Consider the following 115,343-nt stretch of genomic DNA (forward strand, 5'->3'; position numbering starts at 1 on the left):
GGTCTCTATCTTAGCAAAGGAAGAACTGGATAACACTTTCGCATCATCATATTGCGACAGTTCATAAAGTATTCTCAGGAAATGCATCACTGCATAGAAACCTTGTTCTTCCGAAGCCAGTCGATCCAACCAATTATATACTTTCATAATGGCCTGCATCGGGAAACTAATACCGCACTGAGCTTTCTCCAGCATACAACGAATACTGTCGAACTGGTTCTTATTCATAAAGTTCTTGAAGAATAAGTCGGGCGAGAACTGAATTGTAATCTCACGAATTTCTTTTGAGCCACATTCATGTTGTTCCCACACATGTTCCAACTCTTTGCCGGTTATTAACACTAAATCATAATCTCCGATAATTTCAGCAGAGTCTCCTACTACACGGCGGACACCGGCTGCATGTTCAGTAAAGTTGAGTTCAAACTCAGCATGACAATGAATAGGATAAGTAAATTCAGTTTTACGACGATCGGCAATATAAAAACAATCGCGGTCGGACAAGGGGGTAATTTCCCTCATAATGTAATTTGAGTTTTCCATACTGACTGGTTAAAAAAGTATCATGTCGCAAATATAATCATTCTTTATTAATACAATAATAATAGCACTTATTTTATTTATCATCTCCGCAACATCTACGTTTTCGGCATATTTCATTAATAGATATAGAATATCCGTCGCATTTCACTACACTTTTTGACAAGGTAGACCACTCTTTTTCCAATAGAATTACCTACTTTTGTGTTCTCACTTAAACTCAATAGCATGATAAACCCCATTTATTCTCCCGACAGCAGTCGGTACGACAACGGTATGAAGTATCGCCGTTGCGGACGAAGCGGCATATTACTGCCCGAAATCTCATTAGGTTTGTGGCACAACTTTGGCGACGTTAATACTTTTGCTAATTCACAGGCAATGGCACACCACGCTTTCGACAAAGGGATTACCCATTTCGACCTTGCCAACAACTACGGTCCTTCCTACGGCTCAGCAGAAGAAACTTTCGGAATGATCATGAAGAAATCGTTCATGCCTTATCGTGACGAACTATTCATTTCCACGAAAGCAGGACATGATATGTGGCCCGGCCCTTACGGTGAATGGGGTTCCAGAAAATACTTGATGACCAGCCTAAATCAGAGCCTGCGACGCATGAATCTGGATTATGTGGATATCTTCTATTCACACCGTTATGATCCGGACACTCCATTGGAAGAGACTCTGCAAACCCTCGTAGATATTGTGAGACAAGGAAAAGCCCTGTACGTCGGTATTTCCAAATATCCGAAGGAAGCTGCAGAATTTGCCTATCGCTACCTGGCAGAAAGAGACGTGCATTGCCTGCTTTATCAGGGAAGATATAACATTTTCAACCGAGAACCGGAAGAAGAAGGTATCCTGCAACAAGCTAAAGAAAACGGTACGGGCTTCATTGCTTTCTCTCCTCTGGCACAAGGTTTATTAACGAGCCGTTACCTGAACGGTATTCCCGAAGACTCGCGCATTGCCAAAGGTGGTTTCCTGAAAAAAGAGGCATTGACTGACGAAAAGCTGAAGAAGATAAAAGCCCTGAACGAAGTTGCCACGCAACGCGGACAAACTCTTGCAGAAATGGCTCTGGCATGGTTACTGAAAGATGACATGGTTACCTCAGTCATAATCGGAGCAAGCTCTATAGCCCAACTGAATGACAACCTGCAAGGCATAAAGAATACGAAATTCACTGCAGAAGAAATACAAAAGATCAATCAGATATATACTCTGAAATAAGCAGATAATAAGGAACTGTTTACCCAAAGGCAGATAAATCCGTTCTCATAAAGTATTCAACGAGCGTTTCCACGAAAGGGAACGCTCGTTTCCATTAAGGGCCCCAATACATAACTTTTCAACAAGGTACACACCAATACTTACCGAGAAATCTCCCTTTTTTAAGATTTTCTTCCTCAAAAGCACAATTTTAACATACCCCTTTCTGAACCTTTTATTTTTTATCTTGTTCATGTACCAAAAGCCTGAGGTACCAGGGCAGGATTTTTATATTTAACCTAAACATTATAAAAGTATGAAGAAATTAATTCCCCTATTATTGGTGGTCTTGACTTTCGCAGCCTGCGAAAAAGACCCTGACACGGATAAGCTGGACAACAAATATCTGGTTTATACCAACTATGACACGAAAGCTGACTTCAAAGCTTTCCAAACGTACTACATGCCGGACAGCATTCTTATCATCGGCGATAAAAAAGAAGCCGAATATTGGAAAGATGAAAGCGCTCAGGAAATTCTGCAAGCCTATGCTACCAATATGAATAATCGTGGCTTTGTCCGCGTAGACGACCGTGAAGAAGCCAACCTCGGTTTACAGGTCAGCTACATCAAGAGCACTTACTACTTTAATGACTACGGACGTCCCGAATGGTGGTGGAACTATCCAGGTTATTGGGATGCACCTTACTGGGGTAACTGGGGCGGATGGTACTATCCGTATGCTGTGACTTATACTTATAGCACAGGTTCATTCATTACCGAACTCCTCAATCTGGAAGCTACACAGGGTGAAAAAGAAAAACTGCCCGTACTCTGGACAAGCTATATGAGCGGATTGCTTAGCGGTTCTACATCTGTAAATACTAAACTGGCTATTGAAGGTGTAAACCAAGCTTATACTCAATCTTCATATCTGACTAATAAATAATTAGTAGTAAGTAGTTAAGTCGTTTAAAACAATAACAAGTATGAAAACAATAAAATATATTTCAATGAGAGTACTGGCGGTTGCCGCTCTGGCTCTCGTCTTCGCCATGCCGGCAAAGGCACAATTGACCGATAACGGTTATGCTAATATCGATTGGCAATTCAACTTCCCCCTGAGCAACCATTTCGCTGATAAAGCCAGCGGATGGGGTATGAGTTTTGAAGGTGGTTACTACGTAACTCCGAACATTGCTCTCGGTGCTTTTCTTGCTTACCATAGCAACCACGAATACTTCGGACGCCAGACACTTCCGGTAGGTGAAGGCGGTAGCATCAATACCGACCAACAGCATACACTGTTCCAGTTGCCTTTCGGTCTGGCAGGTCGTTATACCTTCGACCGCGGTAGCGCTTTCCAGCCTTATGTGGGTGTGAAAGTAGGTCCTCAGTACGCTGAAATGAAATCAACTTTCAATGTTTACGAAGCCAACAAGAGTACTTGGGGTTTCTATGTATCACCGGAAATTGGTCTCAACATTTACCCATGGGCTTATGGTCCGGGTTTGCACATTGCCGCTTACTATAGCTATGGCACGAACAAGGGCGACTTGTTCACTTATAGTGTAGATGGCTTAAGCAATTTCGGTCTGCGTCTGGGTATTGCATTCTAACATAATTTGCATTGCAACACAGATAAGTTTGACTGGTATTAATTGATTGTTTCAAGACGTGAAAAAGGGAGTAACCGGCCGCGTGAGCGGGGGGCTATTCCCTTCTTCTATATATAGCTATTTTAACGCCTGATACATCACTTCCTGTATTCGTGTACGGATATCCATCTTCATCAATTTCGTATTCCATACATCCGGATAAATACGATTGCAAAGGAAAACGTAAACCAGCCCATTCGTCGGATCAACCCAGGCACAAGTACCTGTAAATCCGGTATGCCCATAAACAGTGGCAGGCGTAGCCGTAGCACAAGGACTCTTTGCCGGATTCTGCCGGTCAGGTTTATCGAATCCCAGACCACGACGACTGATGCGGGATACAGTAGTAGTAAATACACGACAAGTTTCCGGACTCAAATAACGCTTACCATCCAACTCTCCCCCATTCAACAACATTTGATAAATTTGAGCCACTTCCGTTGCATTGGAGAATAGACCGGCATTCCCTGATACACCACCTTGGAAAGCTGCCGACTCATCATGCACGAAGCCTTGAAGAACGGTTTTCCGCAAGAATGGATCCACCGAAGAAGGTATAATTTCTGCTTTCGGTATAGGAGTATGCTTGCCGGATACAATACCTGCATATGCTGTTCCTGCCGTAGCTGCACCCTTCAATGGCAAATACCCCGTACGTTTCAACCCCATCGGAGCATAAAACTCCTGCTCCAAAAAAGCATCCATCGACATGCCCGTACGCGCCTCAACCAATTGCTGCAACAGGATGAAACCTACACAGCTATACCGATAACGGCGATCGCGCAACGGTGCCTTCACAATCGTTTGTTGATAGACTTCTTTAAAGGAACGATTCAACCATAAGCTATCGGCAACTTGTAAGGTATGCTCTGCCGTCCGCACTTTAGAAGTCAACCCTTTCTGGAACTTAAATTTCGGATTAGCCCAGGTACGAACCCCTATCTGTACAGAATGTGCAGCATCCGGTTTTGCTTTGAAAAGAGTTCCTCCGTAGCTCTCTTCATCGATAGCTTCCTGATAAAACAACAATGTAGAAGGTAATCCGGATTCATGCAACAACAACTGGCGGACTGTAATATCTTTTTTATCCGTATCTTGCAACCAGGGCAGATAGTCTGACACACGATCGGTAAGACTCAAACGTCCTTTGTCATACAGCTTCATAACAGCGAGCAATGTTGCCGTAGTCTTTGTCAGCGAAGCCAAATCATAAACATCCGTCGGAGATACCGGTAAAGTAGCGCCGGGGATATTGGTCGTAGAGAGTTTTTTGACAGAAGCACCCGGCCAGGTATGTGTTCCGAAAGCTTTATTATACATTTCCTTTCCGTCTTTCAATATCACAATCTGACAACCGGGATAAGCTCCTTCTTTAATGCCTTCTTTCGCTATTTCATCAATGCGAGTCAACAGACGGGAGTTCATACCATGTTCATCAGGCACAAAGTGAAGCGGTGTTTTCGGAGTAATGGTCCGTCCATCTCCCGTAGTAAACAAGTCACTGATACTTGCCGACAGGCGTCCGTTTGCCGTTGCATCGGCATATAGTATTCTGGCTACCTGACACTGTACATCATCATTCGATGAATGTGCAAGTACTACAGCATTAGCAGCCGATACCGCACGGCGTATCTGCAACATTTGCTTACCGGGTATAAAAAGCAGATAAGCTGTTGGAATATCAGGGACAAATTCCCCAAAGAAGGCCTGATAAGGCGCCAAGCGATGTTCCGTCACACAAACAAGGATACGTTTATACTGTGACAGTGAATCACGCAACTGCTTACGTGCAGCCACCGGTAACTCTTTTTTCAATTGAAAAACGGCAGGTACTCCTTTTGAACCAACAGGATTAATAAATCCGGAAAGCTCCTTCAGGAACGGTTGTATTTCTTTTGCATCACCTACATTGAGCACAGCCACTTCCCGGGTACCTACATCCAACGGAAGCACATCGTTTTTATTCTTCAATACGGTAATCGCCTCCTGATTCAGGCGCCGTATCAAATCACGAGTGTGCGCCGTATTAATACGATTACTTAACCCCGAAAGGCGAACAAAAGGTTTCTTTGATAGTCCGAGAGCATATTTATAAGTAAGTACCTTCCGGCACTTTGCCTCAATCTCCGCCTCTGTCAGTTCACCATTTTTCACGGCATCCAGTATAGCATCTACTTCTTCCTTAATCCGCCGGGGTACAAGCAACAAATCATTTCCCGCTTTCAAAGCCTGCAGGCAAATACTCGTGTTATTGGCAGAAACACCTTTCATAGCCAATGCATCCGTAAATACCAGCCCCTGAAACCTCATCTCTTGTGTCAGCAAATCATGCACTACACTACGGGAAAGTGAGGAAGGCACCCCTCGTTTCGATTCAAGTACCGGCACCTCCAAGTGTCCCACCATCATACCGGACAACCCAGCCTGAATGGCTTTCTTAAACGGGTATAACTCCACACTATCCAAACGTGCACGGGAAAAGGTCAGCTTCGGCAATGAATGATGCGAGTCCACATCCGTATCTCCATGACCGGGAAAATGTTTGCTCACGGAAAGCACGCCACCGTCTTCCAGACCACGGGCATAGGCTATTACTTTATCAGCCACATTAGCAGGATTTTCCCCAAACGAACGGGTATTGATAACCGGATTCTTCGGGTTGATATTCACATCCGCCACCGGAGCAAAGTTAACCTGCACACCAAGTTCCCGACATTGCCGGGCCATCTCGCGACCATATTCATAAAGCAGACTGTCGTTTTGTATGCAGCCCAGAATCATATTTCGGGGAAATACCGGTGTACCTCGCAAACGCATGGAAAGTCCCCATTCACCATCAAAGGTTATCATCAACGGAACATCTGCCATCTTCTGTGCTTCATTGGTCAGTATCGCCTGATTCTCCATCAATCCGCCGGAAAAGAGCAGACCGCCCACTTTGTAGTCATCCACAACTTTACGTAGCAAATCCCGGTTTGCCTTGTCTTGCTGAGGAGCAATGGTATAAATGAATAATTGTCCGATACGTTCTTTCAGATTCATCCTGTTGAGTACCGAATCCACCCACTGCCGGCATCGTTCATCATTGGAAACAGATCGTATCATAATAGGTTCAACAGAAGGTACAGGAGATTGTGGCGCCGGCAGATGGTGCGCCTGAGCATCAAAGCGGACACAACAACTGTATATCATCAAAAAGAATAGGAATAGTTTTTTCATCATCATTTATGCATTAAGGCTACCAAAGTTATAGTATTTCGAACACAAAGACACGGAAAATACAGAGTTTTTTGGACTAATTAGTAAAAAACGCTGTATTTCCCGTGTCTCCTGTATTTCTATGCCCAGACTATTTCAGGCTTTTATAAATCGCTTCTTGTATATTTGTACGGATATTCATCTCAGTCAGTTTTGTATTCCACACATTGGGACACAGACGGTTGCTGAGGAAAACATACACCGTTCCATGTTCAGGATCCACCCAGGCACAGGTACCCGTAAAACCGGTATGTCCGTAAACGGTATTGGTAGCCGAAGGAGCACAAGGACTGTTCTTCAAATCCTTCAAGTTAGGTTTGTCAAAACCCAATCCTCTGCGACTGATGGCAGAGGTCTCCGTAATGAACAAACGGCAAGTCGCCTCACTCAAATAACGTTTGCCATTCCATTCCCCCCCATTCAGCATCATCTGGTATATCTTCGCAACTTCCGTAGCTGTAGAGAACAAACCTGCATTACCGGAAATGCCACCCATACAAGCGGCAGTCTCATCGTGCACATAGCCGCATAAATCCTGACGGCGCAGGAAATCATTTGCGGCCGTAGGCATAATCTCTTGTTTGGAGTACCTTAATAAGGGCAGATACATGGTACGTTGCAACCCCATAGGTGCATAAAACTCTTTAGCCAGATAAAGGTCCATTGGCAACTTAACTATAGCCTCCACCACCTGCTGCAATAGGATAAAACCAAGATCACTGTACACATACCGCTTACTGTCCATATCACACCGGGCAATCTTTTGCAAGATGGTATTCTTGAAGTTCTTGTTCAGCCACATTTTGTCAGCTACATGCAAGTTGTAAGTAGATGATTCTTTTTCAGCGACCAAGCCTTTCTTAAACTTGAAGTTTGAGCAATAATAGCTATGTTCACTGACCTGCGTGCGATGCCACTCATCCACCCAACTTTGAGCATACGGTCCATGCACCGAATTCGGGTCAATGGCCTCCAGATAAAAACGAATATAAGGAGGCAGACCGGATTCATGAAGAAGCAAATCCTTTATTGTAACATTCTTCTTATTAGTATTTCGCAAGATTGGCAAATACTGGGACGCTTTATCCGTCAGCTTCAACTTACCCGTATCATAAAGTTTCATCACGGCAAGCAGTGTTGCAGTAGTCTTCGTCAAAGAAGCAAGGTCGAACATATCTGTAGGGCGTACAGCAGTGGTGTCTTTATCAGAATGAGTACCGAAACACTTATCATATACCGTCTGACCATCTTTCAACACCAGCACTTGACAACCTGGATAGGCTCCGGAAGCCAATCCACCCTTGACAATCGCATCGATACGATGCAACTCATTAGACTTCATTCCCAAATCTTCAGGAATAATATGTCCCGGTTTCATCCCCGGAGTAATCATACTTCCCTCACCGGCCTGATAGAGGTTACCGATACTCATGGAAAGCTTTCCCTGAGCAGGGACTTTAGCAAATATCACACCCGCTACATATTGCTGAATATCCGCTTCCGACGAATGCCCCAACACTACAGCACTGGCTTGATTCAAAGCCGGAACTAAAGGTTGCATCGCACGATAGGACGTAAAGAAAGCATATACGATGGGGGCGTGCAAATTCAATCCTGCCAGAAAATCGGCATAAGCAAGTGCATCTGTATCTTTACCTGATATGCTGATTACAACCCGACGATAATTCGCCAGTTTGCGTGCCAGTTCACGGCGTTCATCTCCGCTCATCTCCCTCGTCAAATGGAAACACTCCACAGGAACAGGAGATAATTTCTTCATTTCAGCAATGAAAATGCTATCTTTACCTTCTACCACACTCAGCAGTGCAATCGGAGCGTTGTCAACAGATGTCAACGGTAATACTCCAAAATGATTACCCAGCACCGTAACAGCAGCCTGGCGAAGTCGCGTTACCAGCGCCTTGGCTTCATCCGTATGGATACGATAACTCATTCCGCTAACCTGCAACTGAGGACGCGGCTGACGTAAGCCCAACAGATATTTATAAGTAAGTATCTTACGGCATTTCTCTTCCACAACCTTCTCCGAAAGAACACCGTCTTTCACCGCATTCAATACCTCCTGCACAGCATTTTCAGTATTATACTGCACCAGCACCATATCATTTCCTGCAAGCAAGGCCTTTGTAGTAACCTGGGGCACAGATGAAACTCCCTTCATATCCAGTGCATCCGTAAACACCAGCCCCTGGAATCCCATTTCATTTTTCAATAATCCGGTCACCACATTTCCGGAAAGTGAAGAAGCCGTGATAGCATCCGGTTCCAGCACAGGTACCTGCAGATGACCAACCATCACCCCACCCAAGCCGGCACGTATCATTTCTTTGAAAGGATACAGTTCCACACTATCCAGGCGTTCGCGGTTATAATATAGTGACGGTAATCCTTTATGCGAGTCCACATCCGTATCTCCGTGTCCGGGGAAGTGTTTGCTCACGGACAACACACCGCCACTCTCCAGTCCACGGCTATAAGCGACCACCTTTTCAGCCACCTTCTTCGGGTCTTCCCCGAAAGAGCGTACATGGATCACCGGGTTCAAAGGATTGGTATTGACATCCGCATCCGGTGCAAAATTCACATGAACACCCAGCTCACGAAATTCCCGTGCCACTTCACGCCCGTATTCATAAATCAGATGGTTGTCTTCAATACAGCCAAGTGCAGCATTCTTCGGGAAATAAGGCGTACCTTCCAGGCGCATAGAGAGTCCCCATTCACCATCGAAAGTAATCATAACGGGAACTTTAGAATTCTTCTGGGCAATATTCGTCAGTATAGCCTGCTCTTCCGGTGTACCTTCGGCAAACAGCAGACCTCCTATCTTATATTTCTTAACCAGATCGCGTATCTGTTTCTTCTTCTGTTTATCCACTTTGGCTGGAAAGGTGGTAACAATCAACTGTCCAACTTTTTCCTGCAGGTTCAAACCGGAATATACAGAATCTACCCACTGTTTGCAACGGGCATCTGCCGCTGAAGGAAGAAAAGGCGCTTCTGCCTGGGCATGAAGCAATCCTGTGCCACCCCACAAAAGGGCAGCAAACAATAAGAGAATAGGTCTCTTCATTTTTTACTATTTATTACTTAGATGATTGGGATATTTATTCTTCCGCAAGTGTTAGTTTCAACATACCAACGTAAATTCCACTTTTTCCGGTATGCATCACAGGTACATTCTGACCGTCTTTATTCAAGTAAACAGCCGGTTCTTTCATAAAGGTATGAGTATGTCCACCCAGAATGGCATCGATATGATTCGTTTTCTGTGCCAGTTCTTCGTCACAAGGAGCATTTTTAAGTTGATAACCGAGGTGCGACAAGCAAATGACCACATCACAACCTTCCTCATTCTTCAGCAAATCCGCCATTTTCTGTGCTACTTCTATCGGATCATTATAAACCACACCTTCACATTTATCAGCCTGCACCAACCCTTCCATCTTCGGAGCAAGACCGAATACACCTATCTTCAACCCATTGCGGTTAAAGGTAGTATAGGGTTTCACCAGACCTTCCAGCACCGTACCTGTTACATCATAGTTGGAACATACCACCGGGAAGTTTGCCATGCGGAACAAGCGTGCCATATTTTCCAAACCGAAATCAAATTCATGATTACCTATCGTCATGGCATCATAACCCATAAGGTTCATCATCTTTACTTCGACTTCTCCCTGAAACAAATTGTAGTAAGGAGTTCCTTGAGAAATGTCTCCGCAATCAAACAGCAACAGGTTGGGATTTATTTTACGCGCTTCCTTAATAAAGGTAGCCCGGCGCACCGTTCCACCCATACCGGCATAGCGGTCGGCAGCATTCACAGCAATGGGCTCAATACGACTGTGCGTATCACTTGTTTGCAGAATCACCAGTTGTTTGGTTTTCTGGGCAGAGTCAGGAGCTACCAGGCAGAGAGGTTCTACAGGTATCTCTTTGGTCGATTGCTGTGCAGATACCGGAAATAGGCAGCAAACTGCCATCAATAAAAGAATATATCGTTTCATAATTTATGATTTATGATTTATGATTTATAATTTATGCTCTTGCAGAACCCGGATTACTCATCTTTCACAGTTATCCTGCCTTCCATACGGGAAGTAATCTTCTTTCCGGCAGCAGTCTGTTGTTCCACATAGTCCATAAACAAACCACGCAAAGTAGCCCCATCCGGACATTCACGTTTCTCTGCTTGCGGCAGGGCAGTCATACCATCGTTTCCGTCTGCCAGGTAATCAATGGTAGCAATTGTATAAAGCTGTTCATCCTCTATCGGACGGCCTGCAACCGTGCCTTCCAATAGTTTTCCGTCTTTTGTTATCAGAAGCTGCATCCCACTGACACCTTGACCGTGACATGCTGCAATATTATTGAACAATTCTTTCAGATAAACTCCTTTCATGGTCAATACACAAAGAGAATTTTCGAAAGGCAATATCTCATAAATATTTTCGCAGGTAATAGGACCTTCAGTCAATACATTACGCAAGCCACCCATATTTATTAATCCCATATCGGCAGGCTTACCCAATACTTGTCCGGCTGCATTACGTAGAACATCCGCTACCAGATTAGAAAGCAGACTTTCGGGCGCTCCTTTGTCCATGCTTACTTCTGCAGTACCTACCACACGGAGCATGATACTGTCAACCTTCGCCTTATAGGGAGCAAGCAATGCCATCGCTTCAGCATCAGGATTTACATCCCAGGTAGAGTCGACCGCCACCATCGTACCCTCCGCCTTCGTCACCTTATATGCAGAACTACAAGAGCTTAGCAAGAATACAGCTACCAAAAGTACGGCAGGGATAAATTTCAAAGTCATTCTTTTCATTTCGTTTGTTTTTTAAATTGCTACAAATATAACGAATAGTCCTTTTTCATCACACCTCAATAGAAGAAAAAAAGAAGATACCTCTTCATTTTCAGGCATATTTTTTAATTCCCGGAAAGTTCTATATAAAAAAGGATTATTTTCACCCGTAGGTTGAAGTAAAGTGTTTCGGTACAGTAATGAATTAAAGATTGCTGGTAAATTCATTGTTAGCATACTGATAATCAACCAATAGCATTTACCGACAACTTACCGCAAGATGTAAAAGCATTTACTGCAGCATGTAACAGCCTTTACCGCTTATTGTAACGGGCTTTACCTCGGCATGTAACGAGCTTTACTTCGGCGTGTAAATGAAGTTACCGTGTGGGGTTGATAATAAACCGCCAAGACTTACGTTATTTATCAGGTAGATATACCTATATTTGAACTCCAGAAGTAATATAAAAGACAGATAAGTACATGGGAATAAGCACAGTAACCGATCAGAACTGGCACATAGCCCGCTACTCGGCAGAAGAAAAGGAACGCTGGGACCGCTTCGTGCGCCGTTCCAAAAACGGTACATTCATGCTGCAACGCGACTATATGGACTATCATGCCGAGCGTTTCCATGATTGTTCCCTGCTGATTTATTGTAACCAGAAATTAACAGCCTTACTCCCCGGCAACCTTTCCGGTGATTGTTTTTATTCCCATCAGGGACTGACTTATGGCGGAATACTCCTCTCCGCCTCTATCACCTTAATGCAAGCAAAAAGTGCATTCTGCACCGCCCTGAATTATTTACATACGGAGTGCGGTGTACAATCAATAGTATATCGGGCTATTCCGCACATTTATCACCGCTATCCGGCGGAAGAAGATTTATATATCCTCGTTCGCCTGGGCGCACAACTTACAGCACGTAGCATCTCATCCGTAATTCCACTGGACGACCGTCTGCCTTTCCGCACCCTGCGCCGTCGCCAATTAAAAAAAGCACAGGCCTGTGCACTGACAATCACAGAAGACGAGGACTTCGCCTCTTTCTGGTCAATATTGGAAGAAAACCTACATGAACGATATTGTGTTGCCCCGGTACATTCACTGGAAGAAATCACCCGACTGCACAAAAACTTTCCCCGTCAGATTTCCCTTTTCCGGATATGCGACGGAACTGAAACACTGGGCGGCTGTGTAGTATATGAAACCGACGAAGTGGCCCACGTGCAATACATCGCCGCTTCCACACAAGGAAAGAAATGCGGAGCACTCGACCTGCTTTTTCACCAACTGATATATAGCCGCTACGGACAAAAGCGTTACTTTGACTTCGGCATTTCCACCGAACAAGGCGGACAAATATTGAATGAAGGATTACTTTTCCAGAAGGAAGGTTTCGGTGCAAGAGCAATCATGTATGACGTTTACGAATTGAAATTATGATAAAGTATTTAGACCTGCAAAAGATCAATGCTTCCTTTGAGCCTGAACTGTCGAATGCCTTACTACGTGTTTCCCATTCGGGATGGTACCTGTATGGAGAGGCGACGGCCCGTTTTGAACAAGAATTCGCAGCCTACTGCGGTACAGTTCATTGTGTAAGTACGGGAAATGGTCTGGATGCTCTTACATTAATATTTCTTGCTTATCGTGAACTGGGAGTCATGGATGCCGGAGATGAAATAATCGTCCCTGCCAATACATATATCGCAACCATACTCTCTATCCTCCGTGCCGGACTGAAACCGGTGCTTTGTGAACCTGCCTTTGAAACATGCAACATAGACATCATCTATGCAGAATCACTGATTACCCCTCGTACACGTGCCATATTACCGGTTCATCTATATGGACGTTTAGCAGATATGCAAGGAATATACGATCTGGCTACCCGCTACGGACTAAAAATCATAGAAGATGCCGCACAGGCACATGGTGCCATCTGGAACAAAGGCTTACCGGGAAAAGGAAGCCCAGCTTTGCGAGCCGGTAATTTAAGTGATGCCGCAGCCTTCAGCTTCTATCCGGCCAAAAACCTGGGTGCCTTGGGAGACGGTGGTGCCATAACCACCCATGATGCCGAACTTGCCACCACCGCACGTTCCATTGCCAATTACGGTTCTACAGAAAAATATGTTCATCTGTACCAAGGCATAAACAGCCGATTGGACGAATTACAGGCAGCAGTTCTTTCCATAAAGTTATCTCGCTTAGATAAAGATAATGCCCGAAGGAGGGAGATAGCACAATCCTATAAAGAAAATATTGACTGGCGACGCTTGGGATTACAAAGTACTGTCCATACGGATCATATTAATGAAGCCAATGTCTTCCACATCTTCCCCGTCTTTTCTCCCCGCCGGAATGAATTGCAACGTTATCTGACCCAATGCGGTATTTCTACTCAGATTCATTATCCCATTCCACCTCATCGCCAGGAAGCGCTGAAAAAGGAATATGGAATGCAACAACTCCCCATTACAGAACGTATCCATAATGAGGAGTTAAGTCTCCCCATCTCTCCATTACTCACGAATGAAGAGACAGAGCATATAATAAACCGCATCAACGCCTTTATTTAGAAAGTCAGCACCTTATAATATGAAGACTTCGGTAACAGGTTCTCATCAAACAGAAGCGGATAATTACGCTGACGATTCCCCCAACGACGATCCAACCATGAATCGCCATCATACACATTCCAGAAAGTTACGTTACTAATCACATGCTTATAATCACGCATCACCCGGAACAACATATCATACTGGGCCACTTGTGCCGCATCCGCCTCAGGAGTCAGTTCCAACTTCTTACCCTCCTGATTTACACTGAGCTGTCCGCCTTGTTCCCGAGTGTTGATACGAACATCCAATTCAGTAATATGAATATTATCAACCACTTGTGAATAAAGTTCGAGAGCCTTTCTGAACTCATCTTCCGTAGGAGAAAGAACATTGTAGTGTCCTTGCATTCCGATACCGGAAATGGGTATTCCTTCAGCCTTCATACTCTTAACCATATTATAGATACGATCGCGCTTGGCAGGATTCGTTTCATTATAATCATTATAGAAAAGCAATGCTTTAGGGTCCGCTTCATGAGCATACTCAAAAGCCTTTTTAATAAACTCATCACCTGCAATCTTGTAATAGAGAGACTGACGGTAAGGAATCTCCGCTTTCGCATCATCTGTCATTGCTTCGTTCACCACATCCCATGCATAAACCACATCTTTATAACGATTGACGATAGTGTGAATATGAGTTCTCATTCTCTCAAACAACACTTCCTTTGAAACTAAATCACCTTTTTCATCATGGAACATCCAATCTCCGGTCTGAGCATGCCAAACCAGACAATGTCCCCGAAGTCCAATCTTATGGGCACGCGCGAAGTTAGCAATCTTATCGGCATTTTCCCAGTTCCATTTTCCCTCTGCAGGCTGTGTGGGTTGAGGTTTCATATCATTCTCCGCAGTGATGCTGTTGAAGTTAGAAGTAATCAATGCTATCTGTTGAGGTGAATTAAAATTCGCCATATTCACCGCACATCCTATAGTGAAATAATCAGCATAGGCATCCTTTAGATTATTCACTCGAATATCATTGGCAGAAGTTGCATGCAAACCTATCAGACAACCGGTAAAGCCACCGGCAACATTGGTTGAAAGAATATCACCGGACACGGTGTTACCCAGCAGCACGAAGTTAGTTCCATCCAGCGAATAACTAAAGTCATAATTATCCCCTACACCTTTCACCTGCAACCGGATTGGATTCTTCACATCCACCTTTGCACTTGCAAGAAGGCGGGTATTGCCTTTTTCAGTTTTCGCCAGCACCATATGGAAATCTTTATCTTGCTTCATCAGACCGAAAACATAATTAAAATTTTCACTCTGCACACAAGTGATACCTGCCAGGTCTTTCTCCGTTTTCGGAGTATAGTTCAAGGTAGTAGTAAATGAGAAGTTATTATGCTGCTGTCTGTAGAAAAGCGTCGAGGTTGGTTTCACTTCTTTTATGTTTACCGGGAACGGGGTGATTTGTAATCCTCCGTCCTTCAGAATTGAAATAAATTCTTCACGAGGACCTCTCAAACCAATCCAGCGGTAATCCAGTTGCGGAGATGTGAAGTTTTCGGTAAACGTAAAATTACCGTTAGGGAAATAGCCGTCTTTCCCGGTTTTATTTTCAACACCTGCAGGAGTCTTCAGCTTTGGCTCCATCGGGATAAGTCCGTTTTCAAAGACCGGGAATTCCCCCGACCAGTCTACCGGTAGGATAAATGTCTCCCGCCCGATATTCACTCTACCCTTTTCATTGGGGCGGATAGCCAGGAATACACCGTAGTACTTGCCATCAGGTCCCTCTACCAAATCAGCATGTCCCGCCCAATCTACCCTGTTCTTCCGGTTATGATCCAAATATCTCTGGCTCAAGATAGGATTGCTCGGAGCCGGAATAAAGGGACCTTTCGGGTTATCACTCACAAAGATAACTTCACTATGCCAGCCACCCGTACCACCTTCGGCACACATCAGATAGTAGCGTCCGTCTTTCTTATAGATATGGGGAGCCTCAATCCAGATAGGCTTTTTGGATAAATCCACGCCCCCGTTTACAATAACCTGATCCGTACCGGGAATCACCTGATCGTTCTCTACATCATACTCCCAGATCTTGATAACGCGGTGTCCGTTATAGAGTTCTTCGCTTTTCTTCGGCCCATCGTTATGAACCACGTATGCCTTACCATTGTCATCAAAGAAAATAGACGGGTCGATCCCATTAAATTTCAATCTAATAGGATCGCTCCATCCTTTGAAAGGATCTTTCGATTTTACTATGATATTTCCAAAATCACCGGCAAACTGGGTCGTAATCATATAGAAAGTATCATTATTGGGATTATACTTGATGGCCGGAGCATACACACCCGCACTAATACCCGTATCCTGTACTTTCAACTGTGAAGTACGGTCCAGTACATGGCCGATCTGCGTCCAGTTCACCAAATCTTTCGAGTGGAAAATAGGCACACCGGGAAACATGGCAAATGATGAACACACCAGAAAATAGTCATCCCCTTTCCGTGTTATGGAAGGATCGGGATAGCAACCCTGCAGAATAGGGTTATAAAACTCACCAGGCGACAGAGGATTCTCACTGTACACCAGATCATTGCCCTGATAGACCACCTGCGAGAATACCGGAGCACCCTTCACCTTTTTACCTTTAGCTCCCTGGCTAAATCCTGTTACTGAAAACATTGCCATACAAACTGACAACAAAATGATGCGCTTCCCCACAGAAAGCATCGATTTCATCTTTCTCATTTCTATATAAATTATCGATTTATAATTACGAATCGCTTTATTTCTTATCGCTGATACGGAAATAGTCAAAGTCCACATATCCTCCGGCTGCCTTTGTTGCATAGTTGAAAAGTCCGAAACGATACCCCATAAAATGTGGGAGGGTATAGGCCATTTTAAGCTGACTGCCTATTTTAATCCACTTCTTGCCATCCAGACTATAGTAGAAACTGGCTATATCTTTCAGATCCGTAAAGTCGCATTCAGCTTTCAGGAATATCACTGTCTGGTTCAGTGGCAGACTTTCCACCTCTTCCGGCTTATCAGTCTGCGCACTTACCATTACAATCTTCTTTACCCCATTTTCATACTTCACACCTACGAACCCATATTTTTTCTGAAGAAGTGCAAGACCTGCAAAATCTCCCTCTTTCATATTAGATACATCCACAGAAGTGGTTCCCGAACATACCGGACCAACCGTTCGCTGCGTCAATGTATTTCGTGCAGACAGGAAATCAGCATCCACCCGTCCGGTTTTAAGGCGCAGATACCCTTTTCGTTCACTAACCGACCAAAGGGAATTGTCCGGATTGTGATTCCACTGCCAAACCAATGGCAAAGCCGCCTCTTTCTTCTTGCGTGTAAACTCATCCGAAGCCACGATGCCCGGTATCAATCCCTTACTTACCGGAAGTTCCAACCTCTCCGGCACTTTCCCGTCTATACCAAGAACCGGCCAACCTTCTTCCCATTTCACCGGAACAAGATAAGGAATACGACCTACCGCACCATTATCACGGAAAAGATAAGCAAACCATCTGCCATCAGGCGTATCTATCAAACCTCCCTGGGCAACACCTTTATCCTGCAAGGCCACTCTGCCCTCCCAAGGCCCGTTTATATGATCGGCGCGATGAATAACCACCGTACGCATTCCACCTTTGGGCCAGGTGATGTTGAACAGGTAATACTTTCCATTCACCTTAAACAGCTGTGAGCCTTCGGCCGGCAAACCGACATTATCCCCTGACGGAGCACTGGCATTCTCTATAAAAATACGTTCGGTCCCTTCCTTGATGCCGGACAAATCGGGTTTCAACTCAGCTATCCGCAGTTTACCACCACCCCAGATTATATAAACGCGTCCATCATCATCAAAGAAAACAGTATGATCATGATAAGAGGGAGTAAACGTGATTGTTTTCCAAGGGCCTTTTTCTATATCTTCCGTAGCATATATATAGGTCTTCCCGGTAGTGCTGGAGAAGGTCGATACATAATACATATTATTATGATAGCGAATACAGCTTGCCCATGTTCCGCTTCCATAAGCATTTTTTCCATTATTCAGGTTCAGTGCATCCACATCAGCCAGAATATCATAGCAATAATTCACTAATTCCCAGTTCACAAGGTCTTTCGACTTCATAATGGGAACTCCCGGAGCCATGTGCATGGTCGTGCTACTCATATAGTAAGTATCTCCTACCCGAATCATCGACATATCGGGTACATCGGCATAAATCACCGGATTTCCGGCTGAGCTTCCCTGGCCCAGAGCTGTGCAACTATATATAATGGTTGCCAGCAAGAAAAGATAAAAACGTCTTTGCATACTATTTCTTTTTTGATATTTCTTTGCTTGTTTCTTTCGCAGGGAAATCTCCCCGCAGCAAATATACAGCATAGATATCAAAAGGCACCTACAATTATTTTACACAAACTTTCGTTGATATTACATCTTTCGCAGTAACATTTCATTTTCTTTCACTCATGTTACATCAAAGGGGTACAGAAGGTATTCAGGGGCAAATACGGGCTATGAAAAGAAGAAAAGCAGAAGGTAATTGTTTCACTACCTGAAATGAAAAGTTTCAAGGCATGAAACAAACAGTTTCTCGGCGTGAAACAAGTAGTTTCATTACTTGAAACAAACAGTTTCATTGCTTGGAACAAACAGTTCCATGCCGTGAAACAAATGATGAGTTCTAAAGGGCATTAATGTTGCTCCCAAAAATCAAGGTATTGCCGGGCTACTTTGATATGATCGTGATGTTTGGCTACGTATTCTACACTTTGCGCAGAAAGTTCCGGAATGCGTTCTTTATGAAGAACAACCTCTTCCAGTTTCCGGTAAATGTCCTGTTCCTCAGGCAAGACATTGATAATGGGGCGAAGCTCCGTTTCATTTAAGATTTCATAGTTTTCCGGTTCACCACCTCCCACAACGGTAACTCCTTTTGCCATGGCAAGCAGTGAGTTCATAGAGGGAGTATATGAATACAACTGGTCTAACTGCACATCCGCATCATCCATCAATTGCTGATAACGGGCATAAGGCACATCATGCACTTCGGTAATCTGGCAAAGATCGGGATATTTATGCTGTACTTCCCGTAGAACAGGCAGCATAACATCGGTACCTTTCACAGTATCTTTAAAGTTCTGGATACCAATAAAGAAGTTCAGTTTCTCCGGCACAGTGCGAATATGCGAAACGATTTCATGCAGATTGATCGGTAAAGGTACGAATGCTGTCTTCTCCGGGAAAAGAGGCTGATAAGCAACGTAATACTCCCACAGGCAAGCCATTATACCATTGCAACTTTCGGCAATAGTGCGGGTAGCACGAGCGGCTCCCCCATAATACCAATCCTGAAGAGTCATTTTATTGAAATCGGTATCACGATAGCAGTTACCGGTTTTAAAATCAGAGTAGCGATAAGTATCAGTCTCCATGCAGGCACGGATATAATAATAATCAGTTCCGAAAGCACCTAAAAAGACTTTGCCATTGAATCTGCGCAGATAGTGGTAAACAGGCAAAGTACGCTCACTACGCAAATGCAAGAAATAGGGGCTAATCAGTTGAACAACATCATAATTACGAAAACTTGGCAAATGGCGCAAAATACGTAAAAGACAAGAAATCCCATCGTATAAACTATTCGTAGGACGATCCAAAGCTATATCACGCGGATAATTTTTCCAGCCGCAGCCATCGGAAGCAACACAAACTTCATGTCCCAATGCCCGAAGCCCAGCAGCAAGGCTCCAATGTAATCCACTATATTCTCCAAGTAACAAGATTCTCATATAAACAAACGGGTATAAGCATTGACAACAGGATATACTAAACCATACTTCCAGGAATACCACTCATCAGACAAAGGTAACAACCCTTCCGCTTTTAAAATACTCATCCGATGATTTATCTCTCTGACACCACATTTATTGCGCCGCATCTGACGGATATAATCAATCGTAAGGAAATTCAGGCGCCGCCGTAAGGCCTTTACCTGCATGGGAATAATCTTCTCATCACTTTCAAGGGAACATAATAAGTTTCTTACCCTGGAAATCATTCCCTGGAAATCATTCAATCTCTTTAAACGTACTTGCAAAGCTCTTTCGTGAATAATAGAAGAGGAACTTCTAAAATAGGCATAAACCGGATAATCAGTAATGAGAGTAGTCGATGCCAAACAATATGCTTTTGCCACAAAATCTTCATCTTCATGAAAACACGACTCGGCAAATACCAATCCATGAATATTTAGAAAGCTACGACTAAAGAAATGCCTCCAGGCAGTACCCATAAAGTTATTCTTACTCATATATTCGGCGCCTGACCCATAAACCTCCCATTTATAGTTAAAAGATCGAGGTATAACACCAGCCCGATTAACCTCACACATCTGAAAAGAACAAATATCCGGCGTATATTTCAAGAGATAAGAAAAGCAATAGGATAGATTTTGGAAAAGATAATCATCCGCATCTACAAACATCAGATAGGTACCCGTTGCCTGACGGATGCCCTGATTACGTGCCCCACCTAATCCTTTTCCATTGTCATCCGCCACAATTATCTCATAGCTTCCCTCTTCCATCCCTTGCTGGCGAATGGAATAAAGACAACGTTGCAACAGCACCGGGTCTGCCGTACCGTAAAAGGGGATAACTATACTGATAAAAGGACTCATGCAGCAAATATACAGAAAATCCTCCCCCAGCCTTACAGCCGGAGAAGGATTTTCAAGAGAAAGACACTAAAAAAGTTATTCAATCGGTATTCCTTTATAGAAGTCCAATATCTTTGTACGGAACAGATATTCATATTTAGCCTGCAATTCATCAGATTGGGCCTTCATCAGATTCTGTTTCGCTTCGTTATACTCTACAGCGGTTGCTTTACCATTGTCGTACTTTTCACTCATCAACTTGAAAGACTCCGCACTGGCATTGGTAGCTGTACTGCTACTGGTGTATTTGCTCTCAGAAGCCAATGCATTGTACCATGCCTGCTGTATTTCCTTATAGAGCGTCTTCTTTACATCGTCCAACTGCAAAGAATAATTCTCCTGCTGCAAGCGGGCTGTACGTACACGATTGCGAGTGGCAAAACGGTTAAAGATAGGCACACTAAGACTGAGTCCTACGTACTTGCTAAAGTTATCCCGCATCTGCTGACTGAAATTACGATCGAGAGTAGAATAATAATTCGTACCGAGACTACCATTCAGATTCAATTTAGGATAAAAAGCACTCTGAGCAATACGAATACTGTGTTCACTACCTTCCAGACGATATTTTGCAGCCTGAACAGCAGCCTTACTTGTCAATGCTGTCTGATAAACCTCATCCGGCGGAGTAAGAGGAAGCAGGTCCAATCTTACCGCAGGAGCTGATAAAGAGAATCCTTCCGGAGTTTCCAACTCTATAAGCTGGCTAAGATCAAGCAAAGCAAGCTGGTAGTTATTATCTGCCTGAACAGCTTTCATCTCATCTTGTGCCACGCGAGCCTTAGCCTCAGCAACCTCGGCAGGAGATGCTTTACCCAGTTCGGCAAGACGTGCAATACGTGCCAACTGTTCTTTACTCAATGCCACCTGACTGATGGCTACCTGATATAGTTCCTGATCGAACAGCACCTGCAAATACGCAGAAGCTATATTAATGGAAATATCCTCCTTAGCCTTTTCCAAATCCGCAATAGCCGCTTTCAGATTCAATTTAGACAAAGCATACTGATTGGGAATTTCCAGACCGGAAAATAAGGGAACACTGGTAGACACAGACATACTGGTGCTGTTACTACTTGTATTGACATAAACCGTAGAATAATCACCAGTGGCTTCATTCTTTACAGCCGTCTGCGTACGTCCCCAGTTCCAGCTTTGCCCGGCACTACCATTCAGATTCGGCAGGCGTGCCCATTTAGCCGTGTTCACACTCACGGCACTCTGTTCCGCAGAGTTAGCAGTCCGGCGGATGCTAATATTATGTTCTATAGCGTAGTCGATGCACTGGCGCAGCGTCCAGCCCTCCTGGGCCTGTACTGAAACAGCCAAAATAGCCATGCATCCCATTATTAAGTTCTTCTTCATAATCTGTTATTATTGAATTATACAAGGTTACTCCAACGGTTTTTATTTATCCTTCTTCTCTGCACCACGCACTTTAGACTTACCGTCTACACCGTCTTTGATAACAATCTTGATACCGTCACTCATGCCAACTTTCACTTCTTTACGTTCAAACTTCTGGGCAGGCACGCTATCCGTCATCACATATACGAATGTGCTGTCTCCACTGAATTCGATTGTACTTTCAGGCAAAGTAAGTGCCTTTTGCGCACGTTCCAGTACGATTTCTGCATTAGCAGAATATCCCGAACGGATCATCACCGTATCCGGTACCTGGATAGCCGCTTTTATTTCAAACTGATTAGCACCATTCTCCTCTACCCCCTTTGGAGAAATATATTCCAATATAGCATCGAATGAAAGATTCTGCAAAGCACCGATTGTCAGCTTCACCGGCATTCCTTCATGCACACGTCCTACTTCCGTTTCGTCAATCTTACCTCTAAAGATGAGGTCGTTCATGTTAGCAACCGTAGCGATTGTAGTACCATCATTGAATGTATTACTCATAATCACCGAGTTACCGGCCTTTACAGGTACATCCAGAATCAAGCCGTCGATTGTAGAGCGGATCAGTGTACTTGAAAAAGAAGCACTGTTCTTTGTAATACCTTCCTTCACAATTTCCAGATTATCCTTAGCTGTTTGCAACTCCTCACGTGCCTGTTTCACACTAACCTCAGCTTTTTCATAGTCCTCACGGCTAACCAACTTGTCTTCAAACAGCTTCTCTACACGGGAGAAGTCTGTTTCACCCTGCTTCGCATTGAGTTCAGCCAAACGCACACGGCTCTCGGCAGAGTTCAGCGTACCCAGTTCGGGAATTACTTTCACTTTAGCAATCACTTCACCCTTACGTATCGTTTGTCCTGCTTCTTTATACAGCTCGTCAATGATACCCGATATCTGAGGCTTGATAAGGATCTCGTCTCTCGGTTCCACCTTTCCGGTTGCCACCGTTGTTTTCTCCAAGTCAGCTACCGCCGGAGTAATTGTCTCATAAACCGTAATCTTCGGTTTTGACTTCTGGTAAAGGAACACAAACGTGAAGATGAAAATGGCAGCTACAACTACCAACAATGCGATTTTCAGATACTTTTTCATACTATTATTATATTATTGTTTCTTTATTTCTATTTTTATATCCCGCCCACACCCCGCAGGCCCTTCCATTTTTAATTATTAATTTATAATTTATAATTATTATTCATCCCTGATAGCCTCGATAGGCTTGATCGCCATGGCACGATAAGCGGGAGCCAGCCCTGCAAGTACCCCCAGACCTATCAGCAACGCACATGTACCGATAGCCAATCCGAATGAAACCTGGTAATGCGTAGTTATATGTCCCGGATCATTGGCAGCAGCCTCCAATACTTGCAGCACCAATACGGCAAAAGAAATACCCGCCATACCTGCAATCGTGGTCAGCACCATACTCTCCGAAAGAATCTGTTGCAGAATATCCCGTGGACGTGCTCCAATAGCGCGTCGAATACCGATTTCCGTAGTACGTTCGCGCACCGTCACCATCATAATGTTCGATACGCCAATTGCTCCGGCAAATAAAGTACCCAGACCTACCATCCAGATCAAAATCCGGACACCTGTCATCAGATTATCTACCATAGAGAACATAGCCTCTGCATTCAGCATCATTACTGCCTGCTTATCATCCGGAGATATGTAGTGAGCCGCTTTCACAATGCGTTCCACCTTATCCTGAATATCCGTTACCTTGATACCCGGTTTCACCGTAAAACAAACCACATGAATCCGATTTCCCAGATTGTATGCCTGCTTCATAGTAGTATAAGGCAATGTAATAGCCTCTGAAGCTTGTCCCTGAATATTCATATTCCCCTCGGACGAACACATACCGACCACCTGATAATAAATACCATCTACCCGGATATACTTTCCACAGGGATCTTCTCCCGGACGAAACAAACTTTCATACACGCGTTTGCCAATCGTACAAACCTTACGTGCCTCCTTGATATCCACGTCATTGATGAAGCGTCCGTAAGCCATTTCCTGATGCTCTATATGCTCATATTCGGGATATAATCCCTTTACACTACATTCATATTTCTTATCTCCATGGATCGCAGTTCTTCCCCAGTAGGCTATAGAAGGAGTAATGACATCTATTTCATTCACTCCGGCACGCAAGCGTTCAATGTCAGAAAGCTCCAGATTCCACCAGCGTCCTTTACGGAAACCTTTATACGCTTCCCCCGTCTTCTGCGAAACCAGAAAAGCCGAGTTCGTGGCAAAGCCTTCGAATTGGGAACTCATAGCCTGTTGCATCCCCTGGCCACCACCAATGAGTGCCACCAGCATAAAGATGCCCCAGAATACACCGAATGCCGTCAGCAAGCTTCGCGTCTTGTTTCTTGTAATCGTGATGAGGATTTCCTCACAAGAGTCTATATCTATTCTCATGTTAATAGTGATTAATGTTTAGTGATTAGTGATTCATACTTTATATTCATCGTTAGCCACTAATCCGCTCTCAATGCTTCTATCGGACTGATGCTTACCGCCTTCCTTGCAGGGAAGAATCCTGCCAGCGTACCCGCAATAATCAAGGTAAGCGTGGCCTGAATGGCAACACTTAAGTCTACAGTCGGATTCGAGAACATGGTTTGCTGGAACATTCCCGCATCCATAGTCTGGTTACCGAAGGCCGAGTTCATCCATTCCGTGACGGCAATGCCGGCCACCATACCTATATATCCAAATAAAGTAGTAATAGTAACACTCTCCACAATAATCAGCCAAAGAATAGAAAACGGCTTCGCTCCAAGAGCCTTACGAATACCGAATTCACGAGTACGTTCTTTCACTGTAATCAACATGATGTTCGAAACACCTACAATACCGCTCAGCAAAGTAAAGATACCAATTACCCAGATAGCCGTACGCAACATTCCCATTGCATTCTGTGTACGCATATAATCCGTGAAGCGGTTCCATATCCAGATAGCACTGTTGTCCTGAGGATCAAAACGACGACTGGCACCAATTACCCTACGATAGTTCGCCTCAAAAATTTCATTGCTCTCTATCGTTTCCAGATTCTTAGTCGTAAAGATGATATTATTCAGCTGTTCGCCTTTATTATAGATGGTCTGCAAAGTAGAGAAAGGGATATAAGCCTCGCTGGCTTCACGGTCTCCCTGGTCATTATAGATACCAACGACCTGATAAGCCACTCCACTTGCATTCACAAACTGCCCGATAGGCTCAGTATGAGTCTTGCCAAATAAAATCTCAGCAGTTTTCTTATGTATAACCATAACTTTCCGGCGCTCCTTCAAGTCATTCTGGTTGATAAAACGTCCGTCCGCAGTCTTCACTGTCTCTACCTCCGTATAATTAGGATGCACTCCTAAAAGGGAGATATTGACATACTCCTGCCCAAAGCTGACATTTACACTACTCTGCCGTACGGTAGCACCGGCACTGATTACATAATCCGGGAAATACTTTTCGGTAGCTTCCAGATCATTATTTTCCAAACGGACACGACGCCCCTCCTTCAATCCCGCATAAGGCTTGGAAGTCCATCCCGGAAAAATGCGGATAGAGTTCAATGCACGTTCCGAGGAAGATTGGTCGAAAGCATGGATGATACCATTTCCGGCACCCAGCAACACGATAAGCATAAATATGCCCCATGCCACGGCAAATCCTGTGAGGAACGTACGCAATTTGTTCCGCTTGATGGTTCCGTATATTTCTTGCCAAATATCAAACATATATTCATTTACTATTTGACAATTTACAATTTACAATTTGCCTTCCGGAATGTTGGCGAGGCCTCAATTGTACGTTGTAAATTGTACATTGTACATTCTTTTATTTCATAAATCCGTCTTTTCCGAATGGAGAAGCATCATGATTATGATTTTCTTCAATACTGCCGATAATACCATCCTTAATATGAATAATCTTATCCGTCTGATTGGCTACACCGCTTTCATGCGTAACCACCACAATAGTCATACCTGTCTTGTGCAAATCTTTAAGAATCTGCATAACTTCCACGGAAGTCTTACTATCAAGGGCACCGGTAGGTTCGTCAGCCAGGATAATCTGCGGCTGAGTGATAAGAGCACGGGCAATGGCAACACGCTGTTTCTGTCCACCGGACATTTCGTTCGGCATGTGATGCGCCCAATCTTTCAACCCCAGGCGATCCAGATATTCCAGTGCCAAAGCATTGCGCTTGCGACGGCTCACTCCCTGATAGAAAAGGGGTAGCGCCACATTCTCCACTGCATTTTTAAAAGAAATCAAGTTAAAAGACTGGAAGATGAACCCAATCATACGATTCCGGTATTCAGCCGCCTTGGTCTCACTGAGATTTTTGATCAGCGTACCATTCAGATAATACTCACCGGTATCATAATTATCCAGAATACCTAATATATTCAGTAAAGTGGATTTACCGGAACCCGAAGCTCCCATAATGGAAACGAACTCCCCCCGTTTAATCTCGAGGTTGATGCCTTTGAGCACATGTAGGGGTGCCCCGTTGTTGTAGGTCTTGTTAATGTCTTTCAGCTGTATCACGGATCTCTCTGTTTTAGTCTGTTTCTTATTAATTTTCACTATTAGACGCAGCAATGTTACGAAAAGTTGCAAATGGGGTGAACTTTTTTTCAAAAAGATTTTGAAGTATCATTTTTCTTTGTGTAATTTGTAACCATAAAACTAATTAACTAACCCTTTAAACAAAACATTAATATCATGAATTCAAGCATGGAAAAACCCTACGTAGTAGGTATTGACATAGGCGGAACAAACACCGTCTTTGGCATTGTGGATGCACGCGGAACTATTATTGCAAGCGGTTCCATCAAAACCGGCGCTCACGAACAGGTAGATAATTATGTAGACGAAGTCTGCAAAAATCTGTTGCCTTTGATTATTGCCAACGGTGGCGTAGACAAAATTAAAGGTATCGGTATTGGTGCTCCCAACGGTAACTACTACAGCGGTACTATTGAATTTGCCCCTAACTTGCCCTGGAAAGGTGTAATTCCTTTGGCAGCCATGTTTGAGGAACGTCTGGGTATCCCGACTGCATTGACCAACGATGCCAACGCCGCAGCTATCGGTGAAATGACTTACGGTGCTGCACGTGGTATGAAAGATTTCATCATGATCACTCTGGGTACAGGTGTAGGTAGCGGTATCGTTATCAACGGACAGATGGTTTATGGTCACGATGGTTTTGCCGGAGAATTAGGCCACGTCATCATACGTCGCGAGAATGGTCGTCTCTGCGGATGCGGACGTCACGGCTGTCTGGAAACTTACTGTTCGGCTACCGGTGTAGCTCGTACAGCCCGTGAATTCCTGACTGCACGTACTGAGCCAAGTTTGCTTCGTTCTATTCCTGCTGAAAGTATCACGTCTAAGGATGTATACGATGCAGCCGTTCAAGGTGACAAACTTGCACAAGATATCTTTAACTTTACAGGTAATATTCTGGGTGAAGCTATAGCAGATGCTATTGCATTCTCCAGCCCCGAAGCTATCATCCTGTTTGGTGGATTGGCTAAATCCGGAGATTATATCTTCAAACCTATCCAGAAAGCTATCGATGACAATGTGCTGAATATCTATAAAGGTAAAGCCAAGCTGTTGATGTCTGAATTGAAAGATTCTGATGCTGCTGTATTAGGTGCCAGTGCATTGGGCTGGGAACTAAGAGACTTGAAGTAAAAATAGTCCATCATAATTTTAAGTAGAATCCTCCTTTTGCCGGTAAAACGGGAAAGGAGGATTTGTTATTTCACAAAACTCCAAAAGCTTTCAGGTGTAATTATTTCATAAACTGAGTTTGGGTAGCTTTCCGTAAATACTTTAGGTTGTTTACTTTTAGCCTTAGTATTCCACTTAAACTCGAATGTTTTTAATATTCCATCCTGCTCTTCAATAAGGTCTATTTCTTTCTGGTCGTGCGTACGCCAAAAATAAAGTTGCGCGAAACTTCCCGAATAGGCATTATATTTCACTCGCTCGCTAACCATCAAATTTTCCCATAATGCACCGACATCCGTTCTCAGTTCCAAAGGAGCAAAATTAGAAATCACAGCATTTCTGATTCCATTATCATAAAAATATATTTTCTTTCCTTTTTTTATTTCATTCCTCAGATTTCGACTGAAAGACTCCAGCCTGAATACAACAAAGCATTTTTCCAGAAGACATATATAGTTTTCAACGGTCTCTTTATCTATTCCCAACAGATTACTTAGTTCATTGTAAGAGACTTCACTTCCTAACTGTAAAGCCAAAGCTCTAACAAGTTTTTGAATAACATCAGGCTTTTTCAAACCCTTATAAGAAAACAAATCTTTATACAGATAATTGTTAGTAAGAGACATCAATGTTCTTTTGGCATCCGCCGGCTCCGTTACCACTTCGGGGTATAAGCCATAAATCAATCTATTCTCTAACAATCGTTTTTCCTCTCGCTCTGAAGTATCAGCAGCCAACTCGGCCAAGGAGAAAGGATAAAGGTTATATTCTATCAAACGCCCGGTGGCTGGTTCATTGATTTCATTTGCCATGTCAAACGAAGAAGAGCCAGTGACAACAATCTGTGTATCTAACTTTAGATCACCTATCATTTTCAAAGTCAATCCGATGTTTTTTACTCGCTGCGCTTCATCAATAAAAGCCATATCATAAGACGAGAATAAATATTTCAATTCAGTTGACGTACGCTCTTCAAGTGATAGTCTATCATCAATATTATCACAATTCAGTAATAGCACCTTTTCTTTATCAGATTTTAATGACAACAAAAGGGTTGTTTTACCAACCTGTCTTGCCCCTAACAATACAATTACTTTCTTGCGTTTGAAATCAGCAAGAATTGATTTCTGAATTTCCCGTTTAAACATAGCCACTTTTTTCTACAAAGATATAAATTTTCGATTGCAACCGAAAAATTCACCTTATTTTTTCGGTTACAATCGAAAAAACAGTAATTATATCAGCATTGCCGTACATACCGGTCCAAACTATCCTTACCCGACAAACCGATTTTATTCTTAATGCGCTGCTTCGTCTTCAATACCGACTTAGGAGTAATATTAAAAAGAGCAGCAATCGCTTTATTGCACAGCGAAAGAAAGAGAAACAATCCTGTTTATGCATAGGAGCTATATCGGTGAAAAGCCATTTTAGGCTTGAATGCTTACTAGCTCTCCTTTAGCATTATGATAAAAGGGCGTGTCCACCCTCATAAAAATCTACATCCAAACCACCTCTCCGTTTTTATATAAAAATATTCGTTCCTGAATCTTTTCATCTTTCTTCGTCCTCTGCACTAATCTAAACAATGCATCTCCCGGGACATTTTTAAAGATCAGATCCGTTCCACTCCCATTTTGTTTTTCAAATAACTCCCACTTGCTATTTTTCCAATAAAATAATTCATACTCGCTGTTTCCAAATATCTGCGACATGACATAAGGTGCCACAACAATATGCCTCACTTCATACTCCTTACCCAAATCAACATCCACATATTTCGCTTTTGATTTACCACGATAACAAGTTGAAGTAAAACCATCAAAAAGCACATCAACCTCCTCATTTTCGGACAAAGATTGTAAATGAGATACAACTTTAATATTCTTTATTTTACCCTGTGCGTCATAAAAAGCCAGTTCTCCTAAAGCGATACTATCCGAAGGCAGACTGATTCTTACAAATCGACTGGCTGTTTTCATGTTTGTTCTATAAATAGTACGTCTGACCGGTAATATACCGGAAATCATACATAATGTATCTGCCGCTCCATCCTTATTCAAACTCACAAAACTGGCACCATCCATGCATTTCAAATATCTCCGATTTCTAAAAGACTGTATCACAACATTTCTTGTCACTAAACTGTCTTCCCGCACTCCCATTCCATCCAACACCTGTATACTGCCATCTTCCTTCAACAACAATGGAGGAGCTGCCGGTAATAAGTTTCCCCTTTTATAATAGGCCGGCAGATATACTATATTCCTTCCCATATTCCGGAATAGCACTTTACCGTCTACTATCTCCCCAAACTGTACAGGTATCCAACCTTCAACATTGAATACACACAGATAAACATATTTTGTATTCACCGGAGTATCTTCGGTTAAAAGTACCTTCACATCGGTTGTCTCAAAATAATCAGAGGAGACATCCTTCTTCTTAAAATTACGGAATAATGGAGGAATATTCTCCATTTCCATATCCTTACCCAACAATGAGCTCTCTAAATGAGTGGAATAAGTTTTTCTATATACCTTTGGAACACGAAACTCACCTTGTCCGTTGGAATCATACATTCCTGTATTACTGTATAATCTGTTATAGTGTTCCCATTTATTATGCCCCCAGAATGGATCAAAAGCATAATGTTTATCATCTACTACCAACACATTCCAAGAATGAGAACCATTCTGGCTTCCCCATGCCGGAACAAAATCCACTGCAACTGGCATACCAAGAGCCGAAAGCAATAAAGAATTAAAAACTCCCCGCTCTGTACAGCTTCCACCTCCCATCTGCACCAAAGCCTCAGCACTCAAAGCCGGGATGCCCGAACCATTGAAAGTAGTAAAATCAATATTCCTATAAAAGGCCAATACAGAATCCACTTCATTAGTCAGTTGTTTTGTTTTATCTTGAAAATATTGGTGTTTATATAATTGATAAAACCGTGAGCGAGAATCATCCAATACAAAACTATTTCCACGATAGAAAGGTAAGATGTACTCACAGAAGTACTCAAATGAACATTTTCCTGTAAATGCATTCCCTTTCCATGATTTGAATGCCTGATCAATTTCAACTATCATCTGATCAGCAGTTATCACCTTCTGCAGGGGAGCATAATCCACGGCTGCAGATGTCTTACCAGCCTGAAATACATCCCATAAACTATCTATCAGTGCTATCCATTGGCTTCTATTGGTAGACTTATACTCATCCCTGATTGAATCACATCTCTGATAAAACGACTTATATGTTTCCACGGATGCTAAGGTCGGCATAGAGTGTCCCACCATATTCTGAATAAGAAACTCTGCGGCTTTCAATTTAGAATCATCGTCTTGATAATGTAGCAAGACTTTCTCAAGTTCATCCCGATTCTCGCCCGCAAGAGATAAAACTTCCTCCACACTTTTACTATATTTATTACATGAAGCACAAAAGCACAGTAAAGCCACAAAAAAAAATACCATCAAACATTTCTTCATCATAATCACCAAAGACATTTATATTAGTGACAATCAGCACTGTTGTATATACTTATCTAAACTGTCCGCAGCTGACAAGGCCAATTTATTTTTTATACGCTGCTTTGCTTTCAACACAGACCGGGGAGCTATGTTGAAGAGAAGAGCGATTGTCTTATTATCCAAGCGGGCACGTAGCAGATAACACAACCTCAACTCCTGTGCACTCAAATAAAATGACATCAATTGATCTAACAGACACCCCCCATAAAACAAATCTATAACGATAAACAGATTACTCCATTCAGCCTCATCTCTGACTATTCCATAGGCAGTTTTTTGATGAAGACACAGTAACTGCCCCATTGCCACTATTAAAGAAGAAGAACATCCTGCTAATGCCGAAGCTTTCTGATAATCCTTCAATTGTTTTGTCAACTGTTTATTACGATACAGCAGACAAGCACTCCAACTATCCTTATATGTATCCATATTCACTATATTATATAATATTTACTTATCACTCTTCGTATCATCCCAGTTATTTCCTATATTTACCATTTCACTCCTCATTTCCCTAATCGCGGTAGAATAGACTTTCGGTTCCTTAGTCAATACAATTCGCTGCATCTTCTCAAATTTTTCCCAATTCCGGTATTCCGGCTCCGCATAGAGTTTTGCCAGCAGATAGTAGGGATAAATCCGACCCGGCAAACGATGAACTGATGCCAAATAATAAGTTTCAGCTTTCTCATAGTATTGCATTTCCTGATAATTCTTACCTATTATATTAAGTATCATTGGGTCAGTACTATATAAAAGAGCCCGATTCAGAAATAAATTAGATTGATCATAACGACCGGACTTATGCAAACTATGCCCATATTCAAATAAGAATTCCCCCTTCTTTCCCAACAGTGGATAGAGTTTATAATAAGCTTCATTGGCAGCTGTATAACTTCCCAAATGATAAAGCATTCTCGCATTCACCCAATCCCGGCAGGCATTTTCCTCCCTTTGCCATTTATCGTCAAGTCCCACCATCCATATCAGTGCACAAGTGCCACAAATAAGAAATTTTCCTGCCACATCTCCAGTTCCACAAGCAAACAACAGACATATACCAGTTACCACAAAAACCGGGGAAGTCATGGGATAAGAAGAAAAAGAGAAAACAAGCAAAGATATGAGTGCTCCGCAGATTTCATAACGCCCCCATTTCATCCCTAACCACAGGCAGCCTCCAATAGTCACCAGCAACATTACACAAAGCATAATTCCTGCTGTTAACGCCAGTTCCAGATATTCATTGAAAGCATATTCCGGACTTCCGGCCACACGTTCTTCCCAAGTAGCATAGCCTCCGCTACCAAAATAATTTTCTTGTGCTTCACTATAGGCATAAGCGAATCCTTCACGACATCCCCATGGATGATCTACAATAGCTTTACATGTAATTTTCCACATAAACAGACGCCCCATAGCAGAGTCTGGCTTCAAAAAGAAAATACCTGCACCTCCCAATATCAAAACAAAAAATCCGGCTACTCCCCATGTAAGGTAACGCTTCCTATACCTCCGCCATAAAATACCCCATTTACGTCTGTCACGATGCATATATGCTACCCATGCACAGCTTATTGCAGCAGCAACCCAGGCCGAACGGCTCATAGTGGCTGGCAGCACACATAAAATAAGAATACCGGCAAGTCCTGCCATCACTTTTCCTATTTTATGGAAAGTATCTGTACTCTTCCGCTCACAAGCACGTAAATACAAATGTAGGCAGACAGGTAATATCATTGCTAAATATCCCCCATACGGACCGGGATTGAAGAAAGAGCCTGTAAGTGCGTACCGTAAATGCCCGGAAGCAGAAAATCCATACAATTGTCGCAATCCCCAAACAGACTCAATAATCCCTAATAATACCAGACTCCATGCCATATGAATAAAGAAATACCGGAAACACAAAACATCTGTCCAGGAAGCCTTTCCCAAAAACTGTATCAGGCAGGAAACAGCGATACATCCAGTCGAAAACAGAACAGCTTTCCCAAACCATACCCATTGCCCGATGGTTTCTCCTGCAGGCAGTTCAGGAGTTACTGCACATGCCATACTCAGCAAGGAGCAAACAGCCATAAACTGTAACGAAACGACTGTTGCCTTTCTTATTTTATGAGTCCATCCTATCATCATTCTATCTTTTTGAATATCCTATTCCATCTCACTCTATCAGTTCTTTTATCTACCGACTTCCATATTCTGACAGCCTTTCCAACAATAAAAGGTTCAGGCAATAACCCCCAATAACGAGAATCCTGAGAATTTATAGCCAAGTCTCCTGCTACAAAATAATAATCCTGCTGAAAAGAATACTTCCGTATCACACTATCACCTAACAATACGGTATCACCTTTCAGAGTAAGATGTTTCTTTTGTTCCCATTCTATTGCATTCCGGTAAAGAATCTTATTCAATGGAGTCATTAATACTTCTGTACCTTTAGCAGGAATAAAAAACGGTCCAAATTCCACTATATTCCAATTTACAACATCATTAAATGGATAAGCATTAAAACATATTCCCCGTTCACGAGCAGAGAGATCATCAACTATCCCATTTAGCTGCAAACGCAGACAATCTTGCTGCCCGATATTCCCCAGCACCCCATCATAATCACGTACATAATAACGTGTATCTCTTATTTCAAATGTATCACCCGGTAAAGCAACACAACGCTTCACATAGTATTTCATTACATCCAACCCTATGCTATCCCAACGCCCCGGATATGGAAAATTAAAGACCAATACATCATTCCGTTTTACTTTCCCCAAACCCGGGAGGCGGGATATCTTCACCTCTTTTCCATCCAAAGCATCCCACACATTGAAGATACGTCCTCCCATTACCCACTTGTTTACCAGGATACAATCTTCCGGCAACAGAGCAGGTTCCATAGAGTCTGTAGGAACTTTAAAAGTAGCAAAGGTTGTAACTCCCAGCAATAAATAGAGCACAAAGAGTATACAAACAATTATGGTCAACCTGAACACCCTATCTATGAAGAATGAAAGCCCGTAGTACTTCTTTTTCATCTGCAATGCCTTTATTGTTTCTATTTATTTTAGCCTATAATTAAATTCCTGTTTTCCTTCTCTCCAACGAAACACCTGTTCTTCTACCCCTTTTGTCCGATCGTGCAACCAAAGCAAAGCTCCGGCAGGCACATCATCATATTCCAGATAATCATGCTCTGCAACTTTCACTCCTAATGAAACCCAACCCTCTGCTCCACATTGATACAATAGTTCATAACAGTCACCCGGGCTAACGTAATTGTCGTCATTACGCGGCACATAGATAATTCCTCCAATTTGTGTTGGAGTTTTCAAATCAAGCATACAAGGGACATTTTCTTTTCCTGATTCATAACGTGTCAAATTTTTCCCATCAAAAGCTTTCTCTATCGAATATTCCTTTAGATTAGACACAGGCGGAGCACATGCTTCTACCCAACACTCCAACTTTCGACTGTAATTATTATCTGCATAAATTGTTATTTCTGCCATATTCAACCGTTTTCCCCCAGGTGGGCATACCCACATGTAACGATATTTCTGCATTGCAGAAGCCAATAAACGACATTCCCGATTATAAGTACTGTCACAAACAGAAACTGCCAGCAAATCTGCACTTTTAAGATCAGGAGTGTTATTTCCAAAGAAGCGCACGCCATCCATTTCCCGCATTTGTTTTACCCAGTATTGCGTCAACGGATGTTTCCTTCTTAATCGAATACTTTCCCGCTGCATCGTATCCGGTACAAAAGAAAACACCGTACCGTCTATTTGAGGCATGAAAGGGTACCCACTCTCTTTCCAGCCTGTTGCAGTCCGCACCAACGGTTGGTAAATCTGTCCTATTTCTATATTTTCCACCCAAACCTCTTCTCTACGCCGTTTATACTCACCGATAGGTACCCAGCCATTCATAGAAAAAACACCAACCAATCCCACTCCAACATCACTTTGAATTCCCGAAACCCGCACCTCATTGGCAGGATAATACTCTGTAGTTACATCTTTAAGCAAATATCCAAAAATAGAAGGTTGCTCTTGTGATACAGAAAAGGCACGATAAACCTTCCCTTTACAGCGATGATTCACCCACTCACGCGTCACCCCTGTTCTCTGCAGCTCAGTAGGAATAAAATGCCCGGTCGTATCACGGAATACATTCCAGCTATGGGCTAAAAAAGTATCCGGCGAATAAATATAGCGATCTACAGCTACCGGTATGCCCAATGCCCTTAACAGATAGACCAAAAAATCCGTCTCTTCCCGACATGTCCCGATGCAATGCTCCAGAATAAAAACTCCCCCGGCATGTGGAAAACTAAAATCATTATTATAACAGAAGTTCATATTACGCTGCAAATAAGATTGTAAACTATCCACAGCAACCACAATATCTGTCCCCTGATAAAGAGAGTCCAGCACCGGCTGAAAACGCTCCCGATATACACGCCGCCAACGATCAGGAATCTCGTTACCCACCCAATAAGGAAGCAAGTAATTACAAAAATCTTCAAATGGACAATATTTATCCCAGCCACGTTGTTGCCAAGCTTCAAAGGCTAAATCTATATTTTCTATCAGGTAATCCGCTGTTATCACCTGCGCATCATACACCTTTTCCGAGTCTACATAAGAAAAGATACGCCATTTATCCCGTCGCCTACGTTCCATAAAACCTTGTTGACGGCTGGTTTCAATCAAAGCCTGCCGCACACTGTCTATTCCAGCCCCCCGATAAGAATGACGGTCTTTCATGTGAATAAGAAGGAATCTGGCAGCTTCCAATTTCAAAGAATCATCCCGATAGTGCAACAATACTTTTTCTAACTCCGTACGATTGTCTCCGGCAAAAATCAATGTTTCCTCCAGACAACGTTCCTTGTCAGAAGCACAACTTCCCAGATACACACATAAGAAGAGAAAAAGATATAAGTTACTTTTCATGTTCATTCTGCATTTCCCATTATCTTTAAAAGCAAAGGAGAAACTTTTGCATTGCAATACACAGTTATTGTTTTATTGAAATGCTCAGGATGTTCTGCCTTATAACTCACATGAAGATCAACAGAACCACCCGGACGTACAGGCTCTTTATCATATTCTACCTTCGTGCAACCGCAAGATGTTGCAACTGCGTCAATCACCAATGTATTATCACCGGTATTTTTCAATACACTATCCTTTCCCAAAAGAATTTTCATATAAAGTTCCTTTATTTTTCCATTCCTGAATTAACTGAATGATATTATTCTTTTTACTTTCTTTGCAAGAAAAGAAACAAAACAATATCAATAATAAATAGAAATGTTTCATGATATGACTAAAAGTTACTGTTTAAATCTATAAATGACAGTCTCATCAACATCAGAAGCATATCCGACAAGACACCCTTCGGTATCGATATTGATAAAATCAACTGTTTTCTCCAATGTATACTTTACTCGGCACTCTCCATGGCAATCATAGACCTCAACAATATTACCAAAATCCTCTCCATTTCTCGATTTTAAACAATAGAATAAACCCTCATAAGAAGCAACAGCGACATAATAATGAAGCAAATCATTATAACTTTCAAGTTCAGATTGATCCTTATCACTACCCCAAACAACCATAGGCTTTATTTTATCATTAACAATAGAATATAACTCTATTCTATCCATATATTTATAAGCAGCAATAAAGGTTGAATCAGATATGCATTGAACAAAATCAAAAGGAGTATACGACTCTTCTGCCTTTCGAACAGGATTCTTGTACGAATCTAATATTTCATTTTTACCCAAATCGGCTATTTCCCATGATGAGGATTCATACTCATCTATTTTCATTAAGTATTTATCGCCTTCTATTTGAGTAATAAACGTAAAAAGTTTGCATACACCATCTTCACCATTATATAAAGGAAGCTTTTTAGAAATCCATAATGAGTCCTCTCCTATCGTCAATTGCACAAGCTTTCTACTCATCAAATCATACAATAAGACATCCTCTGATACAGCATCCCCACTAAATGCACTAACAAACTCATCAGGGCCTTGCCCAATTTTTCCATAACCATATAGTTTTCGGCAATTCGGATAGGAGTAAACCGACAAAAAATTATCCGTTGCTTTATAGGTTATAAAACTGATATTATTAGCATTAATCTTCCATCCCTGTAAAGAATAGGTATCTTCTATTTTCATAGAATCCAATACCTGCAATTCAATCACAGTATCAAAATTTCTTTCCTTCTGTTGAAAACCAACATATTGCCCTTTTGTTGTGCAACCAAAAAGAAAAATAAATAACAATAGATATAAAGTACTTATCTTCATAGAATTCCCTTCTTCAATAGAGGAATAGATATCTTATATCATCTATTCCTCTAACATACAACCTATTAATCATTGACAATTATCCGCTTTCTTGTCTGGAGCATTAGGAACTGCAACCATACAACAATCATACACACGGCCAGAATTAGACGTAATTACAGTTTATTTCATTAATCTCAAGGAACACTGTAGATATATATAACATCCTCCCTATCTTGACATACAGCATATAATTTACCATCTGTAGAAGATTTTACCAGACAATTCACAGGCTTATCTAATAAATAATGGGCTTTCGGAGCACCTTCCCAATCCCAAATTTCCAAAACTTTCCCTTCTTCTTTATCTGTTAAAACATAGATATAATTCTCATCCGCATAAGGGTAGGAAGAATAATATATAGTTTTTTCTTCTGATGTATCCTTTTGCGACGATTCAAGCATGGTCTCTTTCAAAAGTTCTCCCTTAGAATTATAAATTCTACAAAGTTTTATATAAGCATAAAATGCTGCAAATTTATCACCTTGAGGATTGGCAATCGTTAACTTATTATAGACAAAACAATTCAAGTCATCTTCCTTTTTTTCTAATAAACCTTCCGGATAATTGCCAAAATAGTGTACCACTCCATCTTTGTCAAGCAAAGCATACTCACATTCCTCCTTATCAGAAACAAAGCAATAACTATCATTCTTTAAAAAAAGGAAACGATTCAGTCCTCTTTGATCTACCTCCAACTGTTTAGCAGAAACCACTTTAAAACTGCCTATCGAATCTACAGCCACTTCTTTCACCTTATTCGATGCTATTTCAAATGTTTTAAAGCCAGATGACATTTCTTGAAATGTCCTATCAAGCATCAAGAAATCATCAGGTCCTTCTCCTCTACTGCCAGCCCTAAACAAGTAACTACATTCCGGCAATTTCCAAAAAGAGAACATAGTATCGCTTCTCTGTTGATATGCCACCAACATATTATTTGTAATAAACAATCGGGTCACAGACAATAAAATCGGAGGAGTAGAAATACTATCTGCTTTCAATTCTTTTAGTGGGGGAAACTGTTCTGCCAGTTTCCCCTTAGACGTACATCCCTCCAATAGAAAAAAAAGAATAAGGAGAGATGTGAAAAGTATATAAATTTGCTTCATCATTAACAATGCGCCTTAACGCTTCCTTCTAATAACCAATAAGGTTCACACTCACTACAAATCCAAGCCCAAAAAGCCAATGAGCCAAAGCTTCCACATTAGCTAACATCAAATCCGACATAGTGTCTACTTTCTGATTAGCATAGACACCATAACCTGCAATTGCCGCAAAAGCTGCAACAAAAGCTATTTTCACAAACTTCTTCATTTCTATATTGTTTCAAAGTAAAAATCTATTCAATTAACGATATCAAGTACACTTATGCACAGTCAAATTTAAGATATAAATATCTTATTAGAGTACATTTCATGCTGCACTATCGTAACAGCAGAAATCAGTATCTGTTTTTCATTAAAAATTTGTATCTTCGCCAAGCTTCTAAATTTTAGGGGTTACGGAAGAAGTATAAGCAGCTTTTCATGTTCATTCTGCATTTCCCATTATCCTTAAAAGTAAAGGAGAAACTTTTGCATTGCAATACACAGTTATTGTTTTATTGAAATGCTCAGGATGTTCTGCCTTATAACTCACATGAAGATCAACAGAACCACCCGGACGTACAGGCTCTTTATCATATTCTACCTTCGTGCAACCACAAGATGTAGCAACTGCGTCAATCACCAATGTATTATCACCGGTATTTTTCAATGTGAAAACTACTTTTTGTTCTTTTTTCCAGCCAAAATTACCTAAGGATAAGAATGTACTGTCAATGCCAACTTCTGTCACTAAACCCGTATCTTCATTCATCTGTGTAAGTTCTTCTCCCTGAATAATCTTTAAATATAAATCTTTAACTTTTGAATTATGAATAGGATTTCCAATTGCTATAATCTTATTATCTCTATCTAACAAAAAAGTCTGGTACTCCATTTTAGAAGGAAACTGATTCAATATATTCAACGAATCTTTTTCATCAATGCAAACTGGATAAACAAACTTTTCAGTTCTTAACACACTATATACCTCCCGATTCTTTTTTGGAGCAAAATAATATAAGAACTTAACTGAATCACCTTTTATAGAATCAACCACATTCATAAATTTCTTCCAGTCCGATAACTGCAATTTACAACTGGTACATCCTATGGTATCAACATACGTCACAATTTTGTATTCACCCCCCACATAAAAAGCCACAGTATCCTTCCCCTGTACTGTAAAGATGGAAGTTGCAGGAAATTTAACTTCACGATTTATCCATTTCTCTAACAGATTTTCAAGCTCATTTTGTCTAACATCCATACAAGACAGCACAGACAAACTTAATATCATAATAACAAAATATTTCATCATTATTCTTTCAACATTAATTTTTCTATTTTTACTCTATAAGCCCATCTAGATTTAAATAAGCAAATTGTATTTCATCATTTAATACCATTATTAATCGATTTAGCTCCTGATCATAACAAAAATTACAAATTTTACGACCTATATTCAGCGTTTTAATATAATTTCCATCGAAGTCATAAACTTGAAAACAATTAGGAAATCCCTCGTCATCCCAATTACGTCCTCCTGCATAAGCCGCAACAATTCTGTCTTTACAAATCACTACAGCATCATAATAAACCATATCATTGCTCGTCTTGTCATCCCAATAAGGACCATAAATATTGTATTTCAAATTTCCGTCAAGGTCATAAATCGTCATCAAGTCATGATGAGCATAGCAATCAACTATTAAATTATGTTTTAGAGAAACTGCAAACTGACTACGCTTACGTTCTATTTTTGGATGCCCTTCAACTAATAATTCCATGTCTCCTGTCAACATATTCCACTTCACCAAAGATTGTTGAAAATATTTGCTTTCTCCGACCACTATGGAACGTGCAATGCAGAAAGTGTCATTCACATAAACAAATCTATCTGGAAATTGCAATTCTTTCATATCTCCTTTCAATTCAGGTCGGTAAAAAGGATTTTTCAATATACTGTCCACATTATAACTTAATATTTTCAATTTTCCATAATCAGGTACAAAAAAACGGTGATGCTCTTCATTAGGTACAATTACTCCCATATTCGTGATTTCATTAGGTCCCTCCCCTACATCTCCAACACCCATCAAATAAGAGAAATTATTCTTGTCAAAGACATAAATTAGCTTTTCTTCGGATTGAGAATCACTTATTAACAGATAATCATTTACGATAAAGGGTCGCGCCCAGCCTCCTATTAGAGGAGTATCTATAACGATCTCTTTCACCAGTTCCTTTACATCAATGATATTGGCAGAATGATCCTGTTTTTTTTCTATATTAGAGTTTTTAAAGCAACTACTCATAAAGAAAACAAACAGAACAAAATAGATAATATGTTTCATTAGAACAGATTTTTAGTATTATTTTAAGCTTCAACAGGACAGAAATCACAGCCTATAACAAGCTGATTTCTGTCCTTATCATATTACTATAGCAAACGACCAAAATGCCTATTGGAATATCCTAAGCACATTTTAGCAGCTATAAATATCAACTCCATTTCACTTCTCTTTTATTTGGATATGTTTTGTAACAATAGCATCCGGTAGTCCCACTAGTACATCCATTAGGACATCTAGGATCTACATGATATTCATTGTCAGCTAATGCTTCCACATTAGCCAGCATCAAATCCGACATAGTGTCTACTTTCTGATTAGCATAGACACCGTAACCTGCAATTGCCGCAAAAGCTGCAACAAAAGCTATTTTCACAAACTTCTTCATTTTTATATTGTTTCAAAGTAAAAATCTATTCAATTAATCATATCAAGTACACTTATGTACAGTCAAAATTAAGATATAAATATCTCATTAGAGCATATTTCATACTGCACTATCGTAACAGCAGAAATCAGTTTCCGTTTTTCATTAAAAATTTGTATCTTCGCCAGGCTTCTAAATTTTAGGGGTTACGGAGCATTCGGTATTCTATTGCAGCAACAAGTCGTTTGCCGTCTGCTCCTTTTAATAAATTATATCACTTCATACATCTTTTATGCTGTATTCCAATATAGGTTCATCCCGATTCACATCTGTAACATAAATCACTCCGCGTTGCTCATCTACCGATATACCATAAACATAATGATCCAATACATATTTCTTTAGTGGTTCACCATTCAAACTAAATACATAGATATATTGTCCACCATCCAGCTTCGTTCCTTTCTGTGCATTCCGTGCGATTTCCTGGAACGAACGCCCGTGAAAGACTGCATAAATAGCATTCTCAGTCACTTGTACATCACTGAATCCCATAATCCCCGTCGGAATACCATAGCCTTCAGAGACCTGAAATTCTGGCTCACCATGCGGTCCAATACGTACCACATGTGTACTGTCTTTCAGATTATAAATTTCAAGTACTTCCCCCAATTGAGTAACAGCAGCAAACACTCCATTTTGGGGATTATAATCAATAAAGCTACGCCATGCCTGAGCTAAAGCAGGACAAGCATTCAGCAAAGCATCTTCATTGGCAGAAGGTATAGTACCGAATTTATGCATCAGTTTCCCATTCCTATCCACCCTACAAAAACGGTTATCACCCGAATAATCGGGAATAATAAAAGTAGAGTCCTCACACATTACAAAATCCAGTGCCCGGAGAATATCTTTATCCAAATTCACTGCTTCCTGACGAAGCAATGAATCACCGGATAAAGCAAACTCAAACCTCGTTAATTCTGACTTATTAGCGTCTAATGTCCACCAAAAAGCCCCATTCCATCGAATATTTTCGGCAGAAAGCATATCTTGCGGTGCATCCCCACGCTTCCCAAAAGAAGATAAGTAATGAAAATCAGGATAGCTGAACGCATGAAAGAATAATCCGTTCCATGCAAATCAAGCACCACAGCCTTATCATTACCGATATGCAATCGGAAAGGATACCGGAACAATGCTGTATCCAATAGTATTGTTTTAGACTTCAGTTCTTGTTCTTGAGGAAAATCGGTATATGTATCTATAATGGAAACATCTGATTTTGATGCGCAAGAAGTGAACAGAAAGATAGATAAAATGCTAATAATGTAAGCTGTACGGAGAAGCATAAGTATATACCTTAACATGATTAAATGGACAATCGACCGAACCTGTACCAAAACAAAAACGATGACCGGTTTCCGGATCCGCCAATGCTTCTATATTCTCCAGTAACAAAGAAGACATTCTTGCAGTTGACTGTTTTTTATAAACATACCCTCCCATAGCAATAGCTATAACAACTATAAATACCAGAATCTTTTTCATGCTGTTTTTCATTATTATTTCAACGTTTATGATGTCGGCAAATGTAAAAAATAAAAAGATTCAAAAAACTATTTATGGGAGTAAAAAGAGGCGTAAAATTTCTTTTACCCTCCTCTTTTACACTGAAAGCAAAGCACTTATCATTTTTCAACAATCAAATAAAAGCCCAACTTATTTTCCTCATTTCTACCGGACACCAAATTTACATGAGACTTTTCACTGTCAAGCAATTTCCTAAGCAAGCTTACCGTCACCCTTCTTTTCTCATTGATACCGCAATCTTCCGCACTCCAACTGCAAATCTCAACTATCCGGTCGTTCGGCAAAAAATGGCTCTTTGCATGAACAAATGCAGATAGTAGCTTATAAAGCTGCATAGCACATTTCACCGTATTCTTATCTTCAAAAGTAAGCGTACCGGCTTCCTCATCGAACAGCACTCCAGCTATTTGATATTTTCTCTCTGAAATGCACATAACAAAATCATCTGAAGGATTCGTTTCAACATTATTTTGCTTATTTCTATTGTGTAAAAAGAAAAAAATAAGTACAGATAACAAGATTGCAATCATAACAAGACAAGACAGAATAGCTCTTCCGCCCCAATCGGCGCACAACCACAGGGACGGAACCGAAAGATAAGCCGCCAATGAAAGAAAATACATATCATCCAAGTAATAATCTCCCAATTTATACTTATCAGTCATAAGCGTCGAATCACCTGCAATAAATTTTTCGCCTTTCTTCTTGTCCGGCAGTTCCGATTGTACAACAAAAGCACCTGAACAATATGGCTTCATACTATCCAGTTCCTTTTGCCACAATTCATTCAGAAGAAGTACAGGAGGCGTATCCAATAAAAATAACACACGAGTCTTTAAGCCTAACATCCATGAAGCGGTCAGTCGCTTTACTTCTTTCAGCGAATCAATCTCCACCACAAACTCCCCTTCGGCTAAAACCATACGGCGCACTTTATTTTTCGTCTTCGGTTCACCTCCTTCATAATAGAAGGGTATCCCCAGTTTATCAAACTCCCGGTTCACCCAAAGTTCTGCAGCAGATTTCAGTGAAAGTTCTGCTTCGCGTTTACAACGTTCACGTCCTCCCACGCCACTGTCATACACCTGATAAACAAGTATTCCCAAGGTAAGAAGTAATAATCCGCATAACGCAAACAGTATTGATTGATAGTGTTTCATAGTAGAGTTAATCATTTCACTTTACAAAAGTACACAATCTATTTTTCACCAACAAAACATTACAAGAATCTTTTCATGCCACACTATAATATTCACACTATAGCTATACAAGAAGATATTTATAGAGTTCTCTCTTTGAAACAGCATTTAAATAATATTGAATTTGAATCAATAGAATTTATATCAATGTTATCAATGAAAAGAAAGTGTCCTTTTTAAAATTCCCCCAGCAGCTGCCAAAAATGATGCTATTTGCCTCATCAACAAAAAAGTCATATACCCACACATTCAATTTATATCTGGCCACTAAATTACCATCCCAATCCAACACGAGAATATTGCATCGTGATTCTGCATTAGCTATTCCCAATTTATCAGGATTCAGTAAATAAATATATCTGTCTGTCACAAAGGATTGCCCAAAGTGCCAATATCGTTCAGAAGCGTTTTTGGGTACAACCTTATAATTGCCCGTTTCGTTTTCCAAAAAAATATCATGGCATAGTTCACCTTCCTTATCGTAAATACGTACGCGGCGTAATTGAGAATAAACAACAACAAAAGCACTTTTATCAGGCTTCACCCATAAGCTATGCATATATGCCGTTTTAAATTCCCTACGTTTCTTAAAGCGCTTGTCATCCTCCGGATAGTCTCCTTTCGATACACATTGCCGTTTCTGGGTATTCATAATATGAAACTCACGCATCCCCGGAAAATCAGACATATCAGGATAGATATAAACATCAGGTCGCAGTTCCTGCACCGTACCTATGGAATAGGGTACTTTATTCGCTATCGCAAAAGAGGATGTTTGAATCAAAGAATCATTTTCCAGTTCATAAGCATCAACCTTACCTTGTTTTTCAACGTACAACTTCCCTTTCCCGATGGTTCTGGAAGCTCCGCCAGCTCCCTCCTGACTACAAATCAGTTGTAACTCCGGATAAGAATAAATACTCATCATACCATAATCACCAAAAACAAGCAACCTGTTCTCCAGTTTAAACAATTGTGGAAGCTTTGCATCTTCTTCCACAGCATACTCTTGTACAGTCATAACCGTATCAACAGGAAAAGATTGCTTGTAGCAGACCTGAACAGATGACTTCTCCTGACTACAAGAGAATAAAAGGCAGATAAGACTGCAAATAGTAATAAAATGTAGACCTCTATAATTCATACTTCACTAATACATAATCAGGATTTGCTCCAATAGCATACAGAACATTATTCTGGCAATCCGCGGCAATGCGCATTACTGGTATCCCTAAATCAACAATCTTAATAAGGCTACCTTCATAGTCATATAAAAAAACAGTATGAGGACATTTGCTCACATCCCGTCCAACAGTAGATTCATCCATTGGATCTCTGTCCCGATCCCGTTCCAAAGCTATGATATAGTCTTTACTCATACAAACTTCATAGATACCACCAACCGTATGATCAAAAATAATTTGATCATCAGCAACTTCATATTCATCTCCATCAGACTTCCGTTCCCATAATAACCTGAAGGTATCTCCTGTTTTTTGATAAAGAACTAAGTATGGGAAATTAAAAGAGGCAAATGCCAATAAATCCCTCTCAGGATTATAAGCAAAAATTCCACCAACATGCTGTTTTACTTCCGGTATAGGATATCTACCAAAAGTCGATGTATTCCCTTTAATGTTAGTTCTAAAATAGTCACTATCTCCATCATTTGTTATTCCTACAAATAGACCTTTCATCAGTTCCACCATAAATGGACGAGACAATTGTTCGGAATCAGATAATGGAACAAAAGTCTCCCTATTCAATACTAAACTATCTAATGACAAAAAGCCTTTCGTTTTTCCATTGGCATCATTAGCAAAAAAGCAATTATCAATAGCTATTTGATTAATTCCTCCTGTAATAAATTCCTGAGGCCCTTCACCTACCTTTCCCATAGCCCCTATCTTTCCACCTGTTTCTTTATCATGCACATGTACAAAATAATCACGGGCAAAAGGATCAGTCCAAACTAAATAATCACTGGTAACAATGAGACTACCCGGCATAGTAGTCACGATTTCGTCATCTAATAACGTATATGATATTTTTTCATATTGCGTGTTTTCTGATTTGCAACCAAATAAAAAGAAAATAGAAATAAAAAAACAGCATTTATTTTTCATAATATTCACATTTATAGTATCTATTCTTACACAATATTTATTCACCAAAAGTACGCAAACATTTTTTCATACAAAGTGCCATAGAAAGCCTTCATTATAGTTACGAAACATCATAAGAATAGAGATTATCTCCTACATCCATAACATAAAGAATATGGCATACTACGAAGCGCCTCTATTAATAAAAGATGATGATTTACTTCTTTTTATACAAGACACAAAAATAGCCCATAAGAATTAGAAAAGCACCAAACAGCGTGATTAAAAAGAAGATTTAGACAATTGTTCTATCCATTTGGATTATAATTCCATATTACCCGAAACATACTTGCTCCGTACCTTCTCCACTCCCAGGTACCTCTGAGTGGAGAAAGTGTGGAGTTGGTACGGAGCAAGTATATTCCGGGTAAGAAGCTGATATTTTAAGCAGCCAGCCAAAGTCAAAATCCTCCAACTACGCAAATCGCTGCAAACGGACGCAAAAATCACATTCATGAAGACAAACCGCCAAATTCATTTGGCAGAAGAAAATATTAATACATACCTTTACATCAGAAATAAAAGAACTAACTTAAAAACGCGACATTATGGGAACAATCAATCAAGGCATACTCGGAGGTTTCTCCGGAAAAGTGGGACCGATAGTCGGTTTTCGCTGGAAATCAAAATACTATATACGGGCACGGGCGGCCAAGGTCAGCAATCCGCGCACACCTAAGCAACAGGAACAGAGAGGCAAATTTGCCACAGCATTCAATTTCCTGAAGAATATCAAACCCTTTGTACGCATCGGTTACAAGGAATTTACAAGAGAGAGATCAGCATTCAATTCAGCAATGTCCTACATGCTGAAAAGAGCAGTGACAGGTGATGGAAAAGAAGTCAAGATTGACTTTGACCGGGTACTGGTATCCACCGGAAGCCTGATGCCGGTATTTGAAGGTACAGCCACACAGGACAGAGATAAAATGTACTTCGACTGGCAAGATAACAGCAGCATGGGAAATGCAGAAAGTGCAGACATAGCCATGCTATTGGTCTACAATAAAGACAAAGAGACAGCAGTTTACGATACAGAGGCTGCCTTGCGCTCTGACAGGCATGCCGAGCTATCACTTCCGAATGATTGGGAAGGGGATGAACTGGTAGCCTATCTCAGCTTTTGCAGTGCAGACGGAAATAGCATAGCCAACAGTATCAGTCTGCCAATCTCCACAACAGAAACAGCCTTACATACCCCAGACAGTAATGCTTCGTCCATCGAACTCCTCACGACGATGCCAGATCTTATCATCCCAGCATACAGCTTTGTCCCGGTTGAAAAGGATAAAATGGCCTTCGTTAATCACACCGCCGCACTTATCCATGTAGCCGACGGTTTGTTTCAGTCCCTTTGCAATGGTCGTTTCAAGATCTCCACGCTTTATTTTCAGTTCCAGAACGATGCGCTGAAAAGGCCCTCCATAGCCATCAGTCAATGGCTTCGTTATCAACAGGTCCGTACGTCCACGGCCTAACCCATATTCGCGATCGATATATCCACCACCATTCACAACACGTTGCAGGAAGGCTTGCAAAAGAAGCTGGGGACCGCTTTCCTTATAATCAAAACGTTCTATCCACGAGTCAGCATTTTCGCGGAAGAATTGCTGAAAATCAAGGAGAAGTTTTTCCATATTGATGCTGTTGTCAGGGTTAATGTACCAAGCGGCCTGCTGGACAAGTGTCTGCTGACGTGCCCATGTCAGTTCACGGGGAATGATCTCTTTGTAAATGGCATTGGCAATCCGTAGTGGCTTGTCGCGAACAATCAACCCCATATCCACGACATACTGGATATCGTCGTCGCGCAGATGCTCTTCAACGTCTCCGTCTTCACCAGCCAGGATAGGAGCGATAACATTGCGTACACGATCTTCGCGTAACTTGTCAATCAGAATATCAATGTGCGTATCACGACGATAAATGATACGCTCTTGTGCACGGTATATCATTTCGGGAATAATGCGGATGGTGCGGTCACGATTCTCCCGCATCTCCTCAGTCACCTCATAGCCCAATGCATTGACCAGCCAAGGCTGGCCTTCGGTTGCCTCCCAAATCATGGGAAAGCAGGAGTCATCAAATTCTTGTCCCGTAGCAGCAGTATGTTGTAGATAGAGTTCGTGGATTTCTGCACGCGAAAAGTTACCCAAGTGCAAGGACTTAGCTTTGATGTTGAAAGCTGACCCTCCGGTAATGATGTCCTGATTGGAAGTCACAATACGATAATCACGTACATCGCGCACACCGCAAAGAATAATACTTTGCGGAAAGTGTTCCGGGCGCTGATCATAGCCGGCACGTATCTGACGAAGAACGCTGACAAGCGAATCACCCACCAATGCATCTATTTCGTCAATAAAAAGAAGAAGCGGCTTATCGAGAGCTTCGCTCAGAAGGCGGAGATAAGAAGTTATGAAGCCGTCTCTTTCTTTTTCAGCTGCCTCCATCACCTCATAAGGAATACGGTTATTCAGAACGATGGAAGCCCGGCTGGCAATGGCACCCACAAAGCGTTGTTCAACTTCGTGAATATTGTTACGATAGGCTTGTCCGGCTTCTACGTTAGCATAAACGACATAGAATTCCCCACGAGCATTCAAGTAATCACGGAGTGCCAGCAGACAAGAAGTCTTCCCCGTCTGCCGGGGAGCGTGGAGAATGAAATACTTCTTTTGATAAATCAAAGACTCCACTTCTTCAAGCTCAATCCGGGCAAGCGGATCAATATTATAATGGTCTGCAGGATTTATCGGTCCTGCCGTATTAAAGAACTTCTGTACTTTTCTCATCATTCAAGCCCATTTTTCAATTGTTACTTGCAAAGATAACGTTTTTCCCGAATAAACAGTCTGGACTGTTTATCATTTAGGCTTTGAGACATATGGACCAAACTCCCTGCACACAAAGAGTTAATTCCTTGTCAACAAGAAGTTAACTTCTTGTCGGCAAGGAATTAACTTCTTGCAAACAACTATTATTCAAGCGATTAAGTCAAAGGATCTAAAAAGAAGAGTTTACAAGACTCCCGCGTCAGTATCGCTATTCTGCATTTTCTTATTACTACTCTTATAGTCGCGACCGAAGTTGATGTTCCATGACAACGTAACGCAAATCATGCGGGCAACATCATCGATGTGATACTGATAACTGTATCCTGCATATTTGTTCCAGTCCGCCTCATTGCGTTTGTAATCCTTCTGGAAAGGATTGAACATACGCAGGCCGACATTCAACCGTTTCCAACGATATTGAAGATCAATTGCATGCGCTTCTTCACCAGTAGCCAGAACTTCGCCAAAGAAATAATCACTATTATGCTGAAATTCCACAGAAGCGGTGAAGTTTTTATACATAAAGGTAGCAGCGACGTCCCAACCGATGCTATGCTGTGTATGGCGAAAATCAATACCGTTACTCCAATATTTACGACTTTCGATGCTACCACTCAGTTGTAGCACATCCCAAAGCATACCTACACGTGCATCCAGGCCTACAGTCCAATCCTGGAAATTGGCATGATTAGCGTAACTATGGATAAATCTATCATCCTCACGATAAATGTGAGGCATGATGGCCTTGTCACGGTAGTTATACTGGTTACGCAATCCGACATCCCATTTGCCCTTGTTGTAATTCAGACGGAAAGTGGAACGATAATAAGAATAAGGCTTCAGATTCGGGTTACCACGTTCCGATTGCAGGGAATCAGTAAATTGCTCTACAGCACTTAACTGCGAAAGTGAAGGATTCATTGTGTTGACATTTCCGTTCAGTGAGATGCTCCATTGATCGTTGAAAGCATAAGTCAGGTTCAGGCGCGGATTCAAAGAATAAGTTTCATAATCTTCCTGCCCTATTTGCTGAAACCATGAACGGGTGACACCCATTCCGAGGCGATAGCCCAATTTACCCCATTTACCATTATACTGTGCATAAGCATAAGTATCGGCCTGCTTCATCTGCGAACTATACTGCAGCGTACCATTATAATCATTGTCCGTATATCCCTGGGTATGACGTACGCCTGCACTCAATTTTCCTCCATCTTTATAAGCTTTCTCATAAATACCTTCACCGATCAACGAATATTTTTTACCCCGTATCCCCGAATAGTAATCTACCACCGGTTCTCCGGACAACAATTCGGTATAGCTGCTACGATTCTTGGTATTAATATATGTACCCACCACATTGAGGGCCAGGAATTGCTTATGTTTCAGGTTTTTCTGAAAATAAATATCCAGATAAGGACTGAGGTTGCGGTCATGGTTCCACTCTTCACGGTCGGTTACGGAATTGGGAAATTCTTCGGTATGTAGTTTCCCTTTCATTCGCAAGTCAGGATCATTATAGTGAGAAAAGCCTACAGTAGCGTTCAGCATATACTTATCGGCCTCTTGTAAATTATAAGTTACAGCACCCCATTGCTGCAAGTTCTTCTTCTTGTTTGCCTCAGCATACTGGCTGCGATGGTACTGACTGCCATCTTCAAAAGTGAACGTTTCATTCTTATCGAACCATATCTCGTTGAAATATTGCAGGCGGTTACCGTAGTAAAAGCTGATTTCCGATTGCTTGAAATTCACTTTTCCTGTCAGGTTATGATTGCCAAAGCCACTCTTCAGGCTTTGCATACCATTGTAGCCAAAGGAACCTCCCACCTCATAACGGCGGACAATGTAGTTTACCACCGCACCTGCATCGCCATAACGCAAGCCCGGGTCTTCCTGGAATTCAACACGTATAACCTCTTCAGGCAACAGGGCGGTGACTTCCTCCTTTGTAGCTTTTCGCCCATTGATACAGAGCTGCACACTGCTACCGTCGGTCATGCCTACACTACCATCTATGCTATTGACACGAAGCCGGGGCAACATCAGATGACGCAACATATCTACCCCATTATTGGATGCACTGATTTGCTTTTTACTGGGAAATATCAATTTTTGGTCTGCCCGGCTCACCCTGCTGGAAGCGGTGACAGTTACTTCACCCAACTCTTGCGAAGCGTCTGCCAGAGTTAGCGTACCTACATCGGCAGTACGTTCAAAACCTTGGAGAGAAAGATATAACGGTTGATAACCGATACTGGAAATCACAAGCCGATAGTCTCCGGCAGCGATTTTCTGGAGTTTGAATTCACCTTTTTCACCAGTAGTAGTTCCGGTTACAAAGACAGAATCTATAGTTTGCAACACTACGTTAGCATAAGGAAGCGGTTGCTGCGCTTCATCCACCAGGTTTCCACTAATATTTTGTGCCACAAGGCTAATGTACGCAGCCAAGCACAGTATTGACAAGATAATCCTTTTCATTTCTTAATATATGATATACAGCAGTTTCGTATAACAAAGAAAAAATACTTCTGCAAATTCAGATACCATGTACCTGCACCCGATCCTTTGCATGGATCAAACAGCTTACCTACATTAAACAAAAAGAGGAAACTCTTGCGAAGTCTCCTCTTTTTATCTCGAAATTAGAGTATAACAAATTAGCTATTAACTCTTTTTTCTTTAATTCTTGCTTTCTTACCGGTAAGAGCACGCAGATAGTACAATTTAGCGCGACGAACTTTACCTACCTTGTTCACCTCGATGCTATCGATAGCCGGTGATTCGATTGGGAAAATACGTTCTACACCTACGGTACCAGACATCTTGCGTACAGTGAAACGCTTCTTGTCTCCGTGACCGGCAATCTTGATAACAACACCACGGTACAACTGTACACGTTCTTTGTTACCTTCGACAATACGATATGCTACTGTAACAGTGTCACCTGCTTTGAAGCTCGGGTGTTGTTTACCGGTAGCAAATGCTTCTTCTGCAATTTTAATTAAATCCATTGTTATTGTTCTTAAATTGTTTGATCGTTACAACGCAACATACCAGGCTTCTCTCTGGGTCCTGACAGCGATTGCGCGAAAGCGGTGCAAAGGAACGAATTATTCGGCAGATACACAAATAATTCGCTCATTTTTTACTTAGCGGCGATCGCCCGAAGAACGACGGGAAGTACCGGAGCTACTGCTTCTTGTAGAAGAAGAACCGCTGCTACGGCTGCTGTTTTCTGTAGATTTCCGCACACTGGAAGAACTGTTCTCTTTACGTTCCGTACTCGGCTTGGTAGTGGTGCTACGGCGAGTGGTATTCGTATTGCTTTTCGTTTCGCTGCTGCTATTGCTACGAGAGCTATTACTGTTGCTGCGGGAATCGCTATTATTGCGCGTACTGTTATCTGTTCTGCGCGTGGTGCTACTATTGCTGCGTGAGCTATTATTAGTATTGGTAGTAGCATTGCTGTTCGTACTTTCACGACGGGTAGTACCGGTAGTGGTAGAGCGGTTATTATTGGAACTGCTACGACGGGTAGTGTATACATCATCTCTTGCCGGTGCACGATTGGAACCCGGACGTACAGTTACAGAACCGAAATCCGAACGGCGGTGCGTAGTATAGGTTTTAGTATCACGGATGCGGTACGAACCGTTATAGAATGGATGCTTGTATCGTCCACGATAATAGCTTGTATTATTATGATGTGTACGATAGTGCCCGCCTGCGTATGTGCGGTAGTGATATGGACGGGGGAAGTAGAAATGATTGTGATTGGTATACGTGACATAAACACGGAAGTACCAACGGTTTCCACTGGTGTAGATGGGACGATAGAAATACTCTGCCTGTATAAAGCGGGCATACTGGCCACTGCTCAATACCCAACGGAGATCGTCATTGCGTACATCCAGACAATCATAATAACGATTGAGTGCCCACTCATTGCCATACAATACATCATCCATCAGATAACGTATGCCGGAAATGAAATCATAATTGATTTCATACACATCATTGTATTGCTCGGTGTTCAGATTCAGCTCATAAGCCATTTTATCGGTGAGGAAACGGGTTTCCTTACGTACTTTGCTATTACTCATAGCGTCCGTGCCTGCGCTGCAAACAGCAGTACTCAAAGTGGCAAGCAGGATAAATAATATTCGTTTCATGGTAGCGTTTTTTACTTAGTTCATGAATATCTATTCTTTGTTGAAAACAAAAATAGGGGAAGATTATCCCCTATTCGCTTGTTTCTCTCTATTCTTATATAGGGATTTCCCTAATCAATTTAGGACTTCGGGGAAGTTGCCAACACGATACCATCTCCTTGCAAGAGGATGAGGTGCTTTTTATAAAGATCGCCCACTCCTTTCTTAAAGGTCTTCTTACTCACCCCAAAGGTAGAGTAGATTTCATCTGCCGGACTTTTATCATTCAATGCAATCCGTCCGCCATTATCCTTGATGTATTGCAACAGGGTTTTCGAAAAATCGTCTATCTTCTCGAAACCGGGTTTCTGAAGTATCAGGTCTATCTTACCATCTTCGCGTACCTGCTTAATGAAAGCTTTCACCCGGTCGCCCGTATGCAGGGACTGGAATATTTCACTATCATAGAGCAAACCGCTGTACTTATTTTCAATGATGGCCTTGAAACCTAAATCCGTCTTTTGCCAGATCAGTATATCCACTTCATCTCCCGCCTCGTAAGGGGCAGCCTCCTTGGAAAGATAGCGGTCCACTTTGGCAGAAGCTACGATGCGGTAGCTTTCATCATCCAGATGGGCATGAACGACATACTTCTTCCCAACCTGCATCTTCATCTTTTGTTCACGGAAAGGCACGAAGAGGTCTTTCATCAATCCCCAGTTCAGGAATGCCCCGTACTCGTTTACCCATGCCACTTCCAGACAGGCAAATTCGCCCACCTGCACCAGCGGGGTCAGCGTAGTGGCTACAAGGCGTTCCTCGTTATCCAAGTATATAAATACATTCAGTAAGTCTCCCGGCTGGCAACCTTCGGGCACATAGCGTAAGGGAAGCAGGATTTCTCCGTCTTCACCACCATCCAGATACATGCCAAACTCTACTTCTTTGACTACCTCTAAGACATTGTATTTTCCTAATTCGATGCTCATAATTTCTTTTCCTTTGGGGGCAAAGGTAATGCAAACCGAAGGCAGTACAAAATAAGGCCGCTTATTTTTAATGCCAGGAGGCTGCTTATCTTAGCTTTTGAGCAAAGATAAGTATAAGGAATAACTTTTCAATCTAAACCATAACTTTTTTCTATGAACAAATCTCTTGGAAAACAGTTATTTTTGTAGCGTGAAATCAGAAATGAAGAAAATAATATTCACCTTTAAATACATAAAAGTTATGGAATTTCTAACAAACGAAAAGCTTACGATTGTAGGAGCAGCCGGTATGATCGGTTCTAACATGGCACAGACTGCCATTATGATGCATTTGACACCAAACATTTGTCTGTATGATCCTTACGGCCCGGGCTTGGAAGGTGTAGCAGAAGAAATGTTCCACTGCGGTTTCGAAGGACTGAACCTCACTTACACTTCTGATATCAAAGAAGCACTGACAGGTGCCAAATACATCGTATCTTCGGGTGGTGCTGCCCGCAAAGCCGGCATGACACGTGAAGACTTACTGAAAGGCAACGCCGCCATCGCCGAGGAATTCGGTAAGAATGTAAAGGCTTACTGTCCGGATGTGAAACATGTAGTGGTAATCTTCAATCCAGCTGACATCACCGGATTGATAACCCTGTTGTACTCCGGCCTGAAACCTTCACAGGTAACTACCCTTGCCGCTCTCGATAGCACCCGCTTACGCAGCGAACTTGCCAAGCATTTCCATATTTCTCCCGACAAGGTGGAGAACTGCCGTACCTATGGTGGGCACGGAGAACAAATGGCTGTTTATGCTTCCACTGCCAAAGTAGACGGTAAACCTTTGTTGGAAATCATCGGTACTCCTGCTCTCACTGCCGAGCAATGGGCTGAAATCCAGAGCAAGGTAACCAAGGGCGGTGCCAATATTATCAACCTCCGCGGACGCTCTTCTTTCCAAAGCCCTGCATACGTATCCATAGAGATGATTGCCGCTGCTATGGGTGACAAACCGTTCCGCTGGCCTGCAGGTACCTATGTACACAGCCACGGCTTCGACCACATCATGATGGCTATGGAAACAGAAATCACCAAAGACGGCGTACATTACAAAGAACTGAAAGGTACTCCGGAAGAAGAAGCTAAACTGAAAGAAAGCTATGCACACCTTTGCAAGCTGCGCGACGAGGTAATCGGAATGGGTGTACTTCCTGAAATAAAGGATTGGAAAAGCATCAACCCGAATATAGACTAATTATAAGAAGACATTCCCCCTTACATGATGACCTATAAAATGTAAGGGGGATTTTTCTTTTATTTTTTCAGAAATCCTTTGGCTGTATTAAAAAAACTATTTATCTTTGCACCCGCAAACGAAGAAGGTGCCATAGCTCAGTTGGTAGAGCAAAGGACTGAAAATCCTTGTGTCCCCGGTTCGATTCCTGGTGGCACCACTTTTCGAAAGCAAGTATCGGAATGTAGCGCAGTTGGTAGCGCACTACGTTCGGGACGTAGGGGTCGGGCGTTCGAGTCGCCTCATTCCGACACAAAAAAGGTCTGATTCTCAACAAGAGTTAGACCTTTTTTGTTATATATCGGTTCACAAAAGACAACATTTTCCTAAATCTATATCAGCATGGTTGACATTTTACTCATCACATTAGGAGGGATATGCCTTATCGTAGGCTTATTGGGCTGTGTCCTGCCTGTCATTCCCGGGCCGCCTATATCTTACATCGGCTTATTATTGCTTCACATTACGGATAGAACGCAATTTTCTACCACTCAGTTACTCGTGTGGTTGTTGCTGGTTGTGGTGGTGCAAGTGCTGGATTACTTTACTCCTGTCATAGGAAGTAAATTTAGCGGTGGAACCAAATGGGGAAGTTGGGGATGCCTGATAGGTTCTATTGTCGGAATCGTGTTTTTTAGCCCGTGGGGAATTGTTTTAGGACCTTTCGGAGGGGCTTTCATCGGAGAACTTTTAGGAGAAAGAAGTGCCCGGGATGCCTTCAAATCGGGCATCGGGGCACTGATAGGTTTCTTGGTAGGAACAGTATTCAAAGTAGTGATATGCGGGTATTTCGTATGGTGCTTTGCCAAGGGATTACTTACCGTTGCAGCGTAATACTCATCAATCCGATTACCACATCGTTGGAAAGAGTTTCGAGAACAAGGTGAGAAAGCTTCTTACCGGGGTTCAAAGGCATTTCGAGCAACACGGCCGCTCCACCATCCAATTCACGGGAAGCACCGGGGAATCCCAACTCTTCACCGAAATTATTACTGATTTCGCCTGTTTTAAGTCGCAGGCGGTAGAGTGCCGGCGTATGGCGATTGAACGCTAAACCGTCTTCAAAGAAGATGTGCTCGATAGGAGGCCAGTTATCCGGATTGCGCAAGGACATTACATCACAGCTACCGTCTTTATAGTAGACGCGGATAACTCCGTTATCGATATGGCACTGCATATGGTTCGTACTGCCCGCCATAAGCAAATAAGCACGGGAAGCCTTTCCTTTGAGAGGAATTTCCAGGCTATCCGGATAATTGTCCCAAAGAGAGGTAAAAGCTACATTATGACCTTCAGCAGGAGTACGGAAAGGTATGCCCAACTCAATATTCAATATACCATTCTGAACAGAAGAACGAAGCCCGGCATCATTAATATCCACTGTATGCAAAGGATGACACCACTCCCCGATACCCTGTTTGGGTATTTGCAAAGTAGTATAAGGAGAACGGGGAGAAAGATATTCGTTACGGAAAATATCCGTCACAGATGAGTTGAAACGGGTATCCATCACTACCGGCTCACATTTTGCAGAATGAACTTGGGTGAAAGTACTGGGCTCTATCAAACTTTGATTGGCTTCGGATTGAGGTCTGTCAACAGGATACCACCATTTCATTTCATCCTGTTGCATAGGAACAAAGCAGACAGGAGCCTCAGCATATGCAACATTGGGAGAAACTGATGCAGGAGAAGAAAGTTCTTCACCACCCCATTCAATACGTACATTCGTCTCTTCACCGAAAGAGGCAGATATCACAACAGACAGCATTGGACGAGTAATGGATTTCTCAACCAACGTCCACGTGGCAGGTTTCCCATTGATTGTAAGTTTTGCCACCTTAGAACGTTGTGCCGGAAATTGAAGTTCCAGAGTACGGACAGCAGGCAAACGATGAGTTACTACATAAGAAGTAACTCCTTCCTTATCTCCCCGCTGAAAATCGAAATCAATATCCGGTGTATGCAGGGAGGCAGACGACCATGCGGATGGTAAACCGGGTTTCACTAACAAACGTTCGTTCATTGCATCCGGCAGAATACCATAAAGACCCTGTATCAACACGCGGGAAGCAACACCGATAGGATCGCCGAAATCGCGGTAACACTCTCCACGGGCAGCATCATAGAAACTGATCTGCCCAAAGTTGGCAGGGCTTTCACCTAAATACATACCATCCAGAATAGAACTTTTCAACAATTTGAAACCGGCATCGGTACGACCTGCCTGGAAATAAGCAAGGGCGGTATGCATCACTTCGGCAAAAGCTACATTATTGATACTCCAGGAATAAGGTAGCCAGTTGGTAGTGGAAATGGTAGCATACCCTTCATCTTTCAGACCTTCGCCACGAACAGGGATATGAGGAATTTCACGGTCTACATAACTGGTGGCAAGGTATGCCTGGAAAGGATCGGCAATATCGCTGTCAAGTGCATGATAGATAGTCCACACACCGGGAGCGGTATGCAGGCGTTTATGTCCCATGAAGTCCTGGAACTCAGCCCAATGTCCACGCTCGGGCATCCAAAGGCGGGCATTCAGTGCTTTCAATATCTTATCAGCTTCCTCGCGGTAAGGTGTGAAATCTTCCCCTATTTTTTCAGCAATCAGAGCAGCAAGGCGGTTGGCACGATAGTTATAAGCAGTACTGTGAGTTACGGCACCGCTGTTGTAGTAGAGGGCATCGCTTGCCCAGATACAGGCGTAGGCATCGTAAAGACCGTCATTATCGGGATCATAGTTGAGCTTCTCCCAAGCAAGATGACGAGTAAGTACAGGCCACATACGACGGGCATATTCCAGATCACCGGTCCAGTTAAGATGCCACAGGAGTTCATCTATATAACAAAGATTCATGTCGTAATGATGCATCTGATCGTTACGACGCGGATTACGACAAATATATCCGTTACTGTACTGCGGTGTACCCCATTGCTTTACGGAACGAGCCAGAGCAAGGGCAGAATCCTGTGCAGGATGTGGTATCGTATTGGGTACCTCAGTCACCTGGCTGGCAGCATAGGCATCGAAATGCGTGCGGGCGCGATCGTGCCACCCCAGGGCATCACCTGTATAAGCTGCACGCCAGCCGCTAAGGGGCATACGCCAGCCAATGGCACCATGCAACCAGACTTCACCATCCCAAATACCATCGGCAGCTACGGCAAGGGCACCACCCAAGGTGTTGAAAAATGGATCGGGAGTTGTAATCCGAATGCGGGAAGCCAGTTCGGCACGGGCTCGCTCTGATTTATCATAGAGAGCAACACCTTCTTCAAAGGAAGGAATCACCAGGGAATAATCGCGGACAAGAATATAGACATTCTGTGGAGCAGTGTCCAGAGCTATATCCATAGCCTGCAATTGTTCGGGGTGCTCCGGCGCATCGAAGCAACCGGGAGGGTCAGCTCCCATATCACCGTTACGACTCAGTTTATCAAGACGAATTTCGCTCAGCAAAGAGCGTAAAGTAGCCCCCTGAGGCATATTGATGGGAGTTATCTTCCAGATAGCAGCATCTTCATCGGGTAAGGCGAGAGCGGAGATCTGCAGTTCCGCATTTTCACCCCAGGCAGTATGCGTCAGGCGATACGAACGGCGACCGGGAGTGTAGCGTGATTCACACCAGGCAGTAGAATCAAGAGCTACAGAACTGCCATCACTCAGCAGAAGACGGAAACTGATATTCTTACTATTACGCTTCTCATAAACGGCAAAAACGGGGCGGTCGCTCGTCTCTAAGCGGAAAGCTGTGTGGCTGCCATAGAGAGCACGGGTATAGCGGTTCTTACCGTTAACGCTTACAAAGTCTTCTCCATCCGGACGATATTGCAGGATACGGGAGGCACCACGTTTATGATCGTTGAAAGAGGTGGACTCTATGCGATCACCAGCACTTTGTGGTTTATTGCCTGTGGTATACTGTGCGTAAACCAGAACGGACAATAAAGAAAACAGGATATAGAATAAAAAACGTCTCATGATACTTTTAAAGATAAGATTACATTAACAATGTAAATCAGGGGAGGGGATAAATTCAACTCATTATTGTAGGGTTTTGAGGGAAAGTTGACGAGTTAACAAGTTGACAAGGGGACAAGGTTCCATGCGGCACAGAAGCATTGCGCAGCCCCTTGTTCCCTTGTCAACTCGTCAACTGGTTCCCTTCCTTTCTTTTTCGGATTGAATCAAAGTGATTACGGCATCGGGCTCAAACCTTCCCAACGTACATCCCATGTTCCGTCCTGCGGGAAGCCCGGATTCTTCACCTGGCAACCATCCCAACCGGCACACATCAATGCTACGGCAGTCAGCAGGCCACCATTACCGGGCAGGTAACAGCGCAGACGACCATCCTGATAATTATGTCCATTCAACAGGTAGGTATTAGTGCGTTTATCCATCAGTAAAGCGCCTACAGCCTTTTCGGGTTCGCCCAGACGAGTGGCGTTCATTGCAGTCATCGGGTAGTCCCAACCCCAGGTTTTTCCCCAGTTCCAGTTGTCCCACACCCAGTGCAGGGTATTCTTCATATAGTCGTCACGAATGAGCTTGTTCATCGGAAGAATACCTACGGAACCGAGCACAGCCATGTGGTCGCTGGTAAAACGAATATCTTTGTAAGTATCGACGGCATCTTCGGATGCCAAGTAGAGATGATCCTCATTATAAGCAAGCGGAGAGAGTTTGTCTATCATTTCGTCCCATTCCAGATTGCGCTTTCCACCGGCACGCTCGCGCCACTTCTGGGCTGTCTGCATAGCAAAGTGCCAGTAAGATAGTTCGAAAGGCGGGTTGATGGTAGTAGCTGCACGCAGTGTTTCCTGTGCAGGGATGGCACCTTTCAGGATGAAACGACCGTGAAATTCATCATAAGTTGCAAAAGCATACATGAACTCGGCAGTTTCCTGCACCAGTTTATTGTACTTCTGAATCACTTCGTCTGAAGGATTGGAACGGTAAACAAGCTCGGCCAGATAAATGAAATGCGGTTGTTGCCAGATCAGGAAAGAACCTACATTGGAAGGTGCTTCCGTACCGCTGGGATCAGTCATCTTCATCCAGCGCACACCGGGGAAACCCTGGCGACGGGCTATTTCACGGGCAACGGGTTCTACGGTTTCATACCAACCCAACGTACGGTCCAGCAGATCAGTATGTCCCCAAAGTGGCTGCCAAGCTTGATGCCACCAAATCATTTCGAGATGGAACTTACCGAACCAGGAATTATAGGTCAGACCTGTTTCCTGCGGGGGTACACTACCGGCAGACTGGATAGCGAGAAGATACTGACTGAGTACCACACGACGTTCCAGCTCCCCGGCACGCGGATCGGTGCAATGTGAGAAATCGACAGCAGCGCCATTCGTCCAGAAGTTCGTCCAATAAGAGGCACTGGCAGCAGCAGTTTCTGTGAAGGCAGGCAAGACCTGATCTGCGACAGGCTCCTCAGCAGTAAAGAGACAGGAGAATGCCAGCATATCTTCATCCGGAGTCAATACGAAATAGTTCTTGGATTTCTCGGTCAGGTTGGCTTTGCCTTCCCAACGCAGAGTTACATAATAAGTGGTTTCATCGAGCACACGCTTCAGCACGGCACTTTGGGCATCCTGACGGACAATGGTTGTAGAATGTTTATCGTTCGCATCCCAATTGCAGGCATCATCAGCATGTGCACCCGTAGGATACGGAAAGCGCAGATTGATACCGGCATGTGCACGACTGGTGACACTGGCGGAAATCATATCCTGATCGGGATGGCAGACTGTCTGTACATCGAAAGCGTTACCATTCAGTGTGAAGTGGCTGGTGATTTCACCTTTCCACATATTCAGTGTTTGACGGATATCGGTAATATCGGATGCTTTCACTCCCTCACCCAGTTCCAAGCCGACAATACCCAGGTGCAGACGGTGCGGATTGACGCGGAACCAGTCGGAAGCTTCTTTTTGCCGTCCCGCTTCCTTGAACTGGCAGGCGTAGAGTTCTTCGTGTCCACGGCCGAAGTCAAAGGCTTTCAGGGTCTCTTCAGACTTGTATCCCTGCGGATTGGCAAATGAATGCCAGCCCCACTGGCTCTGTGTACCCAAAGGCACACCCTTACTATACATAGACGGGAATGTTTGCAAACCGGTAGCATCTACCGTGAACGCAAATTCACCATTACCCACGCTGAGCGAAGCCAACGAATCGAACGAGGCTACTTGAGGATTGTTACGGGCCACCAATGCTTCACGGTCTATCGGAGCTTGTTTCTCCGAACCACAAGCCGTCAGCACGACGGCGGCGAAAAGGGAATAAAATACTTTTTTCATGGTATTCTTGATAACAGATAGTTAGATTAATAGTCGGGACAAAAATAGCAGTTCCTTGCGAACTACGCTCTGTATGCTTTGGCATAAATGATAAGGTAAATGACATTTACTTTATTATCAGTCCTTCACAAGAGCATTGAGATAGACTTCGATATTCGTATATTTTCCATCCAGCGTGTAGACAGCCGCATCCGAAGGGTCATCCGGATTCAATCTGTGACGACGTTCCCAAGCATCGGGCATACCGTCACCATCGCTGTCGAGCGGTGCTTTACCTGTTTTCAGTACGGGCCATCCTCCTACATCGTCCGGTGAATTGATGATGCCGTTGACACCGAATGTACCTATTCCTTTTTTCATCTGCCGCAGCACTTCCTTGTCATAGCTATCACGCTGAAAACTACAGCCGACAGACTTCAGTACGCGACGGTAAGCCTGGGCCGGTTCATCTTCCGAGATTACCGCATAGGGAAACGGCTGCTCTACCAGACAGGTGGAAGTTTCCTCTCCCCTCTCCGGACGTGCTTCAGGTGATATGCCGGAATCCGGTGCAGCACTTTTCCGGTGAAGGATGTAAGGCTTCCCGGCACAATCACGTACTCCGATACGATTGTCACGGGTGACAGCCTGATCGCCTGCCATCACATTATCTGCTACGTAATAACGGCCTGTTCCATCCTCTGCCACATCGAGCAGGCGATGATGCTGGGATACCGGTCCCGGTTTATAGTAATTCTTCACCATATTGATTTCCCCATGATGACCGCCACCGTAGGCAGCTTTAAATCCCCAGTTGTAGACTACATTATTGCGATAGTCCACCCATTTAGTCCCGTCTACAGAAGAGAAACGGGGGTTACGGCTGGCATGGTTGGCCAGAAGGTTATGATGAAAAGTCGCTTTATAGCCACCCCAGATACCACCGAAACCATGGCTGCCTTTGGTATGCACCGATGCATTCAGGCTATGGGCCACAAGACACCATTGCACGGTCAGGTTTTCTGTTTTGTAGATAGACAGGCATTCGTCGATGCTCCAACTGACGGAAAGATGATCGAGAATCACATTTTTCTGCCCATACCGGCCACCACCCAAGCCATCACTGTCCAACTGATGGCGATCACCGACACGTACACGAAGATAGCGGACAATGACCTGACTGGCATCTACAATGAGAGGATAATCTTTCAGACAGACACCCTGTCCCGGAGCAGATTGTCCGGCAATGGTGATACTGTCGTTCTTTATACGCAGGTGGGATTTCAATTCGATGGTACCATCTACAGCAAAGGTTACGATACGGGCCCCTTCTGCTTCTACAGCCTCACGAAGACTGCCCGGACCACTGTCATTCAGATTGGTTACGACAAAGACGCGTCCGCCACGTCCGCCCCATGTATACTTGCCATATCCCTCGGCACCGGGAAAGGCGATTGGTAGCGACGCTTCATCGGCAAAGGCCATCGCATGAGATGTCAGTTGCGCATGCACACAACTAACTGCCGCCAGCAATATGCTGACGGCAATAGTAATAGATTTCATAGATTATCGTATTTTGTTTACTTATCTAAAGTCGAACATCAGATTCAACCGTAGTCCTTCGTCCCCTTTCTTGATGCGGATAATTCCCGGCTGACTCTGCGGACCATGTTGGCTGATGGGCTTGAAACAACGGATACCCGGAATATCGAGCAAGAAAGAAATATCTCCCGCGGGGAAGTCGGGCATGGTATTGATGCCATCCTGGCGGCCGTGGGGTTCTTCGGGCGTGAATACCCGCAGGAAGATGCCATCACTGGCGGCATACACGGTGAAAGGAACCGTAGAACTTTGCAGGGTAGCCCAATAGAAGTTGGCATGATAGCCCTTGAATTCGGGATACACAAGGCGGTCGGTGCTTTCACCGGTAATGGTATTGTTATAATCTTTCTGCCAGATGCCATAGTTGGCACCGGGGATACGGTTCTTCCAGACACGGTACGGACCACGTCCCATCCAACGCATGCCGGAGCACTCGGATTCGGGATATGAGAAAGTGAGTCCGAGGTTCAGGACTTCGGTGTCGGTAAAGGCGTCGTCGAAGCCACCGCCACCGGAAGCACGGTTCAACAGCACGGCATCCATAGAGAGGAGACCGGCTGGGGTAAGACGCCAGACGATGGAGTCGGCAGCGCCCCGATAGCGTGCACAAAGAACAGCATCACCATTTTCCGTACGAGCGGAGAGATTGGATAGGATCATCTTCATACCCACGGCAACGGGACCATCTTTCAGAGGGATAACCCGACTGTCGGCATTCCTTATCACGGAAGTGATAGTAGCGTCACTCTTCCGGAAAGAGACGGTAACGGCAGGGGAATGCAAAGTAATCAGAGTATCGGTTTCTTCAACACGGCAATTACCCGTGGCCGAAGTTTGTGAAGCGGACGAATGAGCATTTGCCCGCAGTTCACCTTTCAGATAATCTTTCGCATAATGTATCGGGAAGGTACGTGTACAGATACTTTCGCCATCCACTCCATACGCTTCAAGTTCCAGAATGTCCCCCTCAAAAAGCTTGGGAGCAGTGATTCGGGCGAATCCTGTCTCACCGGGAACCAACGAAGGGAGTTGTACCATTCCACTATCTACTACCTGACGCCAGGTTTGGGCACCTCCATCGGCTACAGATACCGGGCTGCCCACGGCTTCACCTTGCAAAGGCGATGCACAATGGAGTACGCGCCAACGCATAGAACACTTGTCCAGATTCGTAAACAGGAATCGGTTCGATACCCGGAATTCACCACGGAACGAGGGGGTAATCATCAGAGGTTCCACATAGATAGGTGACCAGACTTCACGGACAGAATAGTAACTGCCCTCCTTTTCGCGATAGGGACCAAGGATACCATCCGGGGCATTGTAATCTTCACTATCCAGTGCTCCGCCACGGTCGGAACGGCGTACAGCTTCGTCGCTGTATGCCCACATGAAGCCTCCGGCAAAGAGAGGATGGGCGGTGTAACGTGCCCAGAAATCCTCCAATCCGGCACCATGTCCCTGGTCGTACTGGCCATGCATGAATTCGGCAGGCATGAAGACTTTATAGCCATTGGTAAAACGGGCCACTCCGGTGAGATAAGCAGGATAGTGGTGTGTATCGAGTTCGTCGAAATCCGCCCAAGGGTGGATGACATGACGTTTTTGCGGGTCGTAAGTACGGAACAGGCTGTCAATTGCAGTATTCCATCCACCTTCGTTACCATTACTCCAGAGCACGATACAGGGATGATTCACGTCACGCGTCAACATTTCACGGACAAGGCGGGTACCTGTAGGGGTATCATAAGCGTCTTGCCAGCCAGCCAACTCGTCGATGTAGAGCAAGCCAAGGGAGTCGCAGGCATCCAGGAAGTGTTCATCGGGGGGATAGTGAGAACGAACGGCATTCATGTTCATCTCTTTAATGAGCTTGACATCCTGTATGCTGAGTTCTTTATTCGTGGTTCGTCCGCCATCGGGGTGGAAGGTGTGGCGATTGATGCCTTTCATAACAAGCTTAGTACCGTTCAGGTAGAGTCCGTCGCGAGGACGGAAATCAATAGTGCGGAAGCCGATGCGGGTATCCATGGAGTGAATGACGTTTCCTGCCTTACCGAGCAGGGAAACTGTAAGCCGGTAGAGTACAGGGGATTCAGGAGTCCACGGAGATATACCGTCGAAATGAGCAGTCAGCAACTGAACGGAATCTTTAGTAACTTTCACGGGACGGTGTCCGGCATCCTTGGCAGATATCGGTGCCACTTCCATAGAAAGACTTTCTTCTCCGGTGGTGCCTTGCAAATGTACTTCTACTTTTAGCTCTCCATCCGCACGGGCATCTACAGCAAGACGTTCGATATGTGTAGCCGGCTTTGCTTCCAGCCATACGGGGCGATATATTCCACCAAAGAGCCACCAGTCCGCCTTGCGCTCGGCAGCGTTGATGGACTTGTTGTCAGAGTGCTTTTTTACACGAACTTCAATTTGATTGTTGCTTCCGAATTTCAGCAGATCGGTGACGTCATAAGAGAAGCGATAGAAGCCTCCCTGATGTACGGGGCCTGCGGATTGACCATTAACGAAGACTTCGGTATCAGTCATTACACCACCAAACCAGAGACGTACATTCTGTCCCTGCCAGTCGCGGGGAACACGGAAAGAGCGCTTATAAGTACCTTCTTCCATCGAAGGATTCTTTACTCCGGGTTTCTTATACCAACGGCCATAGGTATATTCACCGAAACCTTGCAGTTCCCATTGTGAAGGAACTTCTATTTTACTCCAGCGCCCGCTGTTGTTTCCTTCGGAGACACGAAACTGCCAGGTCACGGTGTTACCCAACCCTGTGCCGGAGAGATATTGACGTTCTGTTTCCTGAGCTTGTACAACCCAAGCTGTCAGTAAGAAAAGGATAGTACCAAGAAAGTGCTTTCTACTCATAGTATTTGGCTTTATTATTCGATTTTACAAAGAAAGACATTCTCTGGCAAACAATAAATAAGCAGAATGATTTTCTGGCTGTACAAAATGACGGAGAGATAATCTCCACTTCTTTCCACTTAGCTCTTTATATCACAAGAAGTCACTCATTCCGCTTCATTGCGAACAAAAAGCTATCAAAACAACCTTTTTTCAAACAGAACATTTTTCACAAACAGTTCAAATAGAATCCGATTGCATAATCCACGGAATATAAATGCAGCATTTTTGTATAAAGCAGGCCGTATATGCAATACTTATGCAAGAAACTATAGATCTTTCACAAACGAACTATGGATCTAACGCAAACAATCTATGGATGGAACGCATCTGATCTATAGATGAAGAACAAACGATCCATGGATCGAACATAAACGGTCCATGGATGTGAAACAAACCATGTATTTTCAGTGGACAGACCATCTGTTTTTCTTTTTTCAGAGTTGTACGTATTTCTGTATTCCACTTTCAATCAGCAATATGCTGATTTCCGTTCGTTTCTTTTCATTCTCCCCCTCCATTGGACGGAAATATCGCATTCTCATTATGCATAAAAAGCAAAGTGTCAAAATGCTTTCCGCTTTATCTTCTTACGTATCCAGAGGTAATATCCCGTTAACGGAAGACTTGCGCCTATCAATGCAGCAATGAAGGTCAGTATCCGCGTCAGCATACCGCCCCAACTACCCACATGCACGGAGTAAATCCAACCACGGATTTTACCGGAATCCTCCAAATCCTTGTATAGAGTAGTTTCGGTTATTTCACCGTTACGGGGATTGAATTTATAGCGGTCGGTTGCCCGCTGATTACCAAAGCGACTGAAAGCAACACTGGCGGAACCGTCGGATACACTGATTTGTTTGTAACCGGGATTTGCTTGGGCCAGTTGTTTGTACACCTGTTCCCAATGGGCATAAGGAGAACGCCTATGTGCACCACGGCCTTCTGGCCTGCCACCTTCACCTGCGGGTCTTTCACCTCTGTTTCCGGAGCGTTCACCATGACCTTCCTTACCCTCCGGTTTACCGTTCGGCTTCCCGCCTTTAGCCGTAGCGTTGGCTGCCGCATTTCCATGCCCCATACTAGGCTGCACTTCCACGCCAAAGGTTTTATAAAAGCCCGTTCTATACCACTGGAAAGACCATGTCAGTCCCGTAAGAGCCATAGCCAACAGGAAGACGAGTGTATACATTCCACCCGCCACATGCAAATCGTACCAGAAGCGACGCCAACCTTTATTTGCTACAATCTTCAGACTGTTCTTCAATGCCTTGCGCGTGCGCGGCCACCAGACGACGACGCCTGATATCAGCACAAACACAAACATCAGCGTACTGGTGCCGACAATCATCTTGCCCCAGAAGATACCGCCATCCTGCTTCATGCTGTCCAGCAACCAACGGTGCATCCGGAACATAAAGTTGAAAAAGGGTGCACGCTCATATTTGCCCGTAACCTCACCCGTATATTGGTCCACATACATAGATGCGCGACGGGGTTTGGAAAGCGTCACCTGGTAAGCTCGTTCGGGATCAAACGAGACATTGACACCAGTCACTGATACGCTATCGGGCAAAGTTGCCGCCACTTTAGTCATCAGCTGTTCCATGGGTAACGGAGCAGCCTCAACCTTTTTCACAAAGTAGAGATCACGGTGGCAAAGTTCCATTACTTCTTTCTCGAAGACCAGTGCTGCGCCCGAAAAGCAGATCAACGTAATCAGTATCCCGAAAGGGATGGAAAGCCACAAGTGTATATTACGGAATATCTTTCTCATTATGTCATTTTATGAAGTTCGTAAAAAAGAGCCTGGCCGGCATATACCAGCAGGCTCTTTATCCCTAATTATAATTAATGAATGATCTTTCGCTTATTTAGTAGGTGTCAACCGGCCTACACCGCTGATTTGAGTAGCCTCAATGGTGACTCCCTTTGTTGCAGTGGCACTCGACGGATTAATCTTGTAAATGGCAGGATAACCCTCAGTTGTCGTTACAGTCAGATAAACATTGCCATTCTCGGTATAAGGCGCATTGCCGAAGCCGGAAATCAATTCAGTCTCAGGCAAGCCGGTTACATAAGTCAGCTTCTTGTCGCCCGCTTTGAAGATAGCCAGTTGATTGGCAGTAAAATCTTCTTCAGTCAAAGCACGGTCATACATCAACATCAGGAAGTAATCACCCGTAATGTGCCAGCAACGGAGGAAAGATTTTCCGCCACTCTGAGCTTCCAGGTCACAATAGTAATCATCAAAGTCTTCCGTACCGTTAGGAATACGTACTACACCGGCAGGCAGAGTGGTCTGCTGGCGCACGTCGTCCATTGTCTTGGCAAAACTGGGAGAGAAAACGTAGATATCACCGTTGTCTGCTTCCCAGATAGTCTGGTAATACTGCGACTTGTTTCGTCCGCAAGCATAGCTGATTTTATCTGTACTGATAAGTTTCTTGCTGGTAAGAGTTTCATCATCAAAGATGGCTACCCAACATTCATTCGGATATTGCGTCCATTGCAATTCTCCTTTCTTGTAGCTGCTGCTGTTTGAGCCGCCGTCTTCCGTCTTTATCAGGTCCTCATTGCCCGGCAGCACCCACTCGCCATTATTGTACGCCGAACCATACTGGCTCAATCCCATCGGGACAGCTGCGCTATAAATCTTGTTACCGTGTTGCAGAATACCTGCCAGTGTCACAAACTCACCATTTCCCAGGAAGTTTTCCGAGAGATAAGCCTTGTTCTGTGTATCATTCGTCTTATAAGTTTCGGCCGCTACATCCAGATAAGAGAGCAGGAACGTCTTAGGCAGATACCCGTTTTCATCGGCATAACCCGTATATCCGTCGCCTGTAGAAGACGTGATGATATATCCTTCGTAAATGCCATAGCTGGTGAAACGCTTCACTGCATACTCGCCCGAACGCGCCACCATTTCATAGTTTGAGTTCATTACGAATGAGCGGGTGGTACCGGCATTACCCTGATTGTAGGTCAAACCATACAGGTATTTGTCTTTATAGAATACCCACTGCGAAGCTCCATCATTCACAAGGCCATTATTTATAGCAGACACCGTACCTTTATCCAATGTTTCGGAAGTCAGCAAAACGTTCGTAGTATTTCCCGAAGCCGTAACGGAAGATGCTATTACATACTCTCCTCTGCCCTCGGTGCCATTACCCAGGCTCGGTTCATTGTCAGTACACGCTGTCAGTGCCAGTCCGGTCATTGCAGTTGCAAACAGTCCGGTCAAAAAGTTATTCTTCTTCATCTTGTTTTTACCTTTAATTTAATCTATATATATAATCCATGAATCTCTAATTACCAAAATACACACGCACCTTGCCGTAGAATGCCCGTCCGGGCTTCTGAAGGCTGAAGTTATCATACAGTTTCTCGTTTGTAAAGTTGCGGCACTCAAACGACAGGTTGTAACGACCACCGCGCAAGCTATAAGAAAGAGCCAGATTGTGCGAGAACTGGTTAGGCACCACATAATCATTCTTATTAGACCCGATGTTGGATGAATAATAAGTGAAACTGTGCAGATATTGGTTGTCGTAGGACATTGTCAGTGTATTGCCCTTCTTTCCGAGGTTGCGCCAGTAAAATGTCACGTCCGAATCGGCAAACATATATGGCAGGTTGGGCATACGTTCTTTGTAGGCAAGGTTGGCCGCACTGCTGGAAATCGAAGTCTTCATATTGTCGCGCACATTCATTTGCGTAAAGTTTCCCCCGATGCTCAGCCATCTTCCGAAACCGTATCGGGCGGAAACGTTAAAGCCTTTTGTCAGCACCTTACCGTAATTTATATAAGTAGCAGCCGACTTACCTCCACTCAGGTCGGCAATGTTACGCTGGATATAGTCCTTTGTATTGCGGTATATCAAACCACCTTCCACATATACGGAGTGACTGCCGAATGTCCGGGTGTAGCTGAGGTTAAGATTCAGGTTGTCACTGTTCTCCGGTTTGATACCGATATCTCCCATTTCCAAATCTTCATCACCGAACATCTCTTCAATAGTAGGCAGGCGATAGGCTTTCTCATAAGACAACTTCGCCTGCAGACCGGGTAATATGAAATAGGTCCCCGCTGCACCATACCCCATGGAACTGACATCGCGGGTGGTGCGTACATACTCACTCTGATTACTGGATGTAGCCATCGGACCTCCCACAAACTGATGGTAGTATTTACCAAACACGGAGAAGTTCCAATTCTCAGATGGCATCAAACGATAGGACAGTCCGGAAATGTTCTTACGGGTTTCCTTGGCGATAGCTTCTTTCTGCTCTTCCTTGGCAAGCAGTGAAGTATTGGAACGGTGAAAAGCATTCAAGACATGATTGAAAGTCAACATCTGTACCTTATCAATTCGATAATTCACAGTCAGCGTACCGTTCCAGTTATTATTATCCGCCCGCGAATATTGGTAAGACTGTTCACCGGGGGAGTTCATCAAAGCTTTCTGCCCGTACCAGTTGTACTTATAGGAAGCAGTGTCCACATTGGTCGTTTCATTCTTATTATAATTAACGGTCAGTGCCATATCCAGCCCCTTAGTCAACAAGTCACGCTTGCTATATTCCAACGACGGCATCAGTGAATGACCTTTACGATGTTTCTGACCGTACACAATCTCCTGGCGCACACCCGTCTGTATATCTTTATACATATGTGAGTAGGTGAAGCCCAACAACAGTCGATCCGCCCATTCTTTATCCACAATGCCAATCTTTCCGATGATAGCTTCGTTATGGTACGTATCATTGAAACGTTTTACACGTACTTTCTTATCTCTGTCGATTCTACCGGTTTCGAAGTCCTCTACCGGAGCCTCTACATGATAGTCGTTATCCGAATAATTCTGGAAAGCATTGATTTCATACATAAACCCATTCTTGAAAGTTTGTCCGAAGTTGACGTATGATTTATGTGTATTAAACGAGCCATAAGAGTAGGATGCATCCAGGAACCAGCGACGGCGCTTCTTGTTAGTAACAATATTGATGACACCGCCAATAGCATCGGTACCGAATCCCACAGGCACTACCCCTTTATAAACTTCAATCCGGTCGGCAAAATTTACAGGAATATTATTCAGTCCGAAAGAGTTTCCCACTCCTTCCTGTGGTACACCGTCAATGAATATCTTAACGTGCTTCCCGCTGAATCCGTCCAACATGAGTTGCATATCCGAACCTACGCCACCCGATTCACGAAGTTTCATACCTGGTGCTTTGGTCAAAGCGTCACTCAGATTCTTCGTAGTGTTCTGCAGTTCTTTCGTATCAACGGCCACTGCATTGAAGGCTGACCTTTTCAGTCGGGTCACCCCTGTAGAAACGATGGTTACTTCATCCAATTGTTGTGTCTCGGGAGTAATCGCGAGATTCTGTTTCACTCGCTCTCCGGCAATCAGCTTCACTTGCTTCTCAACCGTTTTATAACCGATGGCAGACACTACCAATGTATAGTTGCCAGCGGGCGCTTTTATATGATAGATACCTTCTTGATTGGTAGTTCCACCATAGCTCGTCCCCTTCAAGTAGACAGTCGCGAAATCAACAATTTCTTTTTCTGTAGACAATATCTTACCGGAGACCATCGCCCTGTCTTGCGAAAAGGCAGATACTGAAGGAATTAACAGGACAATAAGAACGAAGAGTTTTATTATATTTGCTTTCAATTTACAAAGAGTTTTATGCAGTTAATAAATCGCCGCAAAGGTCCTCATAAAAGGGAAACAAAACAATCGCTATATGCAGGTAAATATCTCGCAAGTATATCCGATAGAGTAATACACCACAATCGCTATTAATAGGTATATTGTGTTTTTTGCAAAAAACTTCTATAGTTCTTTACAAACAAAAGAGGTGGCATACTCAGAATGAGTATCCACCTCTTTATTCACTAACACCTACAGATTCTTATTGATAACAAGGATGTTGCTGTCCGGCAAGCCCCGGATTTACATCAATGATATTAGTAGTATTAAGTGGAAGTATTTCCACCATGTTTTTCTTCATACCATAAAACATATCCTCAATCCAAACATTTTTGGAGGCAAATCCTTCCACATCTTCTACTGAGAGGCCACCTTTCTGCTTCACTGAATGGCAACCGAACATATTCAGAATGGTATAAGACGCTTCTGTAACATTGGCACCCTCGGGTACAGAGCTCTTAGTATAGTAAACTGTGCCGGTTGTTTTATCTTCATAAAACGTACGTTCCAAGAATCCTTCTCCGGAAGCATTCAATCGATTCAGTACAGAGTCTTCTTTCAAAGTGAGATTCAATGTTGCAATGTCAGCCTTACTCATTGTGATATGGGGTACGGCAATGATTGGATTCTCAAGAGTCCCTTTCACTTTCTTATAAGCACGATATACATCTACATTAGCATACGGTCCCTCACGACGAGCCAATTGATACAGTTTCTCTTTCTCAGCCGTCAGATGGTCAACCAGAATACCCCAGCGAGCCAGGTCGCTCTTGCGCAATGATTCATTGGAAAGTTCCAATTTACGTTCCTTGATAATAGCATTCTTGAAGTCTTCATAACCAGTCGGAATAGTACCAATCTTTGATTCATCATTCTTGTAAGCACGCAGACGAACAGTCTTCAGTGCATTAATAGCAGCATCAGTAGGGCCATTATTCAATTCGTTTAAGGCTTCAGCATACATCAACAATACATCAGAGTAACGTAGTAGCGGAAAGTTGATATTACGTTTACTATCAGTAGCACCTCTGTCTTTCATCCAGTCAATACGGTATTTTCCAATACAAGCACCTATATAGGTACTCATCTGCAAATCATCATTAGAGAGAATGCCATAGTTGCAGACTGACACATCTCTACGCTGATCTCCTTCACCAAATTCAAAATAAAGGGTCGGCATAGCTACCATTTGGGCACCACCTTTACCAAAGGTAGAAGAACTACCACTGGTGGGAATGCCGTTAGTATAACCTGTACGTACATCTATGGAGTTAGGACCATACCAGCCATATTCAAACATCGTCTCATTATTATATGCTTTCACAGCCAGATCGCGGAATACTTTATCATAATCGTCCAACAAAGTGTTTTCCTTTTTATTGATTACAGCAGCACATGCATCTGCTGCAATCTGGAGTAATTCCCTCACACGAGCAGCATCTTCACGCTTTGCAATCTTCACTGTACTCTTATCGTAAGGTACCGTATTCAAGTCCCAACGTAAAGAATATCCGGCAGCATACAGAGCTACACGTGCCAGAATACCATAAGCAGCATTCTTTGTAAAACGTTCGGCAGTAGCTACCATACCCTCGCTTTTCCAGGGAAGCAGTTCAACGGCACGCTGCAAGTCAGCCACACAATGATCCCAAATTGTATCACGGCTGACACGTGAAGAAGAGAAAGTAGTCAATTCCGAAGTTGGAGTACTTGTGTAAGGTACATCACCGAAATAACGTACGATATTCCAATATGCATACGCACGAACGGCTAAAGACTCTCCCAGCAACGCATTGATTTTCTTCTGTTCGCTTTCCGAAGCTCCACTCATATTAGGCAAGTTCTTTATACATACATTGGAATATTCAATGGCTTTATACATGCTGGTATAAGTTGAATTCAACATACCTGTAACGTTGGTATAGTCATAGTTGGACATATAATACTTGGAATTTGCCTCCGTAGAATTTGATTCGTCCGTACCCATCAGCAATTGATAACCCAATTCTTGAGTGTGTAGATAAGCATAAGCTCCCACGACTGTCATTTCAGCTCTACTTACAGTTTCGAAAATAGAAGAACTATCAGCTTTTGATTCGGAGGGCATATCCAACCAATCTTCACAAGAAGCAAAAGCCAACAATACGGCCAGCAGCCCTAATATATTCAATATCTTTTTCATAATCATAATCTATTAAAATGTTAAGTTTACACCTAATACCCAACTCTTAGAGCGAGGGTAAGAAGAATTATCGACACCAGGAGTGAGTGCACTGCTGGAAGCAGCTACTTCGGGGTCATATCCCGTATAGCCGGTGAAGGTATGAATGTTGTTCAGAGTACAATAAACACGCGCATTACTGATTTTAGCTTTCTGCACCAAGGTCTTCGGTAAAGTATAACCCAGCGTAATCGTATTCAAACGCAGATAGGACCCATCTTCCAGATAATAACTACTGTGGTCACTGATAGCATTCTTATTGTTCGAAGATATATTCCAAAGAGTGGAAGCATTGTATTGATTAGGATTCATGGCTGCCAAACGAGTCAGTTCCGTAGCCTCTTTACCCGTTTGAGGATCGATCAATGTAAAGCGGTTTGCCATCTTTGCCAATGTATTCTGATTTGCCATATACGGACCAATGAAACGTTGGGTACTCATGTTGAATACTTTGTTTCCATATACAAAGTTCATAAATACAGTCAGGTCAAAGCCTTTATATCTGAATGTATTATTCATACCACCAGTAAACTTAGGCTGGGCATTGCCGATAACGGTACGGTCATTGATAGAGTATACAGGTAACCCTTTATCATCTACTTCACCTGCAACATTCTTATATTTCACGTCACCGGGTTTTACTTTCGAGCGTGTGCTTCCTTTCAAGTAAGGAACATCAGGATTCAATGTATAAGTACCATCAGCATTTTGTGTAAAGTCATCCGTAGTATAAATTCCATCATAAATAAGGCCATAGTATTGCCCCAAAGGTTTACCTACCTCAATCTTATATCCCATGCGTGAATCATAATCCTGGATGAAATAATCCGAACCACTCTCTCCATACAAGTCCATAACCTTGGAACGGTTGAAAGCAATATTAAAATCTGTGGTCCAGGTAAAGTCTTTCGTACGGATATTAGTAGTATTCAATACGATTTCAACACCACGGTTACGGATAGCACCCAAATTTTGATATTGTTCCGTGTATCCCGTAGAGCTAGGAATCTTATTCTTAATCAATAGATTATCGGACTGATTGTTATACCAGTCAAGTGAGAGATTCACGCGGCTACCGAACAAAGATACATCCACACCTACATTGGCAGTAGTGGTTTTCTCCCATTTCAGATTCTTATTACCTAATGTAGAGCCCGGTACGTAAGTTATGAAATCTCCACCATTATATCCATAATGCCCTGAGCCGTAATTGGTAGCATACATATTGTTATCAATATTATTATTACCGGCAACTCCATAACCTACACGTAACTTAAGGTTATCCAGGTTTTCAAATCTTTTCATGAAAGACTCTTCCGAAACACGCCATGCCACTGAAGCAGACGGAGAATATCCCCACTGATTTCCACGGGCAAATTTAGAAGAACCATCCGCACGCATCGTAGCGGTAAGTAAATAACGGCTATTGAAATTGTAAGAAAGACGTCCAAAGACAGAAACCATACCGTTCTTATTCTTATCTGATTTGTAAGTATATGGAGTTCCCATTGAAACATCATTCAATCCGAAGTTACCGTCAGAGAATTCACGATATTCGTTATCCAATTTCATATCTTCATCGTAGATCGTTTCCTGACCTAACAATACTGTGAATTGGTGTGCATCAGCCAGATTAAAAGCATAACTTAGCGTATTAGTGATCTGCCACGAGAATTTTTCACTATTATTTCTATATCCATAGCCATAAGGACTTTTATTAGCCTCAGCTTGTTTGGTAGTACCATCATCCCAATAATCCTGACGTATTTGTCTCCACAGATAACTTCCTGCCGTACGGAAAGTCAAATCTTTCATCAGATCAATTTCCAAACCTGCATTCACTGTTACTAAACGGGTATACTTCTCATTTGTAATAGCTCTGTTATCAAGGATCGGATTTCGGGAATCATAGTTATTGTCATTCATGATATCACCAATTTCGGCACCAATATCCGAACCTACCATCTGTTCGTTAGTCCATCTAGATCCACCAGTAATCGGCTGTAATATAGTTTGTTTCAATTTTCCGCCTAACGAGCCACCACCTTCTACTTTGGTCATCTGGAAGCTGGAAGAGAAATCGAAACGAACGCCTTTCCATAATTCATGGTTAATCTTTGCACGGATACTGTTCTTCTGATAACCATGTTTTTCCATAATACCATCTTCACCAGTATAGTTATAGCTCAACATATATCTGGTCTTATCAGTACCACCATTGATATTTAAGTTATGGTTTTGAGTAATACCAGTATCACCAAATACCAAATCCTGCCAATCGATACCAGCACGGTTACCATATTCCTGTGAAATACGGCTATAAGCTCCGGTATAGAAATCGGGAGAATTAATGTCACCACCAAAGAAATTGGCAAAATCATTCTGCCCTCCGCGGAGTGCTTGGAATTCATATTGATACTTCACATAATCTTCAACACCCAGCAAGTCTAACTTCTTCCCCAAGTGATCGAAGCTGACAAATGCATTATAAGAGACTTCTGTCTTGCCAGCCTTACCGGATTTCGTAGTAATTAAAATAACACCATTAGAGCCACGTGCACCATAGATAGCTGTAGCTGAAGCATCCTTCATTACATCAAGGGTTTCAATATCGTTAATATCGATATTCTGTAAACCATTATCCATCTGGAAGCCATCTACAATATACAAAGGTTCAGAACCCTGTGTGATAGATGTACCGCCACGCACTGTAATGTTAATTTCAGCTCCCGGAGCACCACTTTGCTGAACAACGTTCACACCAGCAGCCTTACCAGCCAGAGCCTGGGCTGCAGTAGTAACAGGTGCCATCTTCAAATCATCAGAACTTACGGATACAGAAGAGCCCGTTAAATCTTTACGCTTTACTTTCGCATAACCAATAGCAACCACCTCTTCCAGCATTACGGAAGATTCTTTCAAAGTGATGTCGAAATGTGTTTTACTGCCAATCAGCACTATCTGGTTGTCATAACCAATAAAGGAAACCACCAATTCTTTGGCGGAAGCAGGAACAGAAAGTTTAAAGTTACCATCCATATCGGTAATTGTACCAATAGAATTATCACCTTTTACAGTTATAGATGCACCAATTACTACGTCGATAGCATCTCTGACCGTACCAGTAATCGTCTTGTTCTGAGCGAACAAACCAAGGGGACAGCTTATTAACAAAAGCATTAACAAGCACAGATTTTTGTGTAAGATTCTCATAGATTATTAATATAAATTGATTAATAAATAAATTCAAGCCTAACAATAGCTTGCCCGACCGTTATCGAGCACAGGTGTTGCGTCGGCAAAAATAAAAAATACAGCAGTTTCATAAAATATCAAATTTGACCGAAATACTTATTTTTTTGACTTTACACGAAAAATGAGATGAATTGTTTTTTCGAATTAAGATAATCAGAAAGAATTGCTATTATTTTTGATCTATGACGTAGTTATTTTGATTTTACTCAAGCTCCACATACAGTCTAAAAAGACTTTCATTATATGACGCAGGGCACCGCCTTGCATAATTATATATCCCTTTTGAACCCTGAAGGGGGTGCGAATTGGATATCGCATCCCTTCAGGGTTCAAAAGGAGAGGAATTCTGTGTATTAGGAGATGTCCTATGCTATATAAAGTTTTCAGACTATCAGGATATAAACAAAACTTAAATGATTTTACAGCAAGTCTTCTTCTTCCACATTAGTTTCGCGCCCGAAAGACCTGTATTCTAATGGGGTAAATCCTGTACGTTTTTTGAAAAGGGAAAAGAAGTGTTCAGTAGATTTATAATCGAGCATAAACGAAATTTCCTTTACCGATTGGGAAGTGCCAACCAGTAACTGTTTTGCTTTGCGCAACTTAAGTTCCTGGAAATATTTAGCAGGTGCATATCCTGTATAATCCTTAAATACTTTGCGAAACCAGGAATAGCTAATATTCAATTTCATTGCCAACTCTTCCGGATCAATGTCTTTGAATATATTCTCATTCATTATGATTTTCGCTTGCTCAATCTTTTGATCTACATCACCTATTTCAAATATTTTATTTTTAGAGATGGAAAGGATCATCCCTATCATATGTAGAACAATGCCAGAGAGATATTGCTGGGAAGAGATTTTATCCGCCTCGGCTATTTCCAAAGCACGTGAAAAGAGAGTAACCAATTCCTCATTCAATCCGACCTCCAATATTTGGTTATCTTTAGAAAGGAAGCCTCCTCTCAGCATATCATCGATGACCGGCCCCTCAAAACCGATATAATATTCATTCCAACCTGTTTGTTGATATGGATGATATGTATGCCATTGCCCAGGGAAAAGAACCATAAGTCTGCCTTTACAGACTTGTTTCTCCGGAGTAGTATCGGAAGCAAACAAACCTCGTCCTTTAGTTATATAAACCAACTGATATTCACGTAAAACACGCCCCTTCTGGGCATTAAAGAAATAGCCTGAAGGGTGATCCTTCAAGGGATAAGGAGAATTTGGCTGAATGGACTGGAAACCCACAGTATTTACCCATAGACCAAATTTCTGGTCCATATCATTCACGATCAAATATTTGAATTCAACCCCTAAATCATTATAGTTCTTAGTCATAATACGTGTTTTACATAATAGATATGTGGCAAAAATAGAAATTATTTATGAATAAAAAAATGTCCGTTCCGGCTTTATTCTAAAATATACCGGAGCGGACTAATAAAAACGAGTAATAGGGGAAAGACTATTTTTTTACAACAATTTTATCATATTGTTCTTCGGCCTTTATTTCTGTATACTTGGGGGCATCTATCATTTCGACCAATGCACGGAGTACAGGACCTTCACCCATAGGATCATTTTCCTGTGTAGGACGGTTATAATAATATACCAATGAAGGCATGATACCTGTTCCTACACAAATAGAAGTAACATCTCCACTATCAGAAATCTTTTTCATCATACCTTTCAATCCCTGCTCAGCTACGTATATGAAATCAGGATGTAGCCATCCTTCTTTCACACCACGGACAATACCAAAAACAAACATTGCTGTTCCTGTGATTTCTTCATAGGAATCTTCTTTATCCAACAACTGATGCCAAAGTCCATTCTTACCTTGATAACGGGCCACACCACTTGCCTGTTGGCGGAAATTTTCGATAACAGCTTCACGCATCGGATGATCTTTGGGCATCATACTAAGCAGATCAGCCTGTGCCATAAATACCCATCCGTTAGCACGGCTCCAGTGAGCTACTCCATGTTCCTTGTTGTCCGTATGATAACAATGATAATAAATCTGTTTTTCAGGACACCAAAGATAACGGGTATAGTTTAGCACCTGATTGGCAGCATCATTAAAATACTTCTCATCACCAGTCATTTTACCCATGCGTGCCAGGAAAGAGATTGCCATAAAGGCATCATCTGCCCAAATCGTATTGACATGCGGCCATATACGGGCAATAGTTCCATCCACCAAACGAGGTTCACCATAATTCAGGTGTTCGGCTGTTTCATTAACATAATCCAGAAAAGATTGATTAGGATATCTCATCTGCAGTTCAATCAGACTGGCTCCCATCGGGCCATTATCATCCAGACGCTTGCCACGGAAGATCATGTGCCAACTCAATTTTCGTACGGCATTCCAACCATCTTGTTTAAAGGCCTCATCGTACTGTTTGCGAAAGAATTCGAGATTACCTTCATTGAACACAAAATTCATGTTCTTCAAAACATATTTCTCATACTTCTTGTCAGCAAGTTTATCCCCCAGTTCCATGAGAGCCATATTGGTTACACCATTCGTATAATGCCAGTTATTGTACTTGCATGCTACCTTCACATTCATGTCAAGAGGTAACTTCTTGACGGACTTATAAGTTTCACCAGTCTTCGTATTCTTAAACTCGTATGTGGTACTGGCAAGAATGCGGTCTGCAATCTTTACAGCAGCTTCTCTTGCCGTCATATTGGTCTGGGCGATAAGAGTTGTCACTGCCAGCAGCAGGGCGAGGGAGAAGAATATTCGCTTCATATTATACTTTTAAAGAATTAGTAAAGTAGATAGTAGCCAATAAGAAATGCCTACTATCTACTTAAAAATCATTTAGGCAGATTAAATGCACGAGTCATTTCCTGCATTTGCTCCTGGCTCATACCGTCAGGTTCAAAGCCCATATTTTTGGCGGCAATATAAATCAGAGCAGACTTATTCAGTACATCCACCTGATCAAAAGCTGCCATAATATCCACATCTACTGCGAATACACCATGCTTTTCCCACATGGCCACATCATAATCTTCTAATTGTCCGATGGTAGCCTCTGCCAATTTTACGGAACTTGGCAATTCATAAGGAATGATACCCAAACCACGTGGACAGAAAGCCTTAGTTTCGGGAATCATGCTCCAAAGCAAATTGGTAGCAACATCTTTTTCAAGGAATTTCTTACAATGAGTCATAGCAATCAATTCAATGGGATGAGTATGCAATGAAGCTTTATAAGGCGAACCTTTCTCAATCAGACGATTGTGCACACTGAGATGGGCTGGTAATTCAGAAGTTGGCATCACAGGATGATCTGCAATAATCACATAGCTGGCACAGTCGTCCAGAATACGGATTACAGAACCATGTTCCATCGGCCAGCGAGCCAAATCACGCATACGCTTATTAGTTCCTTTGCAATAGAAATAACAGCCTTTCAGATAAGGTAGAGTAGCACCTATCTGCTTTACATCGCTTATAGCAGGCAACGACTTTATCCCATTGTCTACAAATTCAGTAATATTCAGTGTGATGTTGCCGCCATTACGTTCAGCCCACCCTTTTTGCCAGAGATATCCGGCAACTTCTGCCGCTTGATTGACTGCATAGGTCAATGCCTGGCGATTTTCGAGAATTGATTTCATATTAATATAATTTAGTTACCACTTTATACCTGTGCCATTGCCACTACTATAATGGAAGATATCAGAACCACCAAGCCTAAGATAAGAACGGCAATCGTAGTATTGCTGACACCTTTCCACTCTTTCAGTAAGATACCCCAAACATTACTGAACGTAACATTCAGTGACATCAGGATACTCCAGGAGAAAGCAAGAAGTATAGGACTGTCTGTCAGGAAACTCTTACCCATTTCAAGACCAAAGAACTGTGAATACCACAGTACACCGGCAAGAGCACAAAATAAGAGATTATTCGTCAGTACCGCACCTTTTACAGAGAAATATTCCTTACCGGTTTTATTCTTGATATTCTGCCAGATGCAATAAATAGCATTTGTACAAAAGCCACCGAGAGTAACCAGGAAAATTACGGGTAACCCAGCATAAAGAGCTTCTACTCCACCTGCCAAAGCTGCTTCTTTTATAGGTGTTCCGGCATCCAGTCCAAGAGCAAAACACGCACTCATCACACCTGCCAGCAATGCCACGAGCAAACCTTTCGTCAAAGCAAAGTCCTTAACAGCTGCCCGTTTTTCTTCTTCCGTCATATTCTTGGAGCGAAGACTACCGGCATATCCGATGATAGCAATACCAGCCAGCGTTATACAGACGCCAATAAGTAGCATTAGTCCTTCACCATGCAGCAAATCTTTTCCGGCAAACAAAGCGGGGAAGAGTGTTCCGAATCCGGCACATGTACCGAGGGCAATACTTTGTCCAAGTGCTACACCCAGATAACGCATACTCAACCCGAAAGTTAATCCGCCAACGCCCCACAGGACGCCATAAATCATTGCAGGCAAAGCACCACCTGCTCCCCAGAGTTCTAACAGTGAACTTCCTGCCGGAATAGCAAGTAATGCTCCCAACAACGGAAAAACAAGCCACGCAAAGATTCCCTGTACAAGCCAGAAACTTTCCCATGACCAATTTTTCACCTTATTGATAGGCACATACGAACTACTCTGTCCGAAGCTCCCGATAGCTATAATCAACAATCCTATCAGTGTATTCATGATAATAACATTTAGTGGTTAGTGATAAGTGCTTAGCACAGGAAAACGCACAAAGATACTGCTTTCCCACTAAACACTCACCGCTAACCATTAATCACTTAATTACGTTTCGACGTAACGTCTGCTTCGTATTTCTGTATCTCAGTAATGAATTCTTCACCTACAGGTACACCGTTCTTCAAGCAGAACATATCCCAAACTGCATTCCAGGGTAAAGATTTTCCTTCTTCGAGCAAAGCAAGACGCTCAAATAACTGATCATTTGCTTCATATTTGCGCAAAGTATCCAGCGGCTCCAACAGAGCTTGCAACACACATTTCTGTGTAGCGCGGCTACCTATAACATACGCACCGATACGGTTGATAGAAGCATCAAAATAATCCAGACCGATATGTACGCGATCCAAAGCATTACAACGTACAATTTCTTTGCAGAGATCCATTGTTTCATCATTCATAATCGTCACGTGGTCAGAATCCCAACGTACCGGACGGCTCACATGCAACATGATTTCCGGAATAAATAACAATAGAGAAGACAGTTTGTCCGCAACGCTTTCAGTCGGATGGAAGTGACCAGTATCCAGTGTAACAATCTTATTACGACTCACACCATAACCGATATAGAAGTCATTGGAACCTACCGTATAACTTTCCAGACCGATACCAAATACTTTAGACTCCACACAGTCTTTCATATTCTTGTATTCCACTTCGAAAATGCGATCCAGAGAATCCTTCAGTAAGTCACGATACAACATACGGTTCACTGTGATATCCTTGCTACCATCATGTACCCACAGATTCATGATACAAGGATCACCTTGGCGCTTACCCATCTCTTCTGCAATAGCACGGCAACGTTTTGTATGCTCTACCCAGAAGTCACGAATACCTTTATCAGGATTAGAGAGGGAAAGGTTACCACTCTTCGGATGAGAGAAAGAAGTGGAGTTGAAATCCAACTTCATATTATTTTCAGCTGCCCACTGTATCCAACTTTCGAAGTGAGCCGGTTCTACTTGGTCACGATCAACAAATTTACCACCGAAGTCACCATAGATTTCATGAAGATTCAAACGGTGAGTTCCAGGAATATAGCTGGCTGCTTTCAATACGTCTTGTCTTAGTTCTTCCATATTACGAGCCTTGCCAGGATAGTTTCCGGTAGCCTGGATACCTCCAGTCAACGCACCCTGTGCTTCAAATCCGGCTACATCATCTGCCTGCCAGCAGTGCAGGGAGAGGGAAATCTTTTGCAAGGCATCCATAGCTTTCTCTACATCTACGCCGATAGCTGCGTAACGTTCTTTTGCCACTTCATAGGCTTTCTGAATCAATTCTTCTTTCATGATGGTACTAGTTTTTAGTTATTAGTTATAATTTATTAGTTATACGTTATCACTGACAAGTAATATTAGGCTAACTGCAAGAAATGCAGATAAGCGGTATTCCAAACTTCAACGTTCTCCGGAGTAAAAGTCTTCAATGGAATAGAACGATTAATAAGCTGACGCATGGAAACAACGTCACTTGCTGCACCTGCTGTGAGAGCTTGTATCATTACGTTGCCGATAGCAGTTGCTTCCGACGGTCCAGCAACTACAGGAATACCTACCGCATTGGCAGTCCACTGATTCAGCAAATCATTACGGCTTCCTCCTCCGATGACGTGCAGTACTTCTACAGGACGGGGAGAGAGGCTGCACAGGTTCTCCAAGACCTGGCGATAGCGCAGTGACAGGCTTTCAAAAATACAGCGTACAATCTGCCCACGTGTCTCTGGTATCGGTTGATGATGGTCAGCGCAATAAGTACGAATAGCCTGTTCCATGCTCATCGGGTTGGCAAACAAAACATCATCCGGATTTATCAGACTACGGAAAGGTTCGCATGCCTCTGCTTCAGCAATCAGTTCAGGATAAGATATTTCTTCCCAATCATAACGGCAGCGTTCCAACAACCACATGCCACAAATATTCTTCAGTAAACGAATCGTCCCTGCAACACCTCCTTCATTCGTAAAATTCAGTGCTTCTGTTTCTTCATTAATAACCGGCGCATCTGTCTCCACCCCCATCAATGACCATGTGCCACTGCTCAGATAAGCAAAGTTACGGTCCAATGCTGGTACGGCAGCTACAGCGGAAGCTGTATCATGTCCGGCAACAGCAATCACAGGTATTGCTCCCAGTCCGGTAATCGTTTGTATTTCTTTGGTCAATACACCTACTTTATCACCCGGATATACAAAACGTCCGAAGTTATCTTCCGTTAATCCGAGTTCTTTCAGCAATGCCGGTTCCAGACGACGGGTCTCAGCATTTACCAACTGAGCCGTACTGGCAATGGTATATTCAGTCACCATCTCTCCTGTCAGTAAATAACTAAGTGCATCCGGCATGAAAAGTATCTTATCAGCCATTTCCAGTGCACTATCTTTATTCCGGCGTAAAGTATCCAACTGGAAAAGCGAATTGAAATTCATAATCTGAATACCTGTCCATCCATATACCTGCTTGCGGGGAACGCGGGCGAAGAATGCCTCAGGAGCTCCCATCGTATGCGGATCACGATAAGAATAGGGCTGACGAAGCAGAGCACCATCTTTACCCACACATACAAAATCTACTCCCCAGGTATCAATTCCGATAGAGGTTATCTGCACATCGTCCATCCGGGCTGCCAGTTTCAAACCTTCCAAAATATGACGGTACAATTCGTAGATATCCCAGTAATAATGTCCTCCAACTTCAATCAGATGGTTAGGAAAGCGGTTCACATCTTGTAGTTCTAATCCTTGCGGAGTGAATGTTCCCAGTATGGTACGGCCGCTGGTAGCTCCCAAATCAACCGCAAAAAAGCAATGTTTCATGATATTAAATAGATTTTTGACGATACAAAAATAGGGGATTACTCCCCTATACTCTGTATTAGTTTTGACTGAAAAGATGTTATTTCTGATATTCTTACCATGAAAAAACAGAATGTACAAAGGGAAGAAATTACTCTACCCCTTCACAGTAACGAGTCACAATCTTCTCCCCTTCCGTATTACGGATATTCACATTCTTCATACTAATATTTTTGCTATAAATAAACTCAGCACCCAATTTAGAAGTAATGTCTATATCTTCTAATATAATACCATCAATCGGCATTTCCGGGATACCATTAAAGAATAAAGCACGACGTGCTCCGGCACAAACCAGATTTTTCACATGAATATTGCGGAAACAAGGCGTAGTCTCATCCACCGGCATCGGCTCCACTTTAGCAGGTACAGTTTCACCGCTTTCCAGCACTTCTACAGCCGACTTTCCACCATAATAAAGATTAAATGTTATCGGTTCGGTCGGAATATCCATCATAGATATATTCCGTATCCATATATTCTCCACGACTCCTCCACGTCCTCGTTTACTCTTAAAACGCAGCCCGACATCTGTACCGAGAAACTGGCAATTGCTAACAGATACATTACGCACTCCCCCACTCATCTCGCTACCTACCACAAAACCTCCATGGCCTTTGAACACCGTACAGCCGTCTACTACCACATTCTCGCAGACACGCCCCCTACGCCGGCCGTCCTCATCTTTACCGCTCTTCAGGCAAATACCATCATCACCCACATCAAAAGTAGAGTTCACTATCAGCGCATTCTTGCAAGACTCTAAATCCAGACCGTCACCATTCTGTGCATAATTCGGATTACGCACCTGCACTTCTTCTACCAATACATTCTCACACATTAGCGGATGCAGATTCCACGCCGGTGAATTCTGGAAGATAACCCCTTGCAGCCATACATTCTTGCATTCTATCAGACTCACCATCACCGGACGAAGAAAATGACGTACACTCTGCCACTCTTCCTCTGTCTGCAAATTCTGAGGTACATTCATATTACTGATGGTATCCCCTTTCAATGTTTGCGGATAAGGAAACCAATAAGTGGGACGTTTGTAAACTCCACCACGGGCTACAGTTTGCTTCCATACACTCTCTGTAACTTTCTCCCGTTTCAGAGGACGCCAGTAGTGCCCGTTACCGTCGATGGCACCTTCCCCCGTTATCGCTACGTTTTCCAGATTACGACCGGATATAGGTGATTGGCAACGACGGGTATCCAAACCCTCAAAAACCGTTTCCACCAACGGATACAAATCTACGTCCGGCGAAAAGAGAATAATAGCGCCTTTTTCCAGATGCAGGTCAATATTACTTTTCAATACAATAGGACCGGTGAACCAAACACCTGCAGGGACAATCAAGTGCCCGCCCCCCTTTTCTGCTAAGGCATCAATGGCCTTGGCAAAGGCTGACGTACAAAGTTCTTCACCATTACCTATTGCCCCGAAGTCAGCAAGATTCACTTTACGGTCCGGAAATATAGGAGCTTCCACCCGTGGCATATCAAAAGGCAGGTCACGGTATACAGCCTCATACTTATACGTGGAAGATTGATGCACTCTACCCTCTTGAGCATTCAAAATACCTGCCAACCCCAACAGGCAAAGCATAATTAAATTCGATTTCATTGATTATAGTTTTAATTAAGTTTCTCAAGTAGCCTGAGATCCATTCAGGCTACTTGAGAAATTGAAGTTACATTATCATTTTATACTCTGCATCGGAATCAAGCGCACAGGCCCCAACAGACCACTTGGCACCGATTCCCACTTTCCATAATTATCCTTCTTATAATGGATATTCACAATATTGGCATCTTTATAAATACGCCAGGGCACATTACGACGATCCATATCTGCAATACGGTTGGCAGGCAGATTCGTTACTTCCACTTCAAGTGTATTCACACCCGGACGAAGATATTCGCCCACTAAACAACGGTAAGGAACAGCAATAAGCGTAGCTACCTCTTGTCCGTTAATGCGTACACGTGCACTCTCGCGAACATCTCCAAGATCAAGCATCCATTCTCCAGCCTCAGCAGGAGTTTTCAAAGTGAATGTGGTGGTATAGCAAGCTGTCCCCATTGTATTTTTCACACCTTCGGCAGCAATTTCCGTCCACGAACCAAGAGAAACACTATCCGGTACATTACTTACCACAGGTATTGCTTCTACGAAACTAAATCCCCATTTACCGGCAAAAGTACAAGTACCCGGAAGCATCTTTGCCGCTTCATCCTGAGCCATAGATGTCCAATACCCATATTCCGGTACGGAAACATCTTGATCTGTAAATGTTTTCAAAATTACAGACTCACCGGATGCCAATTGCAGGAAGACTTCTGTCCTGCCGTTATTCTGACGCAACCGCGCCTTACCGGATGTACCATTCATCGGATTATACAGCATTGCAGAACGTGCCTGTACTGCCAATGGTATCCAACTTTCAGTGTCTTCTGTCTTTAAAGCTGAGATAAAGTAGTGGTGCCCTTCGGGATGTGAGCGGCGGATGCTACTCAATCCAAAAGTAGTTTTCATTTCTTCGGGAGCAGCGGCCGTGGCAGCCAGTGTGCGGGCATAATCTGTTCCGAAAAGGACATGTCCTTTTCCTTCCCGTTCCTTTATTTGTGCCAAAGCTTTATTAAACTCTGCACGACGTTTACCCAAATCATTCAATCCCGGTACATCTTCCGGATACTGTTCCAGGAAAACAACCGTAGCACCCTCATCCGCCAGGCGAAGTAATTTCTCCATCACATCAGCAGGCATCAAACGTGCACCGGGAACTACCAATGCTTTATAAGAAGCTCCACCGGAAGTCAATATCTTACCGTCCTGACACATAGCGTTACGGATAAAGTTATCGGAAATATAATCCATATCATATCCTGCACCATAAATGCGATGCACTGCCTCTATAAACCGAGGAGCACGTTGTGCCATCTTATGAATATCGAAAAGCAACAGACGGCCGTCCTGATCGTCCCACAAATCATAAACGGGCAGGTAAACCAGGAAGTCATTATCCGGTTGTCCCATTTGCAGGAAGCTCTGGCAACGGGTGACATAATCAAAGAATGCCGGAGCATCCCGCCAGATATTATTTGTAGGACTCATATCAATAGAAGCATAAAACTTCCATCCCGGCCATGCGGCCTCAGCCGGCGAGTAAGTCGTTCCATGGAAATACATGTGATTCACACCGGAAACGAACATCAAATCCATATCGGGCTTACACTGCGATAGTGAAGTACGGAAATGCTCTGTCAACCAAGTGAATGTCTCCGAAGTCGTATAAGGTTTTCCTGCGATATGTGCCGCCGAAGAAGCATATTTCAGCATGGAAAGATCAGAGTCGTTAGGACGAGTCAACGAGTCTTTACGTAGTCCGCGGATACCGAAATCCGACAGGCCGAAACCCTCACATTCGGGTACATCGACCGTTGCATAAAGATCTATCAGATTGCCGGGTGAACCGTGCGCCTGATTGCGGGTACGTGAACCATGTTTATGTGCCCAGTCCGTCCACTGACGGGTAAAGTTCTCCTGAAGCAGTTCTGCAAGAGTCTCACGATAATCGGAAATGATACGGCGGGTAGTCTCTGTACGTTCTTCCGAAAGGAAATCGGGCAAGTACTCCTCCAATTTATATCCACGACGAAGAGCAAATTGCTCAAACAGGTCACCCGTCCAGTCAGCACCGTAAACCTCATAAGAATCATTAAAGAAATTATGCGGATACTCAGTTGGAGTCCCGGCTGTTCCATTAGCTGTCTTTCCAGAGAAAGCCTGTTCAAAACGATTCAAGTAATTGGACACAGCTTTTGCCGAGAAGTGATTCATCACATATCCTTCACCGCCGGGTGCAGCACGTTTTACCTTCTGGAATGTTTTTCCCATGAAAGCGGCAATCAAGCGCCACTCTCCTTTCGGAGCTTTCCATACCAGCTTTCCGTTTTCTATCTTCGACGTCAGGTCATAGCAACGCACTGCTTTTTGTTCCTTCGGGGTAGAAGTGTCTGTCAGAACCCTGAAAGCCATCAGCCGACACAGTTTGGCATACGGACGTTGTTTTTCATCCGTCACTTCTATGGTTGTTTTCAGGCGTTCGCCGCCTTTCAATGTATATTCTTCAATCAGTAATTTACAGGCAGCATCTTCTATACCCACTTCCGGACCACCAAAAGGCCATCCCGTACCCGTATTCATATCAATCTTCATGCCCAGACGCGCAGCCTCACTTTCCGTATGACGCAACATCTGCATCCACTCGGGCGTAAGGAACTGAATTTCGTTTGCGTCATTGCCCTGCACACCATAAATAGGAGTAACTTCCATCGTACCCATTCCGGCTTTGGAGTATGCTTCCAGATTACGAGTCAGATTAGCCGCATCTACTGCACTCCCCATCCACCACCAACGGGCACCGGGTTTAGCTTCCGTGGTTACCTCAGGCCACGAGATGTTCTGTGCAGAAATAGTTCCGGCACAGAAGGAAGCAAAGATTATTGCCAATAAATTCTTTTTCATGATATATATTATTTATAAAAGCGACAGTTTGTCACTTTCCCAGCTCAATGCACCCCATAATAAACGGTCCAGTTGCTTTCGCATCATTATCCCGCATCTTTTCACCTATATAATATTCAAAGCTGCCATCGCGATACGGATGTCCACCCAAACCGCCTACCTGACAGCAACGTGTCAATGTCAATGTACCATCCTGACGTTCTACCATCAATTTGCTCTTCAATCCGTTGAAAGCCTTCTCCGCCACTGCACGATACTTTTCATCAATATATCCCTTGTTCACAGCTTTTGCATAAGCATACATGAATTGCGTTGTCACAGATGCCTCCGGGAAGTTTCCTTTCCGTTTCGGCTGATCGAGCACCTGATACCACAAACCATTCTTATCCTGATATGCAGGCAACACCTCAGCCAGTCCTTGTATCCAACCGATCATCCGGGCACGCCCTTCATGGTCTCCCGGAATATAATCCAATGCATCCACCATCGCCATAAACCACCAGCCGATACTGCGTCCCCAGAAGTTAGGGGAATGCCCGGTTTCCGGATCGGCCCAACGCTGGCTCTTACTTTCATCCCAAGCATGATGATAAAGCCCGGTCTTGGCATCATAGGTATGTTTCTGACAAAGCGTGAATTGTTTCACTGCCTCATCAATCCATTCGGGTTTATTGAATTCTGCACCATACTGGGCAAGGAAAGGGGAGGCCATATACAAGCCGTCCAGCCAAATCTGGTGTTGATAAACCAACTTATGCCAGTAAGCACCTTCCAATGTACGCGGATGATTTTTCAACTGTCTGACAAGGGCATCCATTGCCGTCTTATATTTCTCCTTACCAGTTTCACGATACAAGTCGAACAAAACCTTACCTGAATTTATATAGTCAAGATTGTATGTTTCCACACGATACAAATGGATTTCCCCTTTGTCATCAATCAATGAGTCTGCCCATTGCTCCACATAGTCAAAGTAACGGCGCTCTCCCGTCTTCTTCCACATTTGCAGCATCGCACAGCAACCTACCCCTTGTGCATACCCAAAGAAAAGACGCTTTCCATGATCCAACTGATACGCCTGCGGAAAACGTACCATCTCCGAATCAGCAAACCAACGGGCATACGAATCCGGTTGCCATGTATCCGTACGGAAAGGAGTAGCCGGGAAGCCTTCTTTATTATAAAGATTCACGCGAAAGAAGTTGCAATACGCATAACGTACAGCTACAGGCGCTGCAACCTGTGGAGCCGAGACTTCCAGTTTATCACCCTTAATTACAGCCGTAGCCGGATAGAAACGACGGTCGGCCCCGGCAATAATAAAACCTTTTACCGGTTCATTGTCCGGAGTCATCAATCCCTCTCCGACATAATCGAAGCTCAAAACAGCTTTGTTACCCTCTATTTTCATAGCTTTGAACAACGGACCGGAATAGGTCACATCCTTGCCATACTGTTTAGCCAGCGCCCAGGCTGCCAGACGTTCACCTGTCACAGTCTTATTACGGGGATGAATATCAAGCGAATCACCTACATCGGTAATCACAGCCATACCCACATTCTTCAACCCGCTTTGCCATGTTTTCAGTTGTGCTTCACGGATGGTTGCCGGTTGCCCATATTGCGGAGCTATCTGCACAAAGTAGAACGGCATATCCGGTTGTTTCCACTCTTTACGCCAGCTATTTATCATATTAGTGAATACCTGCTGGTATTTATCGGCACGAACTGAATTAGATTCACCCTGATACCAGATATTACCTTTCACCGTATACCCCAAAATGGGATATATCATACCATTCCACAAAGTTGCAGGTACTTTACAGTAATTCTTTTCTTGCTTCACGCCTTCCAATGCAAAGTCTTTCAGCACATCCGCATAAAGAGGGTCCTTCTTCATTACGTCCAGTTTCGTCCACGACTCCGCATGTGTTCCGCCCCAGGTAGATTGAATCAAACCCACAGGCATCTTCAACTCTTTATGTAATTTACGTCCGAATACAAAGCCTACAGCCGAGAAATCGTACAGATTCTTCGGGTTACAAACCAACCATTGTCCTTCACAATCATCCACTTCACCGCCGGGTGCCAACTGGTGCTCCACATGGAACAGACGGATTTCAGGATAATCAGCATCCTTCATCTCCTCCGTTTCATTCAGCATTCCGGTCTTCCACTTCACGTCCGGATGGCGTGATACGGGAAACTCCATATTGCTCTGTCCTGTGCAAAGCCAGACTTCACCTATTAATACATTATTTATAGTAATCGTATTTTCACCACTGACCGTAATGGATTGATTGGTCATTGCATCCGGGGTTTTCAGCTTTAATGTCCATTTACCATTGGCAGTAGCTTTTGCTGTTACTGCTTTGTCTGCCCACGATGCTTTAACAGTTACTTTTTCTCCGGGCGTAGCCTTGCCCCACACATTCACTTGTGCGTTTTGCTGCAATACCATGTTATCTGAGAAAATGGCAGGAAGCGTCACCTTTGCTTCTATGGCGAGAGAAGCAAACAAACCTAATACAAGGAAAATTGAAAATCTAAGAAGCTCTTTCATGTGCTTTTAATAGTTTATAGATTCACATAGATTAATTTATAAAACATGCCAATATCTAACGGCACAAAAATAGGGGTTTTGATGGAAACCCCTATTTTATATTTTGATAGTTTTCTTATTGCTTTTGTTGTTTCCATAAATAATAGGATCAACATTATCTATTCCTTTACCTTAAGCCAGCCCCAAATCGTTTTCTTTCGGGAAATGCCAATTAAAGCAGTCCCCATCAGGCAGCAGGCACAGCGCAGCTCTCTATTGGAAAGTTTATTCAGATTATCAACAATACCTGGTAAGGGGTAATTCTCTTTAAAAAAGGAAAATACATCGGCTGAGTTTTCTAAGTCGGTTTTCATTTGGCAGGAGCAAGTAAAAGGTTCATCCATCGTGTTATAAGTTTTAAAGGTTGATGTTGTCCCTATACCTTTCTAATAAAATGGCATGGGAACTATTGACATATTATTAACTCTAAGGCTCTGGTAAACCCGCAAACAATAATAAGCAATAGCCCCACGCCAGAATATATATAACAAAGTTATATGTAATCCAGACGTGGAGACTTTCACCTATTATTCGCGTTTTTAAAAATTTACCAGACTTTTAGAGTTACGAATAATAAAATGATCTCCAAATCGCAAAATACATCTCTTCACTATTGAAGAAATATGCAACAAAGATACATAAAATATCGGAATAGAGATTATAGAATACGATAATTAAACATGAGCACTTATTTACAAACAATGTATACTTAAGGAATAGTCGCATACTGAACCTAATTCAGTCGTATAGTGAATGCCATTCAGTCGTATACTGAATAGAGTTCAGTATACGACTGAATGAATCCCCAGATTTAGCAGGTAGAAAGTGTATCCCGAATATGACTCACTTTGCTTACAATCCCCGGCTTTAATTGCATATATTTCTCGATTTATGCATAAAACACAGCATTCATAGTATAAAAAGTATAAAAATTCTCTCTTTAGTGCATATTCTTTCCAAAATTATCCCTACTTTTGCGCCATTCTTAGAATAATTATACAGAAAAATGAAGAAAAAAGCCAATCGGTTAGACGCCATCAAGATGATTATCTCAAGCAAAGATGTCAGTTCTCAGGAAGAACTGCTGCAGGCTTTGAGTAAGGAAGGCTTTGAGCTGACACAAGCCACTCTCTCCCGCGACTTGAAACAACTGAAAGTTGCCAAGGCGGCAAACATGAATGGGAAATACGTATATGTATTGCCCAATAACATCATGTACAAGCGTTCCAATGACCAGAGTGCCAGCGAAATGCTGATGACCAGCGGTTTCGTTTCCCTGCAATTCTCCGGTAATATTGCCGTTATTCGCACACGACCCGGCTACGCCAGCAGTATGGCCTATGACATTGACAATCGCGAATGTCCCGCTATCTTGGGCACCATCGCCGGTGACGACACCATCATGCTGGTAGTACATGAAGCTGCTTCGCACAGCGAGGTACGCGAATTCCTGTCACAAATCATTCCGAACATTAAATAAATAAAGAACGAATCAATAAGAAATGGATACCAAAAAAGTGGACGTGATGGTGGCTGACGCCTCTCACGAAATTTATGTGGATAAGATTTTGGATACCATCAGAGAAGCGGCCAAAGTACGTGGAACGGGCATCGCAGAACGCACACACGAATATGTGGCGACAAAAATGAAAGAAGGAAAAGCCATCATCGCCTTATGTGGGGACGTGTTTGCAGGTTTCAGCTACATCGAAAGCTGGGGAAACAAACAATACGTCGCTACTTCCGGTTTGATTGTACATCCCGACTTTCGCGGCATAGGATTGGCTAAGCGTATCAAAATGGCATCTTTCCGCCTGGCACGCTTGCGATGGCCCAACGCCAAAGTATTCAGTCTCACCAGCGGAGCTGCCGTCATGAAAATGAATACGGAACTGGGATATGTACCTGTTACTTTCAATGAGCTGACAGACGACGAATCCTTCTGGAAAGGTTGCGAAGGTTGCATCAACCACGATATATTAGTAGCCAAGAACCGCAAGTTCTGCATCTGCACCGCAATGCTCTACGACCCGGAACTGCATGAAGATGATAAAATTTAAAAAACAAAGGATATGGAAGATAAGAAAAAAGTAGTAGTCGCATTCAGCGGCGGTCTTGATACTTCATTTACGGTAATGTACCTTGCCAAAGAAAAAGGGTACGAAGTGTATGCAGCTTGTGCAAACACCGGTGGCTTCAGTCCTGAACAACTGAAAACGAACGAAGAAAACGCCTACAAACTGGGCGCAAAAGAATATGTTACGATCGACGTAACTCAGGAATATTACGAAAAGAGCTTGAAATACATGGTATTCGGCAACGTGCTGCGTAATGGCACCTATCCTATTTCCGTAAGTTCCGAGCGTATTTTCCAGGCACTCGCCATTGCACGTTATGCCAACGAGATTGGAGCAGACGCTATCGCTCATGGTTCTACAGGAGCAGGTAACGACCAGATTCGTTTCGACATGACATTCCTCGTACTGGCTCCGGGTGTAGAAATCATCACACTGACCCGTGACATGGCATTGAGCCGCCAGGAAGAAATTGATTATCTGAACAAACATGGTTTCTCAGCAGACTTCACCAAGCTGAAATATTCCTATAATGTAGGTTTGTGGGGTACTTCCATCTGCGGCGGTGAAATTCTGGATTCAGCACAAGGCTTGCCCGAAAGTGCTTATCTGAAACACTGTGTAAAGGAAGGCAGCGAACAACTGCGTCTTACATTTGAGAAAGGTGAACTGAAAGCAGTAAACGACGAAAAATTCGACGATCCCATCAAAGCCATCCAGAAAGTGGAAGAAATTGGTGCTGCTTACGGCATCGGTCGTGACATGCATGTGGGTGATACCATTATCGGCATCAAAGGCCGCGTAGGTTTCGAAGCTGCTGCCCCAATGTTGATTATCGGTGCACATAAATTTCTGGAAAAATATACGCTGAGTAAATGGCAACAATACTGGAAAGACCAGGTTGCTAATTGGTACGGTATGTTCCTGCACGAAAGTCAGTACCTGGAACCGGTAATGCGTGACATCGAAGCAATGTTGCAGGAGAGCCAGCGCAACGTAAACGGTACAGCTATATTGGAACTCCGCCCGTTGTCATTCTCTACAGTAGGTGTAGAGTCGGAAGACGACCTTGTAAAAACCAAGTTCGGTGAATACGGCGAAATGCAAAAGGGTTGGACAGCAGAAGATGCAAAAGGCTTTATCAAGGTTACCTCTACTCCGCTGAGAGTATATTATAACAACCATAAAGACGAGGAAATCTAAACATGGATACTAATAACAAGAAACTCACTCGCTCACGCAGTGACAGAATGCTTGCCGGAGTTTGCGGAGGTTTAGCCGCCTACTTCGGACTCGATCCATCACTCGTACGTATCGGTTATGCATTATTGACATTTTTCACCGTATTTGCCGGTATACCTGTATACCTTATAATGTGGCTTATCGTTCCCGAAGAAAGAAACTTATATAACAGATAAAGAACATAGTATAAACTAACATGATTAAAGTAGGAATCATCGGCGGAGCCGGATATACGGCAGGTGAGTTAATTCGTTTGCTGGTCAATCATCCGGAAGCGGAAATCGTATTCATCAACAGCTCAAGTAACGCCGGAAACAAAATTACCGACGTACACGAAGGATTGTACGGCGAAACGGATCTTGTCTTCACCGACGAGTTACCTTTGGATGAAATTGATGTATTATTCTTCTGTACCGCTCACGGCGATACGAAGAAATTCATAGAGAGTCACAACATTCCTGAGGAGTTGAAAATCATCGACCTCTCTATGGACTACCGTATTGCTTCTCCGGAACATGATTTTATTTACGGTCTGCCGGAGTTGAACCGTCGTGCTACTTGCAAAGCAAAGCACGTGGCCAATCCGGGCTGTTTTGCCACTTGTATCCAATTGGGCTTGCTACCCCTTGCCAAGCACCTGATGTTGAACAACGACATCATGGTGAATGCTATCACCGGTTCTACCGGAGCTGGCGTGAAACCGGGATCAACCAGTCACTTCAGCTGGCGAAATAATAACCTGAGTGTTTATAAAGCATTCGATCACCAGCATGTTCCCGAAATCAAGCAATCCCTGAAGCAACTGCAAAATAGCTTTGATGTGGATATCGACTTTATCCCCTACCGTGGCGATTTCCCGCGTGGAATTTTTGCCACCATCGTAGTAAAAACCAAAGTTGCACTGGATGAAATCGTCCGCATGTACGAAGAATATTATGCAAAAGACTCTTTCGTACACATTGTAGAGAAGAACATCGACCTGAAGCAAGTGGTAAACACCAATAAGTGTCTGTTACATCTGGAGAAGCATGGTGATAAGTTGCTTATCATCTCCTGCATCGACAACTTGCTGAAAGGTGCCAGTGGACAGGCAGTACATAACATGAACTTGATGTTCAATTTAGAAGAAACCGTCGGCTTGCGACTGAAGCCCAGCGCCTTCTAAGTAATTTGTATTTCGTAATTTATAATTAAAGAAATGAATTTATTCGACGTATATCCTCTTTTTGACATCAATATTGTCAAGGGAAAAGGCTGCCACGTATGGGACGAAAAGGGTACTGAGTACCTCGATCTCTACGGCGGACACGCTGTTATCTCCATCGGCCATGCGCATCCGCACTACGTGGAGATGATAAGCAAGCAAGTTGCCACGTTGGGATTTTATTCCAACTCTGTCATCAACAAGTTACAGGAACAGGTTGCTGAACGCTTAGGAAAAGTTTGTGGTTATGATGACTACTCCTTATTCCTGATTAACAGCGGTGCAGAAGCTAACGAGAATGCCTTGAAACTCGCTTCGTTCTACAATGGACGTACACGTGTGGTTTCTTTTAATAAAGCATTCCACGGACGCACTTCACTGGCTGTAGAAGTAACCAACAACCCAAAAATCATAGCTCCCATCAACGATTGCGGACATGTCACTTATCTCCCGCTGAACGATATCGAAGTTATGAAAGCCGAACTGGTGAAGGGGGATGTTTGCGCAGTAATTATTGAAGGTATTCAGGGCGTAGGTGGTATCCAACTGCCAACGGATGAATTCATGCAAGCCCTGCGCGAAGCTTGTACCGCCCATAACACTGTACTGGTTTTAGATGAAATTCAAAGTGGTTATGGTCGTAGCGGTAAATTCTTTGCTCACCAATACAACGGTATCAAAGCAGATATTATCACTGTAGCCAAAGGCATCGGCAATGGTTTCCCTATGGCAGGTACACTCATCAGTCCGATGTTTACTCCGATTTACGGACAGCTGGGTACTACCTTTGGTGGTAATCATCTGGCATGTAGCGCAGCGCTGGCAGTACTGGATGTCATAAGTCAAGAAAATCTGGTTGAAAATGCAGCTAAAGTAGGTGAATACTTAATGACGGAACTGAAGAAATTCCCACAGATCAAGGAAGTTCGTGGGCGTGGTCTGATGATCGGTCTTGAATTCGAAGAGCCAATAAAGGAACTTCGCCTGAAACTTCTGAAAGAACAACATGTATTTACAGGTGTCAGTGGTACAAATGTACTCCGTTTGCTTCCGCCCCTCTGTCTCAACATGGAAGAAGCCGATCTCTTCCTCGAACGTTTCAGAAAAGTACTTTAAAGTATATTTGACTATATAATCAGCAATAAACAGGCAGCCCATAGAAACTTTTTCTGTTTAGATAGGGCTGCCTTCTTTATTCTAATATCTATTCAGGAAACAGAATTTTCACAACTAAATACTTTCTTGAATCAACTGCGCCCATTCAGGAATAACATCTACATATTGCTTTACCATATGTCCATCAGTCAAACGAAACAAGAGTTTGGCATCAACATCGTCTGCTGAATTATCATAAACATATACTCTATCCACCAACTTTGCAACCAAGCAGCAATTCAAAAGAGACTTTTGATAACGGGAGATTATTTTAGTAATTGGTACATCATGTCCTCCTTCCATAACTCGGTTTGCAATACGAGCAGCATTTATCGTAGGAGATTCAGTACAAACAAAAAACAAACGTACAAAGAAACCGGCTTCAAGAGCCCTACAGATATAATCTACTTTATCTTGTATAGATAAAACGGTCTCAAATATCAGACTTTTGCGTTCTTCCAAACACTGTTCTCTCAATTCCTCGCAATATTTCACAGCTTGCATCACTGCTTCTCTTGAGTTCCAGTCGCCAAATTGTTCCTGTGCCACAATATCCGGATTTATATAGATGGAATCTTCCATCCATTCATGATGGAGTATTTTGGAGGTTACAGAAGTCTTTCCGGAACCATTAGGGCCGGCAATAACAATAAGGACAGGTTTATGACAATTATTCATTATCAGTATCGGTTTTACATTCCCCTAATCGTTCCTGCTGCTTGCGAATAATCTCTCTCCGTTGTATTCGAGCCGCCATGCGAAGATCTGTGAAAAACCTTTTATGAGCTTCTTCCGACTTCCGCTTCGCTTCTTCAGCTACTTCCTTCATTAACTGAGATAGCATTTCATCAGTAGGTTCTTCCATACTGGTCAAACGATAGGAATTCATTTCTTTTCCAGACATAATCTATCATCTTTAGTTGAACAAATATACTCATTATCTTCTATACTAAACAAATAAAGCTTGCATTTTGCATAGCAATCAGCAAAAAACGTTTAAACAGTTTCATATATCGACTAAAAAATATCTACCTTTGCCCATCGACAACCCTTTTAATAACAGAATGATATGAAAACAGCAATTATCGGAGCAGGAAACATGGGCGGTTCTATAGCCCGTGGATTGGCAAAGGGAAGCATTATCCCCGCCTCGGATATCATAGTCTCTAATCCCTCACAAGGAAAGTTGGATGAACTGAAAGTAGAGTTTCCCGCTTTACAGATTACGCATGACAATCAGGAAGCCATTATTGGTGCCGAATTTATCATACTTGCTGTAAAACCGTGGCTCATCAAAAGCGTGCTGCGTGAATTAAAACTGAAAAGCAAGCAAATCATTATTTCTGTCGCCGCAGGCATCAACTTCGAAGAACTGGCTCACTACGTACCGGAACCTGAAATGACCATGTTCCGCATCATTCCCAATACTGCCATCAGCGAAATGGAAAGTATGACTTTGATTGCCAGCCGCAATGCTACCAAAGAACAGGAGCAACTGATGCTGGATATCTTCAACCAAATGGGACTCGCCATGCTTATCCCTGAAGAAAAATTCGCAGCTTGCACTTCCATGGCCTCCTGCGGCATTGCCTATGTACTAAAATATATTCAAGCTGCCATGCAAGCCGGCATAGAAATGGGAGTTTACCCCAAGGATGCTATGAGAATGGTGGCCCAATCCGTAAAAGGAGCAGCCGAACTGATACTGAACAATGACACACACCCCAGTGTAGAAATAGACAAAGTATGTACTCCTGGCGGTATCACCATCAAAGGCATTAATGAGTTGGAACATGACGGTTACTCTTCTGCCATCATCAATGCCATTAAAGCCAGCAAACAATAAGAGGAACAATTAATTCATTAAATAAACAACCACATGGACGAACAAATTAAGCAAATAGCAGAACGCCTCCGTGGACTTCGCGATGTACTGGAACTGACAGCCGAAGACATTGCACGCGAATGCGATATTTCTGCCGAAGAATACCGTCTCGCAGAGTCGGGAGAATTTGATATTTCCGTCAGTATGCTGCAAAAGATAGCACGCAGATACGGAGTTTCGCTGGATGCGCTGATGTTTGGCGAAGAACCGAAAATGAGTTCCTATTTCCTGACTCGTGCCGGTAAAGGGACCAGTATTGAACGTACTAAAGCCTACAAATACCAATCGCTTGCCGCAGGCTTCATGAATCGTAGCGCCGATCCATTCGTCGTGACCGTAGAACCGAAACCGGATAGCGAACCGATACATTACAACAGTCATGCCGGACAAGAATTCACCCTTGTACTCGAAGGGCGTATGATGATAAGCATCGATGGCAAAGAACTTATACTAAACGAAGGAGACAGCCTGTATTTCAACTCCAAACTGCCACATGGCATGAAAGCACTGGATGGAAAGACGGTACGATTCTTGGCAATTATCATGTAACAACTAAATGAAGAACGGAGAACAATGAATGAAGCTTAGTTCTCAATTCTCAATTCCTATAATTATGGTAGAAAGATTTTTATCGCAAACCTCTTTCACTACACAAGAGGACTTTATCAAGAATTTTAAAACAAACGTACCGGAAAACTTCAACTTCGGCTACGACGTAGTAGATGCCTGGGCTGCCGAACAACCAGACAAACCTGCATTGTTATGGACTAATGATAAGGGTGAACACCAACAGTTTACATTTGCCGACATGAAACGCTATACGGACATGACAGCTTCGTATTTCCAAAGCCTCGGCATCGGTCATGGCGACATGGTAATGTTGATACTGAAACGTCGTTTTGAATTCTGGTTCAGCATCATAGCTTTACATAAACTTGGTGCTGTCGTTATTCCTGCCACTCACTTGCTGACCAAAAAAGACATTGTATATCGCTGCAATGCTGCGGATATCAAAATGATTGTTTGTGCTGGTGAATCGGTTATCACGGATCATATTGTAGCTGCTATGCCTGATTCACCCAGCGTGAAGAAACTTGTCAGCGTAGGACCTCAAGTAGCTGAAGGATTTGATGATTTCCACAAAGGCATCGAGAATGCTGCACCTTTTGTAAAACCGGAACATCCGAATACGAATGAAGACATTTCGTTGATGTACTTCACTAGTGGAACTACAGGTGAACCGAAAATGGTTGCTCACGACTTCACATATCCACTGGGACACATTGTCACCGGTAGTTTCTGGCACAACCTGACGGAAAATAGTCTGCACCTCACTATTGCCGATACCGGTTGGGGAAAGGCTGTATGGGGCAAACTTTACGGACAGTGGATTGCCGGAGCAAATATTTTTGTATATGACCACGAGAAATTCACTCCTGCCGCCATTCTGGAGAAGATACAAGATTATCATGTAACATCTCTTTGTGCACCTCCCACTATCTTCCGTTTCCTCATTCACGAAGACCTGACGAAGTACGATCTCTCGTCTCTGCAATATTGCACTATTGCCGGTGAAGCTCTGAACCCTGCCGTATTTGAAACCTTCAAGAAACTGACAGGTATCAAACTGATGGAAGGATTCGGACAGACAGAAACCACCCTGACCATTGCCACTATGCCTTGGATGGAACCGAAGCCGGGAAGCATGGGATTACCCAACCCACAATACGATGTAGACCTGATAGACAATGACGGTCGTTCTGTGGAAGCCGGTGAACAGGGGCAAATCGTAATTCGTACGGATAAAGGTAAGCCGTTGGGATTGTTTAAAGAGTACTACCGTGATCCGGAACGTACACACGAAGCCTGGAATAATGGTATCTACTATACGGGAGACGTTGCCTGGAAAGATGAAGACGGTTATCTTTGGTTTGTAGGCCGTGCAGACGATGTGATCAAGAGCTCCGGTTATCGTATCGGCCCATTCGAAGTGGAAAGTGCCTTGATGACGCATCCCGCTGTAATAGAATGTGCCATCACAGGTGTCCCCGACGATATTCGTGGTCAAGTGGTAAAAGCTACCATCGTACTGGCTAAAGAATATAAGGGAAAAGAAGGTGAAGCACTTATCAAGGAATTGCAAGATCATGTGAAAAAAGTGACGGCTCCTTACAAGTACCCACGTGTGATTGAATTTGTAGATGAACTACCGAAAACCATCAGCGGAAAGATCCGTCGTGTGGAAATCCGGAAGAACGATACAAAATAAAGGAAAAAATATAAGGAATAGGCTACTTCTAAATCGTTTGCACCTTTTATGTTACTTTTTGATCAATTTGAGTTATTCTGTTTCCCGCAAACCGCTTACATTTGCGACCGGAAAGTACAACTAAAAGTTTTAAAGCACATGATTACAAGTAGAAAGATTTCTCAGATTAATGTTTTCGCAGGTAGCCCCTGGGAAGTGGAAAGTGTGAAGCAATTATTGAAGTCAGCTTATATCACTGCTTCAACAGAAGACAAAGGTTATGGCATTCACGTGTCTGTTCCTTGTCAGCAGTACACTGCCGCTATACGGGTTATCAGTAACCGAAAGGTTTTATAAGACTTAAGAGAAGACGAAGTGAAAAAGACTGCCCCTTGGAAACAATTCCTTCAGGGGCAGTTCTTATATCAATATACCGCTTCTCCACCTTCGGGCTTCTCACGATATTTTATATCAAAACGTCCCTCTTTGATACTCCCACCACTAAATGTGCCACTGATAATGGTTCCATCCATACGAGTAATATGGGCTTCGCCATCTTCTAAATCTTCTCTGCCGAAAGCAGCATCCGTATAAGTGCAGTTAGCTCCCTGACGAGGATTCACAAGCACCAAATGCAAACTGTTGAAGACTCCAATTTCTGCATCAATTGTAACATAATGATTTTCTTCATCGTTGAAAAAACTAACAGATGGGATGCTATACCGTCCACTGGAATATACCCAACCATCTATCAGGCAGCCTAACGTATTTTCACCGGTAGTTGTAGCTTTCGGCATCAATGTCGGGTCAACACTTTTATCCTCTTCACAGGCACAACAGCAAATCAACAGGAATAAAAATAATATTTTTTTCATAACGCTTAAAAATGATAGTTTAAACCGAAGAGTAAGGACAACTGACCGAAATAACCAGTACCGGTTTTCGGATTCTCTACATCCCACTTCTCATTATGATACTTCACTGAATAAGATTCGGAGCTGGATGCTAACCAATTCAATCGAGCAGAAGCTCCCCAATGACTCGTTAGGAAATACTCACCCGAAAGAGCCAGGTTACCGGCAAGCTTGCTCATAGATACTTTCCGTGGTTTGTCATATACCGTACTCTTATCGCGATAGAGTTGGTAACCGACCCCACCGGAAAATTGAAGTTGATAATGTTTTTGTACCATGGTTAAGGCTACCTGAGGAGCTACATAATGCATCAGAATCTTGTCTGCCCCGGTTTCATGCGTATTCTTATACGAACTTCCCTGATACAGAGCTCCTATTCCAAACTTCAGTTCCCTACCTACAATTTGTCCAAGGTAGTTAACGTCCCAGGCTACGCCTTTTCGTAAGTCACTGCGATAGGCATCTGCCCCATCAGTAATTCCCATAAAGCGCCCCAGATACCATGACGGGCCGGCATGAACAGAAAATGATGATCTTTTATCACCTGTACTCTGGGCGTACAAAGAGGTCGCCAATAAGACCCCAACAAGAAAACAAAGTAAGTCTCTCATAATAATTTGTATAGCGTCGTTTTCTTATAAATACCCCAAAATTGAAAGTACTGCATTCAAGTGATAACTATTTTTAATTAAAATAAAAATCATCGTATCCTTCTATCACCTCTTTCGCTCTATATCTTGTGTACGAAAGAATGCTTCAGAATATCGGGCTCCCCAAAGTTCGTAACGTTCAAATTGCATTTCTATCTTACGAGCGAAGTTTGTCCAGTCTTTCTTTTCTAATGGCGACCATACGTTCTCCGCCAGCGCTGACATACGTGGAAAAACAGCAAACTCAGCTTTCCAGGTGGTGGGAATATATTCCGTCCAAAGACATCCCTGTGCTCCCCAAACTAATTCTTGTTGCTGCGTTGTCAACGAATCCGGAACAATCTGAAACTCATAAACTTTCTCCAGAGATAGCGGTCCACGTGGACCAATTTCCGGCTGTATACGACTCTCTTTCAGATTGAAATACGACCAGGCAGAGCAAGTGAATATCGTACGATGGCCTGTTCGTAATGCCTTCTTCCCAAACTCCGGACGTCGCCAATTCATCACAACACAATCTTCAGAAATACCTCCTTCAAGAATTTCATCCCAGCCAATCAGAGTCTTGCCTTTCGCATTCACCACTCCTTGCACGTAATGGATAAAATAGCTCTGTAGTGCTTTTTCATCCTTCAAATTATGTTCCCGCATGAATTGTTGTGTCTCTTCGGACTCTTGCCACCAACGCTTGGCACATTCATCACCGCCTACATGGATATATTGTCCGGGAAAGAGATCGCACAATTCAGAAAAGACATCTTTCAAGAAATCAAAAACTTCCGGTTTAGGAGCCAGTACATTATTAAATTTATTGAAGATGCCCCATGTCAACGCTGCCTTTTTCGGTTCATCGGGTGTAGTACTGAACTGAGGATAAGTAGCAAGAACTGCCATACAATGACCGGGAATATCTATTTCGGGGATCACTGTGATATGCCTATCAGCAGCATAACGTATCACTTCTTTCACTTCTTCATGAGTATAATACCCACCATAAGGTAGTGGTTGGTATTTCCCCGGATAGAGTCCAAAAATTTCTCCCTCACGAACAGAACCTTTCTCCGTCAGCTCCGGGCGACATTTCATTTCAACACGCCAAGCTTGGTCATCCGTCAAGTGCCAATGGAAATAGTTGAGTTTATGCAGCGCGAGATAATCGATATACTTTTTAATGAACGATACCGGAAAGAAATGACGTACCACATCGAGATGCATGCCCCGATAGGCAAAACGGGGATAATCGTTAATCTGCACAGCCGGAAGGATAGGTAACACACCAGCACGGGTAGGTAACAATTGTATCAGTGTCTGCACACCGTAGAAAACGCCTGCTTCGTCATTACCCTCAATACGTATGCCTTCTCTTGAAGTTATCTCCAGTTGATAGCCACCAGAAATATCTCCGTTCTTCCGATTAATTAAACCGATACAAGGTGGTTCACCAGACTTCAGAGTGATGGGTTCTACCGCAGGAATACCTTTCTTCCGAGATTTACCCACCTTAGGAATTTCCGTTTGCAGCGGTATGCCGAGATAACGGTCCATATAATCCGCCAGATACGCAGCCGAAGATGCCAATGCAGGCTCCGACACACGAATCACCGTATTACGTTGGATTTGAAACTCTCCCTGTCCGGTCACGGTAGTTTCCACCGGCTCGGGAATGATGTTGAAAGGTTTCTCCTGTGCCTGCCCGGCAAGCGCAGTAAGGGCAAGGGTTGCAGTCATAATTTTCTTTAAGTACATAGATGATGATGATTTATACTGCAAATATAAGGCTTTTACGGAAAGCTGCTTAATAACTCACCCAGAATAAGGGAAAATTTTAAGTGATGCCTAAGGAAAAACATACTTTTACCTTAGGCATTTTACCTTTTTGGTACCGACAAATCTTCATCTTCCAATTGCGGGCCCGACAGTTTCCATATGGAGGCCCAGCAGCCCGCAGTTGGAAAACGGACAGCCAGCAATTAGAAAACGAAGTTTTGAACCGGTCATCCGGACATTTTCCTTTAAGCAAATCAACAAAAAGAATAGAGTAAATGCAAGTTTATCTACCTTCTACTTCCTACGCTGCTGCCTATAACACACAGAGCAGCTATCAATAAAGAGTTTAAAGCATAGCGGTATGAGATGTAGAGAGTAGAGAAGCAAGAAGATACCTAAAAGAGTAAAGCTCCATGAACAGATAGTTCACAGAGCTTTAAGATTGTTTTTTTTATTTATTCTTCCACTATATTTTTGAAAAACCTCCATCCATCTGCAATGCTATAAGCATTTTTACAGCCTCTGGGTACATATAGAACACATACACTTGTATCTACATTTTCAAAAACAGATGGATTCATACCAGATACAGATTTATATCCAATATGAATTTCTCTTATACGTGAACATCCCCAAAATACATAATCTCCAATACTAGTCACACTATTAGGGATTGTAATAGAAGTAAGACCGTAACAAGCCGAAAATGCACCTTTTCCAATACTTGTCACACTATTAGGAATAGTAACAGAAGTAAGACTTGAACAGCCCCAGAATGCATTAATACCAATTTTTGTCACACCTTTAGAAATAGTAATAGAAGTAAGACCTGAGCACCAACTGAATGCTTCCATGCCAATACTAGTCACACCGCCAGGGATAGTAATTGAAGTAAGGCGTCTACAGCACGAGAATGCCTCTATCCCAATGCTTGTCACACTGTTAGGAATCGTAATAGAAGTTAGGCCTGAACAACCAGCAAATGTCTCATTTCCGATAGTCGTTACACTATTAGGGAGCGTAATTGAGGTAAGGTATGAACAGTTATCGAATGCTCCATTTCCAAGACTTGTCACGCTATTAGGGATTGTAATAGAAGTAAAGTTTGAACTAGATAATGCCCTATCTCCAATATTAATCACACTATTAGGAATTGTAATAGAAGTCAGATTTAAACGGGACAATGACTCATCGCCAATACTTGTCACACTGTTAGGAATTGTAATTGACGGAATGTCTTCAGGACATTTTATTAGTGTCGATGCATTTTTATCATATAAAGCTCCATCTATAGATAAATATTTAGCATTGTTTTCATCCACATTAATAGAAGTAAGACGTGAGCACAGATAGAAGGCTATATCACCAATATTTGCCATATTGCCAGGAATAGCAATTGATATTTTACCCTCAGGGCACTTCAGCAGTGTCGACGCATTTTTATCATATAAAGCCCCATCTATAGATGAGTATTCAGTATTATCTTCACCCACATCAATAGAAGTAAGCTCTGTACAAAATTGGAATGCATTACTTGAAAGAGTTATTACCTTGTCAGGGATAGCAATAGAGGTAAGTCTTGAACAGCCCCCAAATGCATATTTTCCAATACTTGTCACACCGTCAGGCATAACAACAGAAGTAAGTCTTGAACATTCCCAAAATGCACCTTCGCCAATACTTGTCACACTACTAGGAATAATAATAGAAGTAAGATTATTACATAGTTGAAATGAGTAATACCCAAGTTTTGTCATATTCACTTCGGACAAATCCAAAACCTGTATTTTTTTCATTTTACGCAGAAATTCCGTATCAGTAGAGTTTAGATTTCCTGTAATCTTTAGTTTTGTGATTTCATCTTTCACAGAACTGTTAATCAACCTTGATAATGTACCTGCTGTTTCTACATGTATAACAGGAAGTGCTCCTTGCTGAATGATTTTAATATTCTGGCTAACTCCATTGCCAGAAGCAAAAGTAATATGGCTTGCTCTACTATCATCAGAAGTATTCTCTGCAATATTGAACTTAATTTTCTTAGTGGTCAAGGCTCTCGTATTCTCCACACATGAGATCCAATCCTTCCCATCATCAGCAATAGAAATCGTATAATCAATGTTAGAACTTAACTCCACTTCTATAGTTTTTCCCTTTGCATCAATTGTATATTCATTATTTCCAATAACGATAGCATCTTTTTGCACTTGTATGATGGTTAATGTATCGGCGCTTGCAGTATTATTCTTATCGAAATAGATAATTTGCGCAGAACGGCTGTCATAAGTCTCATTAGGATTGATAATATATTTCAGGGTATGGCTGGAAGCACCACGCACGGAAGCCTCATCATAAATCCAATCGACCTGTGGCATTTTTATTCCGTATTCTACATTACTTTTTATTTCTACGGTAATAGTTTCTCCTTTATCGCTTACTTCATATTTTTCTTTTGTCAATACTATGACTGCACCACCTGCCTGATAAACCTTTACGGTTTCTACATACTCTCCCTTTTTGAAGTAAATCTCACCTTCACGTTTCTCATATTCTTCATTTGCTGCAATAGAGAAAGTATGGTTATGAGTAGTTAAAGCACGTGTGTTAGTTTCAGTAATCCAACTTTTTGCCGTTTCTGAAATTTCCATTTGATAGTCAATATTTGACTTTACTTCTACATTAATAGAACCACCTTCTTGGACGATTTCAAATTTATCTGTGGTCACAAGTATCGCCTCTTTGCATTTTTGTATAATAGTGAAAGTTTGGCTTGCAGTTCCTGCCTTAATGGTTACAGACACACTTCGGTCGTCATAATCCGAATTATCAAGAGTAGTAAACTCAACTGACGCCTCACCTTTTTTACCGCTCGCAACCGATGCCGTACACCATGTTGAACCGCCCGTAGTGGAGGCTATATTCAGCGTCCAATCAGTATTAGTGGTGAAACTAACAGATTTTATACTTCCTTCTGCTGCAAAAGCCAAGCCATTTGTGATAATACTTGAATCAATAGTAATTGTAGGATTTTTATCAGGACCAAGATCATCCTGTTCATTACCATCACTGCAAGCTGCAAAATTTATACTAACAAGCATAGTGATTAAAACCAGTCCCAATAACCTAAATGTTCTCATAGTATTCTAACTTTAAATGTATAGTAGCGAGGGTATCTGATTCGGACTTCTATCTGGTATAGAAAGCAAAGGAGATGCCTAAAAGAAAAAGCTCCATAAATCAATGACTCATGGAGCTTTAAACAAGTACTCGAAGCGGGACTTGAACCCGCACAGCCGCAATGGCCAAAGGATTTTAAGTCCTTCGTGTCTACCATTCCACCATTCGAGCATCCTATAAAGGAGAGCGGAAAACGAGACTCGAACTCGCGACCCTAACCTTGGCAAGGTTATGCTCTACCAACTGAGCTATTTCCGCAGGTCTTTTTTGTAGAACGGGTGCAAAGATAAGGAGTTTCCCCGTTACAGCCAAATTTTTTACATAGAAAAAGTTGCTATTTTATCAGTTACGGACTTGTAAAGTAGTACCGGATACAGAAACCTTATAATGTTTCAGGTATTCCGTACCTTCTCCTGTGGGGAATCCACCACTGCTTAAATTATATTTGGTGTGGCATTTAGGGCATTCAGCAGTACCCAATCCATCTTCTACCAACTCGACTGAAACACTACGATTGGCTTCCACCGGACAGGCGGCATCATAAGCGACATAGGTATTGCCATCCGAATATACGCTTTGTCCTATTATTAATCCTGCATAGCCTACAGGTAATCCATTCACATTCTTATCTACCTTCAAGAATTGGCCGGGAGTCGTAATCTTATAATAAGGAGATTGTGAAAGACTGCATGAGAAATTAAAGCCAATAGAAGGGATGCTCGACTCGTATGAATCACCGCAACCGGCAACACACAGCCAAAGCATCCCTATAATTATACAGAATTTCCGCATACAATATTATACTTATCGTCCAAGCAAGGCTTTTTCAGCCACTTCCATCCCATGAAAATTAAAACCATCTACCACTTCTTGCATCAGTGCAGAGATTTCATCGTTACATAGATTGCCAATACTTCCTTCATGCGTATGATGCACTTGCTTACTATGTGAGAAGTTTCCGGCTTCAATATCCAATCCCACTTTCTTATAAGCATCCCGGAAAGGCATACCTTCACGTGCCAGACGATTTACTTCCTCCACACTGAAAATAAGCAGATACTTGTCATCATCAAGAATATGTTCATTCACTTTGATTTCATTCATGATGTAAGTCGTCATCTGCAAACAATCTTTCAGTTCCTGGAAAGCAGGCAAGAATACTTCTTTTATAATCTGCAAATCACGAAAATATCCAGAAGGCAGATTATTAGCAATCATCATGATCTGTTGTGGCAGTGACTGCAACTTATTACATTTAGCACGTGTCAGTTCAAAAACATCAGGATTCTTCTTATGAGGCATAATGCTGGAACCGGTTGTACAATCATCAGGCAACTTCACGAAACCGAAATTCTGACTATTGAACATACAAGCATCAAAAGCCAGTTTAGAAATAGTACCGGCAATACTTGCCAAGGCAAAAGCTACATTACGCTCCATCTTACCACGCCCCATCTGTGCATAAACAACATTGTAATTTAAGGAGTCAAATCCCAATAAACGTGTTGTCATTGTACGGTTCAGTGGAAATGAAGAACCATATCCGGCAGCTGATCCCAAAGGATTCCGATTACACATCTTGAATGCTGCCTGCAGGAAAAGCATATCATCTACCAGACTTTCAGCATAAGCACCAAACCACAAGCCGAAAGAAGACGGCATTGCTATTTGCAAATGAGTATAGCCAGGCATAAGCACATTCTTGAAACGCTCACTCTGGCATATCAGCACATGGAACAGTTGCTCCACCGCCTCAGCAATATCCTTGATCTGCTCACGCGTGAAAAGTTTCAGGTCGAGCAGTACCTGGTCATTCCGAGAACGGCCACTATGTATCTTCTTACCAACATCACCTAATTTACGCGTCAGCATTAACTCCACTTGCGAGTGTACATCCTCTACTCCCTCTTCTATCACAAACTCGCCTTTTTCAGCGGCTGCATAGATATTCTTCAATTCATCAAGCAGGAGACCCAATTCTGCGTTTGTCAACAGACCGATACTTTCGAGCATCGTGATATGGGCCATAGAGCCTATCACATCATGCTTTGCCAAGTAAAGATCCATTTCACGGTCGCGCCCCACTGTAAAACGTTCTATATCCTTATTTACCTGAACGGATTTCTCCCAAAGTTTCTGAGCCATTTATTTAGTGATTAATGATTAGTGATTAATACGGTATAATCGAAAGCATATCCGCCATTTTCTCTAATCCTTCCTGCAAAGGTTTCTGAACCATACCTTTCATAAAAGGATTCAATTCCATGCCGATGGTTAGCTTCATTTTACATTCAGTTTCTGTTACCGGCACAATCTGTATCCACAGATTAAAGGGCAGCGGCGAAGTGGTCGTGGCAAACTTGATACATTTACACGGGTCTTTCTCTACTATACTCAACGCTATCTTACCCACAGGAGCAACTTCTATCACCATACTCTCCGAATCAAAGCTCAAGTTCTTCACTTTATCTTCTGGCAAGCTGTCTTTAAACTTTTCCAGATTATTCAAATCGGATAATTTCTCATAAACAGCTTCCTGCGAGGCAGGTATTGTCTTCACACCACTTTCAAATTTTGTCATATTTTGAATCTCTTTAAAAGACAAAAAGAACTATCCGGACAGAATCTATCCGAATGGCCCTTTCGTCATATTATTTATTTTATAGAATAAACCGCTGTTACTTTCCAGCATCCCAATGTGCAGGGTCCTTACGCCATTCGTTCAGCGTTGCTATATCTTCTTCTTCTATATAACCCGTACGAAGTGCAACATCCAACACAGCCTCATAATTTGTCAGCGTTACCAAAGGAACCTTGGCATCTTTGAATGCTTTTTCCGCAACCGGGAAACCGTAAGTATATGCAGCTACCATACCGATAACTTCACATCCATCACGGCGTATAGCCTCTACAGCCTTCAGACTGCTTCCACCTGTAGAAATCAAATCTTCGACCACAACCACCTTCATACCCGGACGAAGTTCTCCTTCAATCAGGTTTTCCAGACCATGGTCTTTCGGGGTAGAACGTACGTACACAAACGGCAAGTTCAGCGCATCAGCAACCAAAGCCCCTTGAGGAATGGCACCTGTTGCTACACCGGCAATTGCATCCACCTGCCCGAAACGTTCCAATATCAAACGGGTAATTTCAATCTTTACAAAATTACGCAAGGAAGGATAGGAAAGAGTTTTGCGGTTATCACAGTAAAAAGGAGATTTCCATCCGGAAGCCCAAGTAAAGGGATTAGCCGGTTGTAGTTTAATCGCTTTTATCTTCAGCAACTTCTCTGCGAATAGTTTTTCTAAAGTTCTCATAACTAAATTAGCTATTTATAGTAAATATGGCACAAAAATACGGAAACTGAATGAGAATAAAAAAAAGAATAAAGAGATTTTTCACTCAAAGTCATCATTTTCGTCAGAAAGTTGTATACAATGACGAATATCTTTCATTTCGAACCCACGACTCAGAGCAAAACGCATTAACTTTCCATTCAACTCATATTCATTCTCCGCATGTACACTTTTACGTTTTGCAGCCAAAAGGCTATCTAAAATAGATAGGTATTCCTCCTCATCTATCTCATTCAAAAAACGCCGGCATACATTATAAGAAACCTTTTTCAGTTGGAGTGCCTGGGCTATTTTCACTTTTCCCCATTTCGCAAAGCGATACTTGTCATTGACAAAAGCCCGACAAAATCGTTCTTCATCAATATACTTTTCATCTTCCAGTCGTTTAAGGATACGATCAATGGCGTCGTACGGCAATCCCCAACGTTGTAGTTTCTCAGAAATCTCTGCACGACAATGCTCCGCTGTGGAGCAATAGCCTGCAACTTTACTTAAAGCCTCTGTTTCAGTAATATTTGTCATTTTTGCGCTATTACAAATCGATCATTATGGGAAATATCCTCTTGAAGACGAACAAAGCGATATCCTAATTCACGCATCATAAGCACGATGTCTTCTCCAAAAGTACGGTTAATTTCAAAATAAAGTTTTCCGTCAGGTTCAAGCATTTCAAGCCCCAACACAGCTATACGACGATAGAAACGCAAAGGATCTGTATCTGGTACAAACAGTGCCAAAGAGGGTTCCCAGTCCAGCACATTCCGTTCCATATCTTGTTTCTCTGCTTCAGTAACATAAGGCGGATTGCTCACTATCACATCATAACGTTCTGTTACACCGGGAGTATAAGCCAGTACATCACGCTGTTCAAAACAGACAGGTGCCTGTAAAGCCAGACTGTTAGCAGCAGCAATAGCCAAAGCTTCTTCAGACACATCCCAGGCAGTGACCTGTGTTCCGGGCAATTCTTTTGCCAAGGTGACAGCAATACAACCACTGCCTGTCCCAATATCTAAAATACGAGAAGTAGAAGAAATCTCTTTCAACATTATTTCCACCAGTTCTTCCGTTTCAGGACGTGGAATAAGAACACCGGAAGCTACCTGAAATGCTCTCCCCAGGAAACGTGCTTCTCCTAAAATATATTGTATTGGTTCAAAATTCCGTAAACGCCTGAGAAGGCTTTGCAATTCCTGTTCTGCTTTTGCAGATAAAGTTATATCTTTGCCCAAATAATAATCCACAACCGGCTGCCCCAGAATCTCGCAACAGATAAGTCTGGACAAATTTCCGGCTTCCTGCGGTGTATAATAATCCTGCAGTTCACGGCGGATATAAGAGGCAGTAATATTCATAAATGGATATTTTGGGGATTCTTCGTCAGTTCTATTACCGAACCAAGATGAGACCCGGTCCGTATCAAGTCCGTACCAAGTCCGTGTCAAGTCCAAGCGTATAGATACGGAGATGGTACGGACTTGGTAGACACCGGACAGGTATCGGGTATATCACCGGGAAACCTGTATCCCAAACAACGAAGAATCCATTTTGGAGTGCAAAAGTAAGAATTATCGTAGAAAGATAACACACATGGAAGAAGAAAAATATATGCGTCGCTGTATACAGCTGGCACAGAACGGATTTTGCAACGCAGCCCCTAATCCAATGGTAGGGGCAGTCATCGTATGTGATGGGAAAATTATCGGAGAAGGGTATCATGTACGCTGCGGAGAAGCGCATGCTGAAGTAAACGCCATTCGTTCCGTAAAAGACACTTCATTATTGAAACATTCAACAATTTACGTCAGCCTTGAGCCTTGTTCTCATCATGGAAAAACGCCGCCCTGTGCTGATTTGATTATTGAGAAACAAATTCCCCGCATTGTTATTGGTTGCCAAGACCCTTTTTCAAAAGTCGCCGGACGAGGTATACAAAAGCTAAAGGATGCCGGACGGGAAGTGATCGTAGGAGTGTTGGAGAATGAATGCCGATACCTCATCAGACGTTTCATCACTTTCCATACCTTACATCGCCCGTATATCACCCTAAAATGGGCAGAGTCAGCAGATGGATTCATTGATTTACACCGGAACGAAGGTAATCCTGTTATCCTATCCACTCCGTTGACTTCCATGCTGGTACATAAAAAGCGTGCAGAACATGCTGCCATACTTGTAGGTACACGCACTGCCGAACTGGACAATCCTTCCCTTAATGTACGCAACTGGTATGGACGTTCTCCCGTACGCCTTGTTATCGACCGAAAGCTGAGCCTGTCACCGACACTCCATTTGTTTGATGGCAGCGTACCGACACTCGTATTCACCGAACACTCCCATAATTCCCTACCCAACATAGAGTATCTTCCAATAAACTTCGAACAAGATATATTGCCCCAGATCATGCAAATTCTGTACGAGCGCAATCTCCAATCCCTTTTAGTAGAAGGCGGGAGTACCTTACTGCAATCTTTCATTGATACCAATCTTTGGGATGAAGCATTTGTCGAAGAGAGCCCCATTCACCTGATATCTGGTGTTAATGCACCTAAAATGAACGATAAAATTAGTTATGTCAACGAACAATATTTCAGTAGAAGTATACGGCATTACACTACGACAAAATAGTGCGAATCACCTCATTTTGATGCTTTTTAATCGAGAAAAACGGGCATATTATCTATAATTTTATATAAAACTTGCCTGTTATGCTGTTTATCGAGAAAAATGTTCCTATTTTTGCAACTTGTAAATAAACACTATCTTTAGAAATGAGAATAAAGTTTTTATCCGTAATCATGAGTTTTCTTCTTATGTCGATTGCCATAAGTTCGTGCCTTAACTCAGATGATAATTATGAATACAGTTCCGACGCAACGATACGTGC

At 42.8% G+C, this 115,343-nt stretch carries 85 protein-coding genes, 4 tRNA genes and 4 pseudogenes (2 of these 93 cut by a window edge); 23 read left to right on the top strand and 70 right to left on the bottom strand.

The window, feature by feature from the left end:
• Window positions 1-543, bottom strand: partial view of a helix-turn-helix domain-containing protein gene (locus DWW10_RS00390; RefSeq protein WP_022393955.1) — the 5' portion only. The gene continues 345 nt to the left of window position 1, outside the view; the window shows 543 of its 888 coding nt (coding positions 1-543); its start codon is at window positions 541-543; the stop codon falls past the left edge of the window.
• 225 nt (window positions 544-768) lie between these two features.
• On the opposite strand from DWW10_RS00390, the gene DWW10_RS00395 reads away from it, so the two are divergent.
• The 3 genes from DWW10_RS00395 to DWW10_RS00410 all read left to right on the top strand — a co-directional run bounded on the left by DWW10_RS00395 (window position 769) and on the right by DWW10_RS00410 (window position 3,374).
• Entirely contained in the window at window positions 769-1,776 is a 1,008-nt protein-coding gene (locus DWW10_RS00395) for an aldo/keto reductase (protein WP_118420618.1), read from the top strand.
• Window positions 1,777-2,071: 295 nt separating this feature from the next.
• On the top strand, window positions 2,072-2,704 hold the full coding sequence (locus DWW10_RS00405) for a DUF4136 domain-containing protein (RefSeq protein WP_022393953.1): 633 nt from the start codon (window positions 2,072-2,074) through the stop codon (window positions 2,702-2,704).
• A gap of 40 nt (window positions 2,705-2,744) precedes the next feature.
• Window positions 2,745-3,374, top strand: coding sequence for an outer membrane beta-barrel protein (locus tag DWW10_RS00410; RefSeq protein WP_022393952.1), 630 nt, complete (start codon window positions 2,745-2,747; stop codon window positions 3,372-3,374).
• A gap of 117 nt (window positions 3,375-3,491) precedes the next feature.
• Here the strand turns inward: DWW10_RS00410 and DWW10_RS00415 are convergent, their stop codons facing one another.
• The 4 genes from DWW10_RS00415 to DWW10_RS00430 form a co-directional block, all read right to left on the bottom strand.
• Window positions 3,492-6,632 (bottom strand): serine hydrolase domain-containing protein, encoded by a 3,141-nt coding sequence (locus DWW10_RS00415; RefSeq protein ID WP_022393951.1) that lies wholly within the window; start codon window positions 6,630-6,632, stop codon window positions 3,492-3,494.
• A gap of 130 nt (window positions 6,633-6,762) precedes the next feature.
• The gene (locus DWW10_RS00420; protein WP_022393950.1) at window positions 6,763-9,765 is read right to left on the bottom strand and encodes a serine hydrolase domain-containing protein; all 3,003 of its coding nucleotides are present in this window, start codon (window positions 9,763-9,765) and stop codon (window positions 6,763-6,765) included.
• A gap of 34 nt (window positions 9,766-9,799) precedes the next feature.
• Window positions 9,800-10,702: a bifunctional metallophosphatase/5'-nucleotidase gene (locus DWW10_RS00425; RefSeq protein ID WP_022393949.1), complete on the bottom strand. Its 903-nt coding sequence runs from the start codon at window positions 10,700-10,702 to the stop codon at window positions 9,800-9,802.
• 53 nt (window positions 10,703-10,755) lie between these two features.
• Entirely contained in the window at window positions 10,756-11,529 is a 774-nt protein-coding gene (locus tag DWW10_RS00430) for a 5'-nucleotidase C-terminal domain-containing protein (RefSeq protein WP_022393948.1), read from the bottom strand.
• A gap of 462 nt (window positions 11,530-11,991) precedes the next feature.
• Between DWW10_RS00430 and DWW10_RS00435 the strand changes: the two genes are divergently transcribed.
• Both DWW10_RS00435 and DWW10_RS00440 read left to right on the top strand, forming a co-directional pair.
• Window positions 11,992-12,957 carry a GNAT family N-acetyltransferase gene (locus tag DWW10_RS00435; RefSeq protein WP_022393947.1) on the top strand — a complete coding sequence of 322 codons (966 nt, stop codon included), beginning with the start codon at window positions 11,992-11,994 and terminating at the stop codon, window positions 12,955-12,957.
• Entirely contained in the window at window positions 12,954-14,096 is a 1,143-nt protein-coding gene (locus tag DWW10_RS00440; RefSeq protein WP_022393946.1) for a DegT/DnrJ/EryC1/StrS family aminotransferase, read from the top strand. The genes DWW10_RS00435 and DWW10_RS00440 overlap by 4 nt, the downstream gene beginning before the upstream one ends.
• Here DWW10_RS00440 and DWW10_RS00445 read toward each other — a convergent pair.
• The 9 genes from DWW10_RS00445 to DWW10_RS00490 all read right to left on the bottom strand — a co-directional run bounded on the left by DWW10_RS00445 (window position 14,093) and on the right by DWW10_RS00490 (window position 26,847).
• Window positions 14,093-16,852: an endo-1,4-beta-xylanase gene (locus tag DWW10_RS00445; RefSeq protein WP_022393945.1), complete on the bottom strand. Its 2,760-nt coding sequence runs from the start codon at window positions 16,850-16,852 to the stop codon at window positions 14,093-14,095. The two genes, DWW10_RS00440 and DWW10_RS00445, sit on opposite strands and share 4 nt — an antisense overlap.
• Window positions 16,853-16,889: 37 nt before the next feature.
• Window positions 16,890-18,449, bottom strand: a complete 1,560-nt coding sequence (locus tag DWW10_RS00450; RefSeq protein WP_022393944.1) for a glycoside hydrolase family 43 protein — start codon at window positions 18,447-18,449, stop codon at window positions 16,890-16,892.
• A gap of 383 nt (window positions 18,450-18,832) precedes the next feature.
• Complete coding sequence (locus DWW10_RS00460) at window positions 18,833-19,930, bottom strand: glycosyltransferase (RefSeq protein ID WP_022393943.1); 1,098 nt, start codon at window positions 19,928-19,930, stop codon at window positions 18,833-18,835.
• Window positions 19,927-20,820 (bottom strand): glycosyltransferase family A protein, encoded by an 894-nt coding sequence (locus tag DWW10_RS00465; protein WP_022393942.1) that lies wholly within the window; start codon window positions 20,818-20,820, stop codon window positions 19,927-19,929. Before DWW10_RS00465 ends, DWW10_RS00460 begins: the two co-directional genes overlap by 4 nt.
• Window positions 20,821-20,895: 75 nt before the next feature.
• Window positions 20,896-22,224, bottom strand: a complete 1,329-nt coding sequence (locus DWW10_RS00470) for a TolC family protein (RefSeq protein ID WP_118221759.1) — start codon at window positions 22,222-22,224, stop codon at window positions 20,896-20,898.
• A gap of 42 nt (window positions 22,225-22,266) precedes the next feature.
• Window positions 22,267-23,367: an efflux RND transporter periplasmic adaptor subunit gene (locus DWW10_RS00475; protein ID WP_022393940.1), complete on the bottom strand. Its 1,101-nt coding sequence runs from the start codon at window positions 23,365-23,367 to the stop codon at window positions 22,267-22,269.
• A 99-nt stretch (window positions 23,368-23,466) separates the two neighbouring features.
• On the bottom strand, window positions 23,467-24,711 hold the full coding sequence (locus tag DWW10_RS00480; protein WP_022393939.1) for an ABC transporter permease: 1,245 nt from the start codon (window positions 24,709-24,711) through the stop codon (window positions 23,467-23,469).
• Window positions 24,712-24,770: 59 nt separating this feature from the next.
• Complete coding sequence (locus tag DWW10_RS00485) at window positions 24,771-26,030, bottom strand: ABC transporter permease (RefSeq protein ID WP_022393938.1); 1,260 nt, start codon at window positions 26,028-26,030, stop codon at window positions 24,771-24,773.
• Window positions 26,031-26,130: 100 nt separating this feature from the next.
• Window positions 26,131-26,847, bottom strand: coding sequence for an ABC transporter ATP-binding protein (locus DWW10_RS00490; protein ID WP_118221901.1), 717 nt, complete (start codon window positions 26,845-26,847; stop codon window positions 26,131-26,133).
• Between the two features lie 177 nt (window positions 26,848-27,024).
• Here DWW10_RS00490 and DWW10_RS00495 point away from each other — a divergent pair, with 177 nt between their 5' ends.
• A complete protein-coding gene (locus DWW10_RS00495) occupies window positions 27,025-28,005 on the top strand; it encodes an ROK family protein (RefSeq protein ID WP_022393936.1) in 981 nt (326 codons plus the stop codon).
• Window positions 28,006-28,070: 65 nt separating this feature from the next.
• Here DWW10_RS00495 and DWW10_RS00500 read toward each other — a convergent pair whose 3' ends face one another.
• From DWW10_RS00500 to DWW10_RS00590, 19 genes and pseudogenes are all read right to left on the bottom strand, one after another.
• Window positions 28,071-29,192 (bottom strand): ATP-binding protein, encoded by a 1,122-nt coding sequence (locus DWW10_RS00500; RefSeq protein ID WP_022393935.1) that lies wholly within the window; start codon window positions 29,190-29,192, stop codon window positions 28,071-28,073.
• 92 nt (window positions 29,193-29,284) lie between these two features.
• Window positions 29,285-29,416: pseudogene (locus DWW10_RS26295) on the bottom strand (helix-turn-helix transcriptional regulator); the annotation flags it as partial.
• Between the two features lie 127 nt (window positions 29,417-29,543).
• Entirely contained in the window at window positions 29,544-31,463 is a 1,920-nt protein-coding gene (locus DWW10_RS00510) for a hypothetical protein (RefSeq protein ID WP_147350446.1), read from the bottom strand.
• 111 nt (window positions 31,464-31,574) lie between these two features.
• Entirely contained in the window at window positions 31,575-32,012 is a 438-nt protein-coding gene (locus tag DWW10_RS00515; protein ID WP_022393933.1) for a helix-turn-helix transcriptional regulator, read from the bottom strand.
• A gap of 21 nt (window positions 32,013-32,033) precedes the next feature.
• On the bottom strand, window positions 32,034-33,722 hold the full coding sequence (locus DWW10_RS00520) for an O-antigen ligase family protein (RefSeq protein ID WP_022393932.1): 1,689 nt from the start codon (window positions 33,720-33,722) through the stop codon (window positions 32,034-32,036).
• On the bottom strand, window positions 33,719-34,624 hold the full coding sequence (gene lepB, locus DWW10_RS00525) for a signal peptidase I (protein ID WP_118420622.1): 906 nt from the start codon (window positions 34,622-34,624) through the stop codon (window positions 33,719-33,721). The genes DWW10_RS00520 and lepB overlap by 4 nt, the downstream gene beginning before the upstream one ends.
• Window positions 34,625-34,648: 24 nt before the next feature.
• Window positions 34,649-36,550, bottom strand: a complete 1,902-nt coding sequence (locus DWW10_RS00530) for a transglutaminase-like domain-containing protein (protein WP_147350447.1) — start codon at window positions 36,548-36,550, stop codon at window positions 34,649-34,651.
• A 2-nt stretch (window positions 36,551-36,552) separates the two neighbouring features.
• Window positions 36,553-36,777, bottom strand: a pseudogene (locus tag DWW10_RS00535) (DUF1573 domain-containing protein); the annotation flags it as partial.
• A 156-nt stretch (window positions 36,778-36,933) separates the two neighbouring features.
• Window positions 36,934-37,926 carry a hypothetical protein gene (locus tag DWW10_RS00540; RefSeq protein WP_022393928.1) on the bottom strand — a complete coding sequence of 331 codons (993 nt, stop codon included), beginning with the start codon at window positions 37,924-37,926 and terminating at the stop codon, window positions 36,934-36,936.
• A 176-nt stretch (window positions 37,927-38,102) separates the two neighbouring features.
• Window positions 38,103-39,080 (bottom strand): BF3164 family lipoprotein, encoded by a 978-nt coding sequence (locus DWW10_RS00545; RefSeq protein WP_022393927.1) that lies wholly within the window; start codon window positions 39,078-39,080, stop codon window positions 38,103-38,105.
• Between the two features lie 79 nt (window positions 39,081-39,159).
• Window positions 39,160-39,285, bottom strand: a pseudogene (locus tag DWW10_RS00550) (NVEALA domain-containing protein); the annotation flags it as partial.
• 216 nt (window positions 39,286-39,501) lie between these two features.
• Window positions 39,502-40,371 carry a DUF1573 domain-containing protein gene (locus DWW10_RS00555; protein WP_118420689.1) on the bottom strand — a complete coding sequence of 290 codons (870 nt, stop codon included), beginning with the start codon at window positions 40,369-40,371 and terminating at the stop codon, window positions 39,502-39,504.
• A gap of 31 nt (window positions 40,372-40,402) precedes the next feature.
• Window positions 40,403-41,410: a 6-bladed beta-propeller gene (locus DWW10_RS00560; RefSeq protein ID WP_022393924.1), complete on the bottom strand. Its 1,008-nt coding sequence runs from the start codon at window positions 41,408-41,410 to the stop codon at window positions 40,403-40,405.
• Between the two features lie 148 nt (window positions 41,411-41,558).
• On the bottom strand, window positions 41,559-41,795 hold the full coding sequence (locus DWW10_RS00565; protein ID WP_118420623.1) for an NVEALA domain-containing protein: 237 nt from the start codon (window positions 41,793-41,795) through the stop codon (window positions 41,559-41,561).
• 258 nt (window positions 41,796-42,053) lie between these two features.
• A pseudogene (locus tag DWW10_RS00570) lies at window positions 42,054-43,126 on the bottom strand (BF3164 family lipoprotein).
• Window positions 43,098-43,325, bottom strand: coding sequence for an NVEALA domain-containing protein (locus tag DWW10_RS00575; protein WP_022394036.1), 228 nt, complete (start codon window positions 43,323-43,325; stop codon window positions 43,098-43,100). The pseudogene DWW10_RS00570 and the gene DWW10_RS00575 overlap by 29 nt, the downstream one beginning before the upstream one ends.
• 140 nt (window positions 43,326-43,465) lie before the next feature.
• A complete protein-coding gene (locus DWW10_RS00580) occupies window positions 43,466-44,527 on the bottom strand; it encodes a hypothetical protein (RefSeq protein ID WP_118420690.1) in 1,062 nt (353 codons plus the stop codon).
• 178 nt (window positions 44,528-44,705) lie between these two features.
• On the bottom strand, window positions 44,706-45,710 hold the full coding sequence (locus DWW10_RS00585) for a BF3164 family lipoprotein (protein WP_022394034.1): 1,005 nt from the start codon (window positions 45,708-45,710) through the stop codon (window positions 44,706-44,708).
• Window positions 45,700-46,692, bottom strand: a complete 993-nt coding sequence (locus tag DWW10_RS00590; protein ID WP_022394033.1) for a TolB-like 6-bladed beta-propeller domain-containing protein — start codon at window positions 46,690-46,692, stop codon at window positions 45,700-45,702. Before DWW10_RS00590 ends, DWW10_RS00585 begins: the two co-directional genes overlap by 11 nt.
• 587 nt (window positions 46,693-47,279) lie before the next feature.
• Between DWW10_RS00590 and DWW10_RS00595 the strand changes: the two genes are divergently transcribed.
• Window positions 47,280-48,209 carry a DUF6266 family protein gene (locus DWW10_RS00595; protein ID WP_259320393.1) on the top strand — a complete coding sequence of 310 codons (930 nt, stop codon included), beginning with the start codon at window positions 47,280-47,282 and terminating at the stop codon, window positions 48,207-48,209.
• A gap of 1,542 nt (window positions 48,210-49,751) precedes the next feature.
• On the opposite strand, the gene DWW10_RS00605 is transcribed toward DWW10_RS00595, so the two are convergent.
• The 4 genes from DWW10_RS00605 to DWW10_RS00620 form a co-directional block, all read right to left on the bottom strand.
• Window positions 49,752-52,052 (bottom strand): TonB-dependent receptor, encoded by a 2,301-nt coding sequence (locus tag DWW10_RS00605; protein ID WP_022394031.1) that lies wholly within the window; start codon window positions 52,050-52,052, stop codon window positions 49,752-49,754.
• A gap of 179 nt (window positions 52,053-52,231) precedes the next feature.
• Entirely contained in the window at window positions 52,232-52,585 is a 354-nt protein-coding gene (gene rplS / locus DWW10_RS00610) for a 50S ribosomal protein L19 (RefSeq protein WP_022394030.1), read from the bottom strand.
• Between the two features lie 138 nt (window positions 52,586-52,723).
• Window positions 52,724-53,746, bottom strand: a complete 1,023-nt coding sequence (locus DWW10_RS00615) for a hypothetical protein (RefSeq protein WP_022394029.1) — start codon at window positions 53,744-53,746, stop codon at window positions 52,724-52,726.
• Between the two features lie 119 nt (window positions 53,747-53,865).
• The gene (locus tag DWW10_RS00620; RefSeq protein ID WP_022394028.1) at window positions 53,866-54,714 is read right to left on the bottom strand and encodes a CvfB family protein; all 849 of its coding nucleotides are present in this window, start codon (window positions 54,712-54,714) and stop codon (window positions 53,866-53,868) included.
• Window positions 54,715-54,955: 241 nt separating this feature from the next.
• Here DWW10_RS00620 and DWW10_RS00625 point away from each other — a divergent pair, with 241 nt between their 5' ends.
• From DWW10_RS00625 to DWW10_RS00640, 4 genes are all read left to right on the top strand, one after another.
• A complete protein-coding gene (locus tag DWW10_RS00625) occupies window positions 54,956-55,957 on the top strand; it encodes a malate dehydrogenase (RefSeq protein ID WP_022394027.1) in 1,002 nt (333 codons plus the stop codon).
• Window positions 55,958-56,083: 126 nt separating this feature from the next.
• Window positions 56,084-56,156: transfer RNA gene (locus DWW10_RS00630), tRNA-Phe, on the top strand.
• An 18-nt stretch (window positions 56,157-56,174) separates the two neighbouring features.
• Window positions 56,175-56,247, top strand: a tRNA-Pro gene (locus DWW10_RS00635).
• A gap of 91 nt (window positions 56,248-56,338) precedes the next feature.
• Window positions 56,339-56,830: a DUF456 domain-containing protein gene (locus DWW10_RS00640; protein ID WP_022393482.1), complete on the top strand. Its 492-nt coding sequence runs from the start codon at window positions 56,339-56,341 to the stop codon at window positions 56,828-56,830.
• Here the strand turns inward: DWW10_RS00640 and DWW10_RS00645 are convergent.
• The 19 genes from DWW10_RS00645 to DWW10_RS00735 all read right to left on the bottom strand — a co-directional run bounded on the left by DWW10_RS00645 (window position 56,814) and on the right by DWW10_RS00735 (window position 93,127).
• The gene (locus DWW10_RS00645; RefSeq protein ID WP_118420626.1) at window positions 56,814-59,981 is read right to left on the bottom strand and encodes a DUF4450 domain-containing protein; all 3,168 of its coding nucleotides are present in this window, start codon (window positions 59,979-59,981) and stop codon (window positions 56,814-56,816) included. The two genes, DWW10_RS00640 and DWW10_RS00645, sit on opposite strands and share 17 nt — an antisense overlap.
• 215 nt (window positions 59,982-60,196) lie before the next feature.
• Complete coding sequence (locus DWW10_RS00650; RefSeq protein WP_022393479.1) at window positions 60,197-62,314, bottom strand: hypothetical protein; 2,118 nt, start codon at window positions 62,312-62,314, stop codon at window positions 60,197-60,199.
• 117 nt (window positions 62,315-62,431) lie between these two features.
• A complete protein-coding gene (locus tag DWW10_RS00655) occupies window positions 62,432-63,856 on the bottom strand; it encodes a pectate lyase family protein (RefSeq protein ID WP_118486951.1) in 1,425 nt (474 codons plus the stop codon).
• A 21-nt stretch (window positions 63,857-63,877) separates the two neighbouring features.
• Window positions 63,878-66,778, bottom strand: coding sequence for a glycoside hydrolase family 2 protein (locus DWW10_RS00660; RefSeq protein WP_118420627.1), 2,901 nt, complete (start codon window positions 66,776-66,778; stop codon window positions 63,878-63,880).
• 604 nt (window positions 66,779-67,382) lie between these two features.
• Window positions 67,383-68,597, bottom strand: coding sequence for a PepSY-associated TM helix domain-containing protein (locus tag DWW10_RS00665; RefSeq protein WP_022393475.1), 1,215 nt, complete (start codon window positions 68,595-68,597; stop codon window positions 67,383-67,385).
• Between the two features lie 93 nt (window positions 68,598-68,690).
• Window positions 68,691-70,088, bottom strand: coding sequence for a DUF4374 domain-containing protein (locus tag DWW10_RS00670; RefSeq protein WP_022393474.1), 1,398 nt, complete (start codon window positions 70,086-70,088; stop codon window positions 68,691-68,693).
• Between the two features lie 46 nt (window positions 70,089-70,134).
• Entirely contained in the window at window positions 70,135-72,432 is a 2,298-nt protein-coding gene (locus tag DWW10_RS00675; protein WP_259320402.1) for a TonB-dependent receptor, read from the bottom strand.
• 322 nt (window positions 72,433-72,754) lie between these two features.
• Window positions 72,755-74,734 (bottom strand): RagB/SusD family nutrient uptake outer membrane protein, encoded by a 1,980-nt coding sequence (locus DWW10_RS00680; protein WP_022393472.1) that lies wholly within the window; start codon window positions 74,732-74,734, stop codon window positions 72,755-72,757.
• 12 nt (window positions 74,735-74,746) lie between these two features.
• On the bottom strand, window positions 74,747-77,953 hold the full coding sequence (locus tag DWW10_RS00685; RefSeq protein ID WP_259320394.1) for a SusC/RagA family TonB-linked outer membrane protein: 3,207 nt from the start codon (window positions 77,951-77,953) through the stop codon (window positions 74,747-74,749).
• 494 nt (window positions 77,954-78,447) lie between these two features.
• Entirely contained in the window at window positions 78,448-79,374 is a 927-nt protein-coding gene (locus DWW10_RS00690; RefSeq protein ID WP_022393470.1) for a helix-turn-helix domain-containing protein, read from the bottom strand.
• A 127-nt stretch (window positions 79,375-79,501) separates the two neighbouring features.
• A complete protein-coding gene (locus tag DWW10_RS00695; RefSeq protein WP_022393469.1) occupies window positions 79,502-80,800 on the bottom strand; it encodes a glycoside hydrolase family 88/105 protein in 1,299 nt (432 codons plus the stop codon).
• Window positions 80,801-80,868: 68 nt separating this feature from the next.
• Window positions 80,869-81,678 (bottom strand): rhamnulose-1-phosphate aldolase, encoded by an 810-nt coding sequence (gene rhaD, locus DWW10_RS00700; protein ID WP_022393468.1) that lies wholly within the window; start codon window positions 81,676-81,678, stop codon window positions 80,869-80,871.
• Window positions 81,679-81,701: 23 nt separating this feature from the next.
• Window positions 81,702-82,733 (bottom strand): L-rhamnose/proton symporter RhaT, encoded by a 1,032-nt coding sequence (gene rhaT / locus DWW10_RS00705; protein WP_022393467.1) that lies wholly within the window; start codon window positions 82,731-82,733, stop codon window positions 81,702-81,704.
• A gap of 98 nt (window positions 82,734-82,831) precedes the next feature.
• Window positions 82,832-84,085, bottom strand: a complete 1,254-nt coding sequence (locus DWW10_RS00710; RefSeq protein WP_022393466.1) for an L-rhamnose isomerase — start codon at window positions 84,083-84,085, stop codon at window positions 82,832-82,834.
• Between the two features lie 65 nt (window positions 84,086-84,150).
• Window positions 84,151-85,608, bottom strand: a complete 1,458-nt coding sequence (locus DWW10_RS00715) for a rhamnulokinase (RefSeq protein ID WP_022393465.1) — start codon at window positions 85,606-85,608, stop codon at window positions 84,151-84,153.
• A gap of 130 nt (window positions 85,609-85,738) precedes the next feature.
• Window positions 85,739-87,259, bottom strand: coding sequence for a glycoside hydrolase family 28 protein (locus DWW10_RS00720; protein ID WP_409012343.1), 1,521 nt, complete (start codon window positions 87,257-87,259; stop codon window positions 85,739-85,741).
• A gap of 93 nt (window positions 87,260-87,352) precedes the next feature.
• Complete coding sequence (locus DWW10_RS00725; protein ID WP_022393463.1) at window positions 87,353-90,181, bottom strand: alpha-L-rhamnosidase; 2,829 nt, start codon at window positions 90,179-90,181, stop codon at window positions 87,353-87,355.
• Window positions 90,182-90,212: 31 nt separating this feature from the next.
• Window positions 90,213-92,744, bottom strand: a complete 2,532-nt coding sequence (locus tag DWW10_RS00730; protein WP_022393462.1) for a glycoside hydrolase family 88 protein — start codon at window positions 92,742-92,744, stop codon at window positions 90,213-90,215.
• Between the two features lie 158 nt (window positions 92,745-92,902).
• Window positions 92,903-93,127 carry a hypothetical protein gene (locus tag DWW10_RS00735; protein WP_022393461.1) on the bottom strand — a complete coding sequence of 75 codons (225 nt, stop codon included), beginning with the start codon at window positions 93,125-93,127 and terminating at the stop codon, window positions 92,903-92,905.
• A gap of 662 nt (window positions 93,128-93,789) precedes the next feature.
• Here DWW10_RS00735 and argR point away from each other — a divergent pair.
• Genes argR through DWW10_RS00765 form a run of 6 tightly spaced genes read left to right on the top strand, consistent with a single transcriptional unit; the run spans window position 93,790 to window position 98,420 of the window.
• The gene (argR, locus tag DWW10_RS00740) at window positions 93,790-94,263 is read left to right on the top strand and encodes an arginine repressor (protein ID WP_044267614.1); all 474 of its coding nucleotides are present in this window, start codon (window positions 93,790-93,792) and stop codon (window positions 94,261-94,263) included.
• 22 nt (window positions 94,264-94,285) lie between these two features.
• Window positions 94,286-94,843, top strand: a complete 558-nt coding sequence (locus DWW10_RS00745) for a GNAT family N-acetyltransferase (RefSeq protein ID WP_007660420.1) — start codon at window positions 94,286-94,288, stop codon at window positions 94,841-94,843.
• A gap of 12 nt (window positions 94,844-94,855) precedes the next feature.
• Window positions 94,856-96,061: an argininosuccinate synthase gene (locus tag DWW10_RS00750; RefSeq protein WP_022394330.1), complete on the top strand. Its 1,206-nt coding sequence runs from the start codon at window positions 94,856-94,858 to the stop codon at window positions 96,059-96,061.
• 2 nt (window positions 96,062-96,063) lie between these two features.
• Window positions 96,064-96,276 carry a PspC domain-containing protein gene (locus tag DWW10_RS00755; protein ID WP_007660424.1) on the top strand — a complete coding sequence of 71 codons (213 nt, stop codon included), beginning with the start codon at window positions 96,064-96,066 and terminating at the stop codon, window positions 96,274-96,276.
• 20 nt (window positions 96,277-96,296) lie between these two features.
• Entirely contained in the window at window positions 96,297-97,265 is a 969-nt protein-coding gene (gene argC / locus DWW10_RS00760; protein ID WP_007660426.1) for an N-acetyl-gamma-glutamyl-phosphate reductase, read from the top strand.
• Window positions 97,266-97,298: 33 nt separating this feature from the next.
• Entirely contained in the window at window positions 97,299-98,420 is a 1,122-nt protein-coding gene (locus DWW10_RS00765; RefSeq protein WP_022394329.1) for an aspartate aminotransferase family protein, read from the top strand.
• Between the two features lie 114 nt (window positions 98,421-98,534).
• Here DWW10_RS00765 and DWW10_RS00770 read toward each other — a convergent pair whose 3' ends face one another.
• Window positions 98,535-99,137 (bottom strand): ATPase, encoded by a 603-nt coding sequence (locus DWW10_RS00770; protein WP_022394328.1) that lies wholly within the window; start codon window positions 99,135-99,137, stop codon window positions 98,535-98,537.
• The gene (locus tag DWW10_RS00775; protein ID WP_022394327.1) at window positions 99,130-99,363 is read right to left on the bottom strand and encodes a hypothetical protein; all 234 of its coding nucleotides are present in this window, start codon (window positions 99,361-99,363) and stop codon (window positions 99,130-99,132) included. Before DWW10_RS00775 ends, DWW10_RS00770 begins: the two co-directional genes overlap by 8 nt.
• A 165-nt stretch (window positions 99,364-99,528) precedes the next feature.
• Here DWW10_RS00775 and proC point away from each other — a divergent pair, with 165 nt between their 5' ends.
• The 4 genes from proC to DWW10_RS00795 all read left to right on the top strand — a co-directional run bounded on the left by proC (window position 99,529) and on the right by DWW10_RS00795 (window position 102,949).
• A complete protein-coding gene (gene proC / locus DWW10_RS00780; protein ID WP_007660432.1) occupies window positions 99,529-100,305 on the top strand; it encodes a pyrroline-5-carboxylate reductase in 777 nt (258 codons plus the stop codon).
• A 33-nt stretch (window positions 100,306-100,338) separates the two neighbouring features.
• The gene (locus DWW10_RS00785) at window positions 100,339-100,893 is read left to right on the top strand and encodes a helix-turn-helix domain-containing protein (protein ID WP_021968151.1); all 555 of its coding nucleotides are present in this window, start codon (window positions 100,339-100,341) and stop codon (window positions 100,891-100,893) included.
• 64 nt (window positions 100,894-100,957) lie between these two features.
• Window positions 100,958-102,613, top strand: coding sequence for an AMP-binding protein (locus DWW10_RS00790; protein ID WP_118420693.1), 1,656 nt, complete (start codon window positions 100,958-100,960; stop codon window positions 102,611-102,613).
• A 138-nt stretch (window positions 102,614-102,751) separates the two neighbouring features.
• Entirely contained in the window at window positions 102,752-102,949 is a 198-nt protein-coding gene (locus tag DWW10_RS00795) for a DUF2007-related protein (RefSeq protein WP_118420694.1), read from the top strand.
• A 68-nt stretch (window positions 102,950-103,017) separates the two neighbouring features.
• Here DWW10_RS00795 and DWW10_RS00800 read toward each other — a convergent pair whose 3' ends face one another.
• From DWW10_RS00800 to prmC, 12 genes are all read right to left on the bottom strand, one after another.
• The gene (locus DWW10_RS00800) at window positions 103,018-103,467 is read right to left on the bottom strand and encodes a Riean_0653 family protein (RefSeq protein WP_022394323.1); all 450 of its coding nucleotides are present in this window, start codon (window positions 103,465-103,467) and stop codon (window positions 103,018-103,020) included.
• A gap of 5 nt (window positions 103,468-103,472) precedes the next feature.
• The gene (locus DWW10_RS00805; RefSeq protein ID WP_022394322.1) at window positions 103,473-104,117 is read right to left on the bottom strand and encodes a hypothetical protein; all 645 of its coding nucleotides are present in this window, start codon (window positions 104,115-104,117) and stop codon (window positions 103,473-103,475) included.
• A gap of 105 nt (window positions 104,118-104,222) precedes the next feature.
• Entirely contained in the window at window positions 104,223-105,902 is a 1,680-nt protein-coding gene (locus DWW10_RS00810; RefSeq protein WP_022394321.1) for a beta-N-acetylhexosaminidase, read from the bottom strand.
• Window positions 105,903-106,378: 476 nt separating this feature from the next.
• The gene (locus DWW10_RS00815; RefSeq protein ID WP_022394320.1) at window positions 106,379-109,060 is read right to left on the bottom strand and encodes a leucine-rich repeat protein; all 2,682 of its coding nucleotides are present in this window, start codon (window positions 109,058-109,060) and stop codon (window positions 106,379-106,381) included.
• A 127-nt stretch (window positions 109,061-109,187) separates the two neighbouring features.
• A tRNA-Leu gene (locus DWW10_RS00820) sits at window positions 109,188-109,271 on the bottom strand.
• 14 nt (window positions 109,272-109,285) lie between these two features.
• Window positions 109,286-109,358 (bottom strand) — tRNA-Gly (locus tag DWW10_RS00825).
• 84 nt (window positions 109,359-109,442) lie between these two features.
• Entirely contained in the window at window positions 109,443-109,892 is a 450-nt protein-coding gene (locus DWW10_RS00830) for a Rieske (2Fe-2S) protein (RefSeq protein WP_022394319.1), read from the bottom strand.
• A gap of 12 nt (window positions 109,893-109,904) precedes the next feature.
• A complete protein-coding gene (gene argH / locus DWW10_RS00835; protein WP_022394318.1) occupies window positions 109,905-111,245 on the bottom strand; it encodes an argininosuccinate lyase in 1,341 nt (446 codons plus the stop codon).
• A gap of 25 nt (window positions 111,246-111,270) precedes the next feature.
• The gene (locus DWW10_RS00840) at window positions 111,271-111,681 is read right to left on the bottom strand and encodes an SRPBCC family protein (protein ID WP_022394317.1); all 411 of its coding nucleotides are present in this window, start codon (window positions 111,679-111,681) and stop codon (window positions 111,271-111,273) included.
• Window positions 111,682-111,778: 97 nt separating this feature from the next.
• A complete protein-coding gene (gene pyrE / locus DWW10_RS00845; RefSeq protein WP_022394316.1) occupies window positions 111,779-112,417 on the bottom strand; it encodes an orotate phosphoribosyltransferase in 639 nt (212 codons plus the stop codon).
• Window positions 112,418-112,498: 81 nt separating this feature from the next.
• Window positions 112,499-112,978, bottom strand: a complete 480-nt coding sequence (locus tag DWW10_RS00850) for a regulatory protein RecX (RefSeq protein WP_022394315.1) — start codon at window positions 112,976-112,978, stop codon at window positions 112,499-112,501.
• Window positions 112,975-113,811, bottom strand: a complete 837-nt coding sequence (gene prmC, locus DWW10_RS00855) for a peptide chain release factor N(5)-glutamine methyltransferase (protein ID WP_022394314.1) — start codon at window positions 113,809-113,811, stop codon at window positions 112,975-112,977. Before prmC ends, DWW10_RS00850 begins: the two co-directional genes overlap by 4 nt.
• A gap of 235 nt (window positions 113,812-114,046) precedes the next feature.
• Between prmC and ribD the strand changes: the two genes are divergently transcribed.
• A complete protein-coding gene (gene ribD / locus DWW10_RS00860; RefSeq protein WP_022394313.1) occupies window positions 114,047-115,084 on the top strand; it encodes a bifunctional diaminohydroxyphosphoribosylaminopyrimidine deaminase/5-amino-6-(5-phosphoribosylamino)uracil reductase RibD in 1,038 nt (345 codons plus the stop codon).
• Window positions 115,085-115,227: 143 nt separating this feature from the next.
• A protein-coding gene (locus tag DWW10_RS00865) for a BamI family beta-barrel-assembly machinery protein (protein ID WP_022394312.1) crosses the window boundary here: on the top strand, window positions 115,228-115,343 show its start. 1,285 nt of this gene lie beyond the right edge of the window; the window shows 116 of its 1,401 coding nt (coding positions 1-116); its start codon is at window positions 115,228-115,230; the stop codon falls past the right edge of the window.

This window comes from Bacteroides intestinalis, assembly GCF_003464595.1.
Taxonomy (GTDB): domain Bacteria; phylum Bacteroidota; class Bacteroidia; order Bacteroidales; family Bacteroidaceae; genus Bacteroides; species Bacteroides intestinalis_A.

Excerpts from the sequence above, each read along its gene's own strand:
- DWW10_RS00395 (WP_118420618.1), top strand. The coding sequence starts at position 769 with ATGATAAACCCCATTTATTCTCCCGACAGCAGTCGGTACGACAACGGT.
- DWW10_RS00405 (WP_022393953.1), top strand. The coding sequence starts at position 2,072 with ATGAAGAAATTAATTCCCCTATTATTGGTGGTCTTGACTTTCGCAGCC.
- DWW10_RS00410 (WP_022393952.1), top strand. The coding sequence starts at position 2,745 with ATGAAAACAATAAAATATATTTCAATGAGAGTACTGGCGGTTGCCGCT.
- DWW10_RS00415 (WP_022393951.1), bottom strand. The coding sequence starts at position 6,632 with ATGAAAAAACTATTCCTATTCTTTTTGATGATATACAGTTGTTGTGTC.
- DWW10_RS00420 (WP_022393950.1), bottom strand. The coding sequence starts at position 9,765 with ATGAAGAGACCTATTCTCTTATTGTTTGCTGCCCTTTTGTGGGGTGGC.
- DWW10_RS00425 (WP_022393949.1), bottom strand. The coding sequence starts at position 10,702 with ATGAAACGATATATTCTTTTATTGATGGCAGTTTGCTGCCTATTTCCG.
- DWW10_RS00430 (WP_022393948.1), bottom strand. The coding sequence starts at position 11,529 with ATGAAAAGAATGACTTTGAAATTTATCCCTGCCGTACTTTTGGTAGCT.
- DWW10_RS00435 (WP_022393947.1), top strand. The coding sequence starts at position 11,992 with ATGGGAATAAGCACAGTAACCGATCAGAACTGGCACATAGCCCGCTAC.
- DWW10_RS00440 (WP_022393946.1), top strand. The coding sequence starts at position 12,954 with ATGATAAAGTATTTAGACCTGCAAAAGATCAATGCTTCCTTTGAGCCT.
- DWW10_RS00445 (WP_022393945.1), bottom strand. The coding sequence starts at position 16,852 with ATGAGAAAGATGAAATCGATGCTTTCTGTGGGGAAGCGCATCATTTTG.
- DWW10_RS00450 (WP_022393944.1), bottom strand. The coding sequence starts at position 18,449 with ATGCAAAGACGTTTTTATCTTTTCTTGCTGGCAACCATTATATATAGT.
- DWW10_RS00460 (WP_022393943.1), bottom strand. The coding sequence starts at position 19,930 with ATGAGAATCTTGTTACTTGGAGAATATAGTGGATTACATTGGAGCCTT.
- DWW10_RS00465 (WP_022393942.1), bottom strand. The coding sequence starts at position 20,820 with ATGAGTCCTTTTATCAGTATAGTTATCCCCTTTTACGGTACGGCAGAC.
- DWW10_RS00470 (WP_118221759.1), bottom strand. The coding sequence starts at position 22,224 with ATGAAGAAGAACTTAATAATGGGATGCATGGCTATTTTGGCTGTTTCA.
- DWW10_RS00475 (WP_022393940.1), bottom strand. The coding sequence starts at position 23,367 with ATGAAAAAGTATCTGAAAATCGCATTGTTGGTAGTTGTAGCTGCCATT.
- DWW10_RS00480 (WP_022393939.1), bottom strand. The coding sequence starts at position 24,711 with ATGAGAATAGATATAGACTCTTGTGAGGAAATCCTCATCACGATTACA.
- DWW10_RS00485 (WP_022393938.1), bottom strand. The coding sequence starts at position 26,030 with ATGTTTGATATTTGGCAAGAAATATACGGAACCATCAAGCGGAACAAA.
- DWW10_RS00495 (WP_022393936.1), top strand. The coding sequence starts at position 27,025 with ATGAATTCAAGCATGGAAAAACCCTACGTAGTAGGTATTGACATAGGC.
- DWW10_RS00500 (WP_022393935.1), bottom strand. The coding sequence starts at position 29,192 with ATGTTTAAACGGGAAATTCAGAAATCAATTCTTGCTGATTTCAAACGC.
- DWW10_RS00515 (WP_022393933.1), bottom strand. The coding sequence starts at position 32,012 with ATGGATACATATAAGGATAGTTGGAGTGCTTGTCTGCTGTATCGTAAT.
- DWW10_RS00520 (WP_022393932.1), bottom strand. The coding sequence starts at position 33,722 with ATGATGATAGGATGGACTCATAAAATAAGAAAGGCAACAGTCGTTTCG.
- lepB (WP_118420622.1), bottom strand. The coding sequence starts at position 34,624 with ATGAAAAAGAAGTACTACGGGCTTTCATTCTTCATAGATAGGGTGTTC.
- DWW10_RS00530 (WP_147350447.1), bottom strand. The coding sequence starts at position 36,550 with ATGAAAAGTAACTTATATCTTTTTCTCTTCTTATGTGTGTATCTGGGA.
- DWW10_RS00540 (WP_022393928.1), bottom strand. The coding sequence starts at position 37,926 with ATGAAGATAAGTACTTTATATCTATTGTTATTTATTTTTCTTTTTGGT.
- DWW10_RS00545 (WP_022393927.1), bottom strand. The coding sequence starts at position 39,080 with ATGATGAAGCAAATTTATATACTTTTCACATCTCTCCTTATTCTTTTT.
- DWW10_RS00555 (WP_118420689.1), bottom strand. The coding sequence starts at position 40,371 with ATGAAATATTTTGTTATTATGATATTAAGTTTGTCTGTGCTGTCTTGT.
- DWW10_RS00560 (WP_022393924.1), bottom strand. The coding sequence starts at position 41,410 with ATGAAACATATTATCTATTTTGTTCTGTTTGTTTTCTTTATGAGTAGT.
- DWW10_RS00565 (WP_118420623.1), bottom strand. The coding sequence starts at position 41,795 with ATGAAGAAGTTTGTGAAAATAGCTTTTGTTGCAGCTTTTGCGGCAATT.
- DWW10_RS00575 (WP_022394036.1), bottom strand. The coding sequence starts at position 43,325 with ATGAAAAAGATTCTGGTATTTATAGTTGTTATAGCTATTGCTATGGGA.
- DWW10_RS00580 (WP_118420690.1), bottom strand. The coding sequence starts at position 44,527 with ATGAAACACTATCAATCAATACTGTTTGCGTTATGCGGATTATTACTT.
- DWW10_RS00585 (WP_022394034.1), bottom strand. The coding sequence starts at position 45,710 with ATGAATTATAGAGGTCTACATTTTATTACTATTTGCAGTCTTATCTGC.
- DWW10_RS00590 (WP_022394033.1), bottom strand. The coding sequence starts at position 46,692 with ATGAAAAATAAATGCTGTTTTTTTATTTCTATTTTCTTTTTATTTGGT.
- DWW10_RS00595 (WP_259320393.1), top strand. The coding sequence starts at position 47,280 with ATGGGAACAATCAATCAAGGCATACTCGGAGGTTTCTCCGGAAAAGTG.
- DWW10_RS00605 (WP_022394031.1), bottom strand. The coding sequence starts at position 52,052 with ATGAAAAGGATTATCTTGTCAATACTGTGCTTGGCTGCGTACATTAGC.
- rplS (WP_022394030.1), bottom strand. The coding sequence starts at position 52,585 with ATGGATTTAATTAAAATTGCAGAAGAAGCATTTGCTACCGGTAAACAA.
- DWW10_RS00615 (WP_022394029.1), bottom strand. The coding sequence starts at position 53,746 with ATGAAACGAATATTATTTATCCTGCTTGCCACTTTGAGTACTGCTGTT.
- DWW10_RS00620 (WP_022394028.1), bottom strand. The coding sequence starts at position 54,714 with ATGAGCATCGAATTAGGAAAATACAATGTCTTAGAGGTAGTCAAAGAA.
- DWW10_RS00625 (WP_022394027.1), top strand. The coding sequence starts at position 54,956 with ATGGAATTTCTAACAAACGAAAAGCTTACGATTGTAGGAGCAGCCGGT.
- DWW10_RS00640 (WP_022393482.1), top strand. The coding sequence starts at position 56,339 with ATGGTTGACATTTTACTCATCACATTAGGAGGGATATGCCTTATCGTA.
- DWW10_RS00645 (WP_118420626.1), bottom strand. The coding sequence starts at position 59,981 with ATGAGACGTTTTTTATTCTATATCCTGTTTTCTTTATTGTCCGTTCTG.
- DWW10_RS00650 (WP_022393479.1), bottom strand. The coding sequence starts at position 62,314 with ATGAAAAAAGTATTTTATTCCCTTTTCGCCGCCGTCGTGCTGACGGCT.
- DWW10_RS00655 (WP_118486951.1), bottom strand. The coding sequence starts at position 63,856 with ATGAAATCTATTACTATTGCCGTCAGCATATTGCTGGCGGCAGTTAGT.
- DWW10_RS00660 (WP_118420627.1), bottom strand. The coding sequence starts at position 66,778 with ATGAGTAGAAAGCACTTTCTTGGTACTATCCTTTTCTTACTGACAGCT.
- DWW10_RS00665 (WP_022393475.1), bottom strand. The coding sequence starts at position 68,597 with ATGAGAAAGATATTCCGTAATATACACTTGTGGCTTTCCATCCCTTTC.
- DWW10_RS00670 (WP_022393474.1), bottom strand. The coding sequence starts at position 70,088 with ATGAAGAAGAATAACTTTTTGACCGGACTGTTTGCAACTGCAATGACC.
- DWW10_RS00675 (WP_259320402.1), bottom strand. The coding sequence starts at position 72,432 with ATGGTCTCCGGTAAGATATTGTCTACAGAAAAAGAAATTGTTGATTTC.
- DWW10_RS00680 (WP_022393472.1), bottom strand. The coding sequence starts at position 74,734 with ATGAAAAAGATATTGAATATATTAGGGCTGCTGGCCGTATTGTTGGCT.
- DWW10_RS00685 (WP_259320394.1), bottom strand. The coding sequence starts at position 77,953 with ATGCTTTTGTTAATAAGCTGTCCCCTTGGTTTGTTCGCTCAGAACAAG.
- DWW10_RS00690 (WP_022393470.1), bottom strand. The coding sequence starts at position 79,374 with ATGACTAAGAACTATAATGATTTAGGGGTTGAATTCAAATATTTGATC.
- DWW10_RS00695 (WP_022393469.1), bottom strand. The coding sequence starts at position 80,800 with ATGAAGCGAATATTCTTCTCCCTCGCCCTGCTGCTGGCAGTGACAACT.
- rhaD (WP_022393468.1), bottom strand. The coding sequence starts at position 81,678 with ATGAAATCAATTCTCGAAAATCGCCAGGCATTGACCTATGCAGTCAAT.
- rhaT (WP_022393467.1), bottom strand. The coding sequence starts at position 82,733 with ATGAATACACTGATAGGATTGTTGATTATAGCTATCGGGAGCTTCGGA.
- DWW10_RS00710 (WP_022393466.1), bottom strand. The coding sequence starts at position 84,085 with ATGAAAGAAGAATTGATTCAGAAAGCCTATGAAGTGGCAAAAGAACGT.
- DWW10_RS00715 (WP_022393465.1), bottom strand. The coding sequence starts at position 85,608 with ATGAAACATTGCTTTTTTGCGGTTGATTTGGGAGCTACCAGCGGCCGT.
- DWW10_RS00720 (WP_409012343.1), bottom strand. The coding sequence starts at position 87,259 with ATGCTTTGCCTGTTGGGGTTGGCAGGTATTTTGAATGCTCAAGAGGGT.
- DWW10_RS00725 (WP_022393463.1), bottom strand. The coding sequence starts at position 90,181 with ATGAAAAAGAATTTATTGGCAATAATCTTTGCTTCCTTCTGTGCCGGA.
- DWW10_RS00730 (WP_022393462.1), bottom strand. The coding sequence starts at position 92,744 with ATGAAAGAGCTTCTTAGATTTTCAATTTTCCTTGTATTAGGTTTGTTT.
- DWW10_RS00735 (WP_022393461.1), bottom strand. The coding sequence starts at position 93,127 with ATGGATGAACCTTTTACTTGCTCCTGCCAAATGAAAACCGACTTAGAA.
- argR (WP_044267614.1), top strand. The coding sequence starts at position 93,790 with ATGAAGAAAAAAGCCAATCGGTTAGACGCCATCAAGATGATTATCTCA.
- DWW10_RS00745 (WP_007660420.1), top strand. The coding sequence starts at position 94,286 with ATGGATACCAAAAAAGTGGACGTGATGGTGGCTGACGCCTCTCACGAA.
- DWW10_RS00750 (WP_022394330.1), top strand. The coding sequence starts at position 94,856 with ATGGAAGATAAGAAAAAAGTAGTAGTCGCATTCAGCGGCGGTCTTGAT.
- DWW10_RS00755 (WP_007660424.1), top strand. The coding sequence starts at position 96,064 with ATGGATACTAATAACAAGAAACTCACTCGCTCACGCAGTGACAGAATG.
- argC (WP_007660426.1), top strand. The coding sequence starts at position 96,297 with ATGATTAAAGTAGGAATCATCGGCGGAGCCGGATATACGGCAGGTGAG.
- DWW10_RS00765 (WP_022394329.1), top strand. The coding sequence starts at position 97,299 with ATGAATTTATTCGACGTATATCCTCTTTTTGACATCAATATTGTCAAG.
- DWW10_RS00770 (WP_022394328.1), bottom strand. The coding sequence starts at position 99,137 with ATGAATAATTGTCATAAACCTGTCCTTATTGTTATTGCCGGCCCTAAT.
- DWW10_RS00775 (WP_022394327.1), bottom strand. The coding sequence starts at position 99,363 with ATGTCTGGAAAAGAAATGAATTCCTATCGTTTGACCAGTATGGAAGAA.
- proC (WP_007660432.1), top strand. The coding sequence starts at position 99,529 with ATGAAAACAGCAATTATCGGAGCAGGAAACATGGGCGGTTCTATAGCC.
- DWW10_RS00785 (WP_021968151.1), top strand. The coding sequence starts at position 100,339 with ATGGACGAACAAATTAAGCAAATAGCAGAACGCCTCCGTGGACTTCGC.
- DWW10_RS00790 (WP_118420693.1), top strand. The coding sequence starts at position 100,958 with ATGGTAGAAAGATTTTTATCGCAAACCTCTTTCACTACACAAGAGGAC.
- DWW10_RS00795 (WP_118420694.1), top strand. The coding sequence starts at position 102,752 with ATGATTACAAGTAGAAAGATTTCTCAGATTAATGTTTTCGCAGGTAGC.
- DWW10_RS00800 (WP_022394323.1), bottom strand. The coding sequence starts at position 103,467 with ATGAAAAAAATATTATTTTTATTCCTGTTGATTTGCTGTTGTGCCTGT.
- DWW10_RS00805 (WP_022394322.1), bottom strand. The coding sequence starts at position 104,117 with ATGAGAGACTTACTTTGTTTTCTTGTTGGGGTCTTATTGGCGACCTCT.
- DWW10_RS00810 (WP_022394321.1), bottom strand. The coding sequence starts at position 105,902 with ATGTACTTAAAGAAAATTATGACTGCAACCCTTGCCCTTACTGCGCTT.
- DWW10_RS00815 (WP_022394320.1), bottom strand. The coding sequence starts at position 109,060 with ATGAGAACATTTAGGTTATTGGGACTGGTTTTAATCACTATGCTTGTT.
- DWW10_RS00830 (WP_022394319.1), bottom strand. The coding sequence starts at position 109,892 with ATGCGGAAATTCTGTATAATTATAGGGATGCTTTGGCTGTGTGTTGCC.
- argH (WP_022394318.1), bottom strand. The coding sequence starts at position 111,245 with ATGGCTCAGAAACTTTGGGAGAAATCCGTTCAGGTAAATAAGGATATA.
- DWW10_RS00840 (WP_022394317.1), bottom strand. The coding sequence starts at position 111,681 with ATGACAAAATTTGAAAGTGGTGTGAAGACAATACCTGCCTCGCAGGAA.
- pyrE (WP_022394316.1), bottom strand. The coding sequence starts at position 112,417 with ATGAGAACTTTAGAAAAACTATTCGCAGAGAAGTTGCTGAAGATAAAA.
- DWW10_RS00850 (WP_022394315.1), bottom strand. The coding sequence starts at position 112,978 with ATGACAAATATTACTGAAACAGAGGCTTTAAGTAAAGTTGCAGGCTAT.
- prmC (WP_022394314.1), bottom strand. The coding sequence starts at position 113,811 with ATGAATATTACTGCCTCTTATATCCGCCGTGAACTGCAGGATTATTAT.
- ribD (WP_022394313.1), top strand. The coding sequence starts at position 114,047 with ATGGAAGAAGAAAAATATATGCGTCGCTGTATACAGCTGGCACAGAAC.